Source organism: Pseudomonas fluorescens (genome assembly GCF_041354075.1).
Taxonomy (GTDB): Bacteria; Pseudomonadota; Gammaproteobacteria; order Pseudomonadales; family Pseudomonadaceae; genus Aquipseudomonas; species Aquipseudomonas fluorescens_CE.
On the sequence record NZ_JARZGC010000002.1, the window covers coordinates 1 to 113,817 of the forward strand.

Here is a 113,817-nt window from a genome sequence, read left to right on the forward strand (position 1 = left end):
CCCACATAGAGTCCAGTGTGGGAGCGAGCCTGCTCGCGATAAGGTCAACGCTGTGCTCAGCCCTGCTTGTAACCCCGCACCTCATCCACCCCCCGGTTGGCCAACTGGTCGGCCCGCTCGTTGCCATGATGCCCGATGTGCCCGCGCACCCACTTCCACGTGACGTTGTGACGGTTGACCTGTTCATCGAGCTGCTTCCACAGGTCGGCGTTTTTCACCGGTTCTTTCGCCGCCGTTTTCCAGCCACGCTTCTTCCAGTTGGCCATCCACTCGTTGATGCCCTTCATCACATACTGCGAGTCGGTCACCAGCAGCACGTCGCAGGACCGCTTGAGTTCTTCCAGCCCGCGGATCGCCCCCATCAGTTCCATGCGGTTATTGGTGGTATTGGCTTCGCCGCCCCACAGTTCCTTCTCGACGCCTTTGCACACCAGCAAAGCGCCCCAGCCGCCGGGGCCGGGATTGCCCTTGCAGGCGCCATCGGTGAAGAGTTCTACGCTATCGCTCATGCCAATCTATCCAGAAAATGCGCTGGCCCGCCGAGCCGCGCTCGACGAAGCCCGAGGCCGGGACGCGCCCGGCCGGGAATGAAACAGGTTTTACGGTTCGATATTGCGCCGGTTGACCTTGGCCATCGGCAGCGGGATCAGCTTGCCCATCGGCTCGCGGCGTTCCTGGCGAAGCGGGCGCAGGCCGACGACTATCTTGCGTGCCACCAATAAATAGAAGCCGCCACCCGAGAGCTGCCAGTGACCGGCCCTGCGTTCCCAACCGGCCAGCCGTGCTTGCCAGGCGGGCGACGCAAGCGGCGGACGATAGCACCCGAAGCGGCGTTTCTCCAGCGCGAAACCCAGCAGGTTAAGCCAGTCACCGACCCGTGACGGGGAAATACAACGGGCCTTGCGCAAGGCGTCATGGGCAAATACATGCCGCAGCCCCCAGGTGCTCCAGGGGTTGATCCCGACGATCAGCAAATGCCCGCCGGGCCGCACGCTGCTGGCTGCCTCGCGCAGCAGACCGTGGGGCGACAGGCAAAAATCCAGGCCGTGCTGCAACACCACCACATCGGCAGCATGTTCACTCAACGGCCAGGCCTGTTCTTCACAGACGATCTCGACTCCCGGCAACGGCGCGCCGAGTCGCACATTGCGCTGCACCTGCGGTGCCGAAGGCGGTGTTTCGGCCGACGGACCGTAATGCACCAGGTAGCCGCCGAAGAAACGCCCCAGCTCCTCTTCGAGCATGCGCCGCTCTTCGTCCAGCAAAAATTGCCCAAGCGGGCCGGACAGCCATTCACGGGCCGCGCTGATCAACGCCAGCCAGTCAGGATCAGCCTGAGCGAACGCTTTATCGGTCATTGCATTCTCCAACGCGCCAGGAAGTTCTAAGATGCGCCATTGTTTACCGCTTGGCGAATCCGACGATGATACAGATCACAGCCCTGCCCGCCTTCACAGACAACTACATCTGGTTGTTACAAGACCCCGACACCCGACGTTGCGCCGTGGTCGATCCGGGCGATGCCGCACCGGTGCAGGCCTGGCTGGCCGATAATCCGGGCTGGGTGCTCAGTGACATTCTGATCACTCATCACCATCACGACCATGTGGGCGGTGTCGAACAGCTGAAAAAAGCGACAGACGCGAAGGTCTACGGCCCCGCCAGCGAAAAAATCCCGGCGCGCGACGTTGCCCTCAAGGACAATGACCGCCTCAACGTCCTGGGTTGGGACTTTGAAGTGTTCGCGGTTCCCGGCCATACCCTGGGCCACATCGCCTTCTATCATGACGGCGTGCTGTTCTGTGGTGACACCCTGTTCGCCGCCGGCTGCGGACGCCTGTTCGAAGGCACACCCGAGCAGATGCACGCCTCGCTGCGCCGTCTCGCGGCCCTGCCCGAGCAGACGCGGGTCTACTGCACTCACGAATACACCCTGAGCAACCTGCGCTTTGCCGTCGCGGTCGAGCCCGGCAACCGGCACACCGCCGAACGCCTGGCCGATGTCACGCAAAAACGTCAGGCCGGGATCATTACCCTGCCATCGACCCTGGCCCTGGAAAAGCTGACGAACCCGTTTCTGAGAACCGGTGAAACATCCGTTAAAGATAAAGTGGACGAACGGAATGGCCCGCAAGACCGGGCTCCCAGTGCGGTTTTTGCGGCTCTGAGGGCGTGGAAAGACACCTTCTGAGAGGCCCCTGCGTCACTGGGGCCGATCGCAATGGTTGACCGCAGGGGGTGCGCTTTCTAGAATCGCCCGACATTTTTGCCCGGAACTTACTTCCAGCCAATGTCGTCATCTATTCGTAAGTCCGTCCATTCAGACGCATTGACCCGCCTGGCGCAAGCCATAGCGGTGGCTGTGTCCGCCACGCTGGCGGGCTGTTCCAGCCATGTGCCCCAGACTGAAGCGACTCACACGCCGAACATTGCCGCGCGGGCCAAACAGAAGCCGATCTGGCTCAGCGAAAAGCCGAGCCCGCAAGTTCCGCAGGATGTCTGGGAACGCATGCGCCAGGGCTTCCAGCTGCAGGAAGGCCTGGGCGTCAACCCGCGCATCGAGCAACAGCGCCTGTGGTTCGCCAGCAACCCCTCCTTCCTCGAGAACGCCGGCGAACGCGGCAGCCTCTATATTCATTACATCGTCGAACGCCTCGAAGAACGCAACATGCCGCTGGAACTGGCGCTGCTGCCGGTGATTGAAAGCGCCTACAACCCGATGGCCTATTCCCGGGCCGATGCGGTTGGCCTGTGGCAGTTCATCCCGTCCACCGGGCGTTACTTCAACCTGCGCCAGACCCGCTTCTATGATGGCCGTCGCGACATCACCGCTTCGACCACCGCCGCGATGGATTACCTGACACGCCTGCACGACATGTTCAACGGCGACTGGTTGCTGGCCCTGGCGGCCTACAACGCCGGCGAAGGGACTGTCAGCCGTGCCATCGAGCGCAACGAAAAGCTGGGCCTGCCCACCGATTACTGGAACCTGCCACTGCCATCTGAAACCCAGGCCTATGTGCCGAAGTTGCTGGCGCTGTCGCAAGTCGTGCTGGCTCCCGAAGCCTATGGCGTGAACCTCAACCCGATCGCCAACGAACCGTATTTCCAGGTGGTCGAGATCAACCAGCGCATGGACCTGTCCAAGGTCGCCGCCGTGGCCAATATCGACGAGGACGAGCTGTTCCAGCTCAACCCGGCCTTCAAGCAGCGCACCACCATCGACGGGCCCCAGCACCTGCTGGTGCCAACGTCCAAGGCGCAGCTGTTGACGACCAGCCTGTCGACCATGCGTCCGGAAGAACTGATCAGCAAGCGCCCGCTCAAGCCGGTCTTCGAAGGTGCCGACAGCCCCCGGATCGCCAGCGCCAAGCGCAGCTATCGGGTCAAACGTGGCGACAACCTGGGCACCATCGCCAAGGCCAACAAGGTCGACGTCAAGGATCTGCAACGCTGGAACAAGCTGACCGGGCAGAATCTGAAGGTCGGCCAGACGCTGGTGATGCAGGACAACAGCGAGCGCAACAGCCAACGCAACAGCAAGCGCAGCAGCGGGCGAGTTGACACCGTGGTCGCGGCCAACAGCAAAACGAAGGCCAAAGGCAAGAAAGAGCAGACCCAGTACAAGGTTCAGCAGGGCGATTCGCTGTACATCGTCGCCAAGCGTTTCAACGTCGAGATGCAACACCTCAAGCGCTGGAACCCACGGGTCGGCAAGGCCCTCAAGCCTGGACAGATGCTCACCGTCGCATCGCCGCGCTAATGACAATCCCCTGAATTCAGGGGATTTTTTTATGTGAGCGCGAGCTCGCCAAGCGGCCTTGCGCCAACAATTAACCCCGCATTAACGCCCTGTCTTTTTCCTGTCCATACAAGCTGTTACTGTACGAGCCATAAAAGCCCAAGCCGCATGGATCGGATTTCTGACTTGACGCGTCCCCTCCTCACTCTGCTGATCAGCCTGGTCTTGAGCTCCTCTGCAAACGCGACGATCAGCGAAAGTCACGGTTATGCGCAGTTCGGCACACTCAAGTACCCGGCCAGATTTACCCACTTCGACTGGGTTAACCCGCAAGCCCCCAAGGGTGGCACGTTGCGGGTGATGGCGTTTGGCACCTTCGATACGCTCAACCCCTACACCTTCAAGGGCTCCAGCCCGGTCTCCACGCCGAACTTCCTGCAATACGGCATCAACGAACTCAATGAGCCGCTGATGGTTGGCACTGGCCAGTACGCACCGTCCGGAGACGAACCCACCTCCAGCTATGGCCTGATCGCCCAATCGGTCGAGTACAGCGAGGACCGCAGTTGGGTGGTGTTCAACCTGCGCCCGGAAGCACGCTTCCACGATGGCGTGCCGATCACCGCCTACGACGTGGCGTTCTCCTACCGCCTGCTGCTCAAGGAAGGCCACCCGCAATACCGCACCAACCTGCAGGAAGTGTTGCGCGTCGATGTGCTCAACCCGCATCGCATCCGGTTTGTCTTCAAGCGCAGCGGCAATCCGCTGCTGATCCTGCGCCTGGGCGAATTGCCGGTGCTGCCGCAGCATTACTGGAAAGGTCGAGACTTCAAGGCAACCACTTTCGAGCCGCCGCTGGGCAGCGGCCCGTACCGCATCACTTCGGTCACGCCCGGCCGGCAGATCGTCTTCGAACGGGTCAAGGACTATTGGGGCAAGGACCTGCCGGTCAATCGCGGCAAGTACAACGTCGACCGCATGGAAGTGGAGTTTTATCGCGACAGCGACGTGGCGTTCGAAGCGTTCAAGGCCGGCGAGTTCGACATCTACATCGAGCACCAGGCCAAGAACTGGGACACCGGCTACCGCTTCCCGGCGGTCAACCGGGGTGAGGTGATCAAGGCACAGATTGCCCACCAGATCCCGACCCAGACCCAGGGGCTGTTCATGAACACCCGTCGGGCGACGTTGTCCGACACGAAGGTGCGTGAAGCGTTGGGTCTGATGTTCGACTTCGAGTGGACCAATCGCACCCTGTTCAGCGGCGCCTACAAAAGGGCCATGAGCTATTACCCCAACAGCGAGTTTTCCGCCAGCGGCCTGCCGGTCGGTCACGAATGGCTGATGCTCAAGCCGTACCGCGAGCAGTTGCCTGCCCGCTTGTTCACCGAGCCGTTCACCCTGGCGCAGACCCAGGGGCGCGGCATTCCCCGTGAAACCATGCGCGCCGCCCTGGGCCTGCTGGCCGAGGCCGGCTGGAAACTCAATGGCCAGCAACTGCAGAATGCCGCCGGCCAGCCGCTGCGCCTGGAGATCCTGCTGGTCAATCCGAACCTGGAGCGCATTCTCCAGCCTTACGTCGAGAACCTCGCCAGCATCGGTATCGATGCCCGGCTGCGTACCGTGGATCGCGCCCAGTACAAGCAGCGCCTCGATCAGTTCGACTTCGACATGATCCTGATGACCCAGAGCCAGACCCTGAGCCCGGGCCTGGAACAGTGGCAGTACTTTCACTCAAGCCAGGCCGGGATCAAGGGCAGCAAGAACTACGCGGGCATCGCCAATCCTGTGGTCGATCACCTGCTTGATCAATTGCTCGCCGCCAGGACCCGAGACGAACAGGTGGCCGCCGGCAAGGCCCTGGATCGGGTGCTGCTGTGGCAGCACTACATCATTCCCAACTGGTATCTCAACTATCACCGCCTGGCGTACCGCAACCGGTTCGCCTTCGTCACCACGCCGCCCTACACCCTGGGCCTGAGCGCGTGGTGGTTGAAATCTTCGGAGAAAGATCGATGAAACCTGTACGCGCCCTGCTCCTGCAGGCTGGCGGCCTGTTGTTCAGCGGACTGGCCTGCGCCGCTCCGCAACACGCCGTCACGCTTTACAACGAGCCGCCAAAATACCCGGCGGACTTCAAGCACTTCGATTACGTGAACCCGGACGCGCCCAAGGGCGGGATTTTCCGTCAGGCCGGGTTTGGCGGCTTCGACAGCCTCAACCCGTTCATCAGCAAAGGCGTGCCGGCGGACGACGTCGGCCTGATCTACGACACCCTGGCCAAACAAGGCCTGGACGAACCGTTCACCGAGTACGGTTTGATTGCCGGCAAGATCGAGAAAGCCCCGGACAACAGCTGGGTGCGCTTTTACCTGCGCCCGGAGGCACGCTTCCACGACGGCCATCCGGTACGCGCCGAAGACGTGGTGTTCAGCTTCCAGACCCTGATCAAGGACGGCGCCCCGCTCTACCGTGGCTACTACAGCGATGTCGAAGAGGCCGTCGCCGAAGACCCGCTCACCGTGCTGTTCAAGTTCAAGCACACCAACAACCGCGAACTGCCGTTGATCCTCGGCCAGTTGCCGGTGCTGCCCAAGCACTGGTGGGCGACCCGGGATTTCACCAAGGGCAACCTGGAAATGCCGCTGGGCAGCGGGCCGTACAAGGTCACCGAAGTCAAGGCCGGCCGTTCGGTACGCTATGAGCGGGTCAAGGACTACTGGGGCAAGGACCTGCCGGCCAACCGGGGTTTCTACAACTTCGACGTGATGCTCACCGACTACTACCGCGACAACACCGTGGCCCTGGAAGCCCTCAAGGCCGGCCAGTTCGATTACTGGCTGGAGATGACCGCCAAGAACTGGGCCAATGGCTACAACATCCCGGCAGTCACCGAAGGCCGGCTGATCAAGGAACAGATCCCCAACGGCAACCCCACCGGCATGCAGGGCTTTGTCTTCAACATGCGCCGCCCGGTGTTCCAGGATGTGCGGGTGCGCCACGCCCTGACGCTGTTGATGGACTTCGAATGGACCAACAAGCAACTGTTCAATGGCGCTTATGCGCGTACCCGCAGTTTCTTCGAAAACTCGGAAATGGCCGCCACCGGCCTGCCCGATGCCGAGCAACTGGCGATCCTCGAACCGTTTCGCGGCAAGATCCCCGAGCAGGTGTTCACCGAAGCCTTCGAAAACCCGGTCACTGACGGCAGCGGCATGATCCGCACCCAGCAACGCAAGGCCTACCAGTTACTGCAGGAAGCCGGCTGGCGCATCGTCGATGACAAGATGGTCGACGCCAACGGCAAACCGGTGACCATTGAATTCCTCCTGGCCCAGACCGAGTTCGAACGGGTGCTGCTGCCCTTCAAGCGCAACCTCAGCGACCTGGGCATCGACCTGGTGATCCGCCGCGTCGACGTCTCGCAATACGTCAACCGCGTTCGCTCCCGGGACTTCGACATGATCGTCGGCAGCTTCCCGCAGTCCAACTCGCCGGGTAACGAGCAACGGGAATTCTGGAAAACAGACGCCGCCGACCGTCCCGGCAGCCGCAACTCCATGGGCCTCAAGGACCCGGTGGTGGACCAGTTGGTCGAACAGCTGATCAACGCCGATTCACGCAAAAGCCTGGTGGCCCACGCCCGCGCACTGGACCGCGTGCTGCAATGGGGTTATTACGTGATCCCCAACTGGCACATCAAGACCTGGCGCGTGGCGTACTGGAACCACATCGGGCACCCGAAAACCTCGCCCCGATATGACATCGGCATCGCCACCTGGTGGATCAAGCCGAACGTGGCGCCGGCAATAGAAGTCGAAACCAAACTGCAAGCCGACCCTGCGGGCACGGAGTAATAGATGCTGGCGTATATTTTTCGACGACTGCTGCTGATCATCCCGACGTTGTTCGGCATCCTGCTGATCAACTTCGTGATCATCCAGGCCGCTCCCGGTGGACCGGTGGAGCAGATGATCGCCAAGCTCGAAGGCTTCGAAGGCGCCACCAGCCGGATTGCCGGCGGTGGCGCCGAGGTGTCGGTGGCCGGCAGTTCCTATCGCGGCGCACAGGGCCTGGACCCGGCGCTGGTCAAGGAAATCGAGCACATGTACGGCTTCGACAAATCGGCGCCGGAACGTTTGTGGATCATGATCAAGAACTACGCGACCCTGGACTTTGGCGACAGCTTTTTCCGCGACGCCAAGGTCATCGACCTGATCAAGGAAAAGATGCCGGTGTCGATCTCCCTCGGGCTGTGGAGCACGCTGATCATGTACCTGGTGTCGATTCCGCTGGGGATCGCCAAGGCCACGCGGCACGGCAGCCACTTCGACGTCTGGACCAGTTCGGCGATCATCGTCGGTTACGCCATCCCCTCGTTCCTGTTCGCCATCCTGCTGATCGTGGTGTTTGCCGGCGGCAGCTACCTGGACTGGTTCCCGTTGCGTGGCCTGACCTCCAACAACTTCGATCAATTGAGCACGGGCGGCAAGATTCTCGACTACTTCTGGCACCTGGCATTGCCGGTGACCGCGCTGGTGATCGGCAACTTCGCGACCATGACCCTGCTGACCAAGAACAGCTTCCTGGACGAGATCAACAAGCAGTACGTGGTCACCGCCAAAGCCAAGGGTCTGACCAAAAACCGCGTGCTCTACGGTCACGTGTTCCGCAACGCCATGTTGCTGGTCATCGCCGGTTTCCCCTCTGCATTCATCGGGATTTTCTTCACCGGCTCGCTGCTGGTGGAAGTGATCTTCTCCCTCGATGGCCTGGGCCTGATGAGTTTTGAAGCGGCGATCAACCGCGATTACCCAGTGGTGTTCGGCACACTGTTCATCTTTACCCTGCTGGGGCTGCTGGTGAAACTGATCGGCGACCTCACCTACTCCTTTGTCGATCCGCGCATCGACTTCGAAAGCCGGGAGCATTGAGATGAACCTGTCCCCACTCAATCGCCGACGTTTCGAACTGTTCAAGGCCAACAAGCGTGGCTGGTGGTCATTGTGGCTGTTCCTGTTCCTGTTCGGCCTGAGCCTCGGCGCCGAGCTGATCGCCAACGACAAGCCGCTGGCGGTGCATTACGACAACAGCTGGTATTTCCCGGCGATCAAGCGCTACCCGGAAACCACCTTCGGCGGCGAATTTCCGCTGGAGGCCAACTACAAGAGCCCGTACATCCGCGAGCTGCTCAAGGCCAAGGACGCCTGGGTGCTGTGGGCGCCCATTCCCTTCAGCTACCAGAGCATCAACTACGACCTGAAAGTCCCGGCCCCCGCCCCGCCCTCGGCGGACAACCTGCTGGGCACCGACGACCAGGGGCGCGACGTCTTGGCGCGGGTGATCTACGGCTTCCGTATTTCGGTGCTGTTCGCCCTGACGCTGACCGTACTCAGCTCGATCATCGGCGTGATTGCCGGGGCCTTGCAGGGCTTCTATGGCGGCTGGGTCGATCTGGCCGGCCAGCGTTTCCTGGAAATCTGGTCGGGGTTGCCGGTGCTGTACCTGCTGATCATTCTCGCCAGTTTCGTGCAGCCCAACTTCTGGTGGTTGCTGGGGATCATGCTGCTGTTCTCCTGGATGAGCCTGGTGGACGTGGTCCGTGCCGAATTCCTGCGCGGGCGCAACCTTGAATACGTGCGCGCCGCCCGCGCGCTGGGGATGCAGAATGGCGCAATCATGTTCCGCCACATCCTGCCCAACGCCATGGTCTCGACCATGACCTTCATGCCCTTTATCCTCACCGGCGCCATCGGCACGCTGACGGCTCTGGACTTCCTCGGTTTCGGCCTGCCACCGGGCGCGCCGTCGCTGGGTGAACTGGTGGCCCAGGGCAAATCCAACCTGCAGGCGCCGTGGCTGGGCATGAGCGCGTTTGCGGTGCTGGCCCTGATGTTGAGCCTGCTGGTGTTTATCGGCGAGTCCGCTCGCGATGCCTTCGACCCGAGGAAGTGAAATGAATCAGGACAATCTGATCGAAGTGCGCGACCTGGCCGTCGAATTCGTCGTAGGCGAGCACAGCCAGCGCGTGGTGGAAGGCGTCAGTTTCGATATCAGGCGCGGCGAAACCCTGGCGCTGGTGGGTGAAAGCGGCTCCGGCAAATCGGTGACCGCGCATTCGATCCTGCGCCTGCTGCCCTACCCGCTCGCCCGCCACCCCTCGGGCACCATCGAGTATTCCGGGCAGAACCTGCTGGACCTGAAAGAGAAAACCATCCGGCACATCCGTGGCAACCGGATCGCGATGATCTTCCAGGAGCCGATGACCTCGCTCAACCCGCTGCACTCGATCGAAAAGCAGATCAATGAGGTGCTGGGCATCCACAAGGGCCTGGTCGGTAAAGTGGCGACCAGGCGGACCCTGGAATTGCTGGAGATGGTCGGCATTCCCGAGCCCGAGAAACGCCTCAAGGCTTTGCCCCACGAGCTGTCCGGCGGCCAGCGCCAGCGGGTGATGATCGCCATGGCCCTGGCCAACGAGCCAGAACTGCTGATCGCCGATGAACCGACCACCGCGCTGGACGTTACCGTTCAGCTGAAAATCCTCGAATTGCTCAAGCAATTGCAGGCCCGCCTGGGCATGGCGCTGTTACTGATCAGTCACGATTTGAACCTTGTTCGAAGAATTGCGCATCGCGTATGTGTCATGCAGCGCGGTTGCATCGTCGAACAGGCATCGTGCGAAGAGTTGTTCCGCGCGCCGCAGCATCCGTACACTCGGGAACTGCTGGCAGCGGAGCCCAGCGGCAAGCCGGCAACCAACGTTATCGGGCCGCCGCTGCTGCAGGTCGAGGACCTTAAAGTCTGGTTCCCGGTCAAGAAAGGCCTGCTGAAAAAGACCGTCGATCACATCAAGGCAGTGGACGGGATCAATTTCAGCCTGCCCCAGGGGCAGACGTTGGGCATTGTCGGCGAGAGCGGTTCCGGCAAATCGACGTTAGGCCTGGCGATTTTGCGTTTGATCGGCAGCCAAGGGGCGATCCGGTTCGAAGGCAAGCAGCTAGACTGCATGACGCAACAACAGGTTCGGCCGCTGCGTCGGGAGATGCAGGTGGTGTTTCAGGACCCTTTCGGCAGCCTGAGCCCGCGAATGTGCGTGAGCCAGATCGTCGGCGAGGGCCTGCGGATCCACGGGATCGGCACCGAGGCGGAACAGGAACAAGCGATTATTGCGGCATTGAAGGAGGTAGGCCTGGATCCGGACACCCGGAACCGCTACCCCCACGAATTTTCCGGAGGGCAACGGCAGAGAATCGCCATTGCCCGGGCACTGGTGTTGAAACCGGCGCTGATCCTGCTGGACGAGCCGACCTCAGCCCTCGACCGGACAGTGCAGCGCCAAGTGGTGGAGCTGCTGCGTTCACTGCAAAGCAAGTACAACCTGACGTATCTGTTCATCAGCCATGACCTGGCTGTCGTCAAGGCGCTGAGCCACCAGTTGATGGTGGTCAAGCATGGCCAAGTGGTCGAACAGGGAGACGCGCAAAGTATCTTTGCCGCCCCCCAACATCCGTATACACAGCAGTTGCTGGAAGCCGCTTTCCTGGCTCCAGCCACTGCGCAATAACCTGAAAGAGGAGCAACACATGGGTTTTCTCGCCGGTAAGCGCGTACTGATCGTCGGTGTCGCCAGCAAGCTGTCCATCGCATCCGGCATCGCCGCCGCCATGCATCGCGAGGGCGCTGAGCTTGCCTTCACTTATCAGAACGACAAACTCAAGGGTCGTGTCGAAGAGTTCGCCCAAGGCTGGGGTTCCAGCCCGGAACTGTGCTTCCCGTGCGACGTGGCCAGCGATGAAGAAATCGCCAAGGTCTTCGAAGCGCTGAGCAAGAAGTGGGACGGCCTGGACTGCATCGTGCACTCCGTCGGCTTCGCCCCGGGCGACCAACTGGACGGCGACTTCACCGAAGCCACCACCCGTGAAGGTTTCCGCATCGCTCACGACATCAGCGCCTACAGCTTCGTGGCCCTGGCCAAGGCCGGTCGCGAAATGATGAAGGGCCGCAACGGCAGCCTGCTGACCCTGTCGTACCTGGGCGCCGAGCGCACCATGCCGAACTACAACGTGATGGGCATGGCCAAGGCTTCGCTGGAAGCTGGCGTACGTTACCTGGCCGGTTCCCTGGGCCCGGACGGCACCCGCGTCAACGCCGTATCGGCCGGTCCGATCCGCACCCTCGCCGCCTCCGGCATCAAGAACTTCCGCAAAATGCTGGCCGCCAACGAAGCGCAAACCCCGCTGCGTCGCAACGTCACCATCGACGAAGTCGGCAACGCCGGCGCCTTCCTGTGCTCGGACCTGGCGTCCGGCATCAGCGGCGAAATCATGTACGTGGACGGCGGTTTCAACACCACGGCCATGGGCAACATCGAAGAGTAATCTTCGGCGCGCCGAATAAAAGAACCCGCCTTGATTGGCGGGTTTTTTATGCCTGCAAGCATTCGGCAAACAATTGCTGAATCGGCAGGTTGCGCTGACTGTAACGCTGCAACAGCACGATCTCGCGGTGAAACGTCAATTCGCCCAAGCGGATGATCCTCACCCTCGCACCATGCTCCAGCCACAACCCGGCCTCGGGCAGCAGTGAAATCCCCAGTCCGCATTCGACCATCTTCACAATGGCTTCCAGTTCATCCAGCTCCAGCGCCGCCTGCACGTCGATCTGCTGCTCGCGCAGAAAGCGCGTCACCAGCCGCCCGCCGAACGAGTTGCGGTCATAGCGCACGTGGGGGTGTTCGGCCAGCAACTGCAGCGGATCATCGCCTTCCAGGTCGGCCGGGACGATCAGAACGAACGGCTCGCGGCGAATGACCTGGGCCGACAGCTCCTTGGGCAGCTCGAACGGTGGCTTGATCAGGATAGCCAGGTCCACTTCGCCAGTGTCCACTTGACTGAGCAGGTTGAGCGACACGCCGGGCACCAGCTTCGGCTCCAGCAGTGGTGCCTGTTGACGCAAGCGCAACAGGGCCTGAGGCAGAAGGCCGGTCTGGGCCGTGGCCACCGCGCCGATCTTCAATTCGCCTCGGTACTCGCTGACATCGTCGCTGACGGCCATGCGGCTGAAGGTCTCGAGCATGTCCCGGGCCATTGGCAATGCGCGTTGGCCCGCCGCATTGAGAATGGCTTGGCGGCCGGTGCGGTCGAACAGCCGAATGCCCAGCGCCTGCTCCAGATTGCGCATCTGCGCACTCACCGCCGATTGGGTCAGGCCAATGTGCAAGCCGGCCGCTGCGAAGGTTCCGTAGCGCGCCACCGCCAGGAAGGTTTTCAGTTCACGCAGCATCATGCCCCCATTGATCGAAATTATTTGAGCTCGAAGCGAAAAATATCGTCTTTCAATCAAAAATCACAGCGCTAAACTCAGTGTTACTGACCCATTGCCTGCGAGCCTCCCTGATGCAACTGTCCCCTTTTCACCTGGCCATCCCTGTATACGACCTTCAAGCGGCCCGCACCTTTTACGGCGAAGTCTTCGGCCTGGAGGAAGGTCGTTCCAGCGACCACTGGGTCGACTTCAACTTTTTCGGCCATCAATTGGTGATTCACCTGGCGCCGAAAAACGCTTCCCAGGAAGCTGCGCACACCAATGCCGTAGACGGCCACGACGTGCCAGTGCCGCATTTCGGTGTGGTATTGGGGATGGCGCAATGGGAAGCACTGGCCGAACGCCTGAAGGCCCGCGAAACCCGCTTCGTGATCGAGCCGGGCATTCGCTTCAAGGGATTGGTGGGTGAGCAGGCGACCATGTTCCTGTTCGACCCCTGCGGCAACGCGCTGGAGTTCAAGGCGTTCAAGGACATTGGCCAACTGTTTGCGAAATAGTGCGCAATGCCGGGCACGCCATCGCGAGCAGGCTCGCTCCCACAGTTTTTGGCACTCCAATCTGTGGGAGCGAGCCTGCTCGCGATGAGGGCCTAACTGGAGAAACCGCGATCCCTCGCACCCAGCATCCCTTCAACCGAGCCATGCAGCGCCGGCTCGTATTCGATCTGATCAATACTGAATCGAATCTCGTAACTGCGGCGCATCGTGGCATCGCGTTCATCGAGTATTTCCTCGATCCGCGCCTTGATCGCGCCCAGCTCCACCGCACTCGAACCGGTCAACAACACCCCGAATTCATCGTCGGCGAGCCGGCCGACCACGTCACTTTCGCGGAAGGCGATGCGCAACACGTCAGCGAACGTCTTCAGCGCATCGTCGCCCTCTGCGCGGCCATACAGATAATTGATGTGCTTGAAGTGATCAAGGTCGAAAAACAGCAGCGTGGCGGGGATTTCCAGCTGTTGGCAGGCATCGAGCCCCAACTGCGCCAGTGCCGTGAAACCGTGGCGATTGGACAGCAGCGTCAGCTCGTCCATGCTGGCCATGGTCACGCCGATGACTTGCTGCTCGGCGGCGCGGGCCATGTCGCGCAAGGTCGTGCGGATTTGCTGCGGTGAAAGCGAAGGGGCGCTGCTGGCGCCGTGTTTGAGCGGTTTGCCTGGGATCAGCATCAGTGGCTCCGGTGGTGGGCGTGTACTTTAGATGCCCCGGGAACCCCTTTGACTCCCCTGTACCGGACCGAAGGTCGTGAACACCACCCCATTGTAGGAGCGAGCATGCTCCTACATGATGCCCATCGGCGCATAGACGCGTTGGGGTGGGGGAAGTCCATCGCATTACAGGGTCGGTGTTATTTGAAATCAGTAGACACCGACACCTCACGCCAAGCCTGCAGTTCACCGGCGACGAAAGCGTTCTTCGCCTCGATGGCGGCAACACAGTCACTGCCCAGCGGCAGGCGCAGCGGTGCGTCCTTCGCTTCAACCAGGGTGATCATCACCTGCGCCAGTTTGTCCGGATCGCCCGGCTGGTTCAGGGTCACGGCCTTGGCGATTCTGCGCACTTCACCGGCGGTGCTGTCGTAGTCGGCTATAGACGCCGGGGATTCAACCAGCGAGTTGCCCTCCAGGAATTCAGTGCGGAAGTAGCCTGGTTCGACCACGGTCACCTTGATTCCCAGCGGCGCCAGTTCGGCGTGCAAGGCCTCGGTCAGGCCTTCGACGGCGAATTTGGTCGAGCAGTAGACGCCAAACCCCGGCCCGGATTTGTAGCCCCCGACCGAAGACAGGTTGATCACGCGCCCGCTGCGCGCCGCCCGCATGTGTGGCAGGACGGCACGGGTGACATTAAGCAGGCCGAAGACGTTGGTCTCGTACACCCGGCGCACTTCGTCGGCGCTGGCCTCTTCCACAGCGCCGAGCACGCCGAAACCGGCATTGTTGACCAGCACATCGATGCGTCCGAAGTGCTCGATGGCTTGTTGGGCGACCGCAATGCCCTGGGCTTCGTTGGTGACGTCGAGGCTGGCAGCGAGCAAACCCGGGTGTTCGCCGAAACGCTGGCTGATGCTGCTGGCGTCGCGAGCGGTGGCAACCACGGCATCACCGTTGGCCAGGGCAGCGGCGGCAATCTTGGCGCCGATGCCACGGGAAGCGCCGGTGATCAGCCAGATACGATTGAACGTGTTGGAAGTGGTCATGAGCGTGATTCCTTGTTTACGTTGGGGTAGGCACAAGGTACGCAGGAAGATTGCCTGGAAAAATGCCCTCGTGTTACAAGCACTATGAAACGCTCTTTCATAATGGCGACTTCGATGAATCACGATCCTTTCGATGGCCTGACCGAGTTTCTGGCAGTGGCCGAACACAAGAGCTTTACCCTCGCCGCGACCCGCCTGGCGGTGACGCCCACGGCCGTCAGCCACGCCATCAAATTGCTGGAGCGACGCACCGGCGTGCTGTTGTTCCAGCGCACCACCCGCCGGGTCGCCCTGACCGAAGCAGGCGCCAGCCTGTTTGCCCGATTACGCCCGGCGGCCAGCGAAATCGATGAGGCGCTGGCGGTCCTCAGCGGCTTTCGCGACCAGCCCATGGGCACCCTGCGCCTGACGGCGCCGCGCTTGTCGGGGGCGTTGTTGCTCGAGCCGCTGATGCCGTTGTTTCGCCAGGTGTATCCGCAGGTCACGCTCGACATCTGCCTGGACGACGCCACGGTGGACTTGATGGCCGGCGGTTTCGATGCGGGGATCCGGTTGGGAGAGTCCATCGAAAAAGACATGGTCGCGGTGCGCCTGACGCCGGACCTGCAATGGTCGGTGGTGGGCGCGCCGGCGTACTTCGCCAGTGCCGGCAGGCCGGCGAGCCCGGAGGACCTGACCGACCACCAGTGCATCGGCTTTCGTTTTTCGACCTCGGGCAACCCGCACCGCTGGGAATTCCGCCGCGATGGCCGCGACTTTACCGTGGGGGTTGAGGGCGGTGTGATCGTCAATGATCGAGGACTGCTAGTCTCGGCAGCCCGCAGCGGTTGCGGGCTGATATACGCCTGCGACCTGGAGATTGCCGATGAACTGGCGGATGGCCGCCTGGAGCGTGTGTTGCAGCCGTTTGTGCCGCTGAGCACGGCGCTGTATCTGTACTTCCCCAGCCGCACGCAGACGCAGCCCAAGTTGCGGGCGTTTATTGATTTGGCGACAGAGTGGATTGCCCGTCAGCGCAACACTTCGCCGACTCGATGATCGCTGTGCGATCGAGTCGCGGCGAGGCAAGAAACCCTGTGGGAGCGAGCCTGCTCGCGAAAAAGAACAGGGCCGTTACTGGGTGTCAGGTTTTACCCGTTATCGTTGACGACCATCGTCGAAGCACCGCCCGAGCAGGCTCGCTCACACTTTTTGTGTAAATCCGTAAGCCCAGCGGCGCATCGAATTTCTCAGAGAACGTCAACTCATAGGTCATCAATCGAGACCGTGATGGTCGGGTCGTTTTCTCTTTCCTTACAAAATGCGACCAACTCGAGATCGTCCAGCCGGTTCATCAACGCTTCATATTCTTTGGCCGGAATGCAGTAAAAGGCCGGTTCGTTACGATTAAGGATCGCAACAGAAGAACCTCGCCCTGCTGCGACGGTGCCCATCGGGTTTTTCTTCAGTTCCGATATGCTTGCGACAACTTGCGAGAGCGCGATATGTGGCATGAAGTGTTCCAGAAGCGCTTTTTGAAGTGCTCAAAATAGCAGCTCTCACCCTTCACCATTTCTGCGTCTTCTATCGGTCAGATCCTGTCATCAAGTGAGCAAAATCCCCACTCGTGTAGGAAAACCTCATGACTGCCATCGCAAGCAGGTTCGCTCCCGCAGGATCCGGCTCGAATCAGACTGCTTACGCCGCAATCTTGCTGACCGGGCCTTTACCCAACCGGTGTTGCGACAACAGGCGCATGACGTAGCCGATCTTGATCAGGGTTGGGCCGACGATGGTCATGGCGTGCAGTGCGACCTGGACCACGATCGACAGGTGACCGCTGTAGAGGTAGGCGCCGTAGATTCCCACCAGTAACATCGCAAGCCCCGCGATCAGGACTTCGCTCGACAGGTGAAGGACTTTATGTGGATTGTTGAAGTAGGCGAACATTTTTCGTACTCCTGAATCAGACCAGTTGTACTTAGGCTATATCACCATTCGTGCCAACTACACACTCCCGTAGAATCAAGGACTTATGTCGAACAAGGTCATTTTGACCTCATTACGATCAAGTCACTATGACTCCTAATAGAGTCATAGTGACAGCAGCCTGACCCGGTCTGACAGCACGACCACGAATTTTGCCAGGCATTCAGAATCGGAGCTGGCACACCTTCGCGCACCGAGATTTCTGATCGGCATTTCGAGGCGCTGCGCCTACACTGCACCACGGATCTGCCGAGGACAGCGACGATGAAGATCACCGCCAAAGACACCGACAAGGCCCCGCGCTTCTGGCGCGACGACGCCCTGCCCTTCATCGAGGCCCGGGCCATCGCCGACGGCCGCGAGGTCTGCTACACCCGGCATTCCCACGAGCACTTTTCCATCGGCGCGATCACCGCCGGGCGCAGTACCTACCTGCATGAGCAATCGTCGTTCGAGGTCGCCGCCGGCACGGTGGTGCTGATGAACCCCGGCGATGTCCATGCGTGCAACCCGATCAACGACCAACCCTGGTCGTACCTGATGTTGTATGTCGACACGGCCTGGCTGACCGATTTGCAGCATCAGCTCGGGTTCAGCCACGACCTGGCGTTTCGTCGCTTCGCCGGCACCCACACTGAAGACGCCGGCCTGTTTACCGGCCTGGCCGCCCTGTACGACATCCTCGTCGACCACCAGCAGGATGTGCTGCGCAAGCAGAGCGCTGCGGTCGAGTTTTTCACCGAGGTTCAGCAACGCCTCAACCCCGGTGATCAGCCTGGGCGCGAACCGAATTTCAAACTCGAGCGCGCAGCCGACTTCATCCGTGACAACTGCACCCGTCTGCTCAAGCTCGAAGACATCTGCGAGGCGGCGCAGTTGTCGCCGTCGTACCTGATCCGCGCGTTCAAGCAGCATTACGGCATGACACCCCACGCCTTTCTGGTCAATCGGCGCATCCAGTTCGCCCGCGAGCGCCTGCGCAGCGGCCAGTTGATCGCGGACGTCGCGCTGGAAGCCGGGTTTGCCGACCAGGCGCATTTCCAGCGCGCGTTCAAACAGCACCTGGCGGCAACGCCGGGGCAATATCGCGGCTAGGGCAGCAACAGATACACCGCGCTCAAAGCCAGCAACAACGCCATGAGTCGGTTGAACAAGCGCATGCCCGCCGGGTTGTTCAGGTAGCCTCGCAGGAAGGTCCCGGCATAGGCCCAGCACCCGACAGACGCATAGCAGATCACCAGGTACACTGCCGCAAATTGCCACACCAGCCGGGCCTCGCCATCGGCGACAAATGCGCCCATGCCCGCCACGCAGGCCAGCCAAGCCTTGGGATTGAGCCACTGCATCACCGCGCCGTACACCATCGACGGCGCCCGTGCCGAATCCTTCGCATCGAGCTGACCGTTGTCCGCCGCCAGTTTCCACGCCATGAACAACAGAAACGCCACCCCGGCCAGTTGCACGATCCGCGTCAGCTGCGGCCATCGCTGCAGAACCTCATGCAACCCCAGCCCCATCAACACCAGCAGCAGCACAAAACCCAGGGTCGCTCCGGCCACGTGCCGCTGACTGGCGCGAAACCCGAACTGCGCCCCGGCACTCAACGCCACGATATTCACCGGCCCCGGCGTGATCGACGCCACCAGGGCGAACGCTGCCATCGACATGATCAGACTCATTGTTGTTTTCTTCCCTTCAGTTGAACCAGGGGCTCAAGGTAAAGGGCGGGCTGGTGGACGTATTGAAGAAAACTACCCAGTGACGGACGACCTCAGCTCCTGTAGGAGCGAGCATGCTCGCGATGGTCGAGTGCGCCGAGGGGTGTCAGGCTGCCAGCGTCATCGTTAACCACCATCGTCGGAACGCCGCCCGGAGCATGCTCGCTCCTACAAGGGATCGGAGTCGGACCGATAACGGTGAATCAGGCATAGACGCCCACCACCCGCTTCACCTTGATCAAGGCTTCACGCAGCGCATCCATGTCCACCGAACCCAACGCCAGGCGGATCGCATGGGGTACGTGCACCGAGGTGGCGAAAGGTTCGGCCGTCGACACCGCGACCTGCTCATGCATCAGCTCCACGGCGATCTGATCGGCCCGTGCATCTTCGCCCAGCGGCAACCAGAGAAAATACGAAAAAGGGTGAGTCATGCAGCGCAGTCCCTTCAGCACCTCAGCGGCCAGCGTCTGGCGCGCCTGGGCATCCGCCCGCTTTTGCACCTCGAGCTGGCTGACCGTCCCATCGTCGATCCAGCCGCAGGCAATGGCGGTCATCACGCCGGGGGTGTTCCAGGTCGTGGCCCGAATCACCCGCTCCAGGGCCGGCACCTTGTCCAGCGGCGCCGCCACAAATCCCACACGCAGCCCCGTGGCGACATTCTTCGAGAACCCCGACACATACACCGTCCGCTCCGGCGCCAGCTCGGCCACCGGCACCGGCGCCTCCTGCACCAGAAACGCATAGGCCGCGTCTTCGATAATCAACAGATCATGCTGGCGCGCAATAGCCACCAGACGCCCCCGCCACGGCACATCCATCACCCACCCGCAGGGGTTGTGCAGCGTCGGCATGGTGTAGACCGCCCGCACCGAACGCCGCCGGCACAGCGCCTCGAGCGCCGCCAGGTCCGGCCCGTTCTCCGTGACCGGAATCGGCACAATCTCCAGATGCAGCGACTCGGCCAGCACCTTGAACCCGGTATAGGTCAAGGCATCCGCCGCAATCACATCCCCCGGCTTGAGCAACGCCATCATCGCCACGGCCAGGCCATGCTGCGCGCCGCTGACGATCAGCACCTGCTCCGCTGTCAGGTTCAGGCCGCGTGACAGCAGGTGCCGGGCAATCGATGCCCGCTCATGCAAACGCCCGCCATGGGGCTGGTAACGCAGATGCGCTTCCAGGTCACCGGACAACGCCAGTTGGCGCAACGCCGTGCGCAACAGATCGGTCTGCCCCGGCAACGACGGGTAGTTGAAATTGAGATCGGCCATGCCCACCGCCACCACATGCTGGCTGACACCCTGACCGGCCGGCAGGGACATCTCCCGCACGAAAGTACCCCGCCCCGTTTCACCACTGACCAACCCCATCGCCTCCAGCTCGGCATAAACCCGGCTGGCGGTGACCAGCGCCAACCCGTGTTCGGCGGCGAGCTGCCGGTGAGTCGGCAGGCGCGTGCCGGGCGCGAGGCGTCCCGCTCGGATATCGGCGGCGTAGCTGTCGACCAGCGACTTGTAGCGCAAACGAGGCATAGGACGATGTATCCATGACAATTTTTTGATTGTCTTAATACTCGGTCATACGATGCGCCCAAGGCAACCCGTCGTCTCAACCCCCCATCGAGTGAGTGTCATGGAACGAGCAACCCACCTCAATACCCAGCCTCGGGAGAAGTCCGCCAGCGGCTGGCTCAACGGCCTGATCGGCGTCATCATCTTCAGCGGCTCACTGCCGGCCACCCGCGTCGCGGTGCTGGAATTCGACCCGGTGTTCCTCACCGTCATCCGCGCCACCCTGGCCGGCGTGCTCGCGCTGTGCTTGCTGATGCTGTTCAAGGAAAAACGCCCGGCGCGATCGCAGCTCGTGCCGCTGGTCATCGTTGCCTTGGGGGTGGTGGTCGGGTTTCCGCTGCTGACGGCGCTGGCCCTACAATACGTGACCTCCGCGCATTCGATCGTCTTCGTCGGCCTGCTGCCACTGGCCACCGCCGTGTTCGGCGTGATACGCGGCGGCGAGCGTCCGCGCCCGGCGTTCTGGCTGTTCTCCGTGCTGGGCAGCCTGCTGGTGTCGGGTTATGCGCTCGCCCAGGGCGTGACGGCCTCTCCCCTGGGCGACATCCTCATGCTGCTGGCCATCCTCGCCTGCGGGCTGGGTTATGCCGAAGGGGCAAAGCTGTCGCGAACACTGGGTGGCTGGCAGGTGATTTGTTGGGCGCTGGTCCTGTCGTTACCGGCCATGACACTGTTGAGCGCCTGGCGCGCCCCCGCTTCGTTCAGCGCGATCAGCCTGCCGGCGTGGTTCAGCCTCGGTTACGTGTCGCTGTTCAGCATGTTGATCGGCTTCGTGTTCTGGTATCGCGGGCTGGCCCAGGGCGGGATTGCAGCGGTGGGACAACTGCAACTGCTGCAACCGTTTTTTGGCCTGACGCTGGCGGCGGGACTGCTGCATGAGCAGGTCAGCCCGGGGATGGTGGCGGTGACCGTAGCGGTCATTCTGTGCGTGGCGGGCGCCAAGAGGTTTTCCAAATAAATCAGTATGTTACAACTCATTTCTATCCTGGCTTTACAGCAATACCCGGTAAATCAAACGGCCGGTTGCTCACCGTTTTCGATGGCAAGCTTTCGCGGTAACTCCGCCCTGGCCTCAGAAAACTGGTGATCGATGAAACGTCCAATCCTCTTGCTCAGCACCCTCTTCATCAGCCCCGTCGCGTTCGCCAAGGATAGCGACTTCTGGTATTTCCAGACGAGTGCCTACACCAAACACTGGAAAAGCGACCCCGACCACAATAACCGTCAACAGCTGATCAGCGTCGAACGCAACCGGGCCGATGGTTCGCTGTGGGGAGGCGCGACGTTCAAAAACTCCTTTGACCAGCGCTCCTACTACGCGTATTACGGCCATCGCTGGGTCGCCGAGGCGTATCCGGTCTACGTCAAGCTCAGTGGCGGGCTGCTCCACGGGTACAAAGGCAAATACAAGGACAGGATTCCATTGAACAACCTGGGCGTCGGGCCGGTGATCATTCCCTCCGTTGGCACCTATTACGGGCCGATGGGTGCCGAACTGGTGGTCCTGGGCGGTGCTGCGGTCATGGTCAATGTCGGTTATCGATACTGATCTTCCTACGCCAAAAGACGGTTCGTCCCACGCACCGCGTGAGAATGTGGCCGGTCATGCTGCCCGCTCAACACAAAAACCGGCCCTGTTTAACCGCCGCCAAATTTACTTCCTGAAAGCTACACGACCTTGCGCCGATGCCTACGGACAGCCCAGAATCCGCCGGCTTGTGCGCCTTGGGCCCGGGTTTTATCGTTTTCCCGTCGCTGAGAGACAGCGGTGGGGTTTGGTAGCTCCGGCTTTTCGTAAGGTGCAAGGCAGCATGATTTGCAGTGTTCATTCGGACCTGCATCATGGTGGTCATGCACAGGGCGTCTTCGGGCGCGCCGGTTTCCTTACGTCCGGTCTACCAACCTGAGCATGGCCGCCACCCTTGTTTGGTAGCGAGTGTGATGGCTCACTTTTTTGAGAGTAAGGAGTTCCATCCATGTCCAAATCCAAAGCCCATTCGCCGGACACCGATTCCGAAAACACCCACATTCCGCCATTCGACGAGGAGCATCTGTCGAGTGCGGATTTCAAAGCCACCCCGCGAACCCTCTGCTCGATGTACTTCGTCAATCCCGAAGTGGATGCGCAGACACTGCTGGGCAGCGCCTGCGAGTCACTGGCCTCGGCCAGCGTCATGACAATGGATGTGGCGGACCATACCGAGGGCACCCACCGCAATACGTTGCTGGGTATTACCCAGGTCATCATGCTCGCGGAGCTGGCGGTCAATCGGGCGCTGGATCAGCTGGATCCGGTTGAGTAACGCGTGGACAGGGTCGTTCCCACCCGGTGGGAACGATCAAAATGCTCGTTGGCAGGCGCAACGTGTTTCCGTTCATCACGAGCAGGCTCGCTCCCACAGAGGGCGCGCGGAAGCTGTGAGCTCGTCATTTTACTAGATATTTCCACACAGCTCGCAATGATATCAATTTGGCATTGCACAGATTTTTCAGTATCGTTCCGCCCATGATTGTTTTAAGGCTATGGAAAGCACGTATGACCGCACAGCTTGCAAGCGTTATCGAGAAAGAGACCTACCTGGGCCACGACATCCTTGTTGAAACCTTCGGCCCCGTGACTGCCAACCCGAGCACTGCCGGCAGTCTGCAAACGCATCACACCGCGAGAATTTCCATCTGGCTCGATGGCCAAGAGCTCAAGGACGCACGGCAAACCCCTTCGCTTCTGTTCGTGTCCCGCGAAGATGCAATCGTATTCGGTCTGGAGATCGGCCGGATGGTCGTCAGCCAACGCCGCGACTCAGCGGCGACCGGGCTGACGGCCCGGATCAATGCGTTCTTCAAGTCGTCGCGACTGGCGTTTCCGTCACTGCGTGCCTGAGGCATCGCGCAATCCACTATCGCGGGTTGTTTCGCAGGATGGAAAAGTTGAGCGCGGCCGCAACGCACAGCCACACCAGATAAGGGAACAGAATCAGGCCGGTGATCACGTCCAGACGCAGGGCCAGCACCACCATGGCCGCGACGACCAGCCAGAGCAAGACCAGAATCACCATGCCCGCCAACACGCGCTGCGCCCCGAAGAAGACCGGCGTCCACAGCGTGTTGAGCGCAATCTGCGCCGCCCACAGCGCCAGCACTTCCTGACTGCCGGGGATCAGCGTCAACCGGTAGCCGGCCCAGGCCAGCAGCAGGTAGATGATCGTCCAGGCAACCGGGAACAACCAATCGGGTGGTGTAAAGCTCGGCTTGACCAACGATCGGTACCACTCTCCCGGCTTGAAGAACATGCCAGTGCTGGCGGCCGCCGCGCTGGCCAGGAGAAAGATGAAAAAGGTGTAGGTCATGGTCGCTTCCTGTCTGGGGTTATTTGAAACTTGGACGCGTGGCGACCCGCAAAAAGTTCACCTGCGCCCGGAGTAAAAAACCACGCTCCCCCTCGGCCGCCTGATCGACTACCATACGCCGCCGGTTCCCGAACGGGACTAATAGGGAATTCGAAACGCCGTATCCGGCGTCAATCGAAACTGCCCCCGCAACTGTAGGTGCTGAGCCCGCTCCTCGATGGCCACTGGATCAGATCCGGGAAGGCCGGAGCACGGCGACGACGCATCAGTCAGGAGACCTGCCGGCCAGCTGAATCACTAACCGGCGGGGTGTCCGGGGAGGACATCCGTTGCCGACCGGCCTTGCCCTGCTTATTAACCGCAGCGTTCGATGGTGTGTTTCCAGACCCGTACCGCGCCCGTTTCAAGTACGGTCCACATGGAGATTGCATCATGCTGTTGCCCCGCCTTGCCGCGCTGTTCACCGGTTTGGGCCTGTGTGCCCTGGCGCACGCCGCCCCGACCCAGTACCCGCTGACGATCGACAACTGCGGCAGCCCCCTCACCTTCCCGCAGGCGCCCACCCGCACCGTGACCATCGGCCAGGCCGGCACCGAGATGCTGTACGGCTTGGGCCTGGGCGACAAGGTGGTTGCGACTTCGCTGTGGTTCAACGACGTGTTGCCGGCGTACAAGGCGCAGAACGACAAAATCGAACGCCTGGCGAACAACGAGCCGAGTTTTGAAGCGGTGATCGGCAAGCGTCCGGAACTGGTGACCGTGGAGTTCGAGTGGATGGTCGGGCCGCAAGGCGCGGTGGGCACCCGCGAGCAGTTTCACGAGTTGAAGATTCCGACCTACCTGCTGCCGTCCGACTGTGAAGGCAAGGACAACCGGGTGGGCGCCGACGGCACGCGTCTGGAGCCGTTCCGCATCGACACGATCTACAAGAGCATCGAGCAACTGGCGCAGATTTTCGACGTGCAGGCGCGCGGCGAACAGTGGGTCGCGCAGCTCAAGGGAAAACTGGCCGCCTCCGTGGCCAAGGTGCAGGAAAAAGGCGTGAAGCAGGCCAGTGCGCTGGTGTGGTTCTCCAGCACCGACCTGCACGTCGATCCGTTTGTGGCCGGGCACAAGGGCATTCCGGATTTCATGCTTGGCACCCTGGGTATCCGCAACGTGGTGGAGTCCGATGAGGAATGGCCGACCGTGGGCTGGGAAACCATTGCCAAGGCCAACCCGACCTTCCTGGTGATTGCACGCATGGACCGTCGCCGTTTCCCGGCCGATGACCATGAGAAGAAACTGGCGTTCCTGCGCAACGACCCGGTCACCCGCAACATGGACGCAGTGAAGCACAACCGCATCATTATTCTCGACGCCATGGCCCTGCAGGCCAGCGCGCGGATGTTCGATGGCCTTGAGCAACTGGCCAGCGCCATCGACGGCTACGACCTGCCGAAATGACCGCCAGCCTGATTCGCACCCTGCTGGCGTTGCTGCTGCTGTTGATGGCGGTGCTCGCCGGGGTGGCCATCGGTGAAACGCCCATCGATCCGGGCGTGGTATTCCAGGTGCTGGCTAACAAAGTGTGGGGCGCGGGTTACACGCTCAACCCCATCGATGAAGGCATCGTCTGGAACTACCGCCTGACCCGCGCCCTGGTGGCTGCCGCCTGCGGGGCCGGGCTGGCGACCTGCGGGGTGATCCTGCAGTCGTTGCTGCGCAACCCCTTGGCCGACCCGTATTTGCTGGGGATCAGTGCCGGCGCCTCCACCGGTGCGGTGCTGGTGGCATTGCTCGGTGTCGGGGCCGGGTTACTGACGCTGTCGGCCGGGGCTTTTGTCGGGGCCATGGCGGCGTTTGCACTGGTGGTGGTGTTGGCGCGGGTCAGCGGATCTGCCAACGGCACCGGTCAGATCATTCTGGCGGGCATTGCCGGCTCGCAATTGTTCAATGCCCTGACGGCGTTTCTCATCACCAAGTCGGCCAGTTCCGAACAGGCGCGGGGCATTTTGTTCTGGTTGCTGGGCAACCTCAGTGGCGTGCGCTGGCCGTCGGTGTGGTTGGCGGTGCCGGTGGCCGTCGCCGGCCTAGTCGTGTGTTTATGGCATCGGCGGGCGTTGGATGCGTTTACCTTTGGCGCCGACTCGGCAGCGTCGCTGGGGATTGCGGTGCGCCGGGTGCAGTTGGTGTTGATCGGCTGTGCCGCACTGGTGACGGCGGTGATGGTGTCGATCGTCGGCTCCATCGGGTTTGTCGGGCTGGTGATTCCTCATGCCGCACGCCTGATGCTCGGCACCGGGCATTCGCGGTTGTTGCCGGCCAGTGCCCTGGGTGGTGCGCTGTTTCTGATTGCGGCGGACGTGTTGTCACGGACCTTGATCAAGGGCCAGGTGATTCCGGTCGGGGTCATTACCGCGCTGGTGGGGGCGCCGGTGTTTGCGCTGATTCTGATCGGTCGGAGGAATGCCCGATGAGTGCATCGGTACTGAGCTGTTCCGGCCTTGGCTTTCGCGTGCGTGACGCCGAATTGCTGAACGACATTCACCTTGAGGTGCAACTCGGCGAAACCCTGGGCATCGTCGGGCCGAATGGATCCGGCAAATCCACCCTGCTCAAACTGCTCGCCGGTTTGCGCACGCCGGCGACCGGCGAAGTCCGCCTGGGTGGCCAACGCTTGAGCGAATTGTCGCGCCGCAGCATCGCGCAGCAACTGGCGGTGGTGGAACAACAGGCCGACACGGACGAAGCCATTCGGGTGTTCGATGCCGTGGCGCTGGGCCGTACGCCCTGGCTGTCAGCCTTGAGCCCGTGGTCGGACGACGATGACGCCATCGTGCGCCAGGCTTTGCAGGATGTCGATGCCACGCACCTGCGCCAACGCACCTGGCGCAGCCTCTCCGGAGGTGAGCGCCAGCGCGTGCACATCGCACGGGCCCTCGCCCAACGCCCAAAGATCCTGTTACTGGACGAGCCGACCAATCACTTGGATATCCAACATCAACTGGCGATCCTGAAGGGGGTGCAGTCCTTGCCGGTGACCACCCTGATCGCCTTGCATGACCTCAATCAGGCGCTGAGCTGTGACCGTTTGGCCGTGCTGGATCGAGGCCGGCTGGTGGCGCTCGGCAAGCCCCTGGAGGTGCTGACGCCGCAACGCTTGGGAGACACTTTTGGTGTGCAGGCGCACTACCTGACAGACCCGTTCGATGGCGCGCAGATCTTGCGCTTGCGCTCTAGCTGATCACACGCTGTTGCATATGGGTGGTTTGCCAGACCGGGTCGGCTTCGATGTCGACGATCTCGAAACCCTGACGAACCCAGAAGTCGATCGCGCCCGGTAGAAACGGATGGGTGTGCAGGTAGACCACCTGGACCCCATCGGCGTGCGCCAGCTCGGCCAGGGCGCGGTACAACTCGGCCGCCAGACCGCTGCGACGAAACGGCGGCAGTACGAACAGGCGGACCACTTCCACCACCTTCAAACCCTGGTATTTCAATTGAGGGAAGCGCCCGTCGTAAGGCCGGTAGCCCACCGCCGCGACCAATTGCCCCTCGAAACGCGCGACCAGGAACTGGCCATCACCGTGAAGGTAAACGCTTTCGAAATGTTCCAGGTCTGCCGGCAGGCCGGCAGCGCCGAGTGTGGGAAACAGCTCGGCGCGCGCCTGCAGGACGAAGGCCAGGACTTCGGGGATGTCGGCGACAGTAACGGGATGGAGGCTGGGGCGGTGATTCATGCGCAGGTGACAGTTGCCAGTTCGGCCGATCACAGTAACAGATAGAGCACCCCCTACTGTGGTGTGTCAGGCAGTCAGCGTTAGCGTTGACGACCATCGCGGGCAAGCCCGCTCCCACAGTCTGTAGGAGCGAGCATGCTCGCGATGGACTCACAGACACCGCTGGGTGTCAGGCAACCAACGTCATCGTTAACGACCATCGTCGGAACGCCGCCCGGGACAAGTCCGCTCCTACAGGAGATGCAGGGATCGAGTGCTGCAGGGTTGGTGATCAGCCTCCGGTGGACGCCGTGATATCGCCGCAAAAGATGTCGGCGTCGCCATCCGAGGGCGCACTGCGCAGGACGACGGAATGTGGGCTGGCCAGCAAGGCCGCCAGCGGCACTGGCGCACTTCGGTAAAAGCCCCAGCCCTTGGTGCCCGCATTGCTTTTGGTGTTGACCTGATCATTCAAGGCGTACGCCACCGCGCCCGGTTGCTGGCAACTGCCCTTGTGGATGAAGGTAAACACCCGGGGCGGCAACAGGGTGCCAGTCGGCACACCCGTGATGTAGAAATTCAGATTGGTCTGGTTATTCACGTCGGTGAGGGTGACCCGGCCAATCTGACCCGCATTTCTGTGGATCCCCGTCAGCGCGAGATTCACCGATTGGCTGGATGAATGGGTGCAGCCACACAGGCTTGCCGCGATCATTGTGATCAGGAGTGTTTTGCAGGGTCTCATGCTCTGCCTCCAACCTCGGTGCGCGAGATATCTGCGCCGAAGTTGCGCAGATAAAGCAACTTTAGTCGAACATCAGGCCGAGCTTGCTCAGTCGGACAGTCGGCTGACTGACTTCGGCGATGGCGTTCCGGCTGACGTTCCGATCAGAGCGCAGGCCGCTGCAACCCCACCCATTCCTGCACCGAAGGCCTCTGCCACTGGCGCTTTGCATACGCCACCAGCGCAGTTGGCACCGTGTCCCCATTGAGAATAAGCCGGTTGAGCATCACGGCCAGGTCGACGTCGGCAATCGACCACTCACCGAACAGGTACTCGCGGTTGCCGGCCAGCAGCGCTTGCGCGGCGTCGATCAGTTTGTTCGCGGCGGATTCGGCAGACGCCGACAACGGGCCGTATGTCTGTCCGTAAAACACCACCAGGGTGGACCGCTCCTGGCGAATCGGCAGCAGGTCGCTGCGCAACCAGGCCTGGACTTGCCGTGCCTTTGCGCGCTGCCGGGGGTCTTGAGGATAGACCGGCACCTGGGGGAAGACCTCTTCCAGGTACTCGGTGATCGCCGAGGATTCGGACAGCGCGAAGTCGCCCTGCACCAGCGTCGGCACGCGCCGGGTCAATGACAGGTTGGCGTAATCCACGGTCTGGTTTTCGCTGGCATCGAGGTCCAGTGTCTTGATCTCGAAATCGATGCCCTTTTCGCGAAGCAACACGAATGCCGACAGGGCATAAGGGCTGGTGAGTTGGGCGTCTACGTACAGGCGCAGCGGGGAATGGTTCACGGCGGTCATCTCCATATGCATGAGCCCGCTACGCTACGAGATCCGCCGCTATAAATGAAATGGATGATTTTCATGGGCGTATTCCCGTGCGGAATACGCCAGTGCCCCCAGGATCCGGGGGCACCTTGCGCAGCACCTAAACCAGGTCCTGAGGCTGCATCGTCAGGATGATCTTGCCGACGTTTTGCGCCGACTCCATTTTGCGATGGGCATCGGCGGCACGCGAAAGCGGGTACGTGCTGTCGACCACCGGCTCCAGGCTGCCACCGCCTTCGAAGCGATCCAGCCAGTGCTCGCGGAAGCGCTTGATCATGGCGTGTTTCTCCGGCTGGGTACGGGACTTCATCACCGTGCCGATGATTTGCAGGTGGCGGTACAGGATGTCCTCCAGCTTCAGCGCCACGTTGCCGCCGCCACCGAGAATCCCTACCTGGACCAGCCGGCCGCCGTTGGCCAGTGAAGCGATGTTGCGGGCGAAATAAGGTTCGCCGACAAAGTCGATGATCGCGTCGACACCACGCCCATTGGTTTTGCTCGCGATGACCTCGGCGAAATCCTCAGCCTTGTAGTCGATGGCCACATCGGCTCCCAGGTGCTCGACACGGGAAATCTTGCTGCCCTCGGTGGTCGCGTATACGGTGGCGCCCGTGGCGTAGGCCAGTTGCACGGCGGCGGAGCCGACACCGCCTGCGGCGGCGTGGATCAATACCGAGTCACCGGCCTTGAGTCGCGCCAGGTGCATCATCGCTTCATGAGCGGTGACGAACACCTCGGGAATCGCCGCCGCATGCACGTAGTCCAGCTCAGCGGGAATCGGCATGGCCATGCGGTAATCGATGCGTGCCAGCTCGGCATAAGCGCCACCCCCGACAACGCCCATCACGCGATCCCCGATTTCGTAGCCCGTGACAGCGCTGCCCTTTTCGATCACTTCGCCAGCGATCTCCAGGCCGATGATCAGCGAGTCGCCGAAATTGGGGTGGCCGTAGCCACCGGTGCGATGGGTCAGGTCTGCCCGATTGACGCCGGCGGCATAGACGCGCACCAACAGGTCGGTGGGACGCACTTGCGGGGCGGCAACGTCCGTCAGTTCAAGGACATCGGCGTCGCCAAAGGCGGCAAAGGTAATGGCTTTCATCACTGATTGGCCTCCGATGCATTGAGTGTGGCGTTGGCGATGGCCGACGCGGTGATGGCGGCGGGGAAACCGGCGTAGAACGCCAGGTGAGTAATGGCTGCAGAGATTTCGTTCAGGGTGACGCCATTGCTGACGGCACGACGCAAATGCGCCGGCAACTCTTCGGAGTGCCCGCCGGCAATCAGCGCCGCCACGGTAATCAGGCTGCGGTCGCGCGGCGACAGCGCCGGATCGCTCCAGATCTGCGGGTACAGCGTCGAGTCGACGAACTGCGAGAGCTTGGGAGTGAACGCCCTGGCGGCTTCGCGAGGGCTGCTGAAGTTGATGGCTGACATGTGGGTGTCCTCAGATCTGGCTGATGAATTTGTGGGTCAGGTAGTGTTCGATACCTTCAATGCCGCCCTCGGAGCCGTGACCGCTCTCCTTCAGGCCGCCGAAGGGCAGTTCAGTGGCGACGATGCGGTATTGGTTGATGCCGATCATGCCGGCCTCCAGACCGTCGGCAACATCGATGGCGGTGCGGGCGTTGCTGGTGAAGGCATAGGCCGACAGCCCGTAAGGCAGCCGATTGGCCTCGGCCAGGCCGTCTGCCAGCCCCTCGAACGGCATCAGGATGGCGATGGGGCCGAAGGGTTCTTCGTGCATGACCCGAGCGTCCATCGGCACCTCCGCCAAAACGGTCGGCGCGAAGAAGTAGCCCTGCCCCGGCAGGCGTTCGCCACCGGCCAGCACCCGCGCACCCTTGGCGACGGCGTCATCCACCAGTTCCTGCATCTTGGCCAGTTGCCGTGGGTTGGCCAGCGGGCCGACCTGGGTGTGAGGGTGCAGGCCGTTACCGATGCGCAGTGCGTTCGTGGCCTCGACAAAATGCTCGACGAAGGGCTCGTAGGCACCGCGCTGGATCAGGAACCGGGTTGACGAGATACACACCTGGCCCGTGCCACGGAAGCGGTTGGCAACGCCTTCCACGGCGGCCTTCCTGATGTCGGCATCGGCAAACACCAGCACTGGCCCGTGACCGCCCAGTTCCAGGGTGATCGGCTTGACGCCTTCGGCGGCCCTGGCCGACAGCAGGCGACCGATCGGTACGGAACCGGTAAACGTCACCTTGCGAATGACCGAAGACGCGATGAGGTGGCTGGACACCTGGTCCGGCACGCCGAATACCACTTGCAGAACGCCTTTGGGCAAGCCCGCATCGTCCAACGCACGGGCAAGCGCCAGCGCCGTGGAAGGGCTTTCTTCGCCAGGCTTGAGTATCACGCTGCACCCGGCCGCCAGGGCCGCCGACAACTTGCGGGCCGGGGTAATGGCCGGAAAGTTCCAGGGCGTGAACGCCGCCACCGGGCCGATCGCCTGGCGCTTGACCAGTTGCAGGACACCCGGGCGGTTGCTCGGCACGACACGACCATCGATGCGGCGAGCGCTTTCGGCAAACCACTCGAAATACTCGGCGGCCCGGGTGACTTCGTCCATGGCCTCGCCAATCGGCTTGCCCTCTTCGAGCGTCATCTGCGCAGCGATATGCGGTACGCGCTCCAGAATCAGGTCGGCGGCGCGCTTCAACACTTTGGCGCGCTGGTCAGGCACGGTCTTGCGCCAGACGTCGAAACTGCGTTGCGCCACTTCCAGGGCGTGATCCAGATCGCCAGCGGTGGCCAGCGGCACCCGTCCGATTTCGTTCTCAGTGGCCGGATTGACGACCGCAGCCGTGTTGCGGCCTTCAGTGCCGATCCATTCACCGCCGATGAAAAGGTAGAGCGAGTCATAGGGCGTGTTCATACAGGAGTCCTTCATTGGGTTGTCAGGGTCGGTGCCGGCTCAGGCGGCCCGTGCAATCCAGTCTATGGAGGAAGGCTCTGTTGATTTAGCGGTCCTGGAGGGAATGATTGTTGTGCTCAGAGGGAAGATCGCATTTAAATACCCGCGGATTCTCACAACCCGTGCGATCAATGCAGCCTTGGGCAGGTAGCGATGGACAAGCTTTCGAATATGTCGGTGTACGTAAAAGTCGTGGAGATGGGCAGCTTCACGGCGGTGGCCAACCATCTCGACTCGACCGTCGGCAACGTATCCCGCTCGGTGTCCGCGCTCGAACAGATGCTGGACACCCGTCTGCTGCAACGCTCGACCCGACGCCTGTCGGTCACCGATGCGGGCCGACGCTTTTACGACCGCTGTACGGCGATCCTGGCCGACCTGGATAACGCCGAAGCCGAAGCGCGCAATGCGCTGCTTGAACCAAGGGGCACGCTGCGGGTGCATTGCGTTCCGGGCCTGGCGCGGCAACTGGTGACCGGCGCGGTACTTGAATATCGTAAGGCACATCCGCAGGTCACCGTCGACCTGATGCTGTCCCAGCGGATGCCGAACCTGCTGGAAGACCAGTTGGACGTGTCGATCCTGATTGCCCGGACCCTGCCCGATTCGGCGTATGTCAGCCAGAAGATCGGGGTCAGCCATTGCGTGCTGGTCGCCTCCCCCGAGTACCTGGCCCGGCATCCCGCGCCCCGGGAGCCGGAAGATCTCAGGGACCACCAGTGTCTGTTGCTGGGCACCGTGGATTACGCTCGCGATGAATGGCAGCTCGAGGGCCGCAACGGCAAAGCGACGTATGTGCCCACCGGCCCCAGTTTCAGCGTGAACGACATGGACGCCATGTCGTTCGCCGTACAGCAAGGCGCCGGTATCGGTTTGATGGCCGGTTTCTCGGCCATCGATGATCTGCGCTCGGGGAAGCTGGTGCGTGTACTGGCCGACTATCACACCCACGAGCGCAACGTGTATGCCGTCTACACCTCGCGCCAGTTCGTCGATGCCAAGATCACCCGGTTTATCGAGACCCTGAAATCGCGCGTGGGGGATCAACTGGCCGCCACGGCCACCGAGCTGATCGGTCAATGACGGCGGGCAGAGCCCTGCCCCCTGCACGGTCCGGATCGGAAAATTCCCTGTCGATTTTCCGGTGGAGGCGTGCCCCGGCGCGGCTTATGCTCAACCCATGAACCTACAAAACCCGATGCTTCCGCCCCACGCCGAGATGGTTCGCGCCATGCTCGAGCGCGACACCACCTACGAGGGGGTGTTTTTCACGGCCGTCAAAACCACCGGCATCTTCTGCCGCCCCAGTTGCACGGCGCGCAAGCCCAAGCCGGAGAACGTCGAATTCTTCGCCCATGCCGATGAATGCCTGTCCGCCGGTTACCGCGCCTGCCTGCGCTGCAAACCGCTGGACGCGGCCGCCATCGCGCCAGACTGGGTGCAGGCGCTGCTCAAGGCCGTGGATGCCGAGCCCGACCAGCGCTGGAGCGATGCCCAACTGTTGGCCGAGGGCATCGAGCCCTTGAAGCTGCGGCGCTGGTTCAAGCAGCATTTCGGCATGACCTTCCATGCCTGGCTGCGCACCCGACGCCTGGGCATGGCGTTGGGCGGGATCAAACAGGGCGACTCCATCGATGGCGCGGCATTCGATTCAGGTTACGAGTCCCTTAGCGGTTTTCGCGACGCCTTTCAGAAGTCCTTCCACATCACACCCGGCCGTGCGGCCAACAGTGAACCGTTGCTGTTCACGCGCCTGACCACACCCCTGGGGCCAATGATTGCCATGGCCGAACGGCGCGGTCTGGTGCTGCTGGAGTTTCTCGACCGGCCCGCATTGACCCGGGAAGTCGAAGCCCTGCAAAACCGTCATGGCTATGCGGTGGCGCCCGGGCATAACACCCACTTGCAGCAAATCGAGGATGAACTGGCACGTTATTTTGCCGGCCAACTGACCGGGTTCAAGGTGCCGCTGCACCTGCCCGGCAGCGAGTTTTCCCGGCAGGTGTGGGCTGAACTGCTGAAAATCCCCTACGGCCAGACCAGCACCTACGGCACCTTAGCGTCACGGTTGGGCAAGCCGGGTGCCAGCCGTGCCGTGGGCCTGGCCAACGGACATAATCGCATTTCCATCGTCGTGCCCTGCCACCGGGTGATCGGCGCCGACGGTTCGTTGACCGGTTACGGTGGCGGACAGGCGCGCAAGGCGTTTCTGCTTCGGCTGGAAAACGCGGCGCTGCAAGTCACCCGGCAACTGGCGTTCTAATCAACCGGAAAGGAAATAGCGTCTGAGCACCCTGCCCGATCTTTATCAGCCAGCGAGCGAATGGCTGGCCAGCATCGACACCGACTGGGCCCGTCACATCGCGGCCGTCGGCCCCTGCCTGCACCAGCCGCACCCTGCCCGCGCGCCCTATGAGTCGCTGGTGCGGGCGATTGCCTATCAGCAACTGCATGCCAGGGCCGGGGACGCGATCGTCGGCCGGCTAGTGGCGCTGTTTCCAGCGCTGACCTTTCCCGGGCCCGAGCAGATTCTCGGGACCACGTTCGATCAACTGCGCGCCTGCGGTTTTTCCGCGAGCAAGATCACCACCCTCCAAGGCATTGCCCAGGCGACGCTGGACGGCGTGGTGCCCGACTACGCGACAGCGCGGGCGATGGACGATGAAGCGCTGATCGAACGCCTGGTGCCCCTGCGCGGCGTCGGGCGCTGGACCGTCGAGATGCTGCTGATCTACAGCCTGGAGCGGATGGACATTCTGCCGGCGGACGACTTCGGGGTGCGTGAGGGCTATCGGCGCCTGAAGGGCCTGGACGTGCAGCCCACGCCCAAGCAGATGCAGAAGATCGGGCTGGCGTGGCGACCGTATCGGACGGTGGCGGCCTGGTACTTGTGGCGGGTGCCCAACCGCTAGAGCCGGTTATCGTTCATCGCGAGCAAGCCCACTCCCGCATTGACTGCGCCGTCCCTGCAGGAGCGGGCTTGCCCGCGAAGGCTTCACCTAGATCGCCCAAGTTCCCGCCCGGTCGCAGCAACAATTGAAGGAAAAACAGATTTTTCGCCCGCGGCAGTTCCCCTTTGCGTTTTTCGTTCGGTTAACCCTCAGAAGCATTCACTTTCCGAACGATTCGATACCAAGGGACCTCCATGTCGCACCTTCTCGCCGCGCGTTTTCGCTTTGCCCTGCGCCCCCTGGCGCTGGCCCTTCCGGCCGCCCTGCTGAGCCTCGCCTCCACCGCCCACGCCGCCGAAACGGCGAACAGCAAAACGGCGACCGGGGAAGACGGCGCGCTGCAACTGGGCGCGACCAATATTTCCGCCCAGGCCCTGGGCGCGACCACCGAGGGCACCCATTCCTACACCACCGGTGCGACCTCCTCGGCCACCGGCCTGTCCCTGTCGCCTCGCGAAACACCCCAATCGGTCACCGTAGTGACTCGTCAGCAGATGGACGACCAGGGTGTGCAGAGTGTCAGCGACGCCTTGCGCAATACCCCCGGCGTCTCGACGCAAAAGTACGACAGCGACCGTACCGAGTTTTCCGCCCGTGGCTTTGCCATCACCAACTTCCAGTACGACGGGGTCAACCAGCCGTACGATGGCGTCTACGGGGAAAACCCGAACAACGGCGATGATACGGCGAGCCTCGATCGCATCGAAGTGATCAAGGGTGCGACCGGTCTGATGACCGGCTCGGGCGACCCGGCCGCCACCGTCAACCTTATCCGCAAGAAACCGACCCGGGAGTTCAAGGCGTCGGTCAGCGGCACGGTGGGCTCCTGGGACAACTACCGCACCACCGGCGACATTTCCGGGCCGTTGAATGACAGCGGCAGCGTGCGGGGCCGCTTCGTCGGTTCGTACCAGGACAAAAACTCGTACATCGATCACTACAGCCAGAAGAAAGACCTGTATTACGGCATTCTTGAAGCCGACCTGACGGACGACACCTTGCTGACCTTCGGCATCGACAAGTCCAGCACCACACCAAGGGGCAGCTCCTGGACCGGCAACAGCGTGTACTTCACCGACGGTGGTCGCACCGACTTCCCCCGCAGTTTCAACCCGGGCGCCGACTGGAGCCGCCGGGACTTCGACACCGTGACGTACTTCTCGTCGCTGGAACAGGCCCTGGCCAACGACTGGAAACTCAAGGTCAGCCTGAACCAGAAAACCACCGACCACGATACGCGGCTGGCGTCTGCCAGCGGCGGCGCTCCCGACCGGGCAACCGGTGAAGGCATGTCGTTCTATTGGGGTCGCTGGGAAGGTCATCGCGTGCAGAATACGGCGGACGTAAACGTCTCCGGCCCCTTCACCCTGGGCGGGCGCGAGCACGAACTGGTCGCCGGGTTCATGACCTCCCATGCACGCCAGACCGGCGCGACATTCGACAGCTTTATCCCCGGTGCCGGCGGGGTGCCCGGCAGCATTTACGACTGGAATGGCGACGTGGCGGAACCGGATTTCCCCAAGAATGGCAAATACCAGCGCACCACCAGCCAGAACGGTGCCTACCTGGCCACACGCCTGCGCCCGACCGATGATTTGTCGTTCATCCTCGGCACCCGCGTCAGCACCTTCAAGTACAGCGAGGATTACCGCTACTACCCCGGCGCCGGTCAGGTCGACACCCAGACCAGCTACAAGGAGCATGGCGTGGTCACTCCTTACGCCGGTGTGGTCTATGACCTGAACGAGACCTACTCGGCCTACGCCAGCTACACCAATATCTACCAGCCGCAAACCTACAAGGATGCGGCGGGCTCAACCCTGAAGCCGGTTGAAGGCAACAGCTACGAAACCGGCCTGAAGGCGGCCTACCTCGAAGGCAAACTGAATGCCAGCCTGGCCTACTTCCAGATCGAACAGGAAAACGTCGCGCAATACGTCACCACCGATGGCACCGGGCAGGACGTATACGAAGCCATCCCCGGCGCCAAGACCAAGGGCATCGAGCTGGAACTGGCCGGCGAGCTGGCCGATGGCTGGAACCTGTCGGCCGGCTACACCTATGCCCGCACCCGCGACAAGGATTCGCAGCGCATCTACGGTTATCCGCTGGCCACCACCAAACCGGAACACCTGGTGCGTACGTTCACCACGTACCGTTTGCCGGGTGCGCTGGACAAGGTCACCGTCGGTGGCGGCATCAGTTGGCAAAGTGCGTTCTACGGCCAGAGCAGCAGCCCCGTCGAAGGTGCCACTTCACTCAAGCAAGGCGGCTACACCCTCGTCGACCTGATGACCCGCTATCAGTACAACGAGCACCTGAGCTTCACGGCCAACGCCAACAACGTATTCGACAAGAAATACATGAGCGGCCTGGGCAACTTCGGCACCACCTTCTATGGCGAGCCGCGTAACCTGATGCTGACCACGCGCTGGGATTTCTGAGTGGCTGTTGTCGGCTAATCCGCCCTCGCCCGCAAGCCGGCGAGGGCGGCCAAAAACAACCGGTCAGTTGATGGCCGGTACGCCACTGTGGAAACGAAATTCCACGTCCGGGGATTCGATCAGTTCCTGTTCGGCAGCGCGTACGCGCTCGATCACCTGGGCGATGTCCCTGGCGTCACCGTACTGGTAGGCGAGTTTCAGGTAACCCTGGAAATGCCGGGCTTCGCTTTTCAGCAGGCCGAAATAGAACTTGCCCAGTTCTTCGTCCAGGTGCGGCACCAGGGCTTCGAAACGCTCGCAACTGCGGGCCTCGATGAACGCACCGACCACCAGCGTATCCACCAGCTTGACCGGCTCATGACTACGCACCACTTTGCGCAGGCCCGAAGCATAGCGCCCGGCGGACAACTGACGCAGTTCGACCTTGCGCTTCTTCATCAGGCGCATGACTTGCTCGTGATGCACCAACTCTTCCCTGGCCAGCCGAGACATCATATTGATAAGGTCGACATGGGAATGGTATTTGGCGATCAGGCTCAATGCCGTGCTGGCAGCCTTGAATTCGCAGTTCTTGTGGTCGATCAGCAGCGTTTCCTGATCGGCCAGCGCGGCCCGGACCCAGCCGTCGGGGGTGCGGCAGCCAAGGAACTCGTGAATTTCGGGAAGGATCATGGGGTTCACGCAGATAAAGGGTTCAATCGAAGGGCGCCGATTATACCGGCCCGTCGACAGACCACCAGCCGTGACCGTTGATATGCATCAAGTCCCGGATGCGCGACCAGCAACTATAGTTGTTCAACGCCGCTTTTTACTTCCTGGAGATCCCGATCATGCAAGCCATTCGCAGCATTCTGGTGGTCATCGAGCCCGAACACTCGGAAAGCCTGGCGCTCAAACGGGCGAAATTGATTGCCGGCGTGACTCAGGCGCACCTGCATCTGCTGGTCTGTGATCGCAAGCATGACCACAGCGCCATGCTCAGCGTGCTGAAGGCGGCGCTGATCCAGGACGGCTACAGCGTCACCACCGAGCAAGCCTGGAACGAGACCCTGCAGGAAACCATCGTCGATGTGCAGCAGGCCGAAGGCTGCGGCCTGGTGATCAAGCAGCACTTCCCGGACAGCCCGTTGAAAAAGGCGCTGCTGACCCCGGCGGACTGGAAGCTGCTGCGCTCCTGCCCTACCCCGGTGCTGCTGGTGAAAACCTCGAAACCCTGGACCGGCGGGGTCATCCTGGCGGCCGTCGACGTGGGCAATACCGACGGCGAACACCGGACCCTGCACGCCACCCTCATCGATCACGGCTACGACATCGCCAGCCTGGCCAAGGCGAGCCTGCACGTGATCAGTGCCCACCCTTCCCCGATGCTGTCGGCGGCCGATCCGTCGTTGCAGCTCAGCGAAACCATCGAGGCGCGTTATCGCGAGCAGTGCAAGGCGTTCCAGGCCGAGTTCGACATCGACGATGCGCACTTGCACATCGAGGAAGGTCCGGCAGACGTGTTGATTCCGTTCATGGCCCACAAGCTGCAAGCGGCGGTGACCGTGATTGGCACGGTGGCACGGTCCGGACTATCGGGGGCGTTGATCGGCAATACCGCGGAAGTGGTGCTGGATGCGTTGGAGAGCGATGTGCTGGTGCTGAAACCGGATGAGGTGATGGACCATCTTGAAGAGGTGGTTTCCCATCATTGACATCAGAGCCGGATCGACCGCTTTGGCGAGCAGGCTCGCTTCCACAGGGACAGGTGTTCCAATGTGGCAGCGAGCCTGCTCGCGATGCTCTCAGCCGCCGAAGGCATCCTTGAGGAACCCGGGCGCAATGTAGCGCTGGTAATGCGCCTCGGAGAGCAGGAAGAACTCCCGATCGATCGCATCACGCAGCTCCGGCAGGTTCCAGTCGCGGAACTCCGGCAGCAAGACCATCCCATAGGCGTCCAGATTGTTGATCACTCTCGCGCCCCGGGCGATCAACTGGTAAGCCCAGCAATATTCCGATTGATGCGGCACGAAGCGGATCTTGCGCTGCTCCAGCTGCTGGCGCAGGCGATCGCGATCAAAAACCTCCAGCTTGGCGGCCATCACCTGAGACAACAATTGCTCCAGGCGCAGCCAGACCGCGCGTTTTTCCTCCTCGTTGTAACCGTTCCAGTTGATCACCTCGTGGTGGAAACGCTTGCAGCCACGGCAGACAAGGTCACCGTAAACAGTGGAGCAAAGGCCGACGCAGGGGGTCTTGATGGTCTGATTGGGCATAGGTCAACAAAGCAAGGGGCGGCAGGACAGGCGGGCATGTTAGCCCTTTGTCTAACATTCATCACCCCTCAAAGTTCAGGGGCTAACTTACCTTTAATTGTTTTTTACCGTAGAATCAGCCTGCCTTTTTAGGCGCCAATGTCCGTAAGAAGCTGTTTTCAAAGCGTCACGAGCACAGTCGTTCCTTCAGAGCGGTGTTGGCGAAGGGTTTTTCCAGCGGGGAAACGCCCAACGCCAACCCTCATCAGCTCCCGTTCTGCAGGCGTAAAACTTTGAAAGCAGCTTCTGTAAGGAATGTCCGGTAATTCTGGCTAAGTGGCTCACAACGCCATGCAGCGCATGAGTACGGCCATTTCGGGATGAGCGTCCCGGACACCCATTTGGGACCACTGATGAGGGTAATAACTGTGCTTGAAGCCTACCGCAAACATATCGAAGAGCGCGCAGCACTGGGTATCGTTCCCCAGCCGCTTAACGCCGAACAAACTGCAGGCCTGGTCGAGCTGCTGAAGAATCCCCCGGCTGGCGAAGAAGCTTTCCTCGTTGACCTGATCACCAATCGCGTACCACCAGGAGTGGACGAAGCCGCCTACGTCAAGGCCGGCTTTCTCTCCGCACTGGCCAAGGGCGAAGTCACCTCCCCTCTGCTGGACAAGAAGCGCGCTGTAGAACTGCTCGGCACCATGCAGGGCGGCTACAACATCGTGACCCTGGTTGAGCTGCTGGACAACGCCGAACTGGCGCCAGTGGCCGCCGAAGAACTCAAGCACACCCTGCTGATGTTCGATGCTTTCCACGACGTGGCTGAAAAAGCCAAGAACGGCAACGTTCACGCCAAGGCCGTGCTGCAATCCTGGGCCGACGGCGAGTGGTTCAAGAAGCGCCCTGTACTGGCCGACAAGATCAGCCTGCGCGTATTCAAGGTCACCGGCGAAACCAACACCGACGACCTGTCCCCTGCTCCGGACGCCTGGTCCCGCCCGGACATCCCGCTGCACGCCCTGGCCATGCTGAAAATGGCTCGCGACGGCATCGTGCCTGACGAGCAAGGCAAGACCGGCCCGATGAAGCAGATCGAAGAAATGCGCGGCCAAGGCTTCCCGATCGCCTACGTCGGTGACGTGGTCGGTACCGGTTCCTCGCGTAAATCCGCGACCAACTCGGTGCTGTGGTTCTTCGGCGACGACATCCCTTACGTACCGAACAAGCGTGCCGGTGGCTTCTGCTTCGGCAGCAAGATCGCTCCGATCTTCTACAACACCATGGAGGATGCGGGCGCACTGCCGATCGAGTTCGACGTATCCAACATGAACATGGGCGACGTGATCGACCTGTACCCGCATGCTGGCAAAGTCTGCAAGCACGGTACCGACGAAGTCATCACCACCTTCGAAATGAAGACCCCTGTGCTGTTGGACGAAGTCCGTGCCGGCGGTCGTATCCCGTTGATCATCGGCCGTGGCCTGACCGAGAAGGCTCGCGCCGAGCTGGGTCTGCCTGCGTTCGACCTGTTCAAGAAGCCTGAAGCCCCGGCCGAAAGCACCAAGGGTTTCACCCTCGCGCAGAAAATGGTCGGCAAGGCTTGCGGTCTGGCAGAAGGCAAAGGCGTTCGTCCTGGCACCTACTGCGAACCGAAGATGACCACCGTGGGCTCCCAGGACACCACCGGTCCAATGACCCGTGATGAACTGAAAGACCTGGCGTGCCTGGGCTTCTCCGCTGATCTGGTGATGCAGTCGTTCTGCCACACCGCAGCCTATCCAAAGCCGATCGACGTGACCACCCACCACACCCTGCCCGACTTCATCATGACCCGCGGCGGCGTTTCCCTGCGTCCGGGCGACGGCATCATCCACTCGTGGCTGAACCGCATGCTGCTGCCGGACACCGTCGGTACCGGTGGCGACTCGCACACCCGTTTCCCGATGGGCATCTCGTTCCCGGCCGGTTCGGGCCTGGTCGCGTTCGCGGCCGCCACTGGCGTCATGCCGCTGGACATGCCGGAATCGATCCTGGTGCGCTTCAAGGGCAAGATGAAACCTGGCATCACCCTGCGTGACCTGGTTCATGCCATTCCTTACTTCGCCATCCAGAATGGCCTGCTGACCGTCGAGAAGAAAGGCAAGAAAAACGCCTTCTCCGGCCGCATCCTGGAAATCGAAGGCCTGGAAGGCCTGACGCTGGAACAGGCTTTCGAGCTGTCCGACGCGTCGGCTGAACGTTCGGCTGCCGGTTGCACCATCAAGCTGTCGAAAGAATCGATCACCGAGTACCTGCAATCCAACATCACCCTGCTGCGCTGGATGATTGGCGAAGGCTACGGCGATGCTCGTACCCTGGAGCGTCGTGCTCAAGCGATGGAAGCCTGGGTCGCCAACCCTGAGCTGATGGAAGCCGATGCCGACGCCGAATACGCCGAAGTCATCGAAATCGACCTGGCCGACATCAGCGAGCCTGTGCTGTGCGCGCCGAACGATCCGGACGACGCCCGTCTGCTGTCCAGCGTTGCTGGCGAGAAGATCGACGAAGTGTTCATCGGTTCGTGCATGACCAACATCGGTCACTTCCGCGCTGCCGGCAAGTTGCTGGATCAGGTCAAGGGTCAGCTGCCAACCCGTCTGTGGCTGTCGCCACCGACCAAGATGGACGCTCACCAACTGACCGAAGAAGGCTACTACGGCATCTACGGCAAGGCTGGCGCGCGCATGGAAATGCCGGGCTGCTCGCTGTGCATGGGTAACCAGGCACGCGTAGAGCCGAACTCGACCGTGGTTTCGACGTCGACCCGTAACTTCCCGAACCGTCTGGGTGACGGCGCGAACGTCTACCTGGCTTCGGCCGAACTGGCGTCCGTGGCTTCCATCCTGGGTCGCCTGCCGACCGTCGAGGAGTACATGGAATACGCTGGCAAGATCGACAGCATGGCGGCCGATGTCTACCGCTACCTGTCCTTCGACCAGATTGCAGAGTTCCGTGAAGCGGCAGCGAACGCCAAGATCCCGGTCGTTCAAGCCTAAGGCTACCCCGCAATGAAAAACGCCGCCCATCGTGAGATGAGCGGCGTTTTTTTATGCCTTCAACAACAGAGCCCTGTGGGAGCTGGCTTGCCGGCGATGGCGGTCTTGGAGCCGACCATGGTCTTTTGGGTGTACATATCCGTTGCTGCGGTCACGGCCGCCAATGGTTCCGCCCTTACGGCGGGTCACTTTGCAAAAGCCTGCGCGGCCCGGCGGAAAGTAACCAAAACGCTTTAATCCCCTGACGTACGGCCCTTCGCTGACGCTCAGGGTTCCCTCGCTCCGGTCCTGCTCCGTGGGCCCGCCGCCATCGGCCTTCCGAGGGGGCAGATAAACGTCAAAAACCGGATCAGAAGCCGGATCAAAAGCCAACGCGATCCTTGTGGGAGCGCGCCTGAGTTATCAGGAACTCAGCGAATAGACCAGCGCCGTGATCGCCACCAGCCCCACCGCCACCACAAACACATTCGACGCCTGACCACGATAACGCGCCATCGCTGGAACCTTGCGAATCGCGTACATCGGCATCAGGAACAGAATCGCCGCGATGACCGGCCCGCCGAGGGTTTCAATCATTCGCAGGATGCTTGGATTCCACGTCGCGACCAGCCAGCACACCACCAGCATGAAGGCCGCTGTCATACGATCGAGCGATTTAGGCGTTGGGCGCTTGCCGCTTTTGACGATCAAGCCCTTCAGCCCTTCACTGGCCCCGATGTAGTGGCCCAGGAACGATTTGGAGATGGCCACGAACGCAATCAACGGCGCCGCGAACTCGATGGTCGGGTTGTTGAAGTGGTTGGCCAGGTACGACAGGATCGACAGGTTCTGCGCCTTGGCTTCGGCCAGTTGCGCTGGCGACAGGGTCAGCACGCAACTGAAGACGAAGAACAGCACCATCACCACCATCAACAGGTGAGCGCGGGACAGTATCTGCGAGCTGCGCGCCTCGGCGTGCTCGCCGTAGCGACGTTTCTGGTCCACGGCAAACGCCGAGATGATCGGCGAGTGATTGAACGAGAACACCATCACCGGAATCGCCAGCCACATTGTATGCAGCAGCGCCGACGGCTCAGGCAGCGTCGAGGCCGTGCTCAGGATGCCGCCGTTCCAGTGCGGAATCAGGAACACCGCGAGGAACAGCAAGGCCACGATAAACGGATACACCATCAGGCTCATGGCCTTGACGATCACCTGTTCGCCACAACGCACCACCACCAGCAGGCCGAGGATCAGCACCAGCGAGAGGATGGCGCGCGGTGGCGGCGCCAAGTGCAGTTGATGTTCGAGAAAACTGCCGACCGTGTTGGTCAGGGCCACGCTGTAGATCAGCAGGATCGGGAAGATCGCGAAGAAGTACAGCAAGGTGATCAGCGCCCCGGCCTTGATCCCGAAGTGCTCCTCCACCACTTCGGTAATGTCCGCGCCTTCGCGACCGGACAACACGAAGCGGGTCAGCCCGCGGTGCGCATAAAACGTCATGGGAAACGCCAGCAGTGCCAGGATCAGCAGCGGCCAGAAGCCGCCCAGACCCGCATTGATCGGCAGGAACAGAGTGCCGGCGCCGATGGCTGTGCCAAACAGGCCCAGCATCCAGGTGGTGTCATGACGATTCCAGCTTTCGAGGCTGACAGGGTTCGCCGCTGCATAGCGTTCGCTGACGCTATTGGCCTGATCATTCATCCGGTGGGATCTCCGCATTCCGGTCGGTTGCTACCCGACCAGGACGAGTCGGAAAAACCCGACAGGCAGCGCCCTGGCCGAAACAGGGGCGCGATTGTCCGGGATTAATCAACAGAAGCAAAGACTTAGCAGAGGAATGGTGCCTCGAATCGGCGTCCACAATGCTTTTCGTCAATTTTCAACGCCGCTAATCTCGCAATTCCCGATTTAATAACGTATTGGCATCATGTATTTTGACCCGACCTGCACTCACCCGGAGTTTCGCCATGCCCCTGGTTCGCATCGATATCAAGCAACGTCAGGACCCGACTTTCGCCAAGCGCGTCGGGCAGTTGGTTTATGCCGCCATGCACAGCGCCATTGGCGTTCCGCAGAACGATAACTTCCAGATCCTCGCCGAGCACGACGAGCAGCACTTCATCTTTGACCCGCAGTACCTGGGGATCAACCGCAGCGACCAGTTGGTGGTGATCCAGATCACCCTCAGCGAAGGCCGCACGGTGGATCAGAAGAAACTGCTCTACAAGACCATTGCCGACAGCCTGCACGGGCAGATGGCGGTGCGCCTGGAGGACATTTTCATTAATCTGGTCGAAGTGAAAAAAGAAAACTGGTCATTCGGCAACGGTATTGCCCAGTACGCCCTCTGACTTCAACCCCTGTCTATTTGTGAGCCACCCATGCCCCGTGTTTCCCGCAAGCAAGCCGAACTCAACCGCGAAATCGTCGTCGAGGCCGCCACGCGGCTGTTTCGCGAACGGGGCCTGCATGGCATCAGCGTCGTCGAAGTCATGGGCGCAGCGGGGCTGACCCATGGCGGCTTTTATGGTCATTTCGAATCACGGGAAGCCTTGGCCCAGGAAGCCTTCGGCCGTGCCTTCAAGGAGTCCGGCGAGCGCTGGAAGGAGCGAATGGCCGCGCACACCGATAAAACAGCCGCCCGCCAGGCCGTGATCGAACCCTACCTGTCGGCCGCCAGCCGCGACAATCCGGGCGACAGCTGCCCGGTGGCGGCCTTCGTCGGCGACATGTGTCACGAGGCGACCGACAGCGGCTTGCGCCAGACCTTCGTCAAAGGCATCGATTCGCTGCTCGAAACCTTTGCACCCTTGATGGACAGCGCTGATCCCGAGCAGGCTCGTCAGCAGGCACTGGTGCAATATGCACTGATGGTTGGCGCGCTGACCCTGGCCCGTGCCACCCGTGGCGACGGCCTGTCCGATGAGTTCCTGGCGGCGGCGAACAGCTTTTTGCAGGCGCCCTGACCACTCTCTGCGGTTCCGCTATGATCATCTGGCAGCCTGGCGATTTTTCGCTTTGCCAACGCGCCTGCCAGTCAGCATTTTCAAGGGATATTCGAGCTACAGGAGCCCAGCATGCCCGCAACCGTCCTGGTTTTGGTTGAAACCATCAATGACTACCTGCCGATTCTCGAGCATCAGGGCTTTCACCTGATTCTGGCCCCCACTCCCGCCGAACGCGCCGAAGCCATTGCCACCCACGGCGCGCGTATCGATGCGGTGCTCACCCGTGGCCCATTGGGCTTGTACGCCGAAGAAATCGCGGCACTGGCGGCGCTGAAGATCATCTGCGTGATCGGTGCCGGTTACGAACAGGTCGACCTGCAAGCCGCTGCTGATCGCGGCATCACCGTGACCAATGGCGCCGGGGTCAACGCCTCTTCGGTCGCCGACCACGCCATGGCGATGCTGCTGTCGCTGGTGCGGGACATTCCCCGTGCCGACGCCGCCGTGCGCCGGGGCGAATGGCCGAAGATCATGCGCCCTTCCCTGGCCGGCAAACGCATGGGCATCCTCGGCCTGGGCGCGGTCGGCATGGCCATCGCCAAACGCGCGGCCAATGGTTTCGACATGAGCATCAGCTACCACAACCGCCAGCACCGCAGCGACGTGCCCTACAGCTTCTGCTCGACGCCGACCGAACTGGCGCGGGCCTCGGATTTCCTGGTGGTGGCCACGCCCGGCGGCCTGGGCACCCGCAGCCTGATCAATAAGTCGGTGCTGGACGCCCTGGGGCCCCACGGATTCCTCGTCAACATCGCCCGCGCGAGCGTGGTGTCCACCGTCGACCTGATCAGTGCCCTGGAGCAACGGCGCATCGCCGGCGCGGCGCTGGATGTGTTCGATCATGAACCGCAGGTCTCCGATGCCCTGAAAGTGCTGAGCAATGTGGTGCTGACGCCGCATGTCGCCGGCCTGTCGCCCGAAGCGACCCAGGGCACCGTCGAATTGGTCGGGCGCAACCTGACGGCGTACTTTTCCGGTCATCCGGTACTGACCCCTATCCAATTGCCGGCGACCGAGCACAAGGCGTTCCTGTAGGACAATTCAAACAGGTGTATCAAAAGCAATGATTGTCCGGCAACACGCCTGCCTATAAGGGCTGATCGAGGTTGTGGGGACGGGGTGTGCGCTTTAGATTAGCTTCAATCTCAGGCCTCCAGAATAAGCAGAACAGGGATACGCATGACGCTTACCGACAAGTCCACCCGCATCCGCACCGGCGAAGAGCTCGATGCCAGCCTGATCGATCCATACCTCAAGGCGCATATTCCGGGGCTCAGTGGATTGCCGCAGATCAGCCAGTTCCCGGGCGGCGCGTCGAACCTGACCTACCTGCTGGAATACCCTGAACAGGAATTCGTCCTGCGTCGCCCGCCGTTCGGCCACAAGGCCAAGTCCGCCCATGACATGGGTCGTGAGTTTCGCATCCTCAATCAACTGCGTGACGGCTTTCCCTACTGCCCCAAGGCCTACGTGCACTGCACCGACGAGTCGGTGATCGGCGCCGAGTTCTATGTGATGGAACGGGTCAAGGGCATCATCCTGCGCGCCGAACTGCCGCCGGAACTGGGCCTGGATTCAGCGAAGACCGAAGCCCTGTGCAAGAGCTTCATCGACCGCTTCGTCGAGCTGCACCAGGTCGACTACAACGCCTATGGCCTGAGTGACCTGGGCAAACCCGAGGGTTACGTGGCGCGGCAGATCAAGGGCTGGAGCGACCGTTACGAAAAGGCCCTGACACCCGATGCGCCGCACTGGGAAACCGTCAAGGCCTGGCTCAACGACAAGATGCCCGCCGACCATCCGACGTCAAGCATCGTGCACAACGACTACCGCTTCGACAACGTGATCCTCGACCCGAACAACCCGATGCAGATCATCGGCGTGCTCGACTGGGAACTCACGACCCTCGGTGACCCGCTGATGGACCTGGGCAACACCCTCGCCTACTGGATCGAAGCCAGCGACCCGGCCCCGGTGCAAATGATGCGCCGCCAGCCAAGTCACGCCCCGGGCATGCTGACCCGCCGCGAGTTCGTCGACTATTACGCCCAGCGCTCGGGCATCGAGATCGACAACTTCGATTTCTACTACACCTACGGCCTGTTCCGCCTGGCCGGCATCGTGCAGCAAATCTACTACCGCTTCTTCCACGGCCAGACCCAGGACAAACGCTTCGCTTCGTTCATTCACGTGAACAAGGTGCTGGAGCAGATGAGCCTGCAGGTCATCCAGAAATCCAGCCTCTGATCCAGCCCCCATAATCTGGCCCAACAATAAGGAACACCCATGTCCAAGACCCAGTTGTTCGACCTCGACGGCAAGATCGCTTTCGTTTCCGGTGCCAGCCGTGGCATCGGTGAGGCCATCGCCAAGCTGCTGGCCCAGCAAGGGGCGCATGTGATCGTCTCCAGCCGCAAGCTGGAAGGCTGCCAGCACGTGGCCGACGCCATCATCGCCGCAGGCGGAAAGGCCACTGCCGTCGCCTGCCACATCGGCGAAATGGAACAGATCAGCCAGGTATTCGCCGGCATCCGCGAACAGTTCGGCCGCCTGGACATCCTGGTCAACAATGCCGCGACCAACCCGCAGTTCTGCAACGTGCTGGACACCGACCTCAGCGCCTTCCAGAAAACCGTCGACGTGAACATCCGGGGCTACTTCTTCATGTCGGTGGAAGCCGGCAAGCTGATGCGTGAAAACGGTGGCGGCAGCATCATCAACGTGGCTTCCATCAACGGTGTTTCCCCGGGCGTTTTCCAGGGCATCTATTCGGTGACCAAAGCGGCCGTGATCAACATGACCAAGGTGTTCGCCAAGGAATGCGCGCAGTTCGGCATTCGCTGCAACGCCCTGCTGCCGGGCCTGACGGACACCAAGTTCGCGTCGGCGCTGGTGAAGAATGAGGCGATCCTCAACACCGCGCTGGCGCAGATTCCGCTCAAGCGCGTGGCGGATCCGAGCGAGATGGCCGGCGCCGTGCTGTTCCTGGCCAGCGATGCGTCCAGCTACACCACGGGCGTGTCGCTGAATGTCGACGGTGGCTTCCTGTCCTGAGTGACCCGGCGAACCAAAAAGGCAGGCTCGGGATTCATCCCGGCCTGCCTTTTTTCATACCCTTACTGAGTGACGCAGCGCGTGGTCGTGGTCACACGGGTCACCTGCCCGTCTGCGCCGCGCACATCGCCGAGCACGTCGGTGGTGTCCGTGGCCTGGCAGGTGCGCACAGGAGCCGGCGGTGGCGCCAGCGGTGGAGGCGGCGGCGGGCTGGCACAGCCGCCAAGTATCGCCGCGCAGAAGATCATCGACAGATAAGTACAGATGCGTTTCCCGGAATTTTTCATAGGTTAGCCCGCGAAAAGTGATCGACACAGTCGTGTGACAACGGAACGGGCGTACAAAGTCCGTCAAGTGCGCAGGTAAATCATCCTCGCCGTCCTATATTTGGAAGCGAAGGGGCTACACCGCAGGACGGGAATCGATCAGGGTATTGCTCTGCAACTCGTAGCGCAGCTCTTCAATCAATGCCGCCACTGAGTCAGGTGAATGCAGCAGCGCCATGTTCAGGCCGCTGACGACCAGATCCACCTGACCTGATCCAGGGTGGTAGAGGCTCACGGTCAATGAGTGATCGCCGGAAACGGTGCACTCGCACGCCAGGGGCGAAAACGTGCGTTCGATCTGCATTCGCAGCTGCGTCAGAGACATCATTGGGGTGGCACCGACAGGTGGGTATGCACAGGCTTCATGGAACAGTCCTCAAATTATTTCGTAGGGGGTGCCAGGCAAGTTAAAACCTGTCGCACCGAACCAGCCTAAGAGCCTGCCTGCCTGCTCGACACCCATATTTGCATCAATGGCCCTAGTGCATTTGCACCTTAGCCCTCACCCTTCAGCCTCCCCTCGCTCGAAAATAATCCTCGCTCCCGCGCCCAGACAATCGCCTCGCTGCGGCTGTGCACATCCAGTTTGGAATACACGGTCGCCACATGGTTGCGCACAGTATTGGGTGCCAGCTTCAGACGAGCAGCAATTTCCTTGTCCGCCAGGCCCTCGCAGATCAAACCAAGCACGTCGCGCTCCCGGGCCGTGAGGTCGGTAAACGACACGGCGGGCAGCTTGGGTGAATTCACGCGTTTGACGTTGGCCAGTTTCTCGATGAGCGTGCGGCTGAACCAGGACGCATCCTTCATCACTTCCTCGATGGCCTTCACCAGCTCGAGTTCGGTCCGTTTACGCTCGGAAATGTTCATCAACACCATCAGGTAGCAGGGGTTGTCCTGAATGTTCACGGTGTCGGCGGAGATGGCGCAATCGATCAGGTCGTTGTTCTTCTTGCGCACTTGCACATCGATGCGGTCCAGGCTGCCCTCGTGCTGCAGTGCCTTGAACAACTGGCTGCGACTCGCCCTGTCGTGGATGAAGTCGATGTCGGTGATGGATTTGCCCAGCACCTCGTCAGCGGAATAGACAAGGGTTTCCAGGAACGCCTCGTTGACATCCAGCACCTGGTGATCGTCCACACTGCAGACCAGGATCGGCACCGGGCTCAGGCGAAACGCCGTTGCAAAACGCTCTTCACTCTGGCGCAGCGCGATTTCGGCCTTGTGTCGCAGCTCCATGTTGACGAAGGAAAACAGCATGCAGTCTTCGTCGTTGATCTCAAGCGGCTGACCGGCAACGATCACCTGCCGGAAACTGCCGTCGGCGATTTTCAGCTCTGCCTGCATCTGCGGGATGGTGGCACGCTCGCGCAAGCGCTGGATGGCCAGGTCCTTTTTTTCGGCGCCCTCCAGCACGTCCAGTTCATAGGTGGACGCGCCGATCACCTGCTCGCGGGCATAACCGGTCATCTCCAGAAAGCCCGCATTGACCTTGATGAAACGCAAGTCACTGAGGCGACAGATCACAGCCGGCGCCGGGTTGGCGTTAAAGGTCTTTTCGAAGCGCTGCTCGGCGCTCGCCCATTCGCTGACGTCGGTCATGATCAGTACCAGCGACTCCGCGTCTCCGTCACGGCCTGTCAGCACAAGGCTGCGCACGCTGTGTACCCATGTGCGCTCTTCCGGATCGGCGACGGGAGAAACTTCCACCAACACATTCTCGAACGTCTCGCCACGCGCGACGCGGTGAATCGGATAATTGTCGTTGGGGAGGGCATGATTGTTGCGATAGCGTAAATCGAAGCGTTCGGCGTATTCCCTGGCATTCGCACCGAGATCGCTGACCCGGCCGACACCGTGCATGGCCAGCGCAGCGTCATTGGCCCAGAGAATGGTCTGGTCGAGCTCGATCAGAATCACGCCGTCGGATAACCCGGCGATGATCTGCTGTAACTGGCGGCGATTAGTTTCGGTGGTGAGGACGTCCAGGCTCATTGGCTCTCCATGGGGCGGCATTCTGTGAAAATGTCGACCACTGGCGCTGTCGATAGTGCCGCCTTTGCTGCAGGAACCTCACTGCTCAGCGTGCGGGCGAACGTCATGCAGATATACAAACTTCACGCATCTTTGAAGCCGAAGGAAGTCATCGTATAACCCCCATTGACAATCCCCGACGCACTCGCGAATAATCACGCCCAATGTTGTACGACGACGTATAACAAAAAATAAAAACAACAAAAACCTAGGGAACGTCACTGTGAGCAAACTCGCCCGCAATTCCTCCGCCTGCACCCCTCGTCCTAACTTCGCCCGCCGTCAAACCCTGAGCCTGATCGGTTGCAGCAGCCTGGCTGTGCTCGCTATGCCCATGACCAGCAGCGCCGAGGGTTTCGTCGATGATGCCAAGGCGACTCTGAATCTGCGCAATGCCTACTTCAACCGCAATTACACCAACCCGGCGTACCCGCAGGGCAAGGCCGAGGAATGGACGCAAAACTTCATTCTCGACGCCAGGTCCGGCTTCACCCCGGGCCCGGTGGGTTTTGGCGTGGACGTACTGGGGATGTACTCGCAAAAACTCGACGGCGGCAAGGGGACCGGGGGCACGCAACTGCTGCCGATCCACGACGACGGTCGCCCGGCGGACAACTTCGGGCGCCTGGGCGTGGCGCTCAAGGGCAAGGTGTCGAAAACCGAACTGAAGGTCGGTGAGTGGATGCCGGTGCTGCCGATCCTGCGCTCCGACGACGGTCGTTCGCTGCCGCAGACCTTCCGTGGCGGCCAGGTGACGTCCACCGAGATCAGCGGCCTGACGCTCTACGGCGGCCAGTTCCGGCAGAACAGCCCGCGTAACGATGCGAGCATGGAAGACATGTTCATGAACGGCAAATCGGCGTCGTTCACCTCCGACCGTTTCAACTTCGGCGGCGGCGAGTATGCGTTCAATGACAAGCGCACCCAGGTCGGCGTGTGGTACGCCGAGCTGAAAGACATCTACCAGCAGCAATATTTCAACCTCAGCCACAGCCAGCCTATCGGCGACTGGACCCTGGGCGCCAACCTCGGTTATTTCATCGGCAAGGAAGACGGCAGTGCCCTGGCCGGCGACCTGGACAACAAGACCGCGTTCGCCCTGCTCTCGGCCAAGTACGGTGGCAACACCTTCTACGTCGGCCTGCAAAAACTCAGCGGCGACGACGTCTGGATGCGCGTCAACGGCACCAGTGGCGGCACCCTGGCGAACGACAGCTACAACTCGAGCTACGACAACGCCAAGGAAAAATCCTGGCAGGTTCGCCATGACTACAACTTCGTCGCCCTGGGCGTGCCTGGCCTGACATTGATGAACCGCTACATCAGCGGCGACAACGTGCACACCGGGACCATCACCGACGGCAAGGAGTGGGGCCGTGAGTCGGAACTGGCCTACACCGTGCAGAGCGGGCCGTTCAAGAACCTCAACGTCAAATGGCGCAACGCGAGCATCCGCAAGAGCTTCAGCACCAACGAATTCGATGAGAACCGGATTTTCATCAGCTATCCGATTTCGTTGTTGTAACAGATTGCCAGCTACCGCCCCTCTGTAGGAGCGAGCATGCTCGCGATGGACTCAAGTGCGCCGCGTTGATTCAGGATGCCCGCATCATCGTTCACGACCATCGTCGGAAGGCCGCCCGGAGCATGCTCGCTCCTACAGGTTCCAGTCGTCCAATTTCCACCAAAGTCGCGTTGACAACAGCTGAAAACCCTTACGATACTTCCGAATCGTCGTACGACAACCTACAACAAATTCAATAACGATTTCGCGTACAGGAACCACCATGACCACCACGCCCAATGCCCCTTTCAATCGTCTCCTGCTGACCGGTGCTGCCGGTGGCCTGGGTAAAGTGCTGCGCGAAAGCCTGAAGCCTTATGCCAAGGTGATTCGCCTGTCGGACATCGCCAACATTGCCCCGGCCATCGATGAGCGCGAGGAAGTGGTGATCTGCGACCTCGCGGACAAGCAAGCCGTGCATCACCTGGTCGAAGGCGTGGACGCGATCCTGCACTTCGGCGGCGTCTCGACCGAGCACTCGTTCGAAGACATCCTCGGCGCCAACATCTGCGGCGTCTTCCACATTTATGAAGCGGCGCGTCGTCACGGCGTGAAGCGCGTGATATTCGCCAGCTCCAACCATGTGATCGGCTTCTACAAACAGGATGAAGTGATCGATGCCCACTCCCCTCGCCGCCCGGACAGCTACTACGGCCTGTCCAAATCCTATGGCGAAGACGTGGCTACTTTCTACTTCGACCGCTATGGCATCGAAACCGTGAGCATCCGCATCGGCTCTTCGTTCCCGGAACCGCAGAACCGCCGGATGATGAGCACCTGGCTGAGCTTCGGCGACCTGACTCACCTGATCGAACGTTCGCTGTACGCGCCGAACGTCGGCCACACCGTGGTCTACGGCGCCTCCGACAACAAGAACGTCTGGTGGGACAACCGCTACGCCACTGCCCTGGGTTATGCACCGAAAGACACGTCCGAAGTGTTCCGCGACAAGGTCGAGGCGCAGCCGATGCCGGCCGCCGATGACCCGGCGATGGTCTATCAGGGCGGCGCCTTCGTCGCAGCCGGCCCGTTCGGCGACTGAGCGTCGAGCAGATCCCATAACAAAAACCAGGGGAACGAAGCGCCATGCAAGCCGAATTGATTGTCGACGCCCGCAACGCGGTCGGTGAAAGCCCGGTCTGGGTGCCCGAGGAAAATGCCCTCTACTGGGTGGATATTCCGGTCGGGACGCTGCAGCGCTGGAGCGCCGAGAGCGGCCGCGTCGAGCGCTGGACCACCCCGGAAATGCTCGCCTGCATCGTCCGCCACCGTGACGGCCATTGGGTCGCCGGCATGGAAAGCGGCTTTTTCAGCCTGCACCCCCACGCCGACGGCAGCATCGACAGCCAGTTGCTGGCCCACATCGATCATGCCCGCACGGACATGCGCCTCAACGATGGTCGCTGTGATCGCCAGGGGCGTTTCTGGGCCGGCAGCATGGTGCTGGACATGGGCGCCAATGCGGTCGAGGGCGAACTCTATCGTTACAGCGCCGGGCAACACGGGCCCGTCACCGCGCAACTGGACGGTTTTATCGTGCCCAACGGCCTGGGTTTCAGCCCGGACGGGCGCACGATGTACCTGTCCGACTCCCACCCGCTGTCCCAGCAGATCTGGGCGTTCGATTACGACACCGACAGCGGCACACCATCCAATCGCCGGCTGTTCGTCGATATGAAGCCGCTGCCCGGCCGCCCCGATGGCGCGGCTGTCGATGCCGAAGGCTGCTACTGGATCTGCGCCAACGATGCCGGGCTGATTCACCGTTTTACCCCGGACGGTCGCCTCGACCGCTCCCTCACCGTTCCGGTGAAAAAACCGAGCATGTGCGCCTTCGGTGGCAGTCGACTGGACACGCTGTTCGTGACCTCGATCCGCCCCGGCGATGACCAGGACCCGCAATCGCTGGCCGGTGGCGTATTCGCCCTCGACCCCGGCGTCAAAGGACTGGCCGAACCCCTCTTCACCCCCTAGCTACAGGCAACTCTGCTGCAACGCTGCGCCTTGAATACAAAAAAAATAACAACACTGGAGACTCACCCCATGGATTTCAAACGCACTCTGCTCGCTGCTGCACTCCCCCTCGTGTTCACCCTCAGCAGTGCCGTCCAGGCACTGGAAATCAAATTCGCCGACATCCACCCCGCCGGCTACCCGACCGTCACCGCCGAAGAACAACTGGGTAAAACCCTGGTGGCCGAAAGCGACGGCAAACTGACCTTCAAGATGTTCGCCGGCGGCGTGCTGGGGTCGGAAAAGGAAGTGATCGAACAGGCCCAGGTCGGCGCCATCCAGATGGCGCGCGTCAGTCTGGGCATCGTCGGGCCGGTTGTGCCGGACGTGAACGTGTTCAACATGCCGTTCGTGTTCCGCGACCAGGCGCACATGCGCAAGGTCATCGACGGCGAAGTGGGCGACGCCATCCTCGACAAGATCACCGATTCCGAGTTCGGCCTGGTCGCCCTGGCCTGGATGGACGGCGGCACGCGCAACATCTACACGAAAAAGCCGGTACGCAAGCTGGAAGACCTCAAGGGCATGAAAATCCGTGTCCAGGGCAACCCGATGTTCATTGAAACCATCAACGCCATGGGCGGAAATGGTATCGCCATGGACACCGGCGAAATCTTCAGCGCCCTGCAGACGGGCGTGATCGATGGCGCGGAAAACAACCCGCCGACCCTGCTCGAGCACAACCATTACCAGAACGCCAAGTTCTACAGCCTGACCGGTCACCTGATCCTGCCCGAGCCGATCGTGATGTCGAAAATCACCTGGGACAAACTCAGCCCCGACCAACAGGCCCTGGTGAAGAAAGCGGCCAAGGCTGCCCAGGCTCAGGAGCGCACCCTGTGGGACGCCAAGTCCGCCAGCAGCGAAGAGAAGCTCAAGGCGGCGGGTGTCGAGTTCATCACCGTCGACAAAAAGCCTTTCTACGAGGCCACCGCCTCGATCCGCGAGAAGTACGGCGCGCCTTACGCTGACCTGATCAAGCGCATCGAAGCCGTCCAGTAATCCTCCCTGCATTCAAGAAAGGCCCGGCGCCACTGACGTTGCTGTACGTCGGTGCGCGCCCGGTTACGGTGGAACCCGATGAAGAATCAACTGCTGCGCATCAACGACCGGATTTACATGTCCTGCATCTGGGTCGCCGGCCTGTCAGTGCTCGCCATTGCACTGATCATTCCCTGGGGCGTGTTCGCCCGTTATGTTCTGGGTTCAGGCTCCAGCTGGCCTGAGCCCACCGCCATCCTGCTGATGATGGTGTTTACCTTCATCGGTGCCGCCGCCAGCTACCGCGCCGGCGCACACATGGCGGTGGCCATGCTCACCGACCGCATGAACCCGTCCGTGCGCCAGGCCGTGGGCGTTTTCTCGCAACTGCTGATGGCCACGGTGTGCCTGTTCATGACCATTTGGGGCACCAAGTTGTGCCTGTCCACCTGGAACCAGTTCATGGCCGCCCTGCCGTCCCTGCGTGTAGGCATCACCTATATGCCCATTCCCGTGGGCGGTTTGCTGACGCTGATTTTTGTCTTGGAAAAACTGCTGCTCGGTGACCAGAGCAACCGTCGGGTCGTGCGTTTCGACCTGGTTGAAGAAAGCGAAGGTGGCGCATAAATGGACGCTCTGATTCTGATTGGCAGTTTTCTCGTGTTGATCCTGATTGGCATGCCGGTGGCGTATGCCCTGGGCCTGTCTGCGTTGATTGGCGCCTGGTGGATCGATATTCCGTTCCAGGCGCTGATGATTCAGGTCGCCGGCGGCGTCAACAAGTTCTCCCTGTTGGCGATTCCGTTTTTCGTATTGGCCGGCGCAATCATGGCCGAGGGCGGCATGTCCCGGCGCCTGGTGGCGTTCGCTGGCGTGCTGGTGGGTTTCGTGCGCGGTGGCCTGTCGCTGGTCAACATCATGGCCTCGACCTTCTTCGGCGCGATTTCCGGCTCCTCGGTCGCGGACACCGCCTCGGTGGGTTCGGTGCTGATCCCGGAAATGGAACGCAAAGGTTATCCCCGCGAGTTCGCCACCGCCGTGACCGTCAGCGGTTCGGTGCAGGCGTTGCTCACCCCGCCCAGCCACAACTCGGTGATCTACTCGCTGGCGGCCGGCGGTACGGTGTCGATTGCCTCGCTGTTCATGGCGGGCATCGTCCCGGGTCTGTTGATGAGCGCGTGCCTGATGGTGCTGTGCCTGATCTTCGCCAAGAAGCGTGATTACCCCAAGGGCGAAGTCATTCCCCTCAAGCAGGCGCTGAAAATCTGCGGCGAAGCGATGTGGGGCCTGATGGCCATGGTGATCATTCTCGGCGGGATTCTCTCGGGCGTATTCACCGCCACCGAGTCGGCCGCCATCGCGGTGCTCTGGGCGTTCTTCGTCACCATGTTCATCTACCGCGACTACAAGTGGAGCGAGTTGCCGAAACTGATGCACCGCACCGTGCGGACCATCTCGATCGTGATGATCCTGATCGGCTTCGCCGCGAGCTTCGGCTACATCATGACGCTGATGCAGATCCCGGCGAAAATCACCACGCTGTTCCTGACGCTGTCGGACAACCGCTACGTGATCCTGATGTGCATCAACGTCATGTTGCTGCTGCTCGGCGCCGTGATGGACATGGCCCCGCTGATCCTCATTCTCACGCCCATCCTGCTGCCGGTGATTCTGGGCATCGGTGTCGACCCGGTACACTTCGGCATGATCATGCTGGTGAACCTGGGGATTGGCTTGATCACACCGCCCGTGGGCGCGGTGCTCTTCGTGGGGTCCGCCGTGGGCAAGGTCAGTATCGAAACGACTGTGAAGGCGCTGCTGCCGTTCTACGCCGTGCTGTTCCTGGTACTGATGGCAGTGACCTACATTCCGGCACTGTCGCTGTGGTTGCCGCACCTGGTGTTGTAACCGGGCTTCGTTGACTTGCAGGGGTCCGGTTCGCCGGCTCCTGCAGCCATCCCACGTCCTCCTTCATATCGCTGGTCAATATGACGTCCACACTGCTTGAACTCGAAGACGAACTCACCCGCCTCACCCTCTCCCCCGACACCGGTGGCGCCATCGTCAACTGGACGGTGCTGCGCAGTGGACAGCCGCTGTTGCGTCACAGCGACGCCGAGGCACTGAACACCGGGCTTGCCAACAAACTCGGCGGATTTCCCCTGGTGCCCTGGTCGAACCGCATTTCCGACGACGGTTTCGACCGCCCGGATGGCTGGCTGGCCCTGGAACCCAACACGCTGACCGATCCTTATCCCATCCATGGCAGCGCCTGGCAGCAGCCGTGGCAGGTTGTCTCGCGGACAACCGATGAAGTGCTGCTGCAACTCGACAGCAGCACCCCGTTCGCCTACCGCGCCCGGCAACGGTTTCACTTGAGCGGCGGCAAACTGAGCATTGACCTGCACGTCACCCATCTGGCCGAACGCGCTGCCTGGCATGGCCTGGGGTTGCACCCCTATCTGCCGCGCACCCGCGGCACACGGTTGCAGGCCAAGGCCGGGCAAGTCTGGTTGTGCGATGCGTCCAAAATGCCGACCCGACTCAGTCCGGTGCCCGCCGATTGGGATTTCCACTCACTCAAAGGCCTGCCCGACACCCTGGTCGACAACGGTTTCTGCGGCTGGGATGGGCATTGCCTGATCCAGCAGGCGGACCTGGGCTATGAACTGGAATGCCAGGCCCACGGCAGCGAATACTTCCTGCTCTACTGCCCGGTGGACCTGGGTTTCTTCTGCATCGAGCCGGTCAGCCATCCGGTCAATGCCCACCATCTGCCGGGCCGCCCGGGTCTGGTGTTACTGGAGCAGGACCAGAGCACGGAGCTGGGTTTCAGTCTGCAATACACACCTATCTGATCCCCCTGCGCCCACTCGCCCCCGGCGGCGTTCCGACGATGGCGCCCCTGTAGGAGCGAGCATGCTCGCGATGGTGGTACTGACACCGCTGGCATCCAGGCGCCCCGCGTCATCGTTGGCGACCATCGCGAGCATGCTCGCTCCTACAGGGGGGATGCGGACGCCTGGTCTACCCCAGCATCTGACTCAGCACCGCCCGCAGCTTGCCGGGTTTCACCGGTTTGTTCAGCAGCGGTGCATCGAGCCTTTGCAGCGAGCGTCGGCATTGATCGGTGCGGTCCGCCGTGATGATCACCGCCGGAATCGTGCGGCGGAAATGTTCACGCAGACGCCGCACCACTTCGCAGCCGACCACGCCATGGTCGAGGTGGTAGTCCGCCAGGATCAGTTCCGGCGCTTGCCCTTTCAACGCCGCCAGCGCGGCAGCTTCATCGGTAGCGGTGACCACCTCGCAGCCCCACTGCCCGAGCAGCGCGCTCATGCTTTGCAGGATGCTCACTTCATTGTCCAGCACCAGCAAACGCCGGCCCGGTAACGGATTGCCCGCCCCCGGTTGCGGCGGCGCGAGGCTGATGGGCAATGGCACCTCCATGGAAATCGGCACCTCGATGCTGAACAGCGAGCCGCGCCCCGGCCGCGACCGCACCTGGATCCGGTAGTCGAGGATCTTGGCGATCCGCTCGACAATCGCCAGCCCCAGGCCGACGCCTTTGCGGTCGGCGGCGCGGCCGACATCCAGCTGATTGAACTCGAGGAAGATCGAGTCAAGGCGATCCGCCGGGATGCCCCGCCCGGTGTCCCAGACCTCCAGCCGCAAAAAGTCACCGCGACGCCTGGCCCCGAGCAGGATGTTGCCCTGATCGGTGTAGCGGCAGGCGTTGCTGAGGAAGTTGCGCAGGATCCGGGTCACCAGGCGCAGGTCGGTACGAATGGCGTAGTCGCCCATGTGCACACGCAAGCCCAACCCGGCGACTGCGGCGACCGACTGGAACTCCGACACCAACGGCCCGAGCAACTCGTCGAGGCGGTACAAGGCCACATCCGGCTTGACCGCTGCCTGATCGAGGCGGGAAATGTCCAGCAGGTCGGTGAGCAGGTCCTCCGCACCTTCCAGGGCCTGATGGGTGCGCTCGACCAGCACCTGCTCGTCCTCCGGCAGTTTGCGTTCGCGCAAGGTGGAAATCAGCAAGCGCGCGGCGTTGAGCGGTTGCAGCAGGTCGTGACTGGCGGCGGCGAGGTATTTGTCCTTGCTGTGGTTGGCGGCCTCGGCGGCGTCGCGGGCATCGCGCAGGGCCTCGGCGATCTGCTTGCGCTGGGTGATCTGTTGTTGCAGGTTGCGGTTGGCTTCGAGCAACTCATCGGTGCGCGCGGCGACCCGCTGTTCCAGCTGATCATTGAGCTGCTGCAGGCGCTGCTGCGCCAGCTTGCGCTCGGTGATGTCGGCAACGAACCCTTCCACCAGCCCTTCCTGGCCGGGCTTGAGCAACAGGTTCATCAACACGTCGAGGTGGCTGCCGTCCTGGCGGCGCAACTGGGTTTCGTAGCCGTGCAGGCTGCCCTGATGGCGCAGGATCTCGCCGATGTTTTCCAGCTCCTCGGCGCCACCGACGAACAGGTTGCTCGCCAGGTCCGCCAGGGAAAACAAGACTTGCTGAGGGTTCTGATAGCCGAGCATGCGTGCCATCGCCGGGTTGGCGGCGCGCATGCCCTGCTTCAGGCTGGCCTGGAAGATGCCATGCACGGCATTTTCGAACAGCCACTTGTAGCGATTGCGCTCGGCTTCGAGCTCGTCCAGGCGCGCCGCCAGTTCCGGGTAATGGCTCTTGCGCGCCGAGTGGCTGCCCAGCCCCAACAGCCCCGCCAGCGCCCGTTGCTGGTCGTCAGAGGGCTTCGCCATAAACGACCTCGACATCACGCTGGCTGGACTCGCGCGGGTTGGTCAGGATGCACGGATCGTCCATGGCGTGTTGCGACAGAAACGGAATGTCCGCCGTACTGACCCCGTGCAAACCCAGGGTTTCATGGAAGCCGATCGCGTGTTTGAGGGCAATCAGGTGTTCCACCAGCCGCCCGCAGATCTGCCGGTGATTGAGCCCCCGGCAATCGATGCCAAAGGTCTCGGCGATCACCTTGAACCGCTCCGGCGCCGAGCTGTAGTTGAACGCCACCACGTGCTCCACCAGCACCGCATTGCACAGGCCGTGGGGCAAATCGAGGAATCCGCCGAGGCTGTGGGACATGGCGTGCACCGCACCAAGGATCGCGTTGGAAAACGCCAGGCCGGCCTGCATGCTGCCGAGCATGATTTTCTCGCGCAGGGCGATGTCCGTCGGGTTGGCGATCATCTGCACCAGGTTGCCGTTGATCAGGCGCATCGCCTCCAGCGCATGGGGGTCGGTCAAGGGCCCGTGGCCGGTGGAAACGAAGGCCTCGATGGCGTGCACCAGTGCATCGATGCCGGTACAGGCGGACAGGAACGGGTCCATGCTCAGGGTGGTTTCCGGGTCGATCAGCGACACGTCCGGCACCACCGCCTTGCTGACGATGGAAAACTTCATGCGTTCCTGCTGGTTGGAAATGATCACGAACTGCGAGACGTCCGCCGAGGTGCCGGCGGTGGTCGGGATCAGGATCAATGGCGGGCTGGGCACGCGGATGGTGTCCACGCCTTCGAACTCGAGGATGCTGCGCCCGTGGGCGACGACGATGCCAATGGCCTTGCCGCAATCCATCGGGCTGCCGCCGCCGACGGCAACGATCACGTCGCAATGGTTTTCCCGGTACAGCTCGGCACCGAGCATCACTTCCTCGACCCGTGGGTTGGGCGACACGCCGGTGTAGAGGCAGTAATCGATACCGATGGCCTGCAGGCTGGCTTCGACATCAGCCACCCACCCGGCGGCAATCACCCCGGGGTCGCTGACCACCAGGACCTTGCGCGCGCCAAAGGTCTTGGCGTAATTGCCCACATTGTGCCGGCACCCGGCACCGAAGATGATTTCAGGCGAAACGAATTTACGCAGCTGACTGAGACTCTGGCTCATCGGAAAGCCTGTTTTTATTGTTTTGGAAGATGAAGCCACACTAACCCATCCGGCTGCGAATGCAATCAGACCAATTGATGGGTGTGCTCAATACCTGGTTCACCGCAGGCCCCTGTGGGAGCGGGCTTGCTCGCGATTCGGTGGGTCAGCCAGCCTATTCGTCAAGTTTGACACCGCCATCGCGAGCAAGCCCGCTCCCACAGGGGATTTGTGGTGTCTGGGCTAGCCGCGATAGATCAGCCGCGAGGCCTTTTCGTTGCGCAGGGTCAGGTGTTCCATGCCCTGCCCCGGCGCGTCGGCTTCTTCCCGGGCCTTGAGGATTACGCCGTGATGCGGCGACTTGCTGCACACCGGATCGGCATTCTCGGCATCGCCGGTGAGCATGAACGCCTGACAGCGACAGCCGCCGAGGTCCTTGTGCTTTTCATCGCAGGAGCGGCAGGGTTCCTTCATCCAGTCATCGCCGCGAAAGCGATTGAACCCGAAGGAATGGTTCCAGATGTGCTCGATGCTGTGCTCGCGCACATTGGGAAACTGCACCGGCAGTTGCCGGGCACTGTGGCACGGTAACGCGGTGCCGTCCGGGGTGATGTCGAGAAACAGGTTGGCCCAGCCGTTCATGCAGGTTTTCGGGCGCTCCTCGTAGTAGTCCGGGGTGACGAAGATCAGTTTGCACGGATGTCCCTGGGCTTCCAGGCGCTGGCGGTAATCGTTGGTGATGCCTTCGGCGCGCTGCAATTGCTCGCGGGTGGGGAGCAGCCCGACGCGATTGAGTTCGGCCCAGCCGTAGAACTGGCAGGTCGCCAATTCAACGAAGTCCGCCTCCAGCTCCAGGCACAGCTCGATGATCCGGTCGATGCGGTCGATGTTGTGCCGATGGGTGACGAAGTTCAGCACCATCGGGTAACCCTGGGCTTTGACTGCGCGGGCCATCGCCAGTTTCTGCGCGAAGGCCTTGCGCGAACCGGCGAGCATGTTGTTCACCGTTTCGTCCGCCGCCTGGAAGCTGATCTGGATGTGATCGAGCCCGGCCACCTTGAACGCGGCGATCTTTTCTTCGCTCAGGCCGATGCCTGAAGTGATCAGGTTAGTGTAGTAACCCATGTCCCGGGCCGCCTTGATCAGCTCGGCCAGGTCCTGGCGCACCAGCGGCTCACCGCCGGAAAAGCCCAGCTGCGCGGCGCCCATGGCCCGCGCCTCGGCGAACACACGAATCCACTCCTGGGTGGTCAACTCCGCGCCCTGTTGAGCGAAGTCCAGGGGGTTGGAGCAGTACGGGCACTGCAAGGGGCAGCGATACGTCAGCTCGGCGAGCAGCCACAAGGGCGGGCCGGGTAGCGCGTCACTCGATCCAGAACTGCGCATGGGCCACCTCCAGGAACGCCAGTACATCCTCGTCGATCCCCGGCACGCCGGGGAAACTCGCCGACAGTGCGTCGATGATGGCAGCCACGCTGCGTTGCCCATCCACCAGGCCGAGAATCTGCCCGGCGCTGGCATTGAGCTTGATCATGCCCTCGGGGTACAGCAGCACGTGGCAGTCCTGGCGCGGCTCCCATTGCAGGCGAAAACCCCGGCGCAATGCCGGCGATTGCCCTCGGTCGATCAGGCTCACAGCACAATCCCCCGATGCCAGACGTTGTCCCGGGTGACCGTGTGATAAGGCGGACGCTCCAGTTCATAGGCCATGCTCATGGCGTCGAGCATGCTCCACAGCACATCGAGCTTGAACTGCAGGATTTCCAGCATGCGTTGCTGGCCCTCGACCGTGACGTAGTGCGCCAGGGTGATGCGCAGGCCATGCTCGACGTCACGCCGTGCCTGCCCCAGGCGCGTGCGGAAGTAGTCGTAGCCGCCGGCGTCGATCCACGGGTAATGCGTCGGCCAGGCATCGAGACGGGACTGATGGATCTGCGGCGCGAACAATTCGGTCAATGAACTGCTGGCCGCTTCCTGCCAGCAGGCCCGACGGGCGAAGTTGACGTAGGCGTCCACGGCAAAGCGCACGCCCGGCAATACCCGTTCCTGGGACAGGATCTGGTCGCGGTCCAGGCCCACGGCTTCGCCCAGGCGCAACCAGGCTTCGATACCGCCCTCGCTGCCGGGCGCGCCGTCGTGGTCGAGAATCCGTTGCAGCCATTCGCGGCGCACCTCACGATCGGGGCAGTTGGCGAGGATCGCGGCGTCCTTGAGCGGGATGTTCACCTGGTAATAGAAGCGGTTGGCGACCCAGCCCTGGATCTGTTCGCGCGTGGCGCGACCGGCGTACATGGCTTGGTGAAACGGATGATGGATGTGGTAATAGGCACCCTTGGTGCGCAGGGCTTGCTCGAATTCAGCGGGGGTCATGGGAGTCTGGGGCATGGTGCTTCTCCGGTTATTTTTGTTGTCTGGAAGGGCCCCTTCGCGGGCAAGCCCACTCCCACAGGGTTCGGTGGTGTCCACAAAAAACTGTGGGAGCGAGCCCTGCTCGCGATGAGGCCATCAGCTACAGCACAATACTCATGCCGTCATACGCCACCTCAACCCCCCGCCGCTCCAGCAACGCCCGCTCCGCCGAGTCCTCGTCGAGTATCGGGTTGGTGTTGTTGATGTGGATCAGCACCTTGCGCTGGCGGGGAAAGTCTTCCAGCACTTCGAGCATCCCGCCCGGTCCACTTTGCGGCAGGTGGCCCATGTCGCTGCCCAGGCTCTGGCCGACGCCACACACGCGCATTTCGTCATCGCGCCACAGGGTGCCGTCCAGCAGCAGGCAATCGGCGCGGTCCATCCAGCGGGCGACGTCGTCGTCGATCCGGCCCAGGCCCGGGGCGTAGAACACCGCAGCGCCGGAGCGCAGGTCTTCGATGAACAGGCCGATGGTGTCGCCGGGCTGCGGGTTGCCACGGTTGGGCGAATACGGTGGCGCGTTGCTGACCAGGGGGATGGCGCGCAAGCGCAGATGCTCGCAGGCGGGAATCTGGAAGGGCTCGCGGTCCAGTCCGATCGGCCGCCACTGCAAGCCGCCGTTCCAGTGTTCGAGCATGGGGAACAAGGGGAACCCGCTGCTCAGGTCTTCGTGAACCCGCGCGGTGCACCACACCGAATGCGGGCAACCTTCGCGCAGGCTCAGCAGGCCGGTGCAATGGTCGATCTGGCTGTCCATCAACAGCACACCGGCAATCGCCGTGTCGCGCAGGCGGCGCGCCGGTTGCAACGGCGCGAAACCCTCGAGTTGCGCGCGAATGTCAGGGGAGGCATTGCACAGCAGCCAGTTCACACCGTCATCGCTCAAGGCAATCGACGACTGCGTGCGACGCTGCGCCCGCAGGCTGCCGCTGCGGACACCGGCGCATTGCCGGCAGTTGCAGTTCCACTGCGGAAAACCACCGCCGGCGGCGGAGCCGAGAACGCGGATGTGCATGAGCAATGCTCCAGAAGGCAGGCCCGGCCAACACCACGGCTGGCCGGGTGAACGATCAACGGTTGGCGAAATACATCGTCACTTCGAAGCCAATGCGCAGATCGGTAAACGCGGGTTTAGTCCACATGGGTCAATCCTCTTCTTGTGCCGGGCAATTCCGGTCAGGTCATTAATGCACGGGCCGCGACAGGCCCGAATGCTACTTTGGAACGAAGGTGCGGGGTGCGTTGGTAGCGGGTCGTTGGATAACCGCAAAACCAATGTGGGAGCGAGCCTGCTCGCGATGAGGCCAGCACATTCGGCGGTGAATGTTCGACCGTAATCGCGAGCAAGCCCGCTCCCACAGGTATCACCGCTGCTATCAGAAAAACCCCAACGGATTGATGTCGTAGCTCACCAGCAGGTTCTTGGTCTGCTGGTAGTGGTCGAGCATCATCTTGTGGTTCTCGCGACCGACACCGGACTTCTTGTAGCCACCGAACGCGGCATGGGCCGGGTAAAGGTGGTAGCAGTTGGTCCACACTCGCCCGGCCTTGATCGCCCGGCCCATGCGATAGGCGCGGTTGATGTCGCGGGTCCACAGGCCGGCGCCGAGGCCGAATTCGGTGTCGTTGGCGATGGCCAGGGCTTCGGCTTCGTCCTTGAAGGTGGTGACACCCACCACCGGCCCGAAGATTTCCTCCTGGAACACACGCATCTTGTTGGTGCCCTTGAGCAGCGTCGGCTGGATGTAGTAGCCGCTGGACAGGTCGCCCTCCAGGCGCTCGGCCGCGCCGCCGGTGAGCAGCTCGGCGCCCTCCTCCTGGGCAATGTTCAGGTACGAGAGGATCTTGTCGTATTGCTGCTCCGACGCCTGGGCGCCGACCATGGTTTCGGTGTCCAGCGGGTTGCCGCGCTTGATCTTGACGATCTTCTTCATCACTTCAGCCATGAACGGCTCGTAGATCGACTCCTGCACCAGTGCGCGGGACGGACAGGTGCACACCTCACCCTGGTTGAAGAAGGCCAGTACCAGACCTTCGGCGGCTTTCTCGATGAACGCCGGTTCGGCCTGCATGATGTCTTCGAAGAAGATGTTCGGCGACTTGCCGCCCAGTTCGACGGTGCTCGGAATGATGTTCTCGGCGGCGCAATGCATGATGTGCGCCCCGACCGGGGTGGAGCCGGTGAAGGCAATCTTGGCGATGCGCTTGCTGGTGGCCAGTGCTTCACCGGCTTCGCGACCGAACCCTTGAACGATGTTGAGCACACCGGCCGGCAACAGGTCACCGATCAGTTCGGCGAAGACCATGATTGACAGCGGCGTCTGTTCGGCGGGCTTGAGCACGATGCAGTTGCCGGCGGCCAGGGCCGGGGCAAGTTTCCACGCGGCCATCAGCAGCGGGAAGTTCCACGGGATGATCTGCCCGACCACGCCCAGGGGCTCATGGAAATGGTAGGCGGTGGTCAGCTCGTTGATCTCGGCGGCGCCGCCTTCCTGGGCGCGGATGCAGCCGGCGAAGTAACGGAAATGATCGGCCGCCAGCGGCACGTCGGCGTTGAGGGTTTCGCGCACGGCCTTGCCGTTGTCCCAGGTTTCGCTGACGGCGAGGATTTCCAGGTTCTGTTCGATGCGGTCGGCAATCTTCAACAGCACCAGGGAGCGGTCCTGGGCCGAGGTCTTGCCCCAGGCGTCGGCGGCGGCATGGGCCGCGTCGAGGGCCTTGTCGATGTCGGCGGCGCTCGAGCGCGGGAATTCGGCGATCACTTCGCCGTTGACCGGTGAAGTGTTGGTGAAATACTGGCCATCGACCGGCGCAACGAACTCGCCGCCAATGAAGTTGCCGTAGCGTGCCTTGAAGGAAACGACGGCACCGGGTGTTCCGGGTTGTGCGTAAATCATGGTGAGCCTCTGTCTGGGTCGAGGCCTGTCGGACCGACAGGCGATGCACCGATAGTAAGGAGCCCCGCCTGCCGCACGAATGCGCCGTTGGCAGGAGGGGCTCTCGTTATTTGGTAGTAGTTTTGGTGCAAATCAAATGTGGGAGCGGGCTTGCTCACGAAGGGGCCGTGTCTGTCGAGAGGGACGTTGAATGACACACCGCTTCGCGAGCAAGCCCGCTCCCACAGGGGTGATGGGCAAGATTTCGGATCAGTGCTTGGCCACCAGCTCCTTCGGCAATTTGAAGGTCCACAACATGCCGCCCTGGTTGAAGTCCTTCACCCGCTTGGCCACTTCACCGCCCCACAGCGGCACGGCGCCGCCCCAGCCCGACAGCACCGAGACGTATTGCTCGCCATCCATTTCCCAGGTCACCGGCGAGCCGAGCACGCCGGAGCCGGTCTGGAACTCCCAGACTTTTTCGCCGGTCTTGGCATTGAAGGCCTGCAGGAACCCTTCCGGCGTACCGGTGAACACCAGGTTGCCCTTGGTGGTCAGCACCCCGCCCCACAGCGGCGCGAAGTTCTTGTGGCGCCAGACTTCCTTGCCGGTTTTCGGGTCGATGGCGCGCAACACGCCGATGTAGTCTTCGTTCAACGGCTTGATGGTGAAACCGGCACCGAGGAACGCCGCGCCTTTCTTGTAGGCGATGCCCTCGTTCCAGATGTCCATGCCCCATTCGTTGGACGGCACGTAGAACAGCCCGGTGTCCTTGTTGTAGGCCATCGGCATCCAGTTTTTCGCACCGAGGAATGCCGGGGCGACGAACACCGAACTGCCCTTGGCTTCGCTGCCCGGTGCACCGGGGCGGCTGGCTTCGTTGTAGATCGGCCGACCGTCTTTATCCAGGCCGGTGGCCCAGGTGATCTTGTCCACGAACGGGAAGCCACGGATGAACTTGCCATTGGTGCGGTCCAGCACGTAGAAGAAGCCGTTGCGGTCGGCGGTCGCCGCCGCCTTGATTTCCTTGCCGCCCTCGGTGTAGTTGAACGACACCAGCTCGTTGACGCCGTCATAGTCCCAGCCATCGTGGGGCGTGCTCTGGAAGTGCCATTTGATGGTGCCGTCGTCCGGATTGAGCGCCAGGCGGGACGACGAGTACAGGTTGTCGCCAGGACGCAGGTGCGAGTTCCATGGCGCCGGGTTGCCGGTGCCAAACAGCAGCAGGTTGGTTTCCGGATCGTAGTAACCGCCCAGCCAGGGCGCTGCACCGCCGGTTTTCCACAGATCGCCCGGCCAGGTCTTGCCGGCCTCGCCGCCGGAGATACCGTTCTCTATCGGTTTGCCGTCCTTGTAGACATAGCCCATGTGGCCTTCGACCGTCGGGCGAGACCACAGCAGATCACCGTTTTTCGGGTCGTAGGCTTCGATCTTGCCCACCACCCCGAACTCGCCGCCGGCCACGCCAGTGATGAGTTTGCCGTTGATCACCAGCGGCGCGGCGCTGATCGAGTAGCCTTCCTTGTGGTCGGCGACTTTCTTGCTCCACACCACCTTGCCGGTGTCCTTGTTCAGCGCCACGAGCTTGGCGTCCAGGGTGCCGAAGAACACCAGGTCGCCGTACAGCGCCACGCCCCGGTTGATCACGTCGCAGCACGGCCGAATGTCGTCGGGCAGGCGCGCATCGTACTGCCAGAGTTTCCTGCCGGTGCGCGCATCCACCGCGAACACCCGCGAGTAGGATCCGGTCATGTACATCACGCCGTCCTTGATCATCGGCTGCGCCTGTTGACCGCGCTGTTTTTCACCGCCGAAGGAAAACGCCCAGACCGGTCGCAGGTCTTTCACGTTGTTGACGTTGAGGGTATCGAGGGGGCTGTAGCGCTGACCCTGGACGCCCAGACCGTTGGTGACGATCTGCTCCGGGTTCTTGGGGTCCTGGAGAATGTCCTGGTCACTGACGGCGGCCAATGCCGTGCCGGACAGCAGCATGGCACTGAGCAACACGCTCAGGACGAAGGGTTGGCGACGTGCGGGTTGGGTCATGGCGGCTACCTCTGCGGGTTTTTGTTGTACCGGGAAATTTTCCCGGTCTGGTGCAGATTCTTGGTCGCCGAAGGCCTTGCAACAATTGCCCGCAGTGTTGAGATTTGTAGTTCCTTGGTAGCGGGTCTTGATCAACAACGCAGCCTCCCTACAGATACAGAGGGAATCAGCGATGGGCATCAACGCGCTTCATCCGCTCCCGCTCATAACGCGGGTAAAGATGGCTGACGCTGCGGATCAGCTCGTAGCGGCTGAGACTGATCGCGGCGAAGCGTTCGGGGACGGGGCTGCGGATCATCTCCGCCATGTCGCTGCCGTTGGCGGCGCCGTCGCGCATCAGTTGATCGAGCCAGCCGAGGTAGTCGCGCATTTGCGCAAAGGGTCTGGCATCGCTGGCCAGCGGTCCGTGGCCGGGCACGATCAATGTCCACGCCAGCGCCTGGAGCGTGTCGATGTCTGCCAGCCACACCGACAGCCCGGGGCTGTTGGGCGTGGTCAGCGCCCGCTGATAAAACACCAGATCGCCGGCGAACAGCACGCCGGTCTTTTGGTCGAGAATAGCCAGATCCGCGCCGGTATGCCCACCCAGGCTCAGCAGGCGCAGATCGTGATTCCCAAAAGTTCGTACCCCGGGCGCCAGGGTCTCGGTGGGCAGCACCACCTCGGTGCCGCGCATCCAGTCGCCCACCAGCCGGTACATGTTTTCGGCCATGGCGTCGCCCTGTTGCCTGAGCAAGTCGGTGGTGCCGGCCAACGCACCGATCGGCACGTCGCTGAACGCCTGATTGCCCAGCACATGGTCCGGGTGGTGATGGGTCAGCAGTACCTGGATCACCGGTTTGTCGGTGGTCGCGGCAATCGCCTTGCGCAGGGCTTCGCCGTAGCGACGCGACGGTCCGCTGTCGATCACGACCACGCCGCGCTCGGTGACGATGAACGCCGTGTTGACGATGTTGCCGCCGTTGCTGCGGGCGAAATTGTCGGTGCTGCCCTCCAGCAACCAGGTGTCCTCGGCGATCAGACGGGGCGTGAGTGTGTATTCGAGATCCGCCAGCGCCGGCAGGCTCAGGCTCATGAACAACAGCAGCATCCAGCGCATCGTGCGCTCCTTGAGGTCAGGGTATGGCCGCATCGAACTCGTTGCCGCTGTTGTCGCGCAAGGTCAGGCGCGTCTGCCCTGCCCCCTCGACGTCGAAGGCCAGGCTGGGGTTCTCGCTGACGGCGGGAAACAGCTCGAGGCGCGCCAACAGGCGATCATCCTGAGCGCGCAGCTCGGCCTGGTTGATGAAGAATTCCGGAATGCCGCTGACCATGCCGTTGTCCATCGGGTGCGCCACCTGGACACGCAAGCGGCTGAACTCGCCGCGCGGGTAACGCCCGCCCAGCACCTGACCCAGGCGTTCTTCCCAACCCCGCTCGGTGCGCACCACGCTGGGCGCCGTGCAACCACCGCCCGCCGCATCGATCAGGGTCGAACCTACATGCCACAGGCCATCGCGGGTCTGTACCGCCGCGCGCAATGGGGTGGCTTGCTCGATGCGGATGCGGATCGACAGCCAGGGCAGCACGCGGTCCAGTGGCTGGAAATCGACAATTTTCGGTAAGGGGTTGAGCTCGGCCCAGGCGAGGATCTTCACCACCTCGCCCTTGAACGCCCGGGCATCGATTTCCAGCGGCACCTGACGCGCGTCTTCGGCAAACGGCGGCGCCAGCAGCTTGACCCGGTCATCGAACACGAACGGCGCATCGCCCAACATCTGCTTGTGGTAGAAGGCCCACATCACCGAGGGCACCGGGTCCGGGCCCGGCTCGACAGCACCGTTCGCGAACAGAGGCAAGCAACAGGCCAGCAACCAACCTGCGAACCGGTTCATGGTTGATACATGTCCGGCGCGTCGTAGCGCAGACCATAACGGGCATAAAGCGCATTCACCGAACCGTCGCGGATCAGCCCCTCCAGCGCCTCTTCCACGGCGTAGGCCAATTGGCGGTTGCTTTCGTGCACCGCCATGCCGATTTCCCAACGCTGCTTGCCCATGTTCGGGTAAGCGTTCTCCGCCAGCGCCCACTGCGGGTCGGCGGCTTCGTGCACCTGCCAGTCAATCTCGCCGCGCATGGCCATCACCGCATCGACTTCCCCGGCCTTCATCGCGGCAAACGCCTGGGGCACGCCGGGATAGTGACGGGTGGTGCCGGCGAGCATGCCGTTGAACACCGACGTCAGGTAGAACGACGGCACGCTGTCGACCTCGACGCCGATGGGGTGTTGCTGGAACACCGCGACGCTGGCCACCGATTCCAGGCGCCGGCGGTCATAGGCGACTTGCCATTGTTCATTCTGGTACGGACCGAACATCACCACATGGCCGTTTTCCAGTTCACCCACGTCATTGCGCTTGCGCGCGTAGTCCTGGTCGTAGGGCACGCGCATCATCAGGTCGGCCAGTTGCTGGTTGTGCAACTGGCTGGCCCGCCAGATGTAATCGCGCAGATCGTCGTCGAGTTTTTCGCCGGGCGGCGCCCAGATCAGTGTGAGCCGCACCCCCAGCGCCTTGGCCAGGGCACCCGCCAGCTCGACGTCCACCCCCCTGGGTTGGCCGGCATCTTCGAAGCTGTAAGGCGCAAAGTCCTTGTAGACCGCCACTTTCAACTCGCCGGCGGCGATCATTTCGTCATAGGTGCGCACCTGCGCCTGCGCCGCCGGGCAGCACAGCAACACCGCACTGATCACCATCGCGAGCAGGCGCATGCCTCAGTTCTCGACGCGGACGCTGTCGAGGTAAGTGCGCACAGCCCACAAGGCTTCCTGGCTCAGGTAGTCGGCCATTTTCGGCATGTACACCCGGCCGTCCCGCACGGCGCCGTGGCGCACGCGCTCGACGAACCATTCGTCACCAGCGTCGTCGGCGTCGAGCATGCGCAAGTCCGGGGCAATGCCGCCGGACTTGGCTTCCAGGCCGTGACAGGCCGCACAGTTCTGGTTGTAGGCCGACGAGCCGATTTCCACGGCTTTGTCGTGCTCGGGGGATTTGCGGTAAGGATTGACCGCTGCCCAACCGTCGCCATCGAGCGGTACGCCAGCGTCCTTGATCGGGGTCAGCCCTTTGGTTTCGACGGCTTGCGGCACCACGTTGCCGTGGGCCCAGACCGAACCTGCACTGATAAAACCGGCCAGCAGTCCGGCGACGAGCAAGGCGTTGCGTTTAGTTGTCATTGTTATGCCCTCAGGATTGCACGCAAAACCTCTTTGCAGAGGCTATGGCAGCCATCTTAGAAAGCCCCCCGCCAGCGCCCCATGCTGCTTTGGTGGTCGCGGCCTAGTACCTTGGTAGTAGGGCTTGCGGTGCACCACCAAATCAGGTGCCCCATGGGAAATCTTCCCGGCAACGGCGGGACTTTTTCCGTAGGCGCCACCCCGCCGGACACACCACCCTGTGCAGGCCAAAACCTCCACTGGGAACTGCAACCATGACAATAAGATCGCTACCCGCCCTTTCCCCATTGACCCTCGCTTTCCTGCTGGCGGGCAGTCTGAGCCTGAGTGCTGTCAGCCACGCGGCGAATGCCCCCGCCACAACGACCCATAACGTGACGTGGGAAGACATAGCCAACGATCATCTGACCACCAAGGACGTGCTGCAATACGGCATGGGCACCAACGCCCAGCGCTGGAGCCCGCTGGCCCAGGTCAACGACAAGAACGTGTTCAAGCTGACCCCGGCCTGGTCCTACTCCTTCGGCGACGAAAAACAGCGCGGCCAGGAATCCCAGGCCATCGTCAGCGACGGCGTGGTCTACGTCACCGGCTCCTACTCGCGGGTGTTCGCCCTCGACGCCAAGACCGGCAAACGCCTGTGGACCTACAACCATCGCCTGCCGGACAACATTCGTCCGTGCTGCGACGTGGTCAACCGGGGCGCGGCGATCTACGGCGACAAGATCTACTTCGGCACCCTCGATGCGCGGCTGATCGCCCTGGACAAGAACACCGGCAAAGTGGTGTGGAACAAGAAGTTCGGCGACCACGCCGCCGGCTACACCATGACCGGCGCACCGGTGCTGATCAAGGACAAGACCAGCGGCAAGGTGCTGTTGATCCACGGCAGCTCCGGCGATGAGTTCGGCGTGGTCGGCCAGTTGTTTGCCCGCGATCCGGACACCGGTGACGAAGTGTGGATGCGGCCTTTCGTCGAAGGCCACATGGGCCGCCTGAACGGCAAGGACAGTACGCCGACCGGCGACGTCAAGGCACCGTCCTGGCCTGACGACCCCACCACCGAAACCGGCAAGGTCGAAGCCTGGAGCCACGGCGGTGGAGCCCCGTGGCAGAGCGCGAGTTTCGACGCCGAAACCAACACCATCATCGTCGGCGCCGGCAACCCGGGCCCATGGAACACCTGGGCGCGCACCGCCAAGGATGGCAACCCGCACGATTACGACAGCCTGTACACCTCCGGCCAGGTCGGCGTCGACCCGAGCACGGGTGAGGTGAAATGGTTCTACCAGCACACGCCGAACGATGCCTGGGATTTCTCCGGCAACAACGAACTGGTGCTGTTCGACTACAAGGACAAGGACGGCAAGACGGTCAAGGCCACCGGTCACGCCGACCGCAACGGCTTCTTCTACGTGGTCGATCGCAACAACGGCAAGCTGCAGAACGCCTTCCCCTTCGTCGACAACATCACCTGGGCCAGCCACATCGACCTCAAGACCGGTCGCCCGGTGGAGAACGAAGGCCAGCGCCCGGCCAAACCCTTGCCAGGCGAAACCAAGGGCAAGCCGGTGGAAGTCTCGCCGCCTTTCCTCGGCGGCAAGAACTGGAACCCCATGGCGTACAGCCAGGACACCGGCCTGTTCTACATTCCGGGCAACCAGTGGAAAGAGGAATACTGGACCGAAGAAGTCAACTACAAGAAAGGCTCGGCCTACCTGGGCATGGGGTTCCGGATCAAGCGCATGTACGACGATCACGTCGGCACTTTGCGGGCGATGAACCCGACCACCGGCAAGGTGGTGTGGGAACACAAGGAGCACTTGCCGCTGTGGGCCGGCGTGCTGGCGACCAAGGGCAACCTGGTCTTCACCGGCACCGGCGATGGCTTCTTCAAGGCCTTCGATGCGAAAACCGGCAAGGAGCTGTGGAAGTTCCAGACCGGCAGCGGCATCGTCTCGCCGCCGATCACCTGGGAGCAGGACGGCGAGCAGTATATCGGCGTGACCGTGGGTTACGGCGGCGCGGTGCCGCTGTGGGGTGGCGACATGGCCGAGCTGACCAAACCGGTCGCCCAGGGCGGGTCGTTCTGGGTGTTCAAGATCCCGAGTTGGGACAGTTCGGTAGCGAAAAAGTAAAACGGCCATCCACTCCTCTACTGTAGGAGCGAGCATGCTCGCGATGGTCTCAAGAACGCCGTGGAGCACCAGATGCCCCGCGTCATCGTTGACGACCATCGCGAGCATGCTCGCTCCTACAGGGTTCCGACGAGACCCTGCCATGAAATGTCTGCCTCTACTCCTTCTGTTGAGCATCGCCACGGCCTACGCCGACGACGGTGACGACACCCCGTTGATCATCAACGGCTGCACCCTCGCCGAACACAGCCAGTGCCCCGGCGCCAATCTCAGGGGCGCCAACCTGAGCAATCAGGACCTGCGCAACATGAACCTCAGCGGCGCCGACCTGCGCGATGCCGACCTGCGCCACGCCCGCCTGGACCTGGCCAACCTGGAGAAAGCCCAGTTGCAAGGCGCCAACCTCAGCCGCGCCAGCCTGCAACAAAGCAACGCCCGCCTGGCGGATTTCAGCGGGGCCAACCTGATGGCGATCCAGGGCTGGGGCCTGTTCGCCCAGGGCGCGCAATTCCAGAACGCCAACCTCAGCGCCGCCTACCTGGAATTCGCCCGGCTGTCGGGCGCGAAGCTGCACAACGCCAACCTGCGGGCCGCCGACCTGGAAATGACCTGGCTGAGCAAGGCCGACCTCAAGGGCGCCGACCTCAGTGACGCCAATCTCCAGGAAGCCAAGTTAGGTGAAAGCAATCTGGAACAGGCAAAACTCGACGGCTCGCGCCAGCATTATGCGAATTTTCAGGATGCGAATATGGAGGGGTGTTCGGGGTGTCCGACGACGTGGGATAAATAAGCTGCAATGTACCCCCTGTGGGAGCGGGCTTGCTCGCGAATACGGTGTGTCAGAGACATGTGAAGTGACTGGTACACCGCATTCGCGAGCCCGCTCCCACAGAGCAGGAACCCTGTATCGCGGACTACCCCGCCTTGCGCACCACCCCCAGGTCAATCCCCAAATGCACCAGCTCGGCATGGGAGCTGACCTGCAATTTGCTCTTGAGCAGGGTCAGGTGGTTGGAAACGGTCTTGCCGCTGATGCTCAGTTGCTCGGCGATCAGGCGCACAGGGGTGCCTTTGGCGAGCATGACAAAGATCTCCAGCTCACGCTGGGTCATGCTCTGCAAACGCGGGTCCTCCTGCTGCGGGTGGCAGGCCAGTTGGGTGGCCAGCGGCTGTTCGATGTAGGCATGCCCCGCCAGAATGCGATGGACCGCCTCGATCAGCACCGGTGGCGCCGAGCTCTTGGTCAGGTAACCCGAGGCCCCGGCGTCCAGTGCCTGGCGCACCAGCGGCAGTTCATCGTGCATGCTGAAAAACAGCACCCGCAGTTGCGGCAGGCGCTGACGCAAGCGGCGGGTGGTTTCCAGCCCGCTGATGCCCGGCAGGCCGAAATCCATGATCACCAGGTTCGGCACCGCTTCCTGGACCCTGGCCAGCGCTTCCTCGCCCGTCGCCGCTTCACGCACTTGCATCGCCGGCAGCAGCGCCCGCAACAGGCTCGCGTAGCCCTGGCGGACCACCGCATGGTCATCGACCAGCAGAATATTCATGACACCTCCATAGGCACGTTCAAGGCCAGCGCCCAGCCGGCACCGGGCCGGCTGATGATGCGCAGCTCACCGCCCAGGCTGCGGGCGCGTTCGAACATCGAATACAGACCGACTCCCGGCCGCTGCGGTTGCTGCGCACCACAGCCGTTGTCACGGATCAGCAACCGCCATTGCCGGCCACGCTGGTGCAGGCGCACCTTCACCCGGCTGGCACCGGCATGGCGGGCGATGTTGGTCAGGGCTTCCTGCAACAGGCGGTAGAGATGGGTCTTGTCCGGCACCGACAACACCGGCAACTGCGTGCTGACCTGCAACCGGCAATCGATGCCCTGCCGCGCCTGCCATTGTTCCACCAGCAGGCCCAGGGCTTCGGCCAGCGGCAAGTGCTGCAGGACCACCGGGTAAAGATCCCGGACCAGCGCCCGGAACCCCTGCTGCAAGTGTTCGCAATTGTGTTCCAGTTCGCGCACCGTACGCGCCACCACCACCGGCTGATCCGCTACCAGCGGTAACAGGCAGGCCTGGGCGCGGATGCCCGCCAGGTATTGGCCGAGGTCATCGTGCAGGGTCTGCGCCAGATGCGTACGCTCCTGCTCCTGCAACGCCAGCAGGGTCTGAGTCAATCGAGTGTTGTCGGCCCGCGCCTGCTCCAGCGCTTCGGTCATCTGGTTGAAATGCACCGCCAGTTGGCGCGCCTCAGGCACACCTTGCGCCCGCAGTCGCACCTTCAATTGGCCGCCGGACACTTGCTGCAACGCCTGCAGCAAATCATCGAGCAGGCCCATGCCCCGGCGCACGGCCCAGCGAATGGTCAACAGGCTGAGGAGCAACGCCAGCGCGCACAGGCTCAGCAGTTGTTGCAGGGAATCCCAGACTTCATCGATTTCATCTCGCGGGTCGACCGCAATCTGCACACGCCGCCCGTCCAGCAGATCGAGCACCTGGGCATTGTGCCGGGATTGGGCAAACAACAGCCGCCCGAGCCAGGCGTCGAGGCTGTCCTGCTCCACAGTGGTGGCCTGCTCGCCGGGTTTGAGCCAGCGCACCCGCACGTGACGCAGGCTTTGTGTCAGTCGGGGTTGCAGGCTGGCGGGGTCGCGCTCGGCGGTTTCACTCAGGTACTGCACCACGGCTTGCGCCGATTGCAGTTCGCGCTCCACGTCCGCCAGCGCCTGGTGCATCAGTAACACCACGCACGCCAGGGTAACGAGGGTGAAAAACCCGCAGACCCAGAGGTTGATTCGCCACAGCGCGGACATGCCTAGCGCCCCGGAATCGCGGGCATGACGTGCAGCGGCGCGGGGCGCGGGCCGTGCAGCTTGTCGACGCCGATCAGGCTCAGGATCAGCAATAACGGCAGCAGCAACGCCTTGAGAATGCGCATGTTCGATCTCCTCCAGGGTGATGGCCGTTAACACCATGCTAAAACCGCGCCGCCCGAGATGAGTTACTACCTTGGTACTGCCCCGTTGGTACTTTCTGCATATTTCCACCCTCCCCCGGGGTTCCTATGCTGGCGCTACCTGTACCGGAGTGACTTATGCGCCCGCTTGCCCCTTACGCCCTGATCTATCTGCTGGCGATCGCCTGCGCCGCCGGGCTGGCGACCCAAAGCCAGGCGGCCGACGCGCCGTTGCAGGTGCAGATCGGCTACCTGGGTTATCGCCCCGACCCAGGCCCTTTGTTGTCGAACATCATTCCCGAGCCGACTGATGCCGGGCTGCGCGGTGCCGAACTGGCGATCACCGACAGCAACAGCACCGGGCGTTTTCTCAATCACAGCTACCGCCTGATGGCCGCCAGCGTTGACAGCCCGCCGGCATTGCTCGAAGCCGCGCGAGCGCAGCATGCGCAAGGCGTGCGCCTGTTCGTGGTGAATGCGCCGGTAGACAGCCTGCGCCAACTCAGCGCTGCGCTGCCCGACAGCCTCCTGTTCAATGCCGGCAGCCCGGATGACGCCGTGCGCACCCGCGACTGCCTGCCGAACGTGCTGCACACCCTGCCGAGCCGGGCCATGCTCGCCGATGCGCTGGCGCAGTTTCTGGTGGTGCGCAAATGGCAAAAGGCACTGCTGATCGTGGGTCCGACCGCAGACGATCAAGCCTACGCCGCCGCCCTGCGCCGGGCGGCAAAACGCTTTGGCCTGCAACTGGTGGCAGAGAAGCCATGGCGTTTCGACAACGACCAGCGCCGCAGCGCCCAGGCCGACATGCCGCTGTTCACCCAGACCGCCGAATACGATGTGGTGCTGGTGGCCGATGAGCGCGGCGATTTCGGCGAATACGTGCCCTACCAGACCTGGTATCCGCGCCCGGTCGCCGGCACCCAGGGCCTGACCCCGGTCGGCTGGCACAAGAGCGTCGAGACCTTCGGTGCCGCGCAATTGCAGAAGCGCTTCGAAGCCCTGAGCGGACGTTGGATGAATGATCGCGATTTCGCCGCATGGATGGCCGTGCGCAGCATCGCCAGCGCCGTGAGCAAGCTGCGCCAGACCGATCCGATGGCAATCCGCGACCTGCAAATCAGCGATCAATTGCCCCTCGACGGTTTCAAGGGTCGCAAGCTCAGCTATCGCCCGTGGAACGGCGAGTTGCGCCAGCCGATCCCGATCGTGCAGCCGCGGGCGCTGGTCAGCACTTCGCCCCAGGACGGTTTCCTGCACCCCTTCAACGAAATGGACAGCCTGGGCTACGACAAGCCCGAGGTCAGTTGCCGCTATCCCTGACTCATCACAACAATAAGGAATCCGCCATGCGCCGCACCCTGCTTTCCTGCGCCCTGCTCCTCGCTGCGGGTCACGCCGTGGCCAGCACCGCCTGGGTCTCCAACGAAAAGGACAACAACCTGAGCCTGATCGACCTGCAGACCCTGCAGGTGGTCGACACGCTGCCCGTTGGCCAGCGCCCGCGCGGCTTGCTGTTGTCCCACGACAACAAGCTGCTGTACATCTGCGCCAGCGACTCGGATCGGGTGCAGGTCATGGATGTGGCCACGCGCAAGATCATCAAGGAACTGCCCTCGGGCAAGGACCCCGAGCAATTCGCCCTGCACCCGAACAATCGCTGGCTCTACGTTTCCAACGAGGACGATGCGCTGGTGACGGTGATCGACACCGAAACCTCGAAAGTGCTGGGCCAGATCAACGTCGGCGTCGAGCCCGAAGGCATGGCCGTCAGCCCCGACGGCAAATGGGCGGTGAACACCAGCGAAACCACCAACATGCTGCACTGGATCGACACCAGCACCCAGACCCTGGCCGACAGCACCCTGGTGGATCAACGGCCGCGTTTCGTCGAGTTCTCCCCCGATGGCGCCAGGCTCTGGGCCTCGGCGGAAATCGGCGGCACGGTGACCGTCCTCGACGTGGCCAGCCGCCAGATCCTCAAGACCCTGACCTTCAAGATCAAGGGCGTGCACCCGGACAAAGTGCAACCGGTGGGCGTCAAGCTCAGCGCCGACGGCAAGTATGCGTTTGTCGCGCTCGGGCCGGCCAATCATGTGGCGGTGATCGATGCGCAAACCTACGAGATTCTCGATTACCTGCTGGTGGGGCGCCGTGTGTGGCAGATGGCGTTCACCCCGGATCAGAAGCAATTGCTGGCAACCAACGGGGTCAGCGGCGATGTGTCGGTGATCGATGTCGACAGCCTCAAGGTGATCAAGTCGGTCAAGGTCGGGCGCTATCCGTGGGGCGTGGTGGTCACGCCATGAACGCCCTGGAGGTCAGCGAGCTGAGCTTTGCCTACGGCGCGCGGCAGGCCTTGAGCCAGGTCAGTTTCAACCTGGCCCCGGGGCGTTTTGCTGCATTGCTGGGGCCGAACGGTGCGGGCAAGTCGACCCTGATCGCGCTGTTGACCCGCCTTTACGATCTGCAACGGGGCGACATCCGGGTCGGTGGCCATTCCCTGCGCAACGCACCGCGTCCGGCGTTGCGGCAACTGGGCGTGGTGTTCCAGCAAAGCACGCTGGACCTGGACCTGAGCGTGGAGCAGAACCTGCGCTACCATACCGCCCTGCACGGTTTGTCCCGGGGCCAAAGCGCGATCCGGGTCGAGGCCGAACTGGCCCGCCAGGCGCTGACCGAGCGCCGCCGCGAACCTGTCCGCAGCCTCAATGGCGGCCACCGACGGCGCGTGGAAATCGCCCGGGCGCTGCTGCATGAGCCGCGCCTGTTGCTGTTGGACGAGCCCAGCGTCGGCCTGGACCCCGCCAGCCGCCTGGCCCTCAACCAGCACCTGCGCAGCCTGTGCCTCGAACAGCGAATCTGCGTGCTCTGGACCACCCACCTGCTGGATGAAGTGCAACCCAGCGACGACTTGCTGATTCTGCATCAGGGACGATTGGTGGCCAGCGGACAAGCCGCTGCCCTGAGCCAGGAACACGGGGGCGACCTGGGCTCGGCGTTCAGCCGCCTGACCACTGCGGGGGCCCGCCCATGAACGCTTACTGGCAATGTTTCAGCGGTATCGTGCTGCGCGAATGGTTGCGCTTCGTGCTGCAACGCACGCGGTTCTTCAGCGCCCTGGTGCGGCCGTTGCTGTGGCTGCTGGTGTTCGCCGCCGGTTTTCGTGCGGCGCTTGGCATCGCGATCATCGAGCCGTACGACACCTACATCCCCTACGAGGTCTACATCATCCCGGGCCTGGCCTGCATGATCCTGCTGTTCAACGGCATGCAGGGCTCGCTGTCGATGGTCTACGACCGGGAGATGGGCAGCATGCGCGTGTTGCTCACCAGTCCCCTGCCCCGCAGCTTTTTGCTGTGCAGCAAGCTGCTGGCCACCTCGTTGATCTCTTTGTTGCAGGTGTACGCGTTTCTGGCGATTGCCTGGGTGTATGGCGTGCAACCGCCGGCCATGGGCCTGCTGATCGCCCTGCCGGCGCTGTTGCTGGTGGCGCTGATGCTCAGCGCCCTGGGTTTGCTGCTGTCGAACGCGATCCGTCAGTTGGAGAACTTCGCCGGGGTGATGAACTTCGTGATCTTCCCGCTGTTTTTCCTGTCATCGGCCTTGTATCCGCTGTGGAAGATGCGCGAGTCGAGCGAGTGGCTGTACGGGTTGTGCGCGCTGAACCCGTTCACCCACGCGGTGGAGCTGGTGCGCTTTGCCCTGTATGAACGTTTCAACCCGCTGGCGCTGGCGGTGTGCATGGGCCTGACGCTGCTGTTTACCCTGCTGGCGGTGTTCACCTTCAACCCGCAGCATGCGGCGTTGCGCAAAACTAATTAAATTGCCCCCCTGTAGGAGCGAGCATGCTCGCGATGGTCTCAAAGGCACCGCTGGGTGTCAGGTAGCCAGTGTCATCGTTCACGTCCATCGCGAGCATGCTCGCTCCTACAGGGGAGTGGCGGTGAAATCCGTGGGAAATCTACGACTTTAGTACCGGTTTCACCTGTCTATCGTCGCATTCCCAACGCAGCGCGACTGGCATGTAATGGGCGCATAACTATAAGGATCGAACCCATGCCGCGTGCCCGACGCTGTCTGCTGCGCCCATCACTCACCGCGCTATCGCTGAGCCTTCTGCTGCTGGGCAACGCCCAGGCCGACAGCGCGCTGTTTTCCAGTGAAGGTTATCGGATCAGTCTGTACCGCAGCCCGACGCCGGAACAGGCCGACGGCGCCACCCGTCTCGACACCCCGGCCCTGCAAGCCCTGTTGCGCCAGACACCCGCACCGGTGCTGATCGACGTCTACCGGCGTCAATGGCTGCAAGGACGCTTCATCGAAGACCAGCCCCACGAAAACCTGCCCGGCAGCCACTGGCTGGCCAACACCGGCGATGGCGACCTGACGCCCGAATGGCAGGCCTACTTCAGGCGCCATCTGGAAAAACTCACCGACGGCAATCGCCAGCAGCCCGTGGTCTTCTACTGCCGTTCCGATTGCTGGCTGAGCTGGAACGCGGTCAAGCGCGCTGCCGCGATGGGCTACCAGCGCCTGTATTGGTACCGAGACGGCCTGGATGCGTGGCAGGCGGCGAACCTGCCGGTGACGCCCGCGCAGCCGGAACCTTTCCCCTGAGCTTTACGCCTGCGTGTTGTTGCCACACCATAACGAAAATAATGAGGTGAAAGGCTATGTACAAAATTCTGATTGCCGACGATCACCCGCTGTTTCGCGAAGCCATTCACAACGTCATCAGCGATGGTTTCCCCGGCAGCGAGGTCATGGAAACCGCCGACCTCGACAGCGCCCTGGCGCTGACCGAAGCGCACGACGACCTGGACCTGATTCTGCTCGACCTGAACATGCCTGGCATGCACGGTCTCAACGGCCTGATCAACCTGCGCAACGAGGCGCCGACGATTCCCGTGGTGATAGTGTCCGCCGAACAGGACAAGCAGATCGTGCTGCAAGCCATCACCTACGGCGCCGTGGGTTTCATCACCAAGTCCTCGCCGCGCCTGCAAATGACCGATGCCATCCAGCAGATCCTCAATGGCAACGTGTATTTGCCGCCGGACATCATCCGCACGCAGAAAAGCAGCGCCAGCCGACGCATGAACGACACCCCGAGCTTCCCGCCGGAACTGCTCCAGGCCCTCACCCGCAAGCAACTGCTGGTACTCGAACGCATGACCAAGGGCGAGTCGAACAAGCAGATCGCCTACACCCTGGAAATCGCCGAAACCACGGTCAAGGCCCATGTGTCGGCAATCCTGCGCAAACTCAATGTGCACAATCGGGTGCAGGCGATCCTGAGCGCCGGGGATATTGATTTCGGGTCTTATCTGCGGCGTTGATTTTCAGGTTTGCGGGAAAACTCAATTGGCCCTATCGCGGGCAAGCCCGCTCCCACAGGTAATGAAGTGAACACAGATTTTGCGTACGACGCCAAACCCTGTGGGAGCGGGCTTGCCCGCGATAGGGCCCTGACCGGCGCCGCAATGCTTCAAGACCTACCCAGCAAATGACTCATCGCCGTCTTCAGCTTCATCGGCCGCACCGGCTTGTGCATCAGGGTGTGCCCCAGTTCACGGATCTGCACTTTCAGCTCATTGCTGTAGTTAGCGGTGATCATCATCGCCGGAATCGCTGAAGCGCGCCGTGCATTGATCCGCGCCACCGCATCGACGCCATTCTGCTCGTCGTCCAGGTGATAGTCGGCGATCAGCAGGTCCGCATCGGCATGGTAATTGTCCACTTGCCGCGCCAGGTCCTGCTCCGACAAGGCCGTGACCACCTGACAGCCCCAGCCTTCCAGCAGCGTGCGCATGCCGGCGCAGATCGCTGCGTCGTTGTCCAGCACCCAGACCCGCGCGCCGCGAAGGCGTTCAAGCATCGGCTCGCTCATCAGCAGCGAAGGCAGCGCTTTGGGTGCCGTGGCGCTCAGCGGCACTTCGACGCTGAACACCGAGCCCTTGCCCGGCCATGAGCGCACGTGAATGCGGTGGCCGAGAATCCCGGCGATCTTCTCGACGATGGCCAGCCCGAGGCCGAGGCCGCGATCCTGATCCGGGCGCTGCACGTCCCCGCGCTTGAACTCCTGGAAGATTTCCTCCAGTCGGTTTTCCGCAATGCCCATGCCACTGTCCCACACCTCGATCGACAGTTTCTGCTGCCGACGCCGACAGCCGAGCACCACGCGACCGCTGTAGGTGTAGCGAATCGCGTTGCTGAGCAGGTTGCGCAGAATGCGCGCGAGCAATTGAATATCACTGCGCACCAGCGCCGAACACCCAATGAAATGCAGCGCCAGACCCTCGCTGCGCGCCACCTGGGTGTATTCGGCGGCGAGGTTTTCCAGCAACTCACTCAGGGCGAACGGGGCGATGTCGGCCTTGATCACACCCGCATCGAGCTTGGAAATGTCCACCAGGGTGCCCAGCAGGTTTTCCACGTCGTCCAGGGAATTGCTGACGTTGCGCACCAGAATCTCGTTGGCCAGCGGCTCGCCGCGTTCCAGCAAGGCGCTGGTGAACAGCCGAGCCGCGTTCAACGGTTGCAGCAAATCGTGACTGACAGCGGCGAGGAACTTGGTCTTCGACAGGTTCGCCTGCTCGGCTTCAAGCTTGGCCTCGCGCAGACGGGATTCGACACGCCGGCGCTCGTCGATCTCCCTCAACAGCTGATCGTTGAGGGTAGTCAGTTCCGCCGTGCGTTCGCGTACCCGCAGCTCCAGGTTCTGGTAGGCCTGGTGCAGGGCCTCGGCAGTGCGCCGGCGCTCGGTGATGTCGCGGATCAGCACGAAAATCCCCACCACTTCCCCGCTGGCCAGCCGGTTGGGCACGTAGGAGCGCAGCATGTAGCGTTCCTGGTGGTTGATGTTGGTTTCGGCAAACTCGAACGTCACGCTTTCCCCCGCCAGCGCCCGGGCGATATAGGCTTCCAGGCGCTGGTAATGCTGCTCGCTGTGCACCTCGCGCAGGCTCTGTCCGAGCATCACGCCGCGGGGCCAGCAATACCACTCTTCGTAGACCTTGTTGGTGAATTCATAGACCAGATCGGCGTTGAGGTAGGCGATCAACGCCGGGACGTGGTCAGTGATCAGGCGAATCCAGCGTTCGCTCTCGCTCAGCGCTTCGGCATGCTGATAGCGTTCGGTGATGTCGGTGAAGGTGTTGACGAACCCCCCGGTGGGCAGCGGATGCGTGCGGATTTCCAGCACTCGGCCGTCGTACAGCCGCTGTTCCAGCTCCTGCATCGGGCGACCGTTGCCATCGCGAGTGGCCGGGGTCAGCAGGCTCAATTCGCTGTCGCCGATCACTTCGGCGAACGGGCGATGGGCCGCCACCGGGGCGAGGCCGCTGAGTTCGAGGAAACGCCGGTTCCACAACTCCAGCACACCCTCGGCGTTGACCATGGCCACGCCCTGGGACAGGTTGTCCACGGCCCGTTGCAACAGGTGCGATTTCTGCGCCACGGCCTGCTCGCGGCGCATGGTCTCGCTGTGCTTGACGTCGGTGATGTCGGTAAACAGGATCACTCGCCCGCCCTCCTGGGTCGGCCGCTCGCTGACTTGCAGCCAACGCCCGTTGTGCAGGCGATACAGCAGGTTTTCGTCAGCCTGGCCCCGAGGCTCCTCGGTGAACAGGTCGGTGGCGAACATCAACCGTTTCACTTCGACCAGGCGCATGCCGGCGTTGATCCGCACCCGGCTGTTGCTCCAGAACGCCTTGAACCGGCTGTTGAACAGCACGATGCGCTGCTCCGCGTCGAACAGCACGAAGGCGTCGGAAATGCTCTCGATGGCATCGATCAGGTGTTGATGGGCGGTTTCCGCCCGCAGTCGTGCTTCACTGAGCAAGTGATTGCCCGACTTCAGTTCGGCCATGGCCTGGTTCAGGGCATCGGTGCGTTCGCGCACCTGCTCGGCCAGCACCACCGAGTGCTGGAACGCCCGATAGGGATCATTGCCACGGGTGACACCGGACTCGATGCGCTCGATCAACGCCGCATTGATCCGCCGCAGCTTCTGGTTTTCGTGCTGCAGGCTGGCGATCCGGGCTTGCAGGTCGGGCTCAACGGCGTCCGGAGGAGCGACCGTTGGCAATGGCGACCCCGGTAAAGGTCTGGTTGATGTGCATGCCATTGAACTGTTCTCCGTAGGTGTTGAACCCGATCACCCGCCGCTCGCGCAGAAAGTCGCCGATCTGCCCGAGGCTGCCGTCGTCTTCCAGCTCCATGCGCCGCAGGAAACAGTCGCAACCGATGGTCAGCAACAGATCGCCGAGCCGCGCCTGCAAGCCGTCGAACAGGGTTTGCAGGTTGGGCAGCATCGGGCCTGGGGTCATGACGGTGAGGACGATGCCGTTTTCCACGGCGCAGTAGAAACCCAGGCTGAGGTCCGCATGAACCTGCTGGATCGCCCGCACGTAGTATTGATCGTTGATGCGCACCGCCAGCGGATGGGCGGCGAAAATCCGGTGATCGAGGTCCGCCACCGCCACGCCGATGTGCCGGGCATACTCCTCGGCGGCGGGCTCGGCGTTGAGTTCGAAAACCCGGCGCGAGGTGCTGTCCGCCCCGGTGACCACCAGTTTTTCCGCGCGCGGCAGGATGTGGTGGGTGGTGAACACTTCGAAGTCCAGCCAGGTGTTGACCAGCAGCACCACCGCTGCGCCGCTGTGGAACGCGCCGCCGAAGTAGACGTGGGTGTGGGTCAGGTAATTGTCGTCACCGGCCGAACCGCCGAAATGCGGAATGTCGCCCAGCGCCGCGCTCAAGGCCGCCAGGACCATCTCTTCGCGGCTGGACAGGCCATCGAGCAGGGTCAGGGCAAAGCTGTTGCCCTTGATCGGCGCCAGGGTGTTGCTGCGACAGCCACTGACCAGGCGTTCGACCATCTGCTGGGCGTCGATCAGGCTGAAGCGCTCCATTTCGTCGATCAGTTCGGCGTCGATGGAAAAATGCCGATGATCGAAACCCACCGCCGTCACGCAATTGCGCCCGTAGCCCGACGGTGTGATTTCCCCGGCGCTGGTGCAGCCGACCAGGCGGATCCCGCCAAAGCTCTGCTGCAGGGCCTGCCCCAGTGCCTGCAAGTCGTATTCGGCGGAACAGAAGAACAGCACGAAGCCCAGGTGCGGGTGCAGCAGCTGGCGCGCCAGCTCCTGTGCCGCTTGCTGGGCATCGGTCGCCTGGGACATGGCGCTGACGATACCTTCGTTATTGAGCCCTTGCATCGTCGCCTCCCGCAGAAGCCTGTATGAGGCACGAGTGTACGAAGACGGTGGGGTGCGCCGTATGCTACTTGGGTAGCGGTCTGGCGGTTCGATGGGAGGAGTCAACTGTAGGAGCGAGCATGCTCCGGGCGGCGTTCCGACGAAGGAGGCCAACGAATACGCGGGGTCTCTGATGCCCAGCGGTGCATCGTCTACCATCGCGAGCATGCTCGCTCCTACAGTGTTTTGTGGCGACAAGCCGATGGGGGAACAGCCCACAGGGGCTTGGCTTTATTCAGGAGAGGGAGCTACCAGGTCAGCACCGCCCCCACCGCGAAGGTATCGGTGTCTTCATTCTGCGCGCTGGTGTCATGGCCGTTGATTTCGAACTGGTTGTACTCGGCCACCAGCTTCAGGTTGTCGTTGACGTCGTGGAACAGCGCGATGCCACGGGTCTCGTAATCGGCGCCGGTGCCGACCGCACCGTTGCCGTCATCCTTGGTCTTGCCATAGGACAGGGCCAGGCGGTTCTTGCCCAGTTTGTAGGAACCCTGCAAAAGGTAACCGTCGCTGTCGACATTGCGCAGGGTCGGTTCGCCCGCGTTGTTGGTGAAGAACGGGTTGATGCCCTTGGCCTGGAACCCCGAGCCGGTCAGCGACAAGCCGCCCATCTTCGCCTGTACGCCATAACCGACGCCCTTGGACGTGACGGACTCGACCGTGGAGTCGGTGTTGTCCGAAGTCTGGTAGCTGCCGTTGAGCCAGCTGTAGATCTTCGCCCCGCCGACGTCGAACTGGTAGGTGATTTCGCTTTCGGTGCGCGGGTTCTTCTGGTAGGCCTTGCCCGTCGGACTGCTGTCGTTGGTGTCCACCGGGTCCATGATACCGACCGCCACGCGCAGACCGTCCATCACCGGAGTGCGGTAGGTGATCTGTGACGTCGGAAACGGATACGGGTAACCGCTGCCGATGTTGCCGAACGAGACGCCCCCGCCATCGACCAGGCCCAGGGTGTCGCTGACCTGACCGTAACCGGCGAGCAGTTCGTCCAGCAGGATGTTGGAACGGGCGAACAGGCCGAAATCCTTGCCCACCAGCACTTCACCCCATTCGGGATTGGCCACGGTGCCGTAGAACTGGCGGACGTCGATGGCGGTGTCGGTGCCGTTGGTTTCGCTGTCGTTGATGGTCACCCAGAACGACGCCCGGGCGCCGAGCTTGAGGTCGTCGACCTGCTTGCCCATGTTGAACCCCAGGTAGTTGGGCAGGAATCCCATCTTGACCCGCGCCTGTCGACGGTCGTACTGATCGCCGGCACGGTCGACGTCGCTGTTCACGTAGAAGGCGTTGATATAGCCATCGGTGGAAAACGTGGTCTGGTCCTTGTCGTACAGCATGATTTCGGCTTCGGCCAGGGTACTCAGACCGAGGCCCGACAGGCTGGCGATGAAGGCTGGCAAGTAACGACGCTTGAAGTTCTTATTGTTGTGCATGACGCGCTCCGCAGCATGGGGACTGGATGTCGGAGGCGATTATGGAAAGGCGACCGGTGGCGTCATACGCTGCCTTGGAGGCGTTTATGAAGTGCTTTGGAGCGACGTTGCCCGCTTGGCAACTTGGGCCCAGGACCGGCCCGCGACCGGGCCCGGAACCAAGGATGTAAGACCGTCTAGCCCTGCGAACGGAGCAGCATATAGGCCGCGACTACCACGCACACCGTGGCGAAGCCGACCTGCAACGCCCGGGCGGGCACCCGCGCGCAGAGCTTGCGGCCGATGACCATGCCGACCACGCTCGCGGCGATGAACGCAAAGCCCAGGCCATCGATACGCACGCCGGCCTGCAACGCACCGATGACGCCAATGGCGGAAATCAGGCTGATGACCATCAGCGACGTGGCGACGATGCCGCGCATTTGCACATCGGTCAGTTGCTTGAACGCCGGGACGATCAGAAAACCGCCACCGACCCCGAGCAAACCGGAGACCACGCCGGTCACCGCGCCCAGCGCCGCCAGGGTCGCGGTGCATTTGGCGGTCCAGGAAAAGCGCCCGGTCTGTTGATCGAGCATGCAGTTCTTCTGGCCCCAGTTGGCGTGACCGTGGTCACTGGGACCGTCGTCGCGGCGTTCGCGACGCAACATGCGCCAGGCCACCATGACGATCAGGCCGCTGAACAGGATCATCAGCGTCCGTTCCGCCAATTGGTGGGCGAGGTAGATGCCAAGCGGCGAAAACAGCGCCCCCAGCAACGCGATCAATAACGCCGCACGGTAGCGCACCAGGCCATGGCGCAAACCGTCGATGGCGCCGACCGCCGCCGCGCTGCCGACGGCAAAAAGGGCCACCGGTGCCGCCTGCGTCATGCTCAGGCCCAACCCCAGCACCAGCGCCGGAACCGCCAGGATGCCGCCCCCGGCGCCGGTCAAACCGAGCACCAGCCCCATGACCAGGCCAAACACACTTGCCAGCAACATAAAACACTCGAAATCCGCGAAAAGAGCCGGGAACGCCCGGTATCGATGCCTGACAGGATAGAGCCCCGGGCGTTTTTTTCATCCTTTGATTGATGCCGGGGCTGGTCAGGCCGGGGAAAATCACACTACCCTCAATGCCTGTCCCTGAAGAAACGGCCACCATGCCTGCCTTGATCGAAGCCTTTCTCGACCCCGCGTCATCCACTTATAGCTACGTCATCTACGAAGCCGAAGGCGGCCTGTGTGCGATTGTCGACCCTGTGCTCGACTACGACCCCGCCGCCGGCCGCACCGCCACCACCCAGGCGGACAGGATCGTGACGTTCGTCAGGGAACACCGCTTGCAGGTGCAATGGCTGCTGGAAACCCACGCCCACGCCGATCACCTGTCCGCCGCGCCCTATCTGCGCCGGTTGCTGGGCGGCCAGATCGCCATTGGCCAGTCGATCAGCGCGGTGCAGGGGGTGTTCAAGGGCCTGTTCAACCTGGAAGCGGAATTTGCAGTGGACGGCTCGCAGTTCGATCACCTGTTCGCGCCGGACGAATCGTTCATGATCGGCAACCTCAAGGCCACCGCGCTGCATGTGCCCGGCCATACGCCGGCGGACATGGCCTACCTGATCGACAGCGACGTGATCCTGGTGGGCGATACCTTGTTCATGCCGGATGTCGGCACGGCGCGTTGCGACTTTCCCGGCGGCAATGCCAACCAGTTGTTTGCCTCGATCCGCAAACTCCTGGCCTTCCCCGCCAGCGTGCGGCTGTACGTGTGCCATGACTACCCGCCCGAGGGCCGCGAGCACCAGTGCCAGACCACGGTGGGCGAACAGCGCCAGCACAACATCCACGTGCGCGACGGCATCGATGAAGACGCCTTCGTCGCCATGCGCACCGGGCGCGATGCCGGGCTGGGCATGCCGACGCTGCTGCTGCCGGCGATCCAGGTCAATGTGCGCGCAGGGCATTTGCCGCCCGCCGAGGACAACGGCGTCACCTACCTGAAAATCCCGCTGAACAAGCTCTGACCCAAGGAGCATCTGTAGGAGCGAGCATGCTCGCGAAAAACGCGAGGACACCGCTGTGTGTCAGGCTTCCAGCGTCATCGTTAACCACCATCGCGGACGAGTCCGCTCCTACAGGATCTGCGCACGGCGCTAAACCCCCAACGTCAAACCATTGGCCGGCAATGGCAGCGCGGTCTTGTAGCGCACCTGCTTGAGCGCAAAACTCGAGCGGATGTTGGCCACGCCCGGGACCTTGGTGAGGAAGTCCATCATGAAGCGCTCGAGCGACTGAATGCTCGGCACCAGCACCCGGATCAGATAGTCCGGATCACCGGCCATCAGATAGCACTCCATCACTTCGGGGCGATCCGAGATCGCTTCCTCGAAATGCTGCAAGGCCCGTTCGACCTGCTTTTCCAGGCTGACATGGATGAACACATTCACGTGCAGCCCCAGCAGGTCGGCGTCCAGCAGGGTCACCTGCTCGCGAATCACCCCCAGCTCTTCCATGGCCTTGACCCGGTTGAAGCACGGTGTCGGTGACAGGTTGACCGAGCGGGCGAGATCGGCGTTGGTGATGCGCGCATTCTCCTGGAGGCTGTTGAGAATGCCGATGTCGGTACGGTCCAGTTTGCGCATGAGACAAAATCACCTGATTTTTATGGTTGTGCAGATTTTTTATCCCCAAATGATCGCCAACGCAACGAAACACAGATAAATATTCTCCTGCGCCGGGCCTATGATGTTTGTAGGACAAGATTTCCATCACCGTGGAATGACCGTCAGCTCACTACAAGAAATTCACAAGATCGAGCGTAGAAGCCATGAACCAAGCGTACGAACCGCTGCGCCTGCACGTTCCCGAACCTTCGGGCCGCCCAGGCTGCAAGACCGACTTCTCCTACCTGCGCCTGACTGACGCCGGTACGGTGCGCAAACCCGCCATCGACGTCGAACCTGCCGACACCGCCGACCTGGCCCGCGGACTGATTCGCGTGCTCGATGACGAGGGCAATGCCCTGGGTCCCTGGGCCGAGGACATCCCGGTCGATATCCTGCGCAAAGGCATGCGCGCCATGCTCAAGACGCGGATCTACGACAACCGCATGGTCGTCGCCCAGCGCCAGAAGAAAATGTCGTTCTACATGCAGAGCCTTGGCGAAGAAGCCATCGGCAGCGCCCAGGCCCTGGCGCTGAACATCGACGACATGTGCTTCCCGACCTACCGCCAGCAAAGCATCCTGATGGCCCGGGACGTGCCGCTGGTGGACCTGATCTGCCAGCTGCTGTCCAACGAGAACGACCCGCTCAAGGGTCGCCAGCTGCCGATCATGTACTCGGTCAAAGAGGCTGGTTTCTTCACCATCTCCGGCAACCTCGCCACCCAGTTCATTCAGGCGGTGGGCTGGGGCATGGCTTCGGCGATCAAGGGCGATACCAAGATCGCTTCGGCCTGGATCGGCGACGGCGCCACCGCCGAGTCCGACTTCCACACCGCCCTCACCTTCGCCCACGTCTATCGGGCCCCGGTGATCCTCAACGTGGTCAACAACCAGTGGGCGATCTCCACATTCCAGGCGATTGCCGGCGGTGAAGCCACCACCTTCGCCGGTCGCGGCGTTGGCTGCGGTATCGCCTCCCTGCGGGTCGACGGCAACGACTTTGCCGCCGTGTACGCCGCGTCCCGCTGGGCCGCCGAACGCGCCCGGCGCAACCTCGGCCCGACCATGATCGAATGGGTCACCTACCGCGCCGGCCCGCATTCCACCTCCGACGATCCCTCCAAATACCGTCCGGCCGACGACTGGAGCTGTTTCCCGCTGGGCGACCCGATCGCGCGCCTCAAGCAGCACCTGGTGAAAATCGGCCACTGGTCCGAGGAAGAGCACGCCGCTGTCAGCGCCGAACTCGAAGCCGAAGTCATTGCCGCACAGAAAGCCGCCGAGCAGTTCGGCACCCTCGCCGGTGGCCGCATTCCAAGCGCGGCGACGATCTTCGAAGACGTCTACAAAGAGATGCCGGAGCACTTGAAGCGCCAGCGTCAGCAGTTGGGGATCTGACATGAACGATCACAACAACAATATTCAGCTGGATACCGCCATGACCACGACCACCATGACCATGATCCAGGCCCTGCGCTCGGCCATGGATGTGATGCTTGAGCGCGACGATAACGTCGTGGTGTTCGGTCAGGACGTCGGCTACTTCGGCGGCGTGTTCCGTTGCACCGAAGGCCTGCAGAGCAAGTACGGCACCTCCCGCGTGTTCGACGCGCCGATCTCCGAGAGCGGCATCGTCGGTGCCGCCGTGGGCATGGGCGCCTACGGCTTGCGCCCGGTGGCCGAGATCCAGTTTGCCGACTATGTGTACCCGGCGTCGGACCAGATCATTTCCGAAGCCGCACGCCTGCGCTACCGCTCGGCCGGCGAGTTCACCGCGCCCATGACCCTGCGCATGCCTTGCGGCGGCGGCATCTATGGCGGGCAAACCCACAGCCAGAGCATCGAGGCGATGTTCACCCAGGTCTGTGGCCTGCGCACCGTGATGCCTTCCAATCCCTACGACGCCAAGGGCCTGCTGATCGCGTCCATCGAGAACGATGACCCGGTGATTTTCCTGGAGCCCAAGCGCCTGTACAACGGCCCGTTCGATGGGCACCACGAGCGCCCGGTCACGCCCTGGTCGAAGCACCCCGCCGCGCAAGTCCCGGACGGCTACTACACCGTACCGCTGGACGTCGCCGCCATCACCCGTCCGGGCAAGGACGTGACCATCCTGACCTACGGCACCACCGTGTACGTGTCGCAAGTGGCAGCTGAAGAGACCGGGATCGACGCCGAAGTCATCGACCTGCGCAGCCTCTGGCCCCTGGACCTGGAAACCATCACCAAATCCGTGAAGAAAACCGGCCGCTGCGTGATCGTTCACGAAGCGACCCGCACCTGCGGTTTCGGCGCCGAACTGGCGGCGCTGGTGCAAGAACATTGCTTCCACTCCCTGGAAGCGCCCATCGAGCGCGTCACCGGTTGGGACACCCCCTACCCGCACGCGCAGGAATGGGCGTATTTCCCTGGTCCGTCCCGAGTGGGCGCGGCTTTGCAACGGGTCATGGAGGTCTGAATGGGCACGCACGTCATTAAAATGCCGGACATTGGTGAAGGCATTGCAGAAGTTGAGTTGTCGGTCTGGCACGTCAAGGTCGGCGACATGGTGGTCGAAGATCAGGTACTGGCCGATGTCATGACCGACAAGGCGATGGTGGACATCCCCTCGCCGGTGCATGGCAAGGTCATCTCGCTGGGCGGTGTGCCGGGCGAAGTCATGGCGGTCGGCAGCGTGCTGATCAGCATCGAAGTCGAAGGCGCGGGGAACGTCAAGCCAGCCGCTGTAGCTGAAGCGGCAGAGCAAACGCCGGTGGCGGCACCGGTCGTCGAAACCCGTATGGACAGCAAACCGGTCGCCGCGCCCGCTGCGAAAGCGGCCGTGTGCCAAGGGCCGAGGGTGGCTCGCGAAGCCGATGAGCGGCCGCTGGCCTCCCCGGCTGTGCGCAAGCACGCGCTCGATCTGGGCATCCCGTTGCGCCTGGTGCGTGGCAGCGGCCCGGCCGGCCGTGTGCTGCACGACGACCTCGACGCCTATCTGGCGCAAGGCCAGTCGAACGCATCGAGTGCGCCTGCCGCCTATGCCCAGCGCCAGGACGAGGAACAGATCCCGGTGATCGGCCTGCGCCGCAAAATCGCCCAGCGCATGCAGGACGCCACCCAGCGGGCTGCGCACTTCAGTTATGTCGAGGAAATCGACGTCACGGCGGTGGAAGAGCTGCGCGCGCACCTGAACGAAAAGCACGGCGCAACTCGCGGCAAGCTGACCCTGCTGCCGTTCCTGGTCCGCGCGCTGGTCGTCGCCCTGCGCGATTTCCCGCAGATCAATGCCCGTTACGACGATGAAGCCCAGGTCATTACCCGTCTCGGCGCCGTTCACGTGGGCATCGCCACCCAGGCCGACAGCGGCTTGATGGTGCCCGTGGTGCGTCACGCCGAAGCGCGCAGCCTGTGGGACAACGCCAGTGAAATTGCCCGCCTGGCCAGTGCAGCCCGCAACGGCAAGGCCGGCCGCGACGAGCTGTCGGGTTCCAGCATCACCCTGACCAGCCTTGGCGCGCTGGGCGGCATCGTCAGTACGCCGGTGTTGAACCTGCCGGAAGTGGCGATCGTCGGCGTCAACAAGATCGTTGAACGCCCGATGGTGGTCAAAGGCCAGATCGTGGTGCGCAAGATGATGAACCTTTCCAGCTCCTTCGATCACCGCGTGGTCGATGGCATGGACGCGGCGCAATTCATCCAGGCCGTGCGCGGCTTGCTCGAACAACCCGCTACGCTGTTCGTGGAGTAAGGCATGCAGACTTTGAACACTACCCTGCTGATCATCGGCGGCGGGCCTGGCGGTTATGTCACGGCGATTCGCGCGGGCCAACTGGGCATTCCGACCCTTCTCGTGGAAGGACAATCCCTGGGCGGCACCTGCCTGAACATCGGCTGCATCCCCTCGAAAGCCTTGATTCACGTGGCGGAACAGTTCCACCAGACGCAAAAGCACAGCCAGCACTCGGCCCTGGGCATCAGCGTCGCTGCGCCGACCCTGGACATCGGCAAGAGCATCGAATGGAAAGATGGCATCGTTGACCGCCTCACTACCGGGGTTGCCGCGCTGCTGAAGAAAAACAAGGTTCAGGTGATCCAGGGTTGGGCGAAGATCATCGACGGCAAGACTGTCGAGGTCGACGACACCCGTATCCACTGCGAACATCTGGTGCTGGCCACCGGTTCGAAAAGCGTCAACCTGCCGATGCTGCCGATTGGCGGGCCGGTCATTTCCTCCACCGAGGCCCTGGCACCGAAGTCGCTGCCCAAACGGCTGGTCGTGGTGGGCGGTGGCTACATCGGCCTGGAGCTGGGGATTGCCTATCGCAAGCTCGGCGCCGAGGTCAGCGTGGTCGAGGCGCAGGATCGCATCCTGCCGGCGTATGACGCTGAATTGACCCAGCCCGTCCACGATGAGCTGAAAAAGCTTGGCGTGAAGCTTTACTTGAAGCATAGCGTTCAAGGCTTTGATTCTACTAACAATACACTGCAAGTCAGCGATCCTGATGGCGGTACCCTGAACCTTGAAACCGATCAGGTTCTGGTCGCAGTCGGTCGCAAGCCGAACACTCAGGGGTGGAATCTCGAAGCACTGAATCTGGAGATGAACGGCGCTTCCATCAAGATCGACCACCGTTGCCAGACCAGCATGCACAACGTCTACGCCATCGGCGACCTGAGCGGCGAACCGATGCTCGCGCACCGGGCGATGGCCCAGGGCGAGATGGTCGCCGAGTTGATCAGCGGTAAAACCCGCGAATTCAACCCGACCGCCATTGCCGCCGTGTGCTTCACCGATCCGGAGCTGGTGGTGGTCGGCCAGACCCCGGACGAGGCCAAGGCCGCCGGCCTGGACTGCATCGTCTCCAGCTTCCCGTTCGCGGCCAATGGCCGGGCGATGACACTGGAATCGAAAAGCGGCTTCGTGCGGGTGGTCGCTCGTCGGGATAATCATGTGATCCTGGGCTGGCAAGCGGTGGGCGTGGGTGTTTCGGAATTGTCGACGGCCTTTGCCCAAAGCCTGGAGATGGGGGCTCGCCTGGAGGACATCGCGGGCACCATTCATGCCCATCCAACCTTGGGTGAAGCCGTTCAGGAAGCGGCGTTGCGTGCTTTGGGGCATGCCTTGCATATGTGAATCATGGAAATCGGCGGCGTAGCGGCTGCCCCTTCGCGAGCAAGCCCGCTCCCACATTGACTGTGCCCTGATCCTGTGGGAGCGGGCTTGCTCGCGAATTCTTGAGGGCAACGGTATTTATCTGCCTGTGATCCGATAGTCCGGGCTGCGAAACCGCCCAAGAATGAAGTATTGTTGTGCCCATCCAAAAAACGTCAGAAGCCTTGACCGTTTCGGCGGCTGTTAAGTGATAGAGGGTGTCATGGGTAACGAAAGCATCAATTGGGACAAGTTGGGTTTTGACTACATCAAGACCGACAAACGCTATCTGTCGTACTTTCGCAATGGCGAATGGGACACCGGCACCCTGACCGAAGATAACGTGCTGCACATCAGCGAAGGCTCCACGGCCCTTCATTACGGCCAGCAATGCTTCGAAGGCCTGAAAGCCTATCGTTGCAAGGACGGGTCGATCAACCTGTTCCGCCCGGACCAGAACGCCCTGCGCATGCAGCGCAGCTGTGGTCGTCTGCTGATGCCACAGGTCGATACCGAACAGTTCGTCGAGGCCTGCAAGGCCGTGGTTCGCGCCAACGAGCGCTTCATCCCGCCTTACGGCACCGGCGGCGCGCTGTACCTGCGTCCGTTCGTGATCGGCGTGGGTGACAACATAGGCGTGCGTACCGCGCCGGAGTTCATCTTCTCGATCTTCTGCATCCCGGTCGGCGCCTATTTCAAGGGCGGCCTGACCCCGCACAACTTCGTGATTTCCTCGTTCGACCGCGCCGCGCCGCAGGGCACCGGTGCCGCCAAGGTCGGTGGCAACTACGCCGCCAGCCTGATGCCGGGCTCCCAGGCCAAGAAGGCCAACTTTGCCGACGCGATCTACCTGGACCCGATGACCCACTCGAAAATCGAGGAAGTCGGTTCGGCCAACTTCTTCGGGATCACCCATGACGACAAGTTCGTCACTCCCAAATCGCCTTCGGTGCTGCCGGGCATTACCCGCCTGTCGCTGATCGAACTGGCCAAATCGCGCTTGGGCCTGGAAGTGGTTGAAGGTGACGTGCTGATCGACAAGCTGTCGGACTTCAAGGAAGCCGGCGCCTGCGGTACCGCTGCGGTGATCACGCCGATCGGTGGTATCAGCTACAACGACCACCTGCATGTGTTCCACAGCGAAACCGAAGTCGGCCCGATCACCCAGAAGCTCTACAAGGAGCTGACGGGTGTGCAGACTGGCGACGTCGAAGCGCCAGCAGGCTGGATCGTCAAGGTTTGATCTGAGCCCGCCGCTGTCACGAAAAGCCCCCGTTGCTCACGCGATCGGGGGCTTTTTTGTGCCCAACGCCAACAGCCTGCCCTCTTCCCCTGTGGGTGCGAGCCGGCTCCGGGCGGCGTTCCGACGATGACGGGCTCTGATTCCTGCGGATGTACGCGGCCCTTGTAGGAGCTGGCTTGCCAGCGATGGCGGCCTCGAAGCCAACCTGAATTCTCCGGGTGCACACGATCAACGGTGGGAGCTGGCTTGCCAGCGAAGGCGTCCTCGCGGCCAGCCTGACTTCTCCGGGTGTACACGATCAACGGTGGGAGCTGGCTTGCCAGCGAAGGCGCCCTCGCGGCCAGCCTGACTTCTCCGGGTGTACACGATCAACGGTGGGAGCTGGCTTGCCAGCGAAGGCGCCCTCACATCCACCCGTGTTTTTTGGGTGTACATATCCTTTGCTGCGATAACGGCCACTTAGTGTTCCGCCCTTACGGCGGGTCACTTTCGAAGAGCCTGCGCGGCCCGGCGGAAAGTAACCAAAGCGCTTTAATCCCCCTGACGTACGGTGCCTCGGCTAGGCTCGGCATACCCTCGCTCCGGCCCTGCCGACGGGGCAGATCAAGATCAAAAGCCACATCAAAAGCCAAAACGCACTCACAGCGGGTTTCAGCGGCCACCGCGCGCAATCTGCTTGCCCACCCTGCCCCTGACCCCGCTGGCCTGACCATCCTGTTGTTTGCCGGTCCGTGCCTGGGTGATCAATCCTGGAATCAATGCGCCTTCGGGCAGGTTTTTCCAGAATCTGGCAGGCAGGTGCCCTTGCATGACCTTCGGGTTCAGTCGCGCCGGGTTGAAGATATGGCTGTAGTAGGTCAACCACATGTCGCCATGGGGGTCATCGACGTTTTGCGCCAGTTGCTGCCACTCTATCGGGCAGTGTCGTTCGTAGATCAGCTGCTCGCCATCGTAGTAGACGCCGTCTCGAGCCGTGGCGATCAACCAGCGGTGACGGCCCATGCGGCCGATGAAATGTTCGCTGGCACTGTGCAGGATGTCATGGGCCGGCTCGTGCCAGGCGACATAATGCGGCCCGGGATTTTCAGGCACCGCAACGAATCGCACGAATGCATGTAAATGATGAGATTCACGACGTATCTGTTTGATTCTTCGCTGTAATTCACTGCCAAGCTTGTCACCCGCCATCATGGCCGTGCGGTCCCCGTGACTCACCCGCCACAGCACCTCGTACAGCAGACTCCAGCGCTGATCGCCGCGATACCGCGCCGCCTGTTCGAGCGTATCGAGCAAGATGCGCGGGATGCGCGCCTGGAACGGCCCCAGGGCTTCGGGCAGGGGCTCGTCACTGGTGAACAGATCCGTCACACCTTCACAGGCCCAGCTCACTTGGCTGGGGTCGACGCCATGGCTCAACAGCCATCTCGCCTGCTGACGCCAGGTGACGAACAGGTCGTCGCAATCGAGGTTGATCATCCCCACAAGCCCATTTGCTGCGGTTGCGGGCGGTCACGCATCTGTTGATACAGCAGATCGCTGGTGACCTCGGCCTGTTGCGGGTGGTAGTCGCTGGTGATGAAAAACGGCCTGGCCTTGCTCAGCACGCAGCGCATCCGCGCCAGGTCTTCGTAACGAATCCGTCGCTGGCGGCGCAGTTCCACCAGACGCTCGGTGGTGCGCAGGCCGATGCCGGGAATCCGTGCGATCAGCGTCGCCTCGGCACGGTTGAGGTCCAGGGGAAACACTTCACGATTGGCCAGCGCCCAGGCCAGCTTGGGGTCGATGTCGAGCGCCAGGTGGCCCGGCCCTTTCAACAACTCACCGGCCTTGAAACCATAACTGCGCAACAGGAAATCCGCCTGATACAAGCGATGCTCGCGCATCAGCGGCGGCGCGGCCAGGGGCACGCTTTTCGGGCTGTTGGGGATCGGGCTGAAGGCCGAGTAATACACCCGGCGCAAACGGTAATTGCCGTACAGCGCCTGGGCGCTATGGAGAATGGTGCTGTCGTCGGTCTCGTCGGCACCGACGATCATCTGCGTGCTCTGCCCGGCTGGCGCGAATTTCGGCGCACGTGGCTCGTTGAGCACGGTCTGTTCGCCGGTGTAGATGGTCTGCATTGCCTGGCGGATCGAGCCCAGCTCTTTCTCCGGGGCCAGGGTCTGCAGGCTGGCATTGGTGGGCAATTCAATGTTCACGCTCAGACGATCAGCATAGCGCCCCGCCTCCTCGATCAATGCCGGGTCGGCTTCGGGAATGGTCTTGAGGTGGATGTATCCGCGAAATTCATGCTCCTCACGCAGCAGTTTCGCCACACGAACCAACTGCTCCATGGTGTAGTCCGCCGAGCGAATGATCCCGGAGCTGAGAAACAGCCCGCTGATGCAATTGCGCCGGTAGAAATCCAGGGTCAGCGTCACCACTTCCTCGGGAGTGAACCGCGCCCGGGGCACATCGCTGGAGCGGCGATTGACGCAATACTGGCAGTCGTAGAGACAGAAATTGGTCAGCAACACCTTCAGCAGCGAAACGCAGCGTCCGTCCGGGGTGTAGCTGTGGCAAATACCCATGCCATCGGTGGCGCCCAGCCCGCTCTTACCTTCGGAGCTGCGCTTAGGTGCGCCACTGCTGGCGCAGGATGCGTCGTACTTGGCGGCGTCGGCCAGAATGCCGAGCTTGTCGATGAGTTCCATGGGATGAGCCCTATACTGTGTGCATATACAGTATAGTGTCGACCCCCTGCGCACAAGCCGACGGACGACCCTTGGTCGGGTCACCACTCATGCAAAAGTGCTCATTCATTACATCAGGTTAAAGCTGTAATGACTGGCACTGCGTTTATCACCTTCACCATTCTCCCTACAGTCACATGAATACAGGCCAACGAGGCACCATCGATGCACACCCCACTGGACAAGCCCCTGAACGCTTTTGCGCGAGTTGACCTGCTGCAAGGCTCGACCCCCATCCAACGGGCCGAACGACTGGAACGGCTGCTCGGTCTGGACCAGCAGGGCATTGGCCTGTTCCTCAAGCGTGACGACCACATGTCTTTGGGCGGCGGTGGCAACAAACTGCGCAAACTGGAATTCCACCTCGGCGCGGCGCAGCAGGCCGGCGTCGATACGATCATCACCGTCGGCGGCGTCCAGTCCAACCATGCACGCTTGACCGCAGCGGCCTGTGCACGCCTGGGCATGGCCTGCGAACTGATCCTGACCCGCTCGGTGCCCAAGACCGATGTCGATTACGAATTCAACGGCAACGTGTTGCTCGATCAATTGTTCGGCGCCGAACTACAGGTGCGAAACGCGGGCAGCGACGCACTCGCCCTGGCTGAAACGCGCGTCGCGCAGTTGCGTGACGCCGGGCGTCAGGCAAAAGTGATCCCCATGGGCGGCTCGACCCCGCTGGGCAGCCTGGGGTATGCCCGCTGCGCCGCAGAGATCGTGCGCCAGGAGTCCGAGCTCGGCGCCACCTTCAATCAGGTCGTGGTGCCCAATGGCAGCGCCGGCACCCACGCCGGGCTGGCCGCCGGTTTCCAGTTGCTGGGACGCGGCACGTCGATCGTCAAGTCCTACTCGGTGCTCTCGGACCGTGAGTCTTCGGCCACGCGCACCCTGAACCTGACCCGCGACACCCTGGCGCTGCTGGACAACCATGGCGACCTCGCGACCAATGACATCGTCATTGACGGCAGCCAGTTGGGCGACGGCTACGGCTTGCCGACCGACGCCATGCAGGACGCCGTGCGCCTGATGGCCCGCGCCGAAGGCCTGCTGATCGACCCGGTGTACTCCGGCAAAGCCTTCGCCGGCCTGCTGGCTGACCTGCGGCAAGGGCATTTCCGCCGAGACGACAACGTACTGTTCGTCATGACCGGCGGAACGCCAGGGCTCTATGCCTACCGTGACACCTTTCAGGCCTAGCGCTCAATCAAACCTCAGGATGGATCGCGGCCAAAATTCAGACCAGTCCTACATCTTTCAGAAGCCCTTTGATTTAGCGTCCGCATCCTTCTCATGCGATGAAAAGGACGCTCATGGCTCATGGAAAAGACGTGCCTCGGATTCAAAATCCACCAACAGGCGACGGACATCACATCACCTATCGTTATTTGAATTCCACAGAGTTGGCGAAACGGGAGGCCCGCCAAAAGTCCCATGACGAGATGATGGCTCGACAACAAGCTTATGAAGAGCGCCTGACACGGCGTTCTCCAAATAAAGAGTTTGTCCCTCCTCACGGATGCGTGTTCGCCAAAAGCTGCAACCTGTCCGAAGGCGTGTTCAACCATAACAACCCGTCCGGGTTTGTTCCCGTCGAAAAACTCACCGACTTCGGTTCATTTTGCTTGCTGGGTGGACGGGAATCGAATTCAGCGGGAGAGATGGCTCTAAGAACAATCGGCGGAAGCCCCTTGCCTGTTGAGATGGGAGCGTTGGCTGTAGGCGGCGTAGCCACCACCGGCGCTAGCGCAAGTGCCGCAGGCACTGCCGGCGCGGTTTCAGGCGGCGTAATTGCTGGCGCACTTTTGGGAATAGTGGCGATGCTCTGGCCGTCGAGCATTGGCGACAGCGCCCTGTATACAGAGGAGCAGCTCAAGGCCCTTGAAAGAGGTCGAACTCGGGTCAGGTTGCATGTCGAGCAAAAGCCTGACGGCTCACTCAAAGGCTATGCATTCCACACGCAAAGTCGCAGTGACTGGGAATGGGTCCCCGTAGTGCAGTTCGTAAAGCAGGATTCACGACAGGTTGCCGAGTTTGGCAATGGCGTATCACTGATTTGGACGCCATCCACTTCACCCTCCCGAAGTTCAGGGGTTCCACCGCTCGAAGGTGCGCCACGAACCCCACACATATGGGTTTATCCGACTACTCAGCAGGCGGATAACATTATCGTCGACCCGATTTATCCTCCAGAGTACAAAGATTTTATTCTCGTGTTTCCCGCCGGCTCCGGGATCAAGCCACTCTATATTGTCCTGAGTCTGACTTTCGACGCCGCGAGCTATCACGGTAAAACAGATACCCCAGTCAAAAGCAAAGGTCCTGCAAACGGACAGACAACCCTGGACAACTCGGTCCAGGTAAAATCGACCTCACCACGAAGGATTGGCGTCGATGAAGCGACCGATGAATTCGTGGTATTCGACCGCACAGGAGGAGACGTCTATCACGGCCACGTCAGGTCGTGGGATCAGCTTCATCAGGACATGAAAAATGCACTGATCAAAACCAGGAAAACCGACACCAAAGGCAAGATTCTGGGAGCCAGCAAATGAACCTGACCTATCGAGATCCGTCGATGAGCCACGATGAAGCAGTAAAGCTGCTAGCCAGCGGCGTGGAAGCCAATGTCATTTCAGCATTGACCTCCATCGGCCTGAACGAGGCAGACCGAATCTGGGCCCAGAACGTCTGCATTGATTTTCTGGCAAGTGAGACCGAAGCCGTTGCAGCATCGGCGATCACAGCATTGGGCCATCTGGTGCGCAGATGTCGAAAGCTTGACAACGAAACTGTGCTTGGCGCCCTCTCTAATGCAAAGCACAGATTTCCCAAGTTGGAAGGCGTCGTCGCGGACACCCTGGACGATATCGAGACGTTCGCCTGAACTCAGCAAAGCACCGGCCGTGCTCAATTGGGTAAATGCAAATCAGTGATCAAGTCCATGCAATGACGCACTCAATCATCCCGCGTCAGCACTTCAAGCAATTCAATCTCGAAAATCAGGTTCGAATTCGGCGTGATCTTGCCCATGCTGCGTTCGCCATAGGCCAGGTGCGCCGGCACCAGCAGTTTGCGCTTGCCGCCGACCTGCATGCCCATGATCCCCTGATCCCACCCCTTGATCACTCGCCCGGTGCCGATCACGCACTGAAAGGGTTTGCCCCGGCTGTAGGAAGAATCGAATTCGCTGCCGTCTTCCAGCCAGCCGCGATACTGGGTGGTTATCAGCGCGCCTTTGACGGCGGTTTTGCCGTCACCCGGCTGGATGTCGATGATCTGCAGTTCGTTGTTCATGCGTTTACTCATTCACTGTCACCCAGCGGCGGGCGCGGACGCAGGTTTTCGCAGAATTTTTCGTCAAAGGCAATCCATCCAACCGAGCCGATGAGCCTGTGCCCATGACTGTCGACCTGTCACGTGCACTTCCAGGGCGGATTCCGACAGCGCCGTAGCTGCAATTGCGCAGGTGTCTGGTCTACCATTAGCGCAATGACCCGCAATGATGGCTCGCCATGATGGCACCTGTTTACATCTGGATCAGCGCAGCACTTGCCGCCATGGTGGTGTTCCTGGTCGCCCTGTTGATCTGGCGCGAGCGTTCGCTGCGCAGGCAGTTGAGCGAATGCCGAGCGCTGCTGGCGGGTTTGCCGGAACGACAAGCCAGCCGCGAGAAAGGCGACGTCGAACGTTACAAGCGCAGCCAGTATTTCGCTCGCATCGGCACCTGGGACTGGGATGTCGACACCGAGCGCCTGTACTGGTCGGATGCGATCTTCGGCATGTTCGGGTTCAAGATCGGCGAAGTCGTGCCCTCCTACGCACTATTTTGCAGCTGCGTGCACCCCGAGGACCGGGAAAGGGTGCGGGCCGGCGAGGTGCGTTGCCTGGAGACCGGCGAGAATCATGACGAGGAGTACCGCGTCATCTGGCCCGACGGCACCATCCGCTGGTTACGCGAGACCGGAAATGTGGTGAAAAACGCCCATGACGAAACGATCAAGATGATGGGCGTGGTACGTGACATCACTGAGGAAAAGGCTTCCGCCAGCTACTTGCAGCACCTGGCCCACTTCGATCCGTTGACTGGCCTGCCCAATCGTCTGGTGCTTGAAGAGCGGCTTTGCGACGCGCTGGAACAGGCGCGAATCAGCGATACGCGAGTCGCACTGGTATTCATCGACCTCAACGGTTTCAAGGCCATCAACGACCGTTTCGGCCACGCCGCCGGGGACCGCGTGCTCGTGACCATGGCCACGCGCCTGAAACGCGTCCTGCGCGCCACCGACACCGTGGCGCGCATCGGCGGCGACGAATTCGTGGTCATCCTCCAGGGCCTGCCGCAGGCCGGCAACCTGCAGGACGAGGCCCGGGTGATCTGCCAGAAGATCTTCGTCGAACTCTCGCCGCCCATCGCCATCGGCAGCGAGCACCGTCACATCGGCACGAGCATGGGCGTCGCGATCTTTCCCGATCACGCGCCCAGCATGGACCGCCTGATCCACATCGCCGACCTGGCGATGTATGAGGCCAAGCGCAGCGGCAACAATCAGTATCGCCTGGGTGCGCAGCAGGCCATCTGACTTCAACCGCGCGTTTATCGCTCCACGGGCGTGATATCCAGGATGGTGCCGTTGGTGACCAGCACCATCATGTATTTACCGTTGATCTGAACCCATTGTGCCTGGGCCTTGGGCGCGCTCAGGCCTTTGGCTTTCCAGTTGGTGATGGCTTTTTCGCTGCGCTGGTAGATATCCGGTGCACGGTCCCCGACCACCAGTTCGCGGTTGTTGGTGGCGCCAGGCTGGACGGTTTTCTGCGGTTCATCGGCTTGAACGATCGGCGTGACGGCGGCGAAACCGGCCATAAGCGCAAAGCTGGCAATCAGTGTTTTGTTGATCATGGATAAACCTCGTATCAGTGGGTACTGAACTCCGACTGCGCGGCTGCTCAATCATTCCTCGAAATTGCATTGATCAAGAAGGTGCATCAATCCATGCCAACAATGCAATTAACATATCGATCACCCTGCTCCACCATTCGCCCCAATAAGAACCGTGCGCCGCGACTCGGCGGTGCACGTCATAACAGCGGTGGAGTACAGGTCGATGACTGCAGCAATCCCTTCCGGGCGTTCCCGCGCCGGGGCCATTTTCCGAGTGACATCGGGCAACTTTCTCGAACAGTTCGATTTCTTCCTTTTCGGCTTCTACGCCACGCAGATCGCGGCGGTGTTCTTCCCGGCCAGCAGCGAATTCGCCTCATTGATGATGACCTTTGCCGTGTTCGGCGCAGGCTTCCTGATGCGTCCGCTGGGCGCGGTGGTGCTCGGCGCCTACATCGATGACGTGGGTCGGCGCAAAGGCCTGATCGTTACGCTGTCGATCATGGCCAGCGGTACGATCCTGATCGTGCTGGTGCCCGGCTACGAAACCATCGGCCTGTTTGCCCCGGCCATCGTGCTGATCGGCCGCTTGCTGCAGGGCTTTTCGGCTGGTGCGGAAATGGGCGGCGTGTCGGTGTACCTCGCGGAAATCGCCACGCCGGGCAACAAGGGCTTTTTCACCAGTTGGCAGTCGGGCAGCCAGCAAGTGGCAATTATCGTCGCCGCCGCCCTGGGTTACGCACTGAACCAGTGGATGGCGCCGGCGGCGATTGCCGATTGGGGCTGGCGTATTCCGTTCTTCGTGGGCTGCATGATCGTGCCGTTCATTTTCTTCCTGCGCCGCAATCTGGAAGAAACCGAAGAGTTCGCCAAACGCCAGCAGCGCCCGCGCATGGGCGATGTGTTCCGCACGCTGGCGCAGAACTGGACGCTGGTGCTGGCCGGGATGATGATGGTTGCGCTGACCACCACCGCGTTCTACCTCATTACCGTCTACGCACCGACCTTCGGCAAGACCGTGCTGCACCTGAGCACCTCGGATGCGTTGCTGGTGACCTTGCTGGTGGGTGTGTCGAATTTCTTCTGGCTGCCGATTGGCGGGGCATTGTCCGACCGCGTGGGGCGACGTCCGGTGCTGATCGCCATGGCGCTGCTGACCCTGGCGACGGCCTACCCGGCGCTGACCTGGCTGGTGAATGCGCCCAGCTTCGTCCACATGCTGCTGGTGCTGCTGTGGCTGTCGTTCCTTTACGGTCTGTACAACGGCGCGATGATCCCGGCGCTGACTGAAATCATGCCGACCGAAGTACGTGTCGCCGGCTTTTCCCTGGCGTACAGCCTGGCAACGGCGGTGTTCGGTGGTTTCACCCCGGCGGTCTCCACCTTCCTGATTCAGTACACCGGTGACAAGGCTGCGCCCGGCTACTGGATGTGCTTTGCCGCGCTCTGTGCACTGTGCGCGACGCTGTACCTCTATCGCCGCGCCAGTGGCCGTCTGCAACCGGCGATGTCCTGAACCCGCCCCTTTCGAGAAAAAGAACATGAATGCACGTTTGAACATCGCCGCCCTGGCGCTGGCCGCCAGCTTCGCCCTGGGCAGCACGGCCCAGGCCGAAGAAATCCGCGTCATGACCTCGGGCGGCTTTACAGCCGCCTACAAAGTCCTCGGCCCGAAGTTCGCCGCTTCCAGCGGCAATACCCTCGACACCGCCCTCGGCCCCTCGATGGGCAAGGCGCCGGAAGCCATCCCCAATCGCCTGGCCCGTGGCGAGCAAGCCGATGTGGTGATCATGGTCGGCTACGCCCTCGATGACCTGATCAAGCAAGGCAAGGTCGACCCGGCCTCCCGCGTCGAACTGGCCGATTCACGAATCGGCATGGTGGTGCGCGAAGGCGCGGCGAAACCGGACATCAGCTCTGAGGCGGGCCTGAAACAAACCCTGCTTGAGGCGAAATCCGTCGCCTACTCCGACAGTGCCAGCGGGGTGTACATCGAGAATCAGTTGTTCAAGCGCCTGGGCATTGAAGAGCAGTTGAAACCCAAGTCGACGATGGTGCCGAAAATCCCGGTGGGTTCGGTGGTCGCCACTGGCGACTATCAACTGGGCTTCCAGCAGGTCAGTGAACTGCTGCCGGTGCCGGGGGTGAGCTTCGTGGCGAAGATTCCGGAGTCGCTGCAGTCGGTCACCCGTTTCGCCGCCGGCATCCCGGTCGGCGCACAACATCCGGCGCAAGCCAGGGCGCTGCTGGACTACCTGGCATCGCCTGCGGCGCAGGCCGATGTCAAAGCGACGGGGCTGGATTCGGTCACTCGCTGACCTCGACCTTCATCTGCACCACCAGGCGCTCCAGTTCCAGCGCCGCCGGGGTCAACGTACGGCCCCGGCGCTTGATGATGCCGACACTGCGCATCACTTGCGGATCAGTCAACGGCACCCGGGTCAGGATCGGGTGATCCGCCGCCGGCATGGCCATCAGCGGCACGGCCGCCACCCCCAGACCCGCCTCCACCAGACCGATCATGGTCGTCACATGTCGGGTCTCGCAGATGCTCTGGCGCTGCGGCACGATGCCGGTCAACGCCTGATCCAGCAGAAAGCGGTTGCCCGAGGTCTTGTCCAGCGAGATGTAATCCTGCCGGTAGAACTCGTCCCAGGTCACGCTGCTGCGTCCGGCCAGTGGGTGATCGCGGCGGCAGGCAACGACATAGCCCTCCTGCACCAGCGGCTCGAAGTCCACTTCAGCTTCCAGGGTGCCCATGAAGCTCAGGCCGAAATCCGCTTCGCCATTGACCACGGCGCTCAATACATCGTGGGCGCTGGAATCGAGGACCTTGACTTTGATCCGCGGAAACTGGCGGTGGTAATGGGCGACGACGCGGGGCATGAAGTAGTAGGCCGCCGACGGGACGCAAGCGACCGTGACATGTCCGAGTCGGGTCGAGGCGACTTCGCTGATGCCCAGCAATGCGACGTCCAGGTCGTCCAGCAGGCGTTCGACGCTGGGCATGAAACCGCGTCCGGCCTGAGTCAGGCTGACCTTGCGCGTGGTGCGTTCGAACAACCTGACGCCGAGGGCGTCTTCGAGCTTCTCGATGCGCCGGCTCAGGGCGGGCTGGGAGATGCGCACAGCGTCGGCGGCCTTGCGGAAACTGCCCTGTTCGACCACGGCACGAAAGGCTTGCAAGTCGTTGAGGTCGAAATTGATGGCCATTGCGGCAGGCTCGGGGCGTTGGAAGATTGATCAGTTTATCCTATGAATGTAACTTTTTAATGCAGAATGTAACTGGATTTGTGTTGCCTCGGCTGCCGCCATCGCGGGCACGCCCGCTCCTGCAGGGATTGGCAGTGGCTGACGCACCGGGTTTCACCCTTTATCCTTGCGCGCCCCCGCCCCACCGAGTTCTGGAGTTTTGTCATGCCCCATGAAGGCAACCTGTTACAAGCCGCTGTCGTGTTTCTGTTCGCGGCGGTGCTCACCGTCCCCTTGGCCAAGCGCCTGCAACTGGGGGCGGTGCTGGGCTATCTGTTTGCCGGCGTGATCATCGGACCGTCGGTGCTGGGGCTGGTAGGCAACCCGCAGAGCGTCAGTCATATTTCCGAACTGGGCGTGGTGTTGCTGCTGTTCATCATCGGCCTCGAGTTGTCGCCACGGCGCTTGTGGGTGATGCGCAAGTCGGTGTTTGGCGTGGGCCTTGCGCAGGTGCTGCTGACCGGCTCGATCATCGGCGTGGTCGCGCTGTTCCTGTTTGGCCAGCCGTTGAACAGCGCCATCGTGCTTGGATTGGGCCTGGCCCTGTCGTCCACCGCGTTCGGCCTGCAAAGCCTGGCTGAGCGCAAGGAGCTCACCAGCCCCCATGGCCGGCTGGCGTTCGCGATCCTGTTGTTCCAGGACATCGCCGCGATCCCGTTGATCGCCATGGTGCCGCTGCTGGCGGGCGGCGATCACACCACCAGCGCCGCCGAGGACTTGAACCATGGCCTGCGGGTGCTGGGCAGTATTGCCGTCGTCGTGATTGGCGGGCGCTACCTGCTGCGGCCGGTGTTCCGTGTGGTCGCCCGCACCGGGCTGCCGGAAGTCTCGACAGCCACGGCCTTGCTGGTGGTGATTGGCACCGCGTGGCTGATGGATCTGGTCGGCGTGTCCATGGCGCTGGGCGCCTTCCTCGCCGGGTTGCTGCTCGCCGACTCCGAATATCGCCACGAACTGGAAGCGCAGATCGAACCCTTCAAGGGCCTGCTGCTGGGTCTGTTTTTCATCAGCGTGGGCATGGGCGCCAATCTGAGCCTGTTGCTCAGCGCACCGATCATCGTATTGGGGCTGACCCTGTTGCTCATCGCGATCAAGCTGCCGTTGGTGTTCGTGGTGGGCCGACTGGCCGGTGGCCTGGGCAAGGTCAGCGCGATCCGTCTGGGTATCGTGCTGGCCGCAGGCGGTGAATTTGCCTTCGTGGTGTTCAAGATCGGTCGCGATCAAGGCCTGTTCGAAGCTCGCCTGTATGACCTGCTGGTGCTGACGATCACCCTGTCCATGGCCGTGACGCCGCTGTTGCTGCTGGTGTGTGCGCGACTGGTCAGCCCCAAGGTGCAGCCGGTGGTGGTGCCGGAAAAATTCCGCGAGATCGACACCGACGAACCCCGCGTGGTGATTGCCGGCATGGGTCGGATGGGCCAGATCATCGCCCGTATCCTGCGGGCGCAGAACATCAAGTTCGTGGCCCTCGACACCTCGGTGGAAACCATCGAGCTGTCGCGCAGCTTTGGTGGTGTACCGGTGTTCTACGGCGACCCGATGCGCCCGGAAATCCTCAGCGCCGCGAAGGTCGAACAGGCGGAGTATTTCATCATCGCCACCGATGATCCGGACGCCAACATCAAGACCGCCGAGGTGGTGCACCGCTTGTACCCGCACATCAAGATCATCGCCCGCGCCCGGAACCGTCAGCACGTGCACCGTCTGGTCGACCTGGGCGCCGAGGCGATTCGCGAAACCTATTACTCAAGCCTGGAAATGAGCCGGCGCACCCTGGTCGGCCTGGGCCTGACCCAGGCGCAGGCCGATGCGCGGATCAAGCGCTTCAAACACCACGACGAACAGGTGCTGGAAGCCCAGCATGCGGTGTATGACGATGCGGCGAAGGTGTTGCAAACGGCGCAGGAAGCGCGGGCGGAGCTGGCGAAGCTGTTCGAGTCGGATCAGCTTGAGGAGCAGTCGGCGAAGAACTGAGGCATGCTTGAGGCCGCCATCGCGAGCAGGCTCGCTCCCACACAGGTTTACGGCATTTTTCAAGGACAACCCATGGCAACTGACCAACCCGCTCCGGCCCTCAAGGAAATCTTCAACGCCGAGCGTCTCGAGCACATCGCCACCGAGATGACAGCCGTCTACCCGACGTTCAACGCCAAGGCCTTCCTGAAGATGGCCAACGAGGGGCTGGCCGAACTGTCGATCATGCAGCGCATGGCGCGGGTCAGCGAATGCCTGCATGCGACACTGCCGTTGAGCTACGAAGCTTCGCTCGAGGTGTTGCGCGCCCTTGCCCCGCGCCTGAACAGCGGCTTCGTCAGCGTCTCGCTGCCGCATTACGTCGCGACCTACGGCCGCCATGCCTTCGAGTCGTCCATGGAGGCGCTGAAGTACTTCACCACCTTCGGCTCGGCGGAATTCGCCATCCGTTTTTTCCTGCGCAGTGATTTCGAGCGCACCCTGGCCGTCATGCAGGCGTGGTCGCTGGACGAAAACGAACACGTTCGGCGCCTCGCCAGCGAGGGTTGCCGGCCGCGCCTGCCGTGGTCGTTTCGGCTCGAGCAGGTTCAGGCCGACCCACGCCTGGCGGCCGCGATACTGGACAACCTCAAGGCCGACGACAGCCTCTATGTGCGCAAGTCGGTGGCCAACCACCTCAACGACATCACCAAGGATCACCCCGACTGGGTGCTGGACACCCTCGAAGGCTGGTCACTGGACAACAAACACACCGCGTGGATCGCCAGGCACGCGCTGCGCAGCCTGATCAAGCAGGGCAATCCGCGCGCCCTGGCGATCATCGGCGCCGGCGGCAAGCCCGAAGTCGAGATTACCGACCTGAAGGTCACACCGGCGGTCATCAAGCTCGGGGAGAAAATCAGCCTGTCGTTCACGCTCAAGTCCAGGGTAGAGAACAGCCAGCGACTGGTGATCGACTACGCCATCGATTACGTGAAAGCCAACGGCAGCACCTCGGCGAAGGTGTTCAAGCTCAAGGCCCTGACCCTGCCGGGCAAGGCACACGAGCTCGTCACACGGGGCCAGCACATCAAGGAACTGACCACCCGCCGGCATTATGCAGGCCGGCATGCGGTGCATGTTCTGGTGAATGGCGAGCGGCTGGCGAGCACGGCGTTCGAGATTCTGCCCTGAGGCAGCACAGCCCCTGTAGGAGCGGACTTGTCCGCGATGTACTCCCAGACAACAATGGGTGTCAGGTTACCCGCGTTATCGTTGACGTCCATCGCGAGCATGCTCGCTCCTACAGAAGAGCATGCGGGCAACTACGTGGGCTCTGCGCCCAGCAGCAGCGCCTGTTCGCGTTCGCACAGCTCGACCACATAATCCCACATCACCCGCAGCCGCACGGACTTGTGCAGTTCGCGGCGGGTGCTGATCCAGTAGCTGCGCAGGATGCTTTCATCCGGCAACAAAGGCACCAGCTCAGGGTCGGCACTGGCCATGTAACAGGGCAGCACGGCAATGCCCATGCCTGCGCGCGCCGCCTGTTGCTGGGCGATCACGCTGGTGCTGTGAAAGACCACCTGGGGGTTGCGGCAGAAGCTGTTGAGAAACATCAGTTCCTGGCTGAACAGCAGGTCGTCGACATAACCGATCCAGGCATGGCGGCCGAGGTCTTCGCGACTGCGCAGCGGCGGCGCCCGGTCGAGATAGGCCTGGCTGGCGTACAACGCCAACCGGTAATCCGTCAGTTTGCGCGTGACCAGCATGTCGGCCGACGGCCGTTCGAGATGGATGCTGATTTCCGCTTCGCGGTTGAGGATGCTGACGAATCGCGGCACCGCCACCAGTTCCACCTCCAGCCCTGGATAACGTTCGAACAGCCCGTTCATGCGGCTGGTCAGAAACATGATGCCCAGCCCTTCGGTCACCCCGACACGGATCTTGCCCAGCGGCGCGGTGGATTGGGTGATTTCCTCCTCGGCCAGCAGCGCGACGTTTTCCATGGCCTCGGCATGTTTGAGCAGCGCCTCGCCGGCGGGCGTCAGTTCATAGCCCTGGGCATGCTGGACGAACAGCGCGCTGCCCAGACTCTTTTCGATGGCCTCGATGTGCCGGGCCACGGTGGCGTGCGTCGTGTTCAAGCGGCGTGCAGCCGTGAGCAAACGCCCGCTGCGCTGGAGCTCGAGAAAAAACCGCAGGTCATTCCAGTCGAACATGAAGCCCTCCCATGGCCAAGCTGTTCAATAACGCACAGCGGCTGCGCAAAAACAAACATTCTTTTAACGAAAGCTAACAACTAGGATGACCTGCAACAAGAACAAAAACAGAGGTCAGGGATGCAGACTTCCCTTGATGAATTCGACTACATCGTGGTCGGGGCCGGGCCGGCCGGTTGCCTGTTGGCCAATCGCCTGTCGGCCAATCCGCAACATCGGGTGCTGCTGCTCGAAGCCGGTGGCCGCGACAATTACCCGTGGATTCATATTCCCGTGGGTTATCTGTTCTGCATCGGCAACCCGCGTACCGACTGGTGCTTCAAGACCGAAGCGCAACCGGGCCTGCAGGGCCGGGCGCTGAGTTATCCGCGAGGCAAGGTGCTCGGCGGCTGCTCCTCGATCAACGGCATGATCTACATGCGCGGCCAGCGCGGCGACTACGATGGCTGGGCCGCCGACGGCAACCCTGGCTGGAACTGGAACGACGTCCTGCCGATGTTCAAGAAGAGTGAAAACCACTTCGCCGGTGAATCGTCTTTCCACGGCGCCGGCGGCGAATGGCGCATCGAACGCCAGCGCCTGTCCTGGCCGATTCTCGATGCCTTTCGCAGCGCCGCCGAGCAAAGCGGCATCGCCAGCATCGAAGACTTCAACCAGGGCGACAACGAAGGCTGCGGCTACTTCCAGGTCAATCAGAAAGGCGGGGTTCGCTGGAATGCCGCCAAGGCGTTCCTCAAACCGATCCGCCAGCGACCCAACCTAACCGTATTGACCGAGGTGGAAGTCGATCGCGTCCTGCTGGAAAACGGCCGGGCCTCGGCGGTCAGTGCCCGCTGGCAAGGCCAGGCAAAAAGTTTCAGGGCCCGCCGGGAAATCATCCTGTGTGCCGGCGCCGTCGGCTCACCGGGCATCCTGCAGCGTTCCGGCATCGGCCCTCGCCCGCTCCTGGAAAAACTGGGGATTGGCGTGGCGCATGCGCTGCCCGGCGTCGGCGGCAACTTGCAGGATCACCTGCAACTGCGGCTGATCTACAAGCTGGAAAACGCCCGGACCCTGAACCAGATTGCCGGCAATGTCTGGGGCAAGATGGGTATGGGCCTGCGCTACCTGTATGACCGTAGCGGGCCGCTGTCGATGGCGCCGAGCCAACTCGGGGCGTTTGCCCGCTCGGGGCCGGAGCAGGCATCGGCCAACCTTGAATACCATGTGCAACCCTTGTCACTGGAACGCTTCGGCGAGCCGCTACACCCCTTCCCCGCCTTCACCGCCTCGGTCTGCGACCTGCGCCCGCACAGCCGTGGTCGCGTGGACATCCGCTCGGCCGATCCGCAGCAGGCGCCGCTGATTCAGCCCAACTACCTGAGCCACCCGGAGGATCTGCGCGTGGCCGCCGATGCGATCCGCCTGACCCGACGCATCGTCGCCGCTCCGGCCCTGCGGGCGTTCAAGCCCGTGGAATACCTGCCCGGTGAAAGTCTGCAGAGCGAAGAACAACTGCACGAGGCCGCCGGCCGCATCGGTACGACGATTTTTCACCCGGTCGGCACCTGCCGCATGGGCAATGACGCGGACGCAGTGGTGGATGCGCAGCTCAAGGTCCACGGGATTGCGGGCCTGCGGGTCGCCGACGCTTCGATCATGCCGAGAATCACCTCGGGCAACACCTGTTCGCCTACGCTGATGATTGCCGAGAAGGCGGCGCAGATGATTCTTGAATGGGATAGGACGGCATTACCCGTTACTGAACTGGAGCACGAAACCCTGTAGGAGCGGACTTGTCCGCGTTGGAGGTCAACGATAACGCGGGAGACCTGATTCCCCGCGGTGACACTACCTCCATCGCGAGCATGCTCGCT

The 113,817-nt window shown here is 62.1% G+C and carries 108 protein-coding genes and 1 riboswitch; of the genes, 59 read left to right on the forward strand and 49 right to left on the reverse strand.

Annotation, left to right across the window (positions count from 1 at the left end):
• Positions 1-56 precede the first annotated feature (56 nt).
• Both rnhA and QIW53_RS02280 read right to left on the reverse strand, forming a co-directional pair.
• Positions 57-509, reverse strand: coding sequence for a ribonuclease HI (gene rnhA / locus QIW53_RS02275; protein ID WP_371048080.1), 453 nt, complete (start codon positions 507-509; stop codon positions 57-59).
• Positions 510-599: 90 nt separating this feature from the next.
• Positions 600-1,358 carry a methyltransferase domain-containing protein gene (locus QIW53_RS02280; protein ID WP_371048081.1) on the reverse strand — a complete coding sequence of 253 codons (759 nt, stop codon included), beginning with the start codon at positions 1,356-1,358 and terminating at the stop codon, positions 600-602.
• A 65-nt stretch (positions 1,359-1,423) separates the two neighbouring features.
• On the opposite strand from QIW53_RS02280, the gene gloB reads away from it, so the two are divergent.
• The 8 genes from gloB to fabI all read left to right on the forward strand — a co-directional run bounded on the left by gloB (position 1,424) and on the right by fabI (position 12,123).
• The gene (gloB, locus tag QIW53_RS02285) at positions 1,424-2,191 is read left to right on the forward strand and encodes a hydroxyacylglutathione hydrolase (RefSeq protein ID WP_371048082.1); all 768 of its coding nucleotides are present in this window, start codon (positions 1,424-1,426) and stop codon (positions 2,189-2,191) included.
• Between the two features lie 99 nt (positions 2,192-2,290).
• On the forward strand, positions 2,291-3,763 hold the full coding sequence (locus tag QIW53_RS02290; protein ID WP_371048083.1) for a transglycosylase SLT domain-containing protein: 1,473 nt from the start codon (positions 2,291-2,293) through the stop codon (positions 3,761-3,763).
• Positions 3,764-3,928: 165 nt separating this feature from the next.
• Positions 3,929-5,761 (forward strand): extracellular solute-binding protein, encoded by a 1,833-nt coding sequence (locus QIW53_RS02295; RefSeq protein ID WP_371048084.1) that lies wholly within the window; start codon positions 3,929-3,931, stop codon positions 5,759-5,761.
• Positions 5,758-7,599 carry an extracellular solute-binding protein gene (locus QIW53_RS02300; RefSeq protein ID WP_371048085.1) on the forward strand — a complete coding sequence of 614 codons (1,842 nt, stop codon included), beginning with the start codon at positions 5,758-5,760 and terminating at the stop codon, positions 7,597-7,599. The genes QIW53_RS02295 and QIW53_RS02300 overlap by 4 nt, the downstream gene beginning before the upstream one ends.
• 3 nt (positions 7,600-7,602) lie before the next feature.
• Complete coding sequence (locus tag QIW53_RS02305; RefSeq protein ID WP_371048086.1) at positions 7,603-8,676, forward strand: microcin C ABC transporter permease YejB; 1,074 nt, start codon at positions 7,603-7,605, stop codon at positions 8,674-8,676.
• A 1-nt stretch (position 8,677) separates the two neighbouring features.
• The gene (locus tag QIW53_RS02310; protein WP_371048087.1) at positions 8,678-9,697 is read left to right on the forward strand and encodes an ABC transporter permease; all 1,020 of its coding nucleotides are present in this window, start codon (positions 8,678-8,680) and stop codon (positions 9,695-9,697) included.
• A gap of 1 nt (position 9,698) precedes the next feature.
• Positions 9,699-11,309, forward strand: a complete 1,611-nt coding sequence (locus QIW53_RS02315) for an ABC transporter ATP-binding protein (RefSeq protein WP_192303000.1) — start codon at positions 9,699-9,701, stop codon at positions 11,307-11,309.
• 19 nt (positions 11,310-11,328) lie between these two features.
• Complete coding sequence (fabI, locus tag QIW53_RS02320; protein WP_371048088.1) at positions 11,329-12,123, forward strand: enoyl-ACP reductase FabI; 795 nt, start codon at positions 11,329-11,331, stop codon at positions 12,121-12,123.
• Between the two features lie 46 nt (positions 12,124-12,169).
• On the opposite strand, the gene QIW53_RS02325 is transcribed toward fabI, so the two are convergent.
• Entirely contained in the window at positions 12,170-13,027 is an 858-nt protein-coding gene (locus tag QIW53_RS02325) for a LysR family transcriptional regulator (RefSeq protein WP_371048089.1), read from the reverse strand.
• Between the two features lie 113 nt (positions 13,028-13,140).
• Here QIW53_RS02325 and QIW53_RS02330 point away from each other — a divergent pair, with 113 nt between their 5' ends.
• Positions 13,141-13,566 carry a VOC family protein gene (locus QIW53_RS02330; RefSeq protein WP_371048090.1) on the forward strand — a complete coding sequence of 142 codons (426 nt, stop codon included), beginning with the start codon at positions 13,141-13,143 and terminating at the stop codon, positions 13,564-13,566.
• 92 nt (positions 13,567-13,658) lie between these two features.
• Here QIW53_RS02330 and QIW53_RS02335 read toward each other — a convergent pair whose 3' ends face one another.
• Both QIW53_RS02335 and QIW53_RS02340 read right to left on the reverse strand, forming a co-directional pair.
• Complete coding sequence (locus QIW53_RS02335; protein ID WP_371048091.1) at positions 13,659-14,240, reverse strand: GGDEF domain-containing protein; 582 nt, start codon at positions 14,238-14,240, stop codon at positions 13,659-13,661.
• Between the two features lie 179 nt (positions 14,241-14,419).
• Positions 14,420-15,268, reverse strand: a complete 849-nt coding sequence (locus tag QIW53_RS02340) for an oxidoreductase (RefSeq protein WP_371048092.1) — start codon at positions 15,266-15,268, stop codon at positions 14,420-14,422.
• A 114-nt stretch (positions 15,269-15,382) separates the two neighbouring features.
• On the opposite strand from QIW53_RS02340, the gene QIW53_RS02345 reads away from it, so the two are divergent.
• Positions 15,383-16,306, forward strand: a complete 924-nt coding sequence (locus tag QIW53_RS02345) for a LysR family transcriptional regulator (protein WP_371048093.1) — start codon at positions 15,383-15,385, stop codon at positions 16,304-16,306.
• Positions 16,307-16,512: 206 nt separating this feature from the next.
• On the opposite strand, the gene QIW53_RS02350 is transcribed toward QIW53_RS02345, so the two are convergent.
• The gene (locus QIW53_RS02350; RefSeq protein ID WP_371048094.1) at positions 16,513-16,761 is read right to left on the reverse strand and encodes a type II toxin-antitoxin system Phd/YefM family antitoxin; all 249 of its coding nucleotides are present in this window, start codon (positions 16,759-16,761) and stop codon (positions 16,513-16,515) included.
• 184 nt (positions 16,762-16,945) lie between these two features.
• Positions 16,946-17,197, reverse strand: coding sequence for a transmembrane sensor/regulator PpyR (locus QIW53_RS02355; protein ID WP_371048095.1), 252 nt, complete (start codon positions 17,195-17,197; stop codon positions 16,946-16,948).
• Between the two features lie 303 nt (positions 17,198-17,500).
• On the opposite strand from QIW53_RS02355, the gene QIW53_RS02360 reads away from it, so the two are divergent.
• The gene (locus QIW53_RS02360) at positions 17,501-18,331 is read left to right on the forward strand and encodes a helix-turn-helix transcriptional regulator (RefSeq protein WP_371048096.1); all 831 of its coding nucleotides are present in this window, start codon (positions 17,501-17,503) and stop codon (positions 18,329-18,331) included.
• Here the strand turns inward: QIW53_RS02360 and QIW53_RS02365 are convergent.
• Positions 18,328-18,915, reverse strand: a complete 588-nt coding sequence (locus tag QIW53_RS02365) for a LysE family translocator (RefSeq protein ID WP_371048097.1) — start codon at positions 18,913-18,915, stop codon at positions 18,328-18,330. The genes QIW53_RS02360 and QIW53_RS02365 overlap by 4 nt on opposite strands.
• A gap of 242 nt (positions 18,916-19,157) precedes the next feature.
• On the reverse strand, positions 19,158-20,489 hold the full coding sequence (locus QIW53_RS02370) for an aminotransferase-like domain-containing protein (protein WP_371048098.1): 1,332 nt from the start codon (positions 20,487-20,489) through the stop codon (positions 19,158-19,160).
• Between the two features lie 100 nt (positions 20,490-20,589).
• Here QIW53_RS02370 and QIW53_RS02375 point away from each other — a divergent pair, with 100 nt between their 5' ends.
• The 4 genes from QIW53_RS02375 (at position 20,590) to QIW53_RS02390 (ending at position 23,409) form a co-directional block, all read left to right on the forward strand.
• A complete protein-coding gene (locus QIW53_RS02375) occupies positions 20,590-21,486 on the forward strand; it encodes a DMT family transporter (RefSeq protein ID WP_371048099.1) in 897 nt (298 codons plus the stop codon).
• A gap of 132 nt (positions 21,487-21,618) precedes the next feature.
• Positions 21,619-22,077 carry a sn-glycerol-3-phosphate transporter gene (locus tag QIW53_RS02380; RefSeq protein WP_371048100.1) on the forward strand — a complete coding sequence of 153 codons (459 nt, stop codon included), beginning with the start codon at positions 21,619-21,621 and terminating at the stop codon, positions 22,075-22,077.
• A gap of 427 nt (positions 22,078-22,504) precedes the next feature.
• Complete coding sequence (locus QIW53_RS02385; RefSeq protein WP_371048101.1) at positions 22,505-22,831, forward strand: DUF6124 family protein; 327 nt, start codon at positions 22,505-22,507, stop codon at positions 22,829-22,831.
• 233 nt (positions 22,832-23,064) lie between these two features.
• Positions 23,065-23,409: a hypothetical protein gene (locus tag QIW53_RS02390; RefSeq protein WP_371048102.1), complete on the forward strand. Its 345-nt coding sequence runs from the start codon at positions 23,065-23,067 to the stop codon at positions 23,407-23,409.
• Positions 23,410-23,425: 16 nt separating this feature from the next.
• Here the strand turns inward: QIW53_RS02390 and tspO are convergent, their stop codons facing one another.
• Positions 23,426-23,875: a tryptophan-rich sensory protein TspO gene (gene tspO, locus QIW53_RS02395; protein ID WP_371048103.1), complete on the reverse strand. Its 450-nt coding sequence runs from the start codon at positions 23,873-23,875 to the stop codon at positions 23,426-23,428.
• 105 nt (positions 23,876-23,980) lie between these two features.
• Positions 23,981-24,175, forward strand: a riboswitch (cobalamin riboswitch).
• Between the two features lie 135 nt (positions 24,176-24,310).
• On the opposite strand from tspO, the gene QIW53_RS02400 reads away from it, so the two are divergent.
• From QIW53_RS02400 to QIW53_RS02410, 3 genes are read left to right on the forward strand one after another with little or no spacing between them, the layout of a single operon-like run.
• Complete coding sequence (locus tag QIW53_RS02400; protein WP_371048429.1) at positions 24,311-25,321, forward strand: ABC transporter substrate-binding protein; 1,011 nt, start codon at positions 24,311-24,313, stop codon at positions 25,319-25,321.
• Positions 25,322-25,329: 8 nt separating this feature from the next.
• Positions 25,330-26,334 carry a FecCD family ABC transporter permease gene (locus tag QIW53_RS02405; protein WP_371048430.1) on the forward strand — a complete coding sequence of 335 codons (1,005 nt, stop codon included), beginning with the start codon at positions 25,330-25,332 and terminating at the stop codon, positions 26,332-26,334.
• Entirely contained in the window at positions 26,331-27,101 is a 771-nt protein-coding gene (locus tag QIW53_RS02410; protein WP_371048104.1) for an ABC transporter ATP-binding protein, read from the forward strand. Before QIW53_RS02405 ends, QIW53_RS02410 begins: the two co-directional genes overlap by 4 nt.
• Here the strand turns inward: QIW53_RS02410 and QIW53_RS02415 are convergent.
• From QIW53_RS02415 to QIW53_RS02440, 6 genes are all read right to left on the reverse strand, one after another.
• Entirely contained in the window at positions 27,094-27,597 is a 504-nt protein-coding gene (locus QIW53_RS02415) for a GNAT family N-acetyltransferase (RefSeq protein WP_371048105.1), read from the reverse strand. The genes QIW53_RS02410 and QIW53_RS02415 overlap by 8 nt on opposite strands.
• Before the next feature lie 271 nt (positions 27,598-27,868).
• Positions 27,869-28,321, reverse strand: coding sequence for a hypothetical protein (locus QIW53_RS02420; RefSeq protein WP_371048106.1), 453 nt, complete (start codon positions 28,319-28,321; stop codon positions 27,869-27,871).
• Between the two features lie 143 nt (positions 28,322-28,464).
• Positions 28,465-29,097 (reverse strand): glutathione transferase, encoded by a 633-nt coding sequence (gene yfcF, locus QIW53_RS02425; protein ID WP_371048107.1) that lies wholly within the window; start codon positions 29,095-29,097, stop codon positions 28,465-28,467.
• A 136-nt stretch (positions 29,098-29,233) separates the two neighbouring features.
• Positions 29,234-30,235 carry an NAD(P)H-quinone oxidoreductase gene (locus QIW53_RS02430; protein WP_371048108.1) on the reverse strand — a complete coding sequence of 334 codons (1,002 nt, stop codon included), beginning with the start codon at positions 30,233-30,235 and terminating at the stop codon, positions 29,234-29,236.
• The gene (locus QIW53_RS02435; protein WP_371048109.1) at positions 30,235-30,570 is read right to left on the reverse strand and encodes a carboxymuconolactone decarboxylase family protein; all 336 of its coding nucleotides are present in this window, start codon (positions 30,568-30,570) and stop codon (positions 30,235-30,237) included. The genes QIW53_RS02430 and QIW53_RS02435 overlap by 1 nt, the downstream gene beginning before the upstream one ends.
• Before the next feature lie 10 nt (positions 30,571-30,580).
• Positions 30,581-32,017: an NAD-dependent succinate-semialdehyde dehydrogenase gene (locus QIW53_RS02440; protein ID WP_371048110.1), complete on the reverse strand. Its 1,437-nt coding sequence runs from the start codon at positions 32,015-32,017 to the stop codon at positions 30,581-30,583.
• A gap of 192 nt (positions 32,018-32,209) precedes the next feature.
• Here QIW53_RS02440 and QIW53_RS02445 point away from each other — a divergent pair, with 192 nt between their 5' ends.
• The 4 genes from QIW53_RS02445 (at position 32,210) to QIW53_RS02460 (ending at position 37,451) form a co-directional block, all read left to right on the forward strand.
• Entirely contained in the window at positions 32,210-33,139 is a 930-nt protein-coding gene (locus tag QIW53_RS02445) for a LysR family transcriptional regulator (protein WP_371048111.1), read from the forward strand.
• 97 nt (positions 33,140-33,236) lie between these two features.
• Complete coding sequence (locus QIW53_RS02450; protein ID WP_371048112.1) at positions 33,237-34,319, forward strand: bifunctional transcriptional activator/DNA repair enzyme AdaA; 1,083 nt, start codon at positions 33,237-33,239, stop codon at positions 34,317-34,319.
• A gap of 31 nt (positions 34,320-34,350) precedes the next feature.
• Positions 34,351-34,968, forward strand: a complete 618-nt coding sequence (locus tag QIW53_RS02455) for a DNA-3-methyladenine glycosylase family protein (RefSeq protein WP_371048431.1) — start codon at positions 34,351-34,353, stop codon at positions 34,966-34,968.
• 233 nt (positions 34,969-35,201) lie between these two features.
• Entirely contained in the window at positions 35,202-37,451 is a 2,250-nt protein-coding gene (locus QIW53_RS02460) for a TonB-dependent siderophore receptor (protein WP_371048113.1), read from the forward strand.
• A gap of 63 nt (positions 37,452-37,514) precedes the next feature.
• On the opposite strand, the gene QIW53_RS02465 is transcribed toward QIW53_RS02460, so the two are convergent.
• Positions 37,515-38,123 carry a tRNA-(ms[2]io[6]A)-hydroxylase gene (locus QIW53_RS02465; protein ID WP_201189974.1) on the reverse strand — a complete coding sequence of 203 codons (609 nt, stop codon included), beginning with the start codon at positions 38,121-38,123 and terminating at the stop codon, positions 37,515-37,517.
• Positions 38,124-38,281: 158 nt separating this feature from the next.
• On the opposite strand from QIW53_RS02465, the gene QIW53_RS02470 reads away from it, so the two are divergent.
• Entirely contained in the window at positions 38,282-39,145 is an 864-nt protein-coding gene (locus tag QIW53_RS02470; RefSeq protein ID WP_192303059.1) for a universal stress protein, read from the forward strand.
• Between the two features lie 90 nt (positions 39,146-39,235).
• On the opposite strand, the gene QIW53_RS02475 is transcribed toward QIW53_RS02470, so the two are convergent.
• Positions 39,236-39,706, reverse strand: coding sequence for a DUF1289 domain-containing protein (locus QIW53_RS02475; RefSeq protein WP_192303061.1), 471 nt, complete (start codon positions 39,704-39,706; stop codon positions 39,236-39,238).
• 407 nt (positions 39,707-40,113) lie between these two features.
• On the opposite strand from QIW53_RS02475, the gene acnB reads away from it, so the two are divergent.
• Positions 40,114-42,723, forward strand: coding sequence for a bifunctional aconitate hydratase 2/2-methylisocitrate dehydratase (acnB, locus tag QIW53_RS02480; RefSeq protein ID WP_371048432.1), 2,610 nt, complete (start codon positions 40,114-40,116; stop codon positions 42,721-42,723).
• Positions 42,724-43,125: 402 nt separating this feature from the next.
• Here acnB and QIW53_RS02485 read toward each other — a convergent pair whose 3' ends face one another.
• A complete protein-coding gene (locus tag QIW53_RS02485; RefSeq protein WP_371048114.1) occupies positions 43,126-44,406 on the reverse strand; it encodes a serine/threonine transporter in 1,281 nt (426 codons plus the stop codon).
• A 266-nt stretch (positions 44,407-44,672) separates the two neighbouring features.
• Here QIW53_RS02485 and QIW53_RS02490 point away from each other — a divergent pair, with 266 nt between their 5' ends.
• From QIW53_RS02490 to QIW53_RS02510, 5 genes are all read left to right on the forward strand, one after another.
• The gene (locus tag QIW53_RS02490) at positions 44,673-45,056 is read left to right on the forward strand and encodes a tautomerase family protein (protein WP_371048115.1); all 384 of its coding nucleotides are present in this window, start codon (positions 44,673-44,675) and stop codon (positions 45,054-45,056) included.
• A 30-nt stretch (positions 45,057-45,086) separates the two neighbouring features.
• Positions 45,087-45,671, forward strand: a complete 585-nt coding sequence (locus tag QIW53_RS02495) for a TetR/AcrR family transcriptional regulator (protein WP_371048116.1) — start codon at positions 45,087-45,089, stop codon at positions 45,669-45,671.
• Between the two features lie 111 nt (positions 45,672-45,782).
• A complete protein-coding gene (locus QIW53_RS02500) occupies positions 45,783-46,748 on the forward strand; it encodes a 2-hydroxyacid dehydrogenase (protein ID WP_371048117.1) in 966 nt (321 codons plus the stop codon).
• A gap of 144 nt (positions 46,749-46,892) precedes the next feature.
• Complete coding sequence (locus tag QIW53_RS02505; RefSeq protein ID WP_371048118.1) at positions 46,893-47,960, forward strand: phosphotransferase family protein; 1,068 nt, start codon at positions 46,893-46,895, stop codon at positions 47,958-47,960.
• Between the two features lie 39 nt (positions 47,961-47,999).
• Positions 48,000-48,767: an SDR family oxidoreductase gene (locus QIW53_RS02510; protein WP_371048119.1), complete on the forward strand. Its 768-nt coding sequence runs from the start codon at positions 48,000-48,002 to the stop codon at positions 48,765-48,767.
• Positions 48,768-48,829: 62 nt separating this feature from the next.
• On the opposite strand, the gene QIW53_RS02515 is transcribed toward QIW53_RS02510, so the two are convergent.
• The 3 genes from QIW53_RS02515 to QIW53_RS02525 all read right to left on the reverse strand — a co-directional run bounded on the left by QIW53_RS02515 (position 48,830) and on the right by QIW53_RS02525 (position 51,088).
• The gene (locus tag QIW53_RS02515; RefSeq protein ID WP_371048120.1) at positions 48,830-49,054 is read right to left on the reverse strand and encodes a hypothetical protein; all 225 of its coding nucleotides are present in this window, start codon (positions 49,052-49,054) and stop codon (positions 48,830-48,832) included.
• A 115-nt stretch (positions 49,055-49,169) separates the two neighbouring features.
• Positions 49,170-49,421 carry a DUF1652 domain-containing protein gene (locus QIW53_RS02520; RefSeq protein WP_371048121.1) on the reverse strand — a complete coding sequence of 84 codons (252 nt, stop codon included), beginning with the start codon at positions 49,419-49,421 and terminating at the stop codon, positions 49,170-49,172.
• A gap of 167 nt (positions 49,422-49,588) precedes the next feature.
• A complete protein-coding gene (locus QIW53_RS02525) occupies positions 49,589-51,088 on the reverse strand; it encodes a helix-turn-helix transcriptional regulator (RefSeq protein WP_371048122.1) in 1,500 nt (499 codons plus the stop codon).
• 262 nt (positions 51,089-51,350) lie between these two features.
• On the opposite strand from QIW53_RS02525, the gene QIW53_RS02530 reads away from it, so the two are divergent.
• The 7 genes from QIW53_RS02530 to QIW53_RS02560 all read left to right on the forward strand — a co-directional run bounded on the left by QIW53_RS02530 (position 51,351) and on the right by QIW53_RS02560 (position 58,543).
• Positions 51,351-52,652, forward strand: coding sequence for an OprD family porin (locus tag QIW53_RS02530; RefSeq protein WP_371048123.1), 1,302 nt, complete (start codon positions 51,351-51,353; stop codon positions 52,650-52,652).
• A 262-nt stretch (positions 52,653-52,914) separates the two neighbouring features.
• Positions 52,915-53,733 (forward strand): NAD-dependent epimerase/dehydratase family protein, encoded by an 819-nt coding sequence (locus QIW53_RS02535; RefSeq protein WP_371048124.1) that lies wholly within the window; start codon positions 52,915-52,917, stop codon positions 53,731-53,733.
• A gap of 44 nt (positions 53,734-53,777) precedes the next feature.
• Positions 53,778-54,665, forward strand: coding sequence for an SMP-30/gluconolactonase/LRE family protein (locus QIW53_RS02540; RefSeq protein WP_371048125.1), 888 nt, complete (start codon positions 53,778-53,780; stop codon positions 54,663-54,665).
• Between the two features lie 69 nt (positions 54,666-54,734).
• Complete coding sequence (locus QIW53_RS02545; RefSeq protein ID WP_192303112.1) at positions 54,735-55,706, forward strand: TRAP transporter substrate-binding protein; 972 nt, start codon at positions 54,735-54,737, stop codon at positions 55,704-55,706.
• A 78-nt stretch (positions 55,707-55,784) separates the two neighbouring features.
• On the forward strand, positions 55,785-56,312 hold the full coding sequence (locus QIW53_RS02550; protein ID WP_371048126.1) for a TRAP transporter small permease: 528 nt from the start codon (positions 55,785-55,787) through the stop codon (positions 56,310-56,312).
• Complete coding sequence (locus tag QIW53_RS02555; RefSeq protein ID WP_371048127.1) at positions 56,313-57,593, forward strand: TRAP transporter large permease; 1,281 nt, start codon at positions 56,313-56,315, stop codon at positions 57,591-57,593.
• An 80-nt stretch (positions 57,594-57,673) separates the two neighbouring features.
• The gene (locus QIW53_RS02560; RefSeq protein ID WP_371048128.1) at positions 57,674-58,543 is read left to right on the forward strand and encodes an aldose 1-epimerase; all 870 of its coding nucleotides are present in this window, start codon (positions 57,674-57,676) and stop codon (positions 58,541-58,543) included.
• A gap of 169 nt (positions 58,544-58,712) precedes the next feature.
• Here QIW53_RS02560 and QIW53_RS02565 read toward each other — a convergent pair whose 3' ends face one another.
• The 13 genes from QIW53_RS02565 to pedF all read right to left on the reverse strand — a co-directional run bounded on the left by QIW53_RS02565 (position 58,713) and on the right by pedF (position 72,111).
• Entirely contained in the window at positions 58,713-60,440 is a 1,728-nt protein-coding gene (locus QIW53_RS02565) for a PAS domain-containing hybrid sensor histidine kinase/response regulator (protein ID WP_371048129.1), read from the reverse strand.
• Positions 60,424-61,587 carry an alcohol dehydrogenase-like regulatory protein ErcA gene (gene ercA / locus QIW53_RS02570; protein WP_371048130.1) on the reverse strand — a complete coding sequence of 388 codons (1,164 nt, stop codon included), beginning with the start codon at positions 61,585-61,587 and terminating at the stop codon, positions 60,424-60,426. Before ercA ends, QIW53_RS02565 begins: the two co-directional genes overlap by 17 nt.
• Positions 61,588-61,809: 222 nt before the next feature.
• A complete protein-coding gene (gene pqqE, locus QIW53_RS02575) occupies positions 61,810-62,952 on the reverse strand; it encodes a pyrroloquinoline quinone biosynthesis protein PqqE (protein WP_371048131.1) in 1,143 nt (380 codons plus the stop codon).
• Entirely contained in the window at positions 62,930-63,202 is a 273-nt protein-coding gene (gene pqqD, locus QIW53_RS02580; protein WP_371048132.1) for a pyrroloquinoline quinone biosynthesis peptide chaperone PqqD, read from the reverse strand. Before pqqD ends, pqqE begins: the two co-directional genes overlap by 23 nt.
• Entirely contained in the window at positions 63,199-63,951 is a 753-nt protein-coding gene (gene pqqC, locus QIW53_RS02585; protein WP_371048133.1) for a pyrroloquinoline-quinone synthase PqqC, read from the reverse strand. The genes pqqD and pqqC overlap by 4 nt, the downstream gene beginning before the upstream one ends.
• Positions 63,952-64,075: 124 nt before the next feature.
• Positions 64,076-64,990 (reverse strand): pyrroloquinoline quinone biosynthesis protein PqqB, encoded by a 915-nt coding sequence (gene pqqB, locus QIW53_RS02590; RefSeq protein WP_371048134.1) that lies wholly within the window; start codon positions 64,988-64,990, stop codon positions 64,076-64,078.
• 55 nt (positions 64,991-65,045) lie between these two features.
• Positions 65,046-65,117 (reverse strand): pyrroloquinoline quinone precursor peptide PqqA, encoded by a 72-nt coding sequence (pqqA, locus tag QIW53_RS02595; protein WP_003253598.1) that lies wholly within the window; start codon positions 65,115-65,117, stop codon positions 65,046-65,048.
• Between the two features lie 234 nt (positions 65,118-65,351).
• Complete coding sequence (gene exaC / locus QIW53_RS02600; protein ID WP_371048135.1) at positions 65,352-66,872, reverse strand: acetaldehyde dehydrogenase ExaC; 1,521 nt, start codon at positions 66,870-66,872, stop codon at positions 65,352-65,354.
• A 249-nt stretch (positions 66,873-67,121) separates the two neighbouring features.
• The gene (locus tag QIW53_RS02605) at positions 67,122-68,897 is read right to left on the reverse strand and encodes a PQQ-dependent methanol/ethanol family dehydrogenase (protein WP_371048136.1); all 1,776 of its coding nucleotides are present in this window, start codon (positions 68,895-68,897) and stop codon (positions 67,122-67,124) included.
• Positions 68,898-69,063: 166 nt separating this feature from the next.
• Positions 69,064-69,996 (reverse strand): quinoprotein relay system zinc metallohydrolase 1, encoded by a 933-nt coding sequence (locus QIW53_RS02610; protein WP_371048137.1) that lies wholly within the window; start codon positions 69,994-69,996, stop codon positions 69,064-69,066.
• A 16-nt stretch (positions 69,997-70,012) separates the two neighbouring features.
• A complete protein-coding gene (locus QIW53_RS02615) occupies positions 70,013-70,771 on the reverse strand; it encodes a quinoprotein dehydrogenase-associated SoxYZ-like carrier (RefSeq protein ID WP_371048138.1) in 759 nt (252 codons plus the stop codon).
• Positions 70,768-71,646, reverse strand: coding sequence for a substrate-binding periplasmic protein (locus tag QIW53_RS02620; protein ID WP_371048139.1), 879 nt, complete (start codon positions 71,644-71,646; stop codon positions 70,768-70,770). The genes QIW53_RS02615 and QIW53_RS02620 overlap by 4 nt, the downstream gene beginning before the upstream one ends.
• Before the next feature lie 3 nt (positions 71,647-71,649).
• Positions 71,650-72,111 (reverse strand): cytochrome c-550 PedF, encoded by a 462-nt coding sequence (pedF, locus tag QIW53_RS02625; protein WP_371048140.1) that lies wholly within the window; start codon positions 72,109-72,111, stop codon positions 71,650-71,652.
• A gap of 254 nt (positions 72,112-72,365) precedes the next feature.
• Between pedF and exaA the strand changes: the two genes are divergently transcribed.
• Together exaA and QIW53_RS02635 are read left to right on the forward strand one after the other, a co-directional pair.
• Entirely contained in the window at positions 72,366-74,249 is a 1,884-nt protein-coding gene (gene exaA, locus QIW53_RS02630) for a quinoprotein ethanol dehydrogenase (RefSeq protein ID WP_371048141.1), read from the forward strand.
• Positions 74,250-74,391: 142 nt separating this feature from the next.
• Positions 74,392-75,039 carry a pentapeptide repeat-containing protein gene (locus QIW53_RS02635; protein ID WP_371048142.1) on the forward strand — a complete coding sequence of 216 codons (648 nt, stop codon included), beginning with the start codon at positions 74,392-74,394 and terminating at the stop codon, positions 75,037-75,039.
• A gap of 124 nt (positions 75,040-75,163) precedes the next feature.
• Here QIW53_RS02635 and QIW53_RS02640 read toward each other — a convergent pair whose 3' ends face one another.
• The 3 genes from QIW53_RS02640 to QIW53_RS02650 are packed head-to-tail and all read right to left on the reverse strand — an operon-like array spanning position 75,164 to position 77,180.
• Positions 75,164-75,796 (reverse strand): response regulator, encoded by a 633-nt coding sequence (locus tag QIW53_RS02640; protein WP_371048143.1) that lies wholly within the window; start codon positions 75,794-75,796, stop codon positions 75,164-75,166.
• Entirely contained in the window at positions 75,793-77,055 is a 1,263-nt protein-coding gene (locus QIW53_RS02645) for a HAMP domain-containing sensor histidine kinase (RefSeq protein WP_371048144.1), read from the reverse strand. The genes QIW53_RS02640 and QIW53_RS02645 overlap by 4 nt, the downstream gene beginning before the upstream one ends.
• A gap of 2 nt (positions 77,056-77,057) precedes the next feature.
• Positions 77,058-77,180 (reverse strand): hypothetical protein, encoded by a 123-nt coding sequence (locus QIW53_RS02650; RefSeq protein ID WP_371048145.1) that lies wholly within the window; start codon positions 77,178-77,180, stop codon positions 77,058-77,060.
• 156 nt (positions 77,181-77,336) lie between these two features.
• On the opposite strand from QIW53_RS02650, the gene QIW53_RS02655 reads away from it, so the two are divergent.
• The 6 genes from QIW53_RS02655 to QIW53_RS02680 all read left to right on the forward strand — a co-directional run bounded on the left by QIW53_RS02655 (position 77,337) and on the right by QIW53_RS02680 (position 82,540).
• On the forward strand, positions 77,337-78,521 hold the full coding sequence (locus QIW53_RS02655; RefSeq protein WP_371048146.1) for an ABC transporter substrate-binding protein: 1,185 nt from the start codon (positions 77,337-77,339) through the stop codon (positions 78,519-78,521).
• A 26-nt stretch (positions 78,522-78,547) separates the two neighbouring features.
• Entirely contained in the window at positions 78,548-79,507 is a 960-nt protein-coding gene (locus QIW53_RS02660) for a YVTN family beta-propeller repeat protein (protein WP_371048147.1), read from the forward strand.
• Positions 79,504-80,235, forward strand: coding sequence for an ABC transporter ATP-binding protein (locus QIW53_RS02665; RefSeq protein WP_371048148.1), 732 nt, complete (start codon positions 79,504-79,506; stop codon positions 80,233-80,235). Before QIW53_RS02660 ends, QIW53_RS02665 begins: the two co-directional genes overlap by 4 nt.
• Positions 80,232-81,023 (forward strand): ABC transporter permease, encoded by a 792-nt coding sequence (locus QIW53_RS02670; protein ID WP_371048149.1) that lies wholly within the window; start codon positions 80,232-80,234, stop codon positions 81,021-81,023. Before QIW53_RS02665 ends, QIW53_RS02670 begins: the two co-directional genes overlap by 4 nt.
• Before the next feature lie 234 nt (positions 81,024-81,257).
• Positions 81,258-81,818, forward strand: a complete 561-nt coding sequence (locus QIW53_RS02675; RefSeq protein WP_371048150.1) for a PQQ-dependent catabolism-associated CXXCW motif protein — start codon at positions 81,258-81,260, stop codon at positions 81,816-81,818.
• A gap of 56 nt (positions 81,819-81,874) precedes the next feature.
• A complete protein-coding gene (locus QIW53_RS02680; RefSeq protein ID WP_371048151.1) occupies positions 81,875-82,540 on the forward strand; it encodes a response regulator in 666 nt (221 codons plus the stop codon).
• A gap of 149 nt (positions 82,541-82,689) precedes the next feature.
• Here QIW53_RS02680 and nahK read toward each other — a convergent pair whose 3' ends face one another.
• The 4 genes from nahK to QIW53_RS02700 all read right to left on the reverse strand — a co-directional run bounded on the left by nahK (position 82,690) and on the right by QIW53_RS02700 (position 88,877).
• Positions 82,690-85,329, reverse strand: a complete 2,640-nt coding sequence (gene nahK, locus QIW53_RS02685) for a hybrid sensor histidine kinase/response regulator NahK/ErcS' (protein ID WP_371048152.1) — start codon at positions 85,327-85,329, stop codon at positions 82,690-82,692.
• On the reverse strand, positions 85,259-86,422 hold the full coding sequence (gene nosP, locus QIW53_RS02690) for a nitric oxide-sensing protein NosP (RefSeq protein WP_371048153.1): 1,164 nt from the start codon (positions 86,420-86,422) through the stop codon (positions 85,259-85,261). The genes nahK and nosP overlap by 71 nt, the downstream gene beginning before the upstream one ends.
• Positions 86,423-86,709: 287 nt before the next feature.
• Positions 86,710-87,894 (reverse strand): porin, encoded by a 1,185-nt coding sequence (locus QIW53_RS02695; RefSeq protein WP_371048154.1) that lies wholly within the window; start codon positions 87,892-87,894, stop codon positions 86,710-86,712.
• 176 nt (positions 87,895-88,070) lie between these two features.
• Complete coding sequence (locus QIW53_RS02700) at positions 88,071-88,877, reverse strand: sulfite exporter TauE/SafE family protein (protein ID WP_371048155.1); 807 nt, start codon at positions 88,875-88,877, stop codon at positions 88,071-88,073.
• Between the two features lie 161 nt (positions 88,878-89,038).
• Between QIW53_RS02700 and QIW53_RS02705 the strand changes: the two genes are divergently transcribed.
• Positions 89,039-89,902, forward strand: coding sequence for an MBL fold metallo-hydrolase (locus QIW53_RS02705; RefSeq protein WP_371048156.1), 864 nt, complete (start codon positions 89,039-89,041; stop codon positions 89,900-89,902).
• Positions 89,903-90,031: 129 nt separating this feature from the next.
• Here QIW53_RS02705 and bkdR read toward each other — a convergent pair whose 3' ends face one another.
• A complete protein-coding gene (gene bkdR / locus QIW53_RS02710; RefSeq protein ID WP_371048157.1) occupies positions 90,032-90,520 on the reverse strand; it encodes a Bkd operon transcriptional regulator BkdR in 489 nt (162 codons plus the stop codon).
• Between the two features lie 185 nt (positions 90,521-90,705).
• Here bkdR and QIW53_RS02715 point away from each other — a divergent pair, with 185 nt between their 5' ends.
• The 5 genes from QIW53_RS02715 to QIW53_RS02735 all read left to right on the forward strand — a co-directional run bounded on the left by QIW53_RS02715 (position 90,706) and on the right by QIW53_RS02735 (position 96,920).
• A complete protein-coding gene (locus tag QIW53_RS02715; RefSeq protein WP_371048158.1) occupies positions 90,706-91,941 on the forward strand; it encodes a 3-methyl-2-oxobutanoate dehydrogenase (2-methylpropanoyl-transferring) subunit alpha in 1,236 nt (411 codons plus the stop codon).
• A 1-nt stretch (position 91,942) separates the two neighbouring features.
• Positions 91,943-93,001 carry an alpha-ketoacid dehydrogenase subunit beta gene (locus QIW53_RS02720; protein WP_371048159.1) on the forward strand — a complete coding sequence of 353 codons (1,059 nt, stop codon included), beginning with the start codon at positions 91,943-91,945 and terminating at the stop codon, positions 92,999-93,001.
• A complete protein-coding gene (locus QIW53_RS02725) occupies positions 93,002-94,273 on the forward strand; it encodes a dihydrolipoamide acetyltransferase family protein (protein WP_371048160.1) in 1,272 nt (423 codons plus the stop codon). It begins immediately after the preceding gene.
• 3 nt (positions 94,274-94,276) lie between these two features.
• Entirely contained in the window at positions 94,277-95,659 is a 1,383-nt protein-coding gene (gene lpdA, locus QIW53_RS02730) for a dihydrolipoyl dehydrogenase (RefSeq protein WP_371048161.1), read from the forward strand.
• A gap of 241 nt (positions 95,660-95,900) precedes the next feature.
• The gene (locus QIW53_RS02735) at positions 95,901-96,920 is read left to right on the forward strand and encodes a branched-chain amino acid aminotransferase (protein WP_371048162.1); all 1,020 of its coding nucleotides are present in this window, start codon (positions 95,901-95,903) and stop codon (positions 96,918-96,920) included.
• 651 nt (positions 96,921-97,571) lie between these two features.
• Here the strand turns inward: QIW53_RS02735 and QIW53_RS02740 are convergent.
• Together QIW53_RS02740 and QIW53_RS02745 are read right to left on the reverse strand one after the other, a co-directional pair.
• A complete protein-coding gene (locus QIW53_RS02740; RefSeq protein WP_371048163.1) occupies positions 97,572-98,396 on the reverse strand; it encodes a TIGR03915 family putative DNA repair protein in 825 nt (274 codons plus the stop codon).
• The gene (locus tag QIW53_RS02745) at positions 98,393-99,613 is read right to left on the reverse strand and encodes a putative DNA modification/repair radical SAM protein (protein WP_371048164.1); all 1,221 of its coding nucleotides are present in this window, start codon (positions 99,611-99,613) and stop codon (positions 98,393-98,395) included. Before QIW53_RS02745 ends, QIW53_RS02740 begins: the two co-directional genes overlap by 4 nt.
• Positions 99,614-99,817: 204 nt before the next feature.
• Here QIW53_RS02745 and QIW53_RS02750 point away from each other — a divergent pair, with 204 nt between their 5' ends.
• The 3 genes from QIW53_RS02750 to QIW53_RS02760 all read left to right on the forward strand — a co-directional run bounded on the left by QIW53_RS02750 (position 99,818) and on the right by QIW53_RS02760 (position 102,536).
• Positions 99,818-100,849 carry a D-cysteine desulfhydrase family protein gene (locus QIW53_RS02750; protein WP_371048165.1) on the forward strand — a complete coding sequence of 344 codons (1,032 nt, stop codon included), beginning with the start codon at positions 99,818-99,820 and terminating at the stop codon, positions 100,847-100,849.
• A 113-nt stretch (positions 100,850-100,962) separates the two neighbouring features.
• Positions 100,963-102,204, forward strand: a complete 1,242-nt coding sequence (locus tag QIW53_RS02755) for an S-type pyocin domain-containing protein (protein WP_371048166.1) — start codon at positions 100,963-100,965, stop codon at positions 102,202-102,204.
• Positions 102,201-102,536, forward strand: a complete 336-nt coding sequence (locus QIW53_RS02760; protein ID WP_371048167.1) for a hypothetical protein — start codon at positions 102,201-102,203, stop codon at positions 102,534-102,536. The genes QIW53_RS02755 and QIW53_RS02760 overlap by 4 nt, the downstream gene beginning before the upstream one ends.
• 71 nt (positions 102,537-102,607) lie before the next feature.
• Here QIW53_RS02760 and QIW53_RS02765 read toward each other — a convergent pair whose 3' ends face one another.
• The gene (locus QIW53_RS02765) at positions 102,608-102,946 is read right to left on the reverse strand and encodes an FKBP-type peptidyl-prolyl cis-trans isomerase (protein ID WP_371048168.1); all 339 of its coding nucleotides are present in this window, start codon (positions 102,944-102,946) and stop codon (positions 102,608-102,610) included.
• Positions 102,947-103,209: 263 nt separating this feature from the next.
• On the opposite strand from QIW53_RS02765, the gene QIW53_RS02770 reads away from it, so the two are divergent.
• A complete protein-coding gene (locus QIW53_RS02770) occupies positions 103,210-104,232 on the forward strand; it encodes a diguanylate cyclase domain-containing protein (RefSeq protein WP_371048433.1) in 1,023 nt (340 codons plus the stop codon).
• A gap of 14 nt (positions 104,233-104,246) precedes the next feature.
• On the opposite strand, the gene QIW53_RS02775 is transcribed toward QIW53_RS02770, so the two are convergent.
• The gene (locus QIW53_RS02775) at positions 104,247-104,552 is read right to left on the reverse strand and encodes an RcnB family protein (RefSeq protein WP_371048169.1); all 306 of its coding nucleotides are present in this window, start codon (positions 104,550-104,552) and stop codon (positions 104,247-104,249) included.
• A 205-nt stretch (positions 104,553-104,757) separates the two neighbouring features.
• Between QIW53_RS02775 and QIW53_RS02780 the strand changes: the two genes are divergently transcribed.
• Both QIW53_RS02780 and QIW53_RS02785 read left to right on the forward strand, forming a co-directional pair.
• Positions 104,758-106,050, forward strand: a complete 1,293-nt coding sequence (locus QIW53_RS02780; RefSeq protein WP_371048170.1) for an MFS transporter — start codon at positions 104,758-104,760, stop codon at positions 106,048-106,050.
• A 25-nt stretch (positions 106,051-106,075) separates the two neighbouring features.
• Complete coding sequence (locus QIW53_RS02785; RefSeq protein ID WP_371048171.1) at positions 106,076-106,852, forward strand: substrate-binding domain-containing protein; 777 nt, start codon at positions 106,076-106,078, stop codon at positions 106,850-106,852.
• Here QIW53_RS02785 and QIW53_RS02790 read toward each other — a convergent pair.
• Complete coding sequence (locus QIW53_RS02790; RefSeq protein WP_371048172.1) at positions 106,842-107,747, reverse strand: LysR family transcriptional regulator; 906 nt, start codon at positions 107,745-107,747, stop codon at positions 106,842-106,844. The two genes, QIW53_RS02785 and QIW53_RS02790, sit on opposite strands and share 11 nt — an antisense overlap.
• 204 nt (positions 107,748-107,951) lie before the next feature.
• Here QIW53_RS02790 and QIW53_RS02795 point away from each other — a divergent pair, with 204 nt between their 5' ends.
• Positions 107,952-109,760, forward strand: coding sequence for a monovalent cation:proton antiporter-2 (CPA2) family protein (locus QIW53_RS02795; RefSeq protein ID WP_371048173.1), 1,809 nt, complete (start codon positions 107,952-107,954; stop codon positions 109,758-109,760).
• Positions 109,761-109,832: 72 nt separating this feature from the next.
• Entirely contained in the window at positions 109,833-110,933 is a 1,101-nt protein-coding gene (locus QIW53_RS02800) for a DNA alkylation repair protein (RefSeq protein ID WP_371048174.1), read from the forward strand.
• A gap of 131 nt (positions 110,934-111,064) precedes the next feature.
• Here the strand turns inward: QIW53_RS02800 and QIW53_RS02805 are convergent, their stop codons facing one another.
• Positions 111,065-111,961 (reverse strand): LysR family transcriptional regulator, encoded by an 897-nt coding sequence (locus QIW53_RS02805; RefSeq protein ID WP_371048175.1) that lies wholly within the window; start codon positions 111,959-111,961, stop codon positions 111,065-111,067.
• 120 nt (positions 111,962-112,081) lie between these two features.
• On the opposite strand from QIW53_RS02805, the gene QIW53_RS02810 reads away from it, so the two are divergent.
• A complete protein-coding gene (locus tag QIW53_RS02810; RefSeq protein WP_371048176.1) occupies positions 112,082-113,728 on the forward strand; it encodes a GMC family oxidoreductase in 1,647 nt (548 codons plus the stop codon).
• The last annotated feature ends 89 nt before the right edge of the window (positions 113,729-113,817 follow it).

Coding starts and splice junctions, on each gene's coding strand:
- QIW53_RS02800 (WP_371048174.1), top strand. CDS start 109,833: ATGGCAACTGACCAACCCGCTCCGGCCCTCAAGGAAATCTTCAACGCC.
- QIW53_RS02280 (WP_371048081.1), bottom strand. CDS start 1,358: ATGACCGATAAAGCGTTCGCTCAGGCTGATCCTGACTGGCTGGCGTTG.
- QIW53_RS02680 (WP_371048151.1), top strand. CDS start 81,875: ATGTACAAAATTCTGATTGCCGACGATCACCCGCTGTTTCGCGAAGCC.
- lpdA (WP_371048161.1), top strand. CDS start 94,277: ATGCAGACTTTGAACACTACCCTGCTGATCATCGGCGGCGGGCCTGGC.
- QIW53_RS02545 (WP_192303112.1), top strand. CDS start 54,735: ATGGATTTCAAACGCACTCTGCTCGCTGCTGCACTCCCCCTCGTGTTC.
- QIW53_RS02745 (WP_371048164.1), bottom strand. CDS start 99,613: ATGGAACTCATCGACAAGCTCGGCATTCTGGCCGACGCCGCCAAGTAC.
- pqqB (WP_371048134.1), bottom strand. CDS start 64,990: ATGCACATCCGCGTTCTCGGCTCCGCCGCCGGCGGTGGTTTTCCGCAG.
- QIW53_RS02795 (WP_371048173.1), top strand. CDS start 107,952: ATGCCCCATGAAGGCAACCTGTTACAAGCCGCTGTCGTGTTTCTGTTC.
- bkdR (WP_371048157.1), bottom strand. CDS start 90,520: ATGCGCAAACTGGACCGTACCGACATCGGCATTCTCAACAGCCTCCAG.
- QIW53_RS02640 (WP_371048143.1), bottom strand. CDS start 75,796: ATGAATATTCTGCTGGTCGATGACCATGCGGTGGTCCGCCAGGGCTAC.
- QIW53_RS02390 (WP_371048102.1), top strand. CDS start 23,065: ATGACCGCACAGCTTGCAAGCGTTATCGAGAAAGAGACCTACCTGGGC.
- QIW53_RS02770 (WP_371048433.1), top strand. CDS start 103,210: ATGGTGGTGTTCCTGGTCGCCCTGTTGATCTGGCGCGAGCGTTCGCTG.
- QIW53_RS02700 (WP_371048155.1), bottom strand. CDS start 88,877: ATGTTGCTGGCAAGTGTGTTTGGCCTGGTCATGGGGCTGGTGCTCGGT.
- exaC (WP_371048135.1), bottom strand. CDS start 66,872: ATGATTTACGCACAACCCGGAACACCCGGTGCCGTCGTTTCCTTCAAG.
- tspO (WP_371048103.1), bottom strand. CDS start 23,875: ATGACCTACACCTTTTTCATCTTTCTCCTGGCCAGCGCGGCGGCCGCC.
- QIW53_RS02300 (WP_371048085.1), top strand. CDS start 5,758: ATGAAACCTGTACGCGCCCTGCTCCTGCAGGCTGGCGGCCTGTTGTTC.
- QIW53_RS02775 (WP_371048169.1), bottom strand. CDS start 104,552: ATGATCAACAAAACACTGATTGCCAGCTTTGCGCTTATGGCCGGTTTC.
- QIW53_RS02435 (WP_371048109.1), bottom strand. CDS start 30,570: ATGTCAGCCATCAACTTCAGCAGCCCTCGCGAAGCCGCCAGGGCGTTC.
- pedF (WP_371048140.1), bottom strand. CDS start 72,111: ATGACAACTAAACGCAACGCCTTGCTCGTCGCCGGACTGCTGGCCGGT.
- QIW53_RS02350 (WP_371048094.1), bottom strand. CDS start 16,761: ATGCCACATATCGCGCTCTCGCAAGTTGTCGCAAGCATATCGGAACTG.
- QIW53_RS02810 (WP_371048176.1), top strand. CDS start 112,082: ATGCAGACTTCCCTTGATGAATTCGACTACATCGTGGTCGGGGCCGGG.
- QIW53_RS02385 (WP_371048101.1), top strand. CDS start 22,505: ATGTCCAAATCCAAAGCCCATTCGCCGGACACCGATTCCGAAAACACC.
- QIW53_RS02755 (WP_371048166.1), top strand. CDS start 100,963: ATGGCTCATGGAAAAGACGTGCCTCGGATTCAAAATCCACCAACAGGC.
- pqqE (WP_371048131.1), bottom strand. CDS start 62,952: ATGCGCAGTTCTGGATCGAGTGACGCGCTACCCGGCCCGCCCTTGTGG.
- QIW53_RS02520 (WP_371048121.1), bottom strand. CDS start 49,421: ATGATGTCTCTGACGCAGCTGCGAATGCAGATCGAACGCACGTTTTCG.
- QIW53_RS02490 (WP_371048115.1), top strand. CDS start 44,673: ATGCCCCTGGTTCGCATCGATATCAAGCAACGTCAGGACCCGACTTTC.
- QIW53_RS02765 (WP_371048168.1), bottom strand. CDS start 102,946: ATGAACAACGAACTGCAGATCATCGACATCCAGCCGGGTGACGGCAAA.
- QIW53_RS02445 (WP_371048111.1), top strand. CDS start 32,210: ATGGACAAGCTTTCGAATATGTCGGTGTACGTAAAAGTCGTGGAGATG.
- QIW53_RS02760 (WP_371048167.1), top strand. CDS start 102,201: ATGAACCTGACCTATCGAGATCCGTCGATGAGCCACGATGAAGCAGTA.
- QIW53_RS02500 (WP_371048117.1), top strand. CDS start 45,783: ATGCCCGCAACCGTCCTGGTTTTGGTTGAAACCATCAATGACTACCTG.
- QIW53_RS02450 (WP_371048112.1), top strand. CDS start 33,237: ATGAACCTACAAAACCCGATGCTTCCGCCCCACGCCGAGATGGTTCGC.
- QIW53_RS02695 (WP_371048154.1), bottom strand. CDS start 87,894: ATGCACAACAATAAGAACTTCAAGCGTCGTTACTTGCCAGCCTTCATC.
- rnhA (WP_371048080.1), bottom strand. CDS start 509: ATGAGCGATAGCGTAGAACTCTTCACCGATGGCGCCTGCAAGGGCAAT.
- QIW53_RS02415 (WP_371048105.1), bottom strand. CDS start 27,597: ATGAATCACCGCCCCAGCCTCCATCCCGTTACTGTCGCCGACATCCCC.
- QIW53_RS02725 (WP_371048160.1), top strand. CDS start 93,002: ATGGGCACGCACGTCATTAAAATGCCGGACATTGGTGAAGGCATTGCA.
- QIW53_RS02565 (WP_371048129.1), bottom strand. CDS start 60,440: ATGGCGAAGCCCTCTGACGACCAGCAACGGGCGCTGGCGGGGCTGTTG.
- QIW53_RS02515 (WP_371048120.1), bottom strand. CDS start 49,054: ATGAAAAATTCCGGGAAACGCATCTGTACTTATCTGTCGATGATCTTC.
- QIW53_RS02360 (WP_371048096.1), top strand. CDS start 17,501: ATGAAGATCACCGCCAAAGACACCGACAAGGCCCCGCGCTTCTGGCGC.
- pqqC (WP_371048133.1), bottom strand. CDS start 63,951: ATGCCCCAGACTCCCATGACCCCCGCTGAATTCGAGCAAGCCCTGCGC.
- nosP (WP_371048153.1), bottom strand. CDS start 86,422: ATGCAAGGGCTCAATAACGAAGGTATCGTCAGCGCCATGTCCCAGGCG.
- QIW53_RS02325 (WP_371048089.1), bottom strand. CDS start 13,027: ATGCTGCGTGAACTGAAAACCTTCCTGGCGGTGGCGCGCTACGGAACC.
- QIW53_RS02440 (WP_371048110.1), bottom strand. CDS start 32,017: ATGAACACGCCCTATGACTCGCTCTACCTTTTCATCGGCGGTGAATGG.
- QIW53_RS02410 (WP_371048104.1), top strand. CDS start 26,331: ATGAGTGCATCGGTACTGAGCTGTTCCGGCCTTGGCTTTCGCGTGCGT.
- QIW53_RS02705 (WP_371048156.1), top strand. CDS start 89,039: ATGCCTGCCTTGATCGAAGCCTTTCTCGACCCCGCGTCATCCACTTAT.
- QIW53_RS02420 (WP_371048106.1), bottom strand. CDS start 28,321: ATGAGACCCTGCAAAACACTCCTGATCACAATGATCGCGGCAAGCCTG.
- gloB (WP_371048082.1), top strand. CDS start 1,424: ATGATACAGATCACAGCCCTGCCCGCCTTCACAGACAACTACATCTGG.
- QIW53_RS02370 (WP_371048098.1), bottom strand. CDS start 20,489: ATGCCTCGTTTGCGCTACAAGTCGCTGGTCGACAGCTACGCCGCCGAT.
- QIW53_RS02615 (WP_371048138.1), bottom strand. CDS start 70,771: ATGAACCGGTTCGCAGGTTGGTTGCTGGCCTGTTGCTTGCCTCTGTTC.
- ercA (WP_371048130.1), bottom strand. CDS start 61,587: ATGAGCCAGAGTCTCAGTCAGCTGCGTAAATTCGTTTCGCCTGAAATC.
- QIW53_RS02335 (WP_371048091.1), bottom strand. CDS start 14,240: ATGCTGATCCCAGGCAAACCGCTCAAACACGGCGCCAGCAGCGCCCCT.
- QIW53_RS02635 (WP_371048142.1), top strand. CDS start 74,392: ATGAAATGTCTGCCTCTACTCCTTCTGTTGAGCATCGCCACGGCCTAC.
- QIW53_RS02540 (WP_371048125.1), top strand. CDS start 53,778: ATGCAAGCCGAATTGATTGTCGACGCCCGCAACGCGGTCGGTGAAAGC.
- QIW53_RS02510 (WP_371048119.1), top strand. CDS start 48,000: ATGTCCAAGACCCAGTTGTTCGACCTCGACGGCAAGATCGCTTTCGTT.
- QIW53_RS02495 (WP_371048116.1), top strand. CDS start 45,087: ATGCCCCGTGTTTCCCGCAAGCAAGCCGAACTCAACCGCGAAATCGTC.
- QIW53_RS02380 (WP_371048100.1), top strand. CDS start 21,619: ATGAAACGTCCAATCCTCTTGCTCAGCACCCTCTTCATCAGCCCCGTC.
- QIW53_RS02790 (WP_371048172.1), bottom strand. CDS start 107,747: ATGGCCATCAATTTCGACCTCAACGACTTGCAAGCCTTTCGTGCCGTG.
- QIW53_RS02715 (WP_371048158.1), top strand. CDS start 90,706: ATGAACCAAGCGTACGAACCGCTGCGCCTGCACGTTCCCGAACCTTCG.
- QIW53_RS02620 (WP_371048139.1), bottom strand. CDS start 71,646: ATGCGCCTGCTCGCGATGGTGATCAGTGCGGTGTTGCTGTGCTGCCCG.
- QIW53_RS02375 (WP_371048099.1), top strand. CDS start 20,590: ATGGAACGAGCAACCCACCTCAATACCCAGCCTCGGGAGAAGTCCGCC.
- QIW53_RS02555 (WP_371048127.1), top strand. CDS start 56,313: ATGGACGCTCTGATTCTGATTGGCAGTTTTCTCGTGTTGATCCTGATT.
- QIW53_RS02475 (WP_192303061.1), bottom strand. CDS start 39,706: ATGCCCAATCAGACCATCAAGACCCCCTGCGTCGGCCTTTGCTCCACT.
- QIW53_RS02735 (WP_371048162.1), top strand. CDS start 95,901: ATGGGTAACGAAAGCATCAATTGGGACAAGTTGGGTTTTGACTACATC.
- QIW53_RS02610 (WP_371048137.1), bottom strand. CDS start 69,996: ATGCGCTGGATGCTGCTGTTGTTCATGAGCCTGAGCCTGCCGGCGCTG.
- QIW53_RS02460 (WP_371048113.1), top strand. CDS start 35,202: ATGTCGCACCTTCTCGCCGCGCGTTTTCGCTTTGCCCTGCGCCCCCTG.
- QIW53_RS02470 (WP_192303059.1), top strand. CDS start 38,282: ATGCAAGCCATTCGCAGCATTCTGGTGGTCATCGAGCCCGAACACTCG.
- QIW53_RS02750 (WP_371048165.1), top strand. CDS start 99,818: ATGCACACCCCACTGGACAAGCCCCTGAACGCTTTTGCGCGAGTTGAC.
- QIW53_RS02505 (WP_371048118.1), top strand. CDS start 46,893: ATGACGCTTACCGACAAGTCCACCCGCATCCGCACCGGCGAAGAGCTC.
- QIW53_RS02655 (WP_371048146.1), top strand. CDS start 77,337: ATGCGCCCGCTTGCCCCTTACGCCCTGATCTATCTGCTGGCGATCGCC.
- QIW53_RS02485 (WP_371048114.1), bottom strand. CDS start 44,406: ATGAATGATCAGGCCAATAGCGTCAGCGAACGCTATGCAGCGGCGAAC.
- QIW53_RS02315 (WP_192303000.1), top strand. CDS start 9,699: ATGAATCAGGACAATCTGATCGAAGTGCGCGACCTGGCCGTCGAATTC.
- QIW53_RS02430 (WP_371048108.1), bottom strand. CDS start 30,235: ATGAAAGCCATTACCTTTGCCGCCTTTGGCGACGCCGATGTCCTTGAA.
- QIW53_RS02650 (WP_371048145.1), bottom strand. CDS start 77,180: ATGCGCATTCTCAAGGCGTTGCTGCTGCCGTTATTGCTGATCCTGAGC.
- QIW53_RS02785 (WP_371048171.1), top strand. CDS start 106,076: ATGAATGCACGTTTGAACATCGCCGCCCTGGCGCTGGCCGCCAGCTTC.
- QIW53_RS02345 (WP_371048093.1), top strand. CDS start 15,383: ATGAATCACGATCCTTTCGATGGCCTGACCGAGTTTCTGGCAGTGGCC.
- QIW53_RS02535 (WP_371048124.1), top strand. CDS start 52,915: ATGACCACCACGCCCAATGCCCCTTTCAATCGTCTCCTGCTGACCGGT.
- QIW53_RS02805 (WP_371048175.1), bottom strand. CDS start 111,961: ATGTTCGACTGGAATGACCTGCGGTTTTTTCTCGAGCTCCAGCGCAGC.
- fabI (WP_371048088.1), top strand. CDS start 11,329: ATGGGTTTTCTCGCCGGTAAGCGCGTACTGATCGTCGGTGTCGCCAGC.
- QIW53_RS02365 (WP_371048097.1), bottom strand. CDS start 18,915: ATGAGTCTGATCATGTCGATGGCAGCGTTCGCCCTGGTGGCGTCGATC.
- QIW53_RS02660 (WP_371048147.1), top strand. CDS start 78,548: ATGCGCCGCACCCTGCTTTCCTGCGCCCTGCTCCTCGCTGCGGGTCAC.
- nahK (WP_371048152.1), bottom strand. CDS start 85,329: ATGGCATGCACATCAACCAGACCTTTACCGGGGTCGCCATTGCCAACG.
- QIW53_RS02560 (WP_371048128.1), top strand. CDS start 57,674: ATGACGTCCACACTGCTTGAACTCGAAGACGAACTCACCCGCCTCACC.
- QIW53_RS02665 (WP_371048148.1), top strand. CDS start 79,504: ATGAACGCCCTGGAGGTCAGCGAGCTGAGCTTTGCCTACGGCGCGCGG.
- QIW53_RS02670 (WP_371048149.1), top strand. CDS start 80,232: ATGAACGCTTACTGGCAATGTTTCAGCGGTATCGTGCTGCGCGAATGG.
- QIW53_RS02720 (WP_371048159.1), top strand. CDS start 91,943: ATGAACGATCACAACAACAATATTCAGCTGGATACCGCCATGACCACG.
- QIW53_RS02675 (WP_371048150.1), top strand. CDS start 81,258: ATGCCGCGTGCCCGACGCTGTCTGCTGCGCCCATCACTCACCGCGCTA.
- QIW53_RS02330 (WP_371048090.1), top strand. CDS start 13,141: ATGCAACTGTCCCCTTTTCACCTGGCCATCCCTGTATACGACCTTCAA.
- QIW53_RS02525 (WP_371048122.1), bottom strand. CDS start 51,088: ATGAGCCTGGACGTCCTCACCACCGAAACTAATCGCCGCCAGTTACAG.
- exaA (WP_371048141.1), top strand. CDS start 72,366: ATGACAATAAGATCGCTACCCGCCCTTTCCCCATTGACCCTCGCTTTC.
- QIW53_RS02290 (WP_371048083.1), top strand. CDS start 2,291: ATGTCGTCATCTATTCGTAAGTCCGTCCATTCAGACGCATTGACCCGC.
- QIW53_RS02340 (WP_371048092.1), bottom strand. CDS start 15,268: ATGACCACTTCCAACACGTTCAATCGTATCTGGCTGATCACCGGCGCT.
- QIW53_RS02465 (WP_201189974.1), bottom strand. CDS start 38,123: ATGATCCTTCCCGAAATTCACGAGTTCCTTGGCTGCCGCACCCCCGAC.
- QIW53_RS02305 (WP_371048086.1), top strand. CDS start 7,603: ATGCTGGCGTATATTTTTCGACGACTGCTGCTGATCATCCCGACGTTG.
- QIW53_RS02310 (WP_371048087.1), top strand. CDS start 8,678: ATGAACCTGTCCCCACTCAATCGCCGACGTTTCGAACTGTTCAAGGCC.
- QIW53_RS02740 (WP_371048163.1), bottom strand. CDS start 98,396: ATGATCAACCTCGATTGCGACGACCTGTTCGTCACCTGGCGTCAGCAG.
- QIW53_RS02645 (WP_371048144.1), bottom strand. CDS start 77,055: ATGTCCGCGCTGTGGCGAATCAACCTCTGGGTCTGCGGGTTTTTCACC.
- QIW53_RS02605 (WP_371048136.1), bottom strand. CDS start 68,897: ATGACCCAACCCGCACGTCGCCAACCCTTCGTCCTGAGCGTGTTGCTC.
- QIW53_RS02355 (WP_371048095.1), bottom strand. CDS start 17,197: ATGTTCGCCTACTTCAACAATCCACATAAAGTCCTTCACCTGTCGAGC.
- QIW53_RS02780 (WP_371048170.1), top strand. CDS start 104,758: ATGACTGCAGCAATCCCTTCCGGGCGTTCCCGCGCCGGGGCCATTTTC.
- QIW53_RS02550 (WP_371048126.1), top strand. CDS start 55,785: ATGAAGAATCAACTGCTGCGCATCAACGACCGGATTTACATGTCCTGC.